This is a genomic window from Acinetobacter sp. ANC_7513, from assembly GCF_056779915.1.
Genome location: NZ_JBWYIW010000010.1, coordinates 1 through 115,343 on the forward strand (window position 1 = coordinate 1; position 115,343 = coordinate 115,343).

Annotated in this window: 102 protein-coding genes and 1 tRNA gene (1 of these 103 running past the window's edge); 67 read left to right on the forward strand and 36 right to left on the reverse strand. The window is 38.0% G+C overall.

What is annotated here, in order from left to right:
* Window positions 1-218: 218 nt before the first annotated feature.
* The 5 genes from AC1M9B_RS10995 to AC1M9B_RS11015 all read left to right on the forward strand — a co-directional run bounded on the left by AC1M9B_RS10995 (window position 219) and on the right by AC1M9B_RS11015 (window position 5,834).
* Window positions 219-1,109 (forward strand): LysR family transcriptional regulator, encoded by an 891-nt coding sequence (locus tag AC1M9B_RS10995; RefSeq protein WP_035266330.1) that lies wholly within the window; start codon window positions 219-221, stop codon window positions 1,107-1,109.
* A 168-nt stretch (window positions 1,110-1,277) separates the two neighbouring features.
* Entirely contained in the window at window positions 1,278-2,624 is a 1,347-nt protein-coding gene (locus tag AC1M9B_RS11000) for a spinster family MFS transporter (RefSeq protein ID WP_481609099.1), read from the forward strand.
* A 36-nt stretch (window positions 2,625-2,660) separates the two neighbouring features.
* Entirely contained in the window at window positions 2,661-3,653 is a 993-nt protein-coding gene (locus AC1M9B_RS11005) for a helix-turn-helix transcriptional regulator (RefSeq protein ID WP_481587688.1), read from the forward strand.
* An 88-nt stretch (window positions 3,654-3,741) separates the two neighbouring features.
* Window positions 3,742-4,857, forward strand: a complete 1,116-nt coding sequence (locus AC1M9B_RS11010) for an NAD/NADP octopine/nopaline dehydrogenase family protein (protein WP_481609100.1) — start codon at window positions 3,742-3,744, stop codon at window positions 4,855-4,857.
* A complete protein-coding gene (locus AC1M9B_RS11015; RefSeq protein ID WP_481609139.1) occupies window positions 4,848-5,834 on the forward strand; it encodes a 3-hydroxybutyryl-CoA dehydrogenase in 987 nt (328 codons plus the stop codon). The genes AC1M9B_RS11010 and AC1M9B_RS11015 overlap by 10 nt, the downstream gene beginning before the upstream one ends.
* Before the next feature lie 30 nt (window positions 5,835-5,864).
* Here AC1M9B_RS11015 and AC1M9B_RS11020 read toward each other — a convergent pair whose 3' ends face one another.
* Window positions 5,865-6,332, reverse strand: a complete 468-nt coding sequence (locus tag AC1M9B_RS11020; protein WP_092767678.1) for a MarR family winged helix-turn-helix transcriptional regulator — start codon at window positions 6,330-6,332, stop codon at window positions 5,865-5,867.
* Between the two features lie 138 nt (window positions 6,333-6,470).
* On the opposite strand from AC1M9B_RS11020, the gene AC1M9B_RS11025 reads away from it, so the two are divergent.
* The 17 genes from AC1M9B_RS11025 (at window position 6,471) to AC1M9B_RS11105 (ending at window position 23,345) form a co-directional block, all read left to right on the forward strand.
* Window positions 6,471-7,604 (forward strand): amidase, encoded by a 1,134-nt coding sequence (locus tag AC1M9B_RS11025; RefSeq protein ID WP_481609101.1) that lies wholly within the window; start codon window positions 6,471-6,473, stop codon window positions 7,602-7,604.
* Window positions 7,601-8,758, forward strand: a complete 1,158-nt coding sequence (locus AC1M9B_RS11030; RefSeq protein ID WP_481597778.1) for an acyl-CoA dehydrogenase family protein — start codon at window positions 7,601-7,603, stop codon at window positions 8,756-8,758. Before AC1M9B_RS11025 ends, AC1M9B_RS11030 begins: the two co-directional genes overlap by 4 nt.
* 24 nt (window positions 8,759-8,782) lie before the next feature.
* The gene (locus AC1M9B_RS11035; protein ID WP_035266405.1) at window positions 8,783-9,142 is read left to right on the forward strand and encodes a hypothetical protein; all 360 of its coding nucleotides are present in this window, start codon (window positions 8,783-8,785) and stop codon (window positions 9,140-9,142) included.
* Between the two features lie 10 nt (window positions 9,143-9,152).
* The gene (locus AC1M9B_RS11040; RefSeq protein WP_092767685.1) at window positions 9,153-9,680 is read left to right on the forward strand and encodes a nuclear transport factor 2 family protein; all 528 of its coding nucleotides are present in this window, start codon (window positions 9,153-9,155) and stop codon (window positions 9,678-9,680) included.
* Window positions 9,681-9,719: 39 nt separating this feature from the next.
* Window positions 9,720-10,997: an aromatic ring-hydroxylating oxygenase subunit alpha gene (locus AC1M9B_RS11045; protein ID WP_481609102.1), complete on the forward strand. Its 1,278-nt coding sequence runs from the start codon at window positions 9,720-9,722 to the stop codon at window positions 10,995-10,997.
* A gap of 10 nt (window positions 10,998-11,007) precedes the next feature.
* A complete protein-coding gene (locus tag AC1M9B_RS11050; RefSeq protein WP_092767687.1) occupies window positions 11,008-11,493 on the forward strand; it encodes an aromatic-ring-hydroxylating dioxygenase subunit beta in 486 nt (161 codons plus the stop codon).
* Window positions 11,494-11,502: 9 nt separating this feature from the next.
* Window positions 11,503-12,240 carry an SDR family NAD(P)-dependent oxidoreductase gene (locus AC1M9B_RS11055; RefSeq protein ID WP_092767689.1) on the forward strand — a complete coding sequence of 246 codons (738 nt, stop codon included), beginning with the start codon at window positions 11,503-11,505 and terminating at the stop codon, window positions 12,238-12,240.
* 30 nt (window positions 12,241-12,270) lie between these two features.
* A complete protein-coding gene (locus AC1M9B_RS11060; RefSeq protein ID WP_481596401.1) occupies window positions 12,271-13,224 on the forward strand; it encodes a PDR/VanB family oxidoreductase in 954 nt (317 codons plus the stop codon).
* Window positions 13,225-13,273: 49 nt separating this feature from the next.
* On the forward strand, window positions 13,274-14,236 hold the full coding sequence (locus tag AC1M9B_RS11065; protein ID WP_481609103.1) for a p-hydroxyphenylacetate 3-hydroxylase reductase component: 963 nt from the start codon (window positions 13,274-13,276) through the stop codon (window positions 14,234-14,236).
* 226 nt (window positions 14,237-14,462) lie between these two features.
* Window positions 14,463-15,698 (forward strand): OprD family outer membrane porin, encoded by a 1,236-nt coding sequence (locus tag AC1M9B_RS11070; protein ID WP_481587681.1) that lies wholly within the window; start codon window positions 14,463-14,465, stop codon window positions 15,696-15,698.
* A 35-nt stretch (window positions 15,699-15,733) separates the two neighbouring features.
* Window positions 15,734-16,876, forward strand: a complete 1,143-nt coding sequence (locus AC1M9B_RS11075) for an ABC transporter substrate-binding protein (RefSeq protein WP_180028233.1) — start codon at window positions 15,734-15,736, stop codon at window positions 16,874-16,876.
* Between the two features lie 85 nt (window positions 16,877-16,961).
* Window positions 16,962-17,999: a branched-chain amino acid ABC transporter permease gene (locus tag AC1M9B_RS11080; RefSeq protein WP_481609104.1), complete on the forward strand. Its 1,038-nt coding sequence runs from the start codon at window positions 16,962-16,964 to the stop codon at window positions 17,997-17,999.
* On the forward strand, window positions 17,996-19,798 hold the full coding sequence (locus AC1M9B_RS11085) for a branched-chain amino acid ABC transporter ATP-binding protein/permease (protein WP_481609105.1): 1,803 nt from the start codon (window positions 17,996-17,998) through the stop codon (window positions 19,796-19,798). Before AC1M9B_RS11080 ends, AC1M9B_RS11085 begins: the two co-directional genes overlap by 4 nt.
* Window positions 19,795-20,568, forward strand: coding sequence for an ABC transporter ATP-binding protein (locus AC1M9B_RS11090; RefSeq protein WP_481590751.1), 774 nt, complete (start codon window positions 19,795-19,797; stop codon window positions 20,566-20,568). The genes AC1M9B_RS11085 and AC1M9B_RS11090 overlap by 4 nt, the downstream gene beginning before the upstream one ends.
* 38 nt (window positions 20,569-20,606) lie before the next feature.
* On the forward strand, window positions 20,607-21,608 hold the full coding sequence (locus AC1M9B_RS11095) for a ketopantoate reductase family protein (protein ID WP_481587678.1): 1,002 nt from the start codon (window positions 20,607-20,609) through the stop codon (window positions 21,606-21,608).
* Complete coding sequence (locus AC1M9B_RS11100) at window positions 21,598-22,341, forward strand: class II aldolase/adducin family protein (RefSeq protein WP_228143120.1); 744 nt, start codon at window positions 21,598-21,600, stop codon at window positions 22,339-22,341. The genes AC1M9B_RS11095 and AC1M9B_RS11100 overlap by 11 nt, the downstream gene beginning before the upstream one ends.
* Before the next feature lie 17 nt (window positions 22,342-22,358).
* Window positions 22,359-23,345, forward strand: a complete 987-nt coding sequence (locus tag AC1M9B_RS11105; protein WP_481587677.1) for a TauD/TfdA family dioxygenase — start codon at window positions 22,359-22,361, stop codon at window positions 23,343-23,345.
* Window positions 23,346-23,949: 604 nt separating this feature from the next.
* On the opposite strand, the gene AC1M9B_RS11110 is transcribed toward AC1M9B_RS11105, so the two are convergent.
* The gene (locus tag AC1M9B_RS11110) at window positions 23,950-25,311 is read right to left on the reverse strand and encodes a spinster family MFS transporter (protein ID WP_481609106.1); all 1,362 of its coding nucleotides are present in this window, start codon (window positions 25,309-25,311) and stop codon (window positions 23,950-23,952) included.
* Between the two features lie 173 nt (window positions 25,312-25,484).
* On the opposite strand from AC1M9B_RS11110, the gene AC1M9B_RS11115 reads away from it, so the two are divergent.
* Together AC1M9B_RS11115 and AC1M9B_RS11120 are read left to right on the forward strand one after the other, a co-directional pair.
* On the forward strand, window positions 25,485-25,934 hold the full coding sequence (locus tag AC1M9B_RS11115; protein WP_179999575.1) for a MarR family winged helix-turn-helix transcriptional regulator: 450 nt from the start codon (window positions 25,485-25,487) through the stop codon (window positions 25,932-25,934).
* A gap of 98 nt (window positions 25,935-26,032) precedes the next feature.
* Window positions 26,033-27,109: a nitrilase-related carbon-nitrogen hydrolase gene (locus tag AC1M9B_RS11120; protein WP_481609107.1), complete on the forward strand. Its 1,077-nt coding sequence runs from the start codon at window positions 26,033-26,035 to the stop codon at window positions 27,107-27,109.
* Between the two features lie 13 nt (window positions 27,110-27,122).
* Here AC1M9B_RS11120 and AC1M9B_RS11125 read toward each other — a convergent pair whose 3' ends face one another.
* From AC1M9B_RS11125 to cysS, 3 genes are all read right to left on the reverse strand, one after another.
* Window positions 27,123-27,815, reverse strand: coding sequence for a cupin domain-containing protein (locus tag AC1M9B_RS11125; protein WP_481609108.1), 693 nt, complete (start codon window positions 27,813-27,815; stop codon window positions 27,123-27,125).
* A 228-nt stretch (window positions 27,816-28,043) separates the two neighbouring features.
* Window positions 28,044-28,119, reverse strand: a tRNA-Gly gene (locus AC1M9B_RS11130).
* A 64-nt stretch (window positions 28,120-28,183) separates the two neighbouring features.
* A complete protein-coding gene (gene cysS / locus AC1M9B_RS11135; RefSeq protein ID WP_481609109.1) occupies window positions 28,184-29,605 on the reverse strand; it encodes a cysteine--tRNA ligase in 1,422 nt (473 codons plus the stop codon).
* Window positions 29,606-29,800: 195 nt separating this feature from the next.
* Between cysS and AC1M9B_RS11140 the strand changes: the two genes are divergently transcribed.
* The 11 genes from AC1M9B_RS11140 to AC1M9B_RS11190 all read left to right on the forward strand — a co-directional run bounded on the left by AC1M9B_RS11140 (window position 29,801) and on the right by AC1M9B_RS11190 (window position 41,640).
* Window positions 29,801-30,793, forward strand: a complete 993-nt coding sequence (locus AC1M9B_RS11140) for a KpsF/GutQ family sugar-phosphate isomerase (protein ID WP_481587673.1) — start codon at window positions 29,801-29,803, stop codon at window positions 30,791-30,793.
* 3 nt (window positions 30,794-30,796) lie between these two features.
* On the forward strand, window positions 30,797-31,336 hold the full coding sequence (locus tag AC1M9B_RS11145; protein ID WP_481587672.1) for a KdsC family phosphatase: 540 nt from the start codon (window positions 30,797-30,799) through the stop codon (window positions 31,334-31,336).
* Window positions 31,337-31,375: 39 nt separating this feature from the next.
* Entirely contained in the window at window positions 31,376-31,921 is a 546-nt protein-coding gene (lptC, locus tag AC1M9B_RS11150) for an LPS export ABC transporter periplasmic protein LptC (RefSeq protein WP_481609110.1), read from the forward strand.
* Between the two features lie 25 nt (window positions 31,922-31,946).
* A complete protein-coding gene (gene lptA, locus AC1M9B_RS11155; RefSeq protein ID WP_373683313.1) occupies window positions 31,947-32,477 on the forward strand; it encodes a lipopolysaccharide transport periplasmic protein LptA in 531 nt (176 codons plus the stop codon).
* Window positions 32,477-33,223, forward strand: a complete 747-nt coding sequence (lptB, locus tag AC1M9B_RS11160; RefSeq protein ID WP_481592089.1) for an LPS export ABC transporter ATP-binding protein — start codon at window positions 32,477-32,479, stop codon at window positions 33,221-33,223. Before lptA ends, lptB begins: the two co-directional genes overlap by 1 nt.
* Before the next feature lie 1,425 nt (window positions 33,224-34,648).
* Complete coding sequence (locus AC1M9B_RS11165) at window positions 34,649-36,055, forward strand: TolC family outer membrane protein (protein ID WP_481596411.1); 1,407 nt, start codon at window positions 34,649-34,651, stop codon at window positions 36,053-36,055.
* Window positions 36,052-38,187, forward strand: a complete 2,136-nt coding sequence (locus tag AC1M9B_RS11170; RefSeq protein WP_092767723.1) for a type I secretion system permease/ATPase — start codon at window positions 36,052-36,054, stop codon at window positions 38,185-38,187. Before AC1M9B_RS11165 ends, AC1M9B_RS11170 begins: the two co-directional genes overlap by 4 nt.
* The gene (locus AC1M9B_RS11175) at window positions 38,184-39,371 is read left to right on the forward strand and encodes an HlyD family type I secretion periplasmic adaptor subunit (protein WP_035266373.1); all 1,188 of its coding nucleotides are present in this window, start codon (window positions 38,184-38,186) and stop codon (window positions 39,369-39,371) included. The genes AC1M9B_RS11170 and AC1M9B_RS11175 overlap by 4 nt, the downstream gene beginning before the upstream one ends.
* Window positions 39,372-39,480: 109 nt before the next feature.
* Window positions 39,481-40,083: an IMPACT family protein gene (locus AC1M9B_RS11180; RefSeq protein ID WP_481609111.1), complete on the forward strand. Its 603-nt coding sequence runs from the start codon at window positions 39,481-39,483 to the stop codon at window positions 40,081-40,083.
* A complete protein-coding gene (locus tag AC1M9B_RS11185) occupies window positions 40,070-40,687 on the forward strand; it encodes a DapH/DapD/GlmU-related protein (protein WP_092767727.1) in 618 nt (205 codons plus the stop codon). Before AC1M9B_RS11180 ends, AC1M9B_RS11185 begins: the two co-directional genes overlap by 14 nt.
* Window positions 40,688-40,797: 110 nt before the next feature.
* Window positions 40,798-41,640 carry a universal stress protein gene (locus AC1M9B_RS11190; protein WP_035266378.1) on the forward strand — a complete coding sequence of 281 codons (843 nt, stop codon included), beginning with the start codon at window positions 40,798-40,800 and terminating at the stop codon, window positions 41,638-41,640.
* A gap of 279 nt (window positions 41,641-41,919) precedes the next feature.
* On the opposite strand, the gene AC1M9B_RS11195 is transcribed toward AC1M9B_RS11190, so the two are convergent.
* The 4 genes from AC1M9B_RS11195 to mutS form a co-directional block, all read right to left on the reverse strand.
* The gene (locus AC1M9B_RS11195) at window positions 41,920-42,585 is read right to left on the reverse strand and encodes an O-methyltransferase (RefSeq protein ID WP_035266381.1); all 666 of its coding nucleotides are present in this window, start codon (window positions 42,583-42,585) and stop codon (window positions 41,920-41,922) included.
* A gap of 136 nt (window positions 42,586-42,721) precedes the next feature.
* Window positions 42,722-43,441 (reverse strand): D-Ala-D-Ala carboxypeptidase family metallohydrolase, encoded by a 720-nt coding sequence (locus tag AC1M9B_RS11200; protein ID WP_035266384.1) that lies wholly within the window; start codon window positions 43,439-43,441, stop codon window positions 42,722-42,724.
* 131 nt (window positions 43,442-43,572) lie between these two features.
* Complete coding sequence (gene fdxA / locus AC1M9B_RS11205; protein WP_035266386.1) at window positions 43,573-43,896, reverse strand: ferredoxin FdxA; 324 nt, start codon at window positions 43,894-43,896, stop codon at window positions 43,573-43,575.
* 235 nt (window positions 43,897-44,131) lie between these two features.
* Window positions 44,132-46,783, reverse strand: coding sequence for a DNA mismatch repair protein MutS (gene mutS / locus AC1M9B_RS11210; protein ID WP_481609112.1), 2,652 nt, complete (start codon window positions 46,781-46,783; stop codon window positions 44,132-44,134).
* Between the two features lie 298 nt (window positions 46,784-47,081).
* On the opposite strand from mutS, the gene AC1M9B_RS11215 reads away from it, so the two are divergent.
* Genes AC1M9B_RS11215 through AC1M9B_RS11235 form a run of 5 tightly spaced genes read left to right on the forward strand, consistent with a single transcriptional unit; the run spans window position 47,082 to window position 51,941 of the window.
* Window positions 47,082-48,332: a dienelactone hydrolase family protein gene (locus AC1M9B_RS11215; RefSeq protein ID WP_481609113.1), complete on the forward strand. Its 1,251-nt coding sequence runs from the start codon at window positions 47,082-47,084 to the stop codon at window positions 48,330-48,332.
* A gap of 21 nt (window positions 48,333-48,353) precedes the next feature.
* Window positions 48,354-49,139, forward strand: a complete 786-nt coding sequence (locus AC1M9B_RS11220) for an SDR family oxidoreductase (protein WP_092767734.1) — start codon at window positions 48,354-48,356, stop codon at window positions 49,137-49,139.
* 21 nt (window positions 49,140-49,160) lie between these two features.
* Window positions 49,161-50,399, forward strand: coding sequence for a styrene monooxygenase/indole monooxygenase family protein (locus AC1M9B_RS11225; protein ID WP_481609114.1), 1,239 nt, complete (start codon window positions 49,161-49,163; stop codon window positions 50,397-50,399).
* A gap of 19 nt (window positions 50,400-50,418) precedes the next feature.
* On the forward strand, window positions 50,419-50,943 hold the full coding sequence (locus AC1M9B_RS11230; RefSeq protein WP_481609115.1) for a flavin reductase family protein: 525 nt from the start codon (window positions 50,419-50,421) through the stop codon (window positions 50,941-50,943).
* 53 nt (window positions 50,944-50,996) lie between these two features.
* Window positions 50,997-51,941, forward strand: a complete 945-nt coding sequence (locus tag AC1M9B_RS11235) for a SphA family protein (protein ID WP_481609116.1) — start codon at window positions 50,997-50,999, stop codon at window positions 51,939-51,941.
* A 48-nt stretch (window positions 51,942-51,989) separates the two neighbouring features.
* Here AC1M9B_RS11235 and AC1M9B_RS11240 read toward each other — a convergent pair whose 3' ends face one another.
* Entirely contained in the window at window positions 51,990-53,027 is a 1,038-nt protein-coding gene (locus tag AC1M9B_RS11240; protein WP_092767742.1) for an AraC family transcriptional regulator, read from the reverse strand.
* A gap of 458 nt (window positions 53,028-53,485) precedes the next feature.
* Between AC1M9B_RS11240 and AC1M9B_RS11245 the strand changes: the two genes are divergently transcribed.
* Window positions 53,486-54,466, forward strand: coding sequence for an AraC family transcriptional regulator (locus AC1M9B_RS11245; RefSeq protein WP_481593673.1), 981 nt, complete (start codon window positions 53,486-53,488; stop codon window positions 54,464-54,466).
* Between the two features lie 44 nt (window positions 54,467-54,510).
* On the opposite strand, the gene AC1M9B_RS11250 is transcribed toward AC1M9B_RS11245, so the two are convergent.
* The 11 genes from AC1M9B_RS11250 to AC1M9B_RS11300 all read right to left on the reverse strand — a co-directional run bounded on the left by AC1M9B_RS11250 (window position 54,511) and on the right by AC1M9B_RS11300 (window position 70,201).
* Window positions 54,511-55,854 carry an MFS transporter gene (locus AC1M9B_RS11250; RefSeq protein ID WP_092767747.1) on the reverse strand — a complete coding sequence of 448 codons (1,344 nt, stop codon included), beginning with the start codon at window positions 55,852-55,854 and terminating at the stop codon, window positions 54,511-54,513.
* A 98-nt stretch (window positions 55,855-55,952) separates the two neighbouring features.
* A complete protein-coding gene (gene antC / locus AC1M9B_RS11255; protein ID WP_481609117.1) occupies window positions 55,953-56,987 on the reverse strand; it encodes an anthranilate 1,2-dioxygenase electron transfer component AntC in 1,035 nt (344 codons plus the stop codon).
* An 11-nt stretch (window positions 56,988-56,998) separates the two neighbouring features.
* The gene (gene antB, locus AC1M9B_RS11260) at window positions 56,999-57,490 is read right to left on the reverse strand and encodes an anthranilate 1,2-dioxygenase small subunit (RefSeq protein WP_035266119.1); all 492 of its coding nucleotides are present in this window, start codon (window positions 57,488-57,490) and stop codon (window positions 56,999-57,001) included.
* A 2-nt stretch (window positions 57,491-57,492) separates the two neighbouring features.
* Entirely contained in the window at window positions 57,493-58,929 is a 1,437-nt protein-coding gene (gene antA, locus AC1M9B_RS11265) for an anthranilate 1,2-dioxygenase large subunit (RefSeq protein WP_035266117.1), read from the reverse strand.
* Between the two features lie 230 nt (window positions 58,930-59,159).
* Window positions 59,160-61,163: an esterase/lipase family protein gene (locus AC1M9B_RS11270; protein ID WP_481609140.1), complete on the reverse strand. Its 2,004-nt coding sequence runs from the start codon at window positions 61,161-61,163 to the stop codon at window positions 59,160-59,162.
* 116 nt (window positions 61,164-61,279) lie between these two features.
* Window positions 61,280-62,197, reverse strand: a complete 918-nt coding sequence (locus AC1M9B_RS11275; protein ID WP_481597795.1) for an ABUW_2363 family tetratricopeptide repeat lipoprotein — start codon at window positions 62,195-62,197, stop codon at window positions 61,280-61,282.
* Between the two features lie 110 nt (window positions 62,198-62,307).
* Window positions 62,308-63,120 (reverse strand): serine O-acetyltransferase, encoded by an 813-nt coding sequence (gene cysE, locus AC1M9B_RS11280; protein ID WP_035266113.1) that lies wholly within the window; start codon window positions 63,118-63,120, stop codon window positions 62,308-62,310.
* Window positions 63,113-63,955, reverse strand: a complete 843-nt coding sequence (locus tag AC1M9B_RS11285; protein WP_092767753.1) for an RNA methyltransferase — start codon at window positions 63,953-63,955, stop codon at window positions 63,113-63,115. The genes cysE and AC1M9B_RS11285 overlap by 8 nt, the downstream gene beginning before the upstream one ends.
* A gap of 13 nt (window positions 63,956-63,968) precedes the next feature.
* A complete protein-coding gene (gene dnaE / locus AC1M9B_RS11290; RefSeq protein WP_481609118.1) occupies window positions 63,969-67,547 on the reverse strand; it encodes a DNA polymerase III subunit alpha in 3,579 nt (1,192 codons plus the stop codon).
* A 173-nt stretch (window positions 67,548-67,720) separates the two neighbouring features.
* Window positions 67,721-68,779, reverse strand: a complete 1,059-nt coding sequence (locus AC1M9B_RS11295; RefSeq protein ID WP_481609119.1) for a type II asparaginase — start codon at window positions 68,777-68,779, stop codon at window positions 67,721-67,723.
* A 186-nt stretch (window positions 68,780-68,965) separates the two neighbouring features.
* Window positions 68,966-70,201: a pyridoxal phosphate-dependent aminotransferase gene (locus AC1M9B_RS11300; protein ID WP_481609120.1), complete on the reverse strand. Its 1,236-nt coding sequence runs from the start codon at window positions 70,199-70,201 to the stop codon at window positions 68,966-68,968.
* Window positions 70,202-70,352: 151 nt separating this feature from the next.
* On the opposite strand from AC1M9B_RS11300, the gene msrB reads away from it, so the two are divergent.
* Window positions 70,353-70,772 carry a peptide-methionine (R)-S-oxide reductase MsrB gene (msrB, locus tag AC1M9B_RS11305; RefSeq protein ID WP_035266138.1) on the forward strand — a complete coding sequence of 140 codons (420 nt, stop codon included), beginning with the start codon at window positions 70,353-70,355 and terminating at the stop codon, window positions 70,770-70,772.
* Window positions 70,769-71,251 (forward strand): glutathione peroxidase, encoded by a 483-nt coding sequence (locus AC1M9B_RS11310; RefSeq protein WP_035266096.1) that lies wholly within the window; start codon window positions 70,769-70,771, stop codon window positions 71,249-71,251. Before msrB ends, AC1M9B_RS11310 begins: the two co-directional genes overlap by 4 nt.
* 38 nt (window positions 71,252-71,289) lie before the next feature.
* Here the strand turns inward: AC1M9B_RS11310 and AC1M9B_RS11315 are convergent, their stop codons facing one another.
* Window positions 71,290-72,810 (reverse strand): flavin-containing monooxygenase, encoded by a 1,521-nt coding sequence (locus AC1M9B_RS11315; RefSeq protein ID WP_481609121.1) that lies wholly within the window; start codon window positions 72,808-72,810, stop codon window positions 71,290-71,292.
* A 155-nt stretch (window positions 72,811-72,965) separates the two neighbouring features.
* On the opposite strand from AC1M9B_RS11315, the gene AC1M9B_RS11320 reads away from it, so the two are divergent.
* From AC1M9B_RS11320 to AC1M9B_RS11340, 5 genes are all read left to right on the forward strand, one after another.
* The gene (locus AC1M9B_RS11320; RefSeq protein WP_481592100.1) at window positions 72,966-73,976 is read left to right on the forward strand and encodes an AraC family transcriptional regulator; all 1,011 of its coding nucleotides are present in this window, start codon (window positions 72,966-72,968) and stop codon (window positions 73,974-73,976) included.
* 100 nt (window positions 73,977-74,076) lie between these two features.
* Window positions 74,077-75,219, forward strand: coding sequence for a cell division protein ZapE (gene zapE, locus AC1M9B_RS11325; RefSeq protein ID WP_481587652.1), 1,143 nt, complete (start codon window positions 74,077-74,079; stop codon window positions 75,217-75,219).
* 354 nt (window positions 75,220-75,573) lie between these two features.
* The gene (locus AC1M9B_RS11330; protein WP_092767767.1) at window positions 75,574-77,736 is read left to right on the forward strand and encodes a malate synthase G; all 2,163 of its coding nucleotides are present in this window, start codon (window positions 75,574-75,576) and stop codon (window positions 77,734-77,736) included.
* A 91-nt stretch (window positions 77,737-77,827) separates the two neighbouring features.
* Window positions 77,828-79,276 (forward strand): aldehyde dehydrogenase family protein, encoded by a 1,449-nt coding sequence (locus AC1M9B_RS11335; protein ID WP_481609122.1) that lies wholly within the window; start codon window positions 77,828-77,830, stop codon window positions 79,274-79,276.
* A 59-nt stretch (window positions 79,277-79,335) separates the two neighbouring features.
* On the forward strand, window positions 79,336-80,001 hold the full coding sequence (locus AC1M9B_RS11340; RefSeq protein ID WP_481592103.1) for an SOS response-associated peptidase: 666 nt from the start codon (window positions 79,336-79,338) through the stop codon (window positions 79,999-80,001).
* A 17-nt stretch (window positions 80,002-80,018) separates the two neighbouring features.
* On the opposite strand, the gene AC1M9B_RS11345 is transcribed toward AC1M9B_RS11340, so the two are convergent.
* Window positions 80,019-80,483 carry a MarR family winged helix-turn-helix transcriptional regulator gene (locus AC1M9B_RS11345; protein WP_035266085.1) on the reverse strand — a complete coding sequence of 155 codons (465 nt, stop codon included), beginning with the start codon at window positions 80,481-80,483 and terminating at the stop codon, window positions 80,019-80,021.
* Between the two features lie 556 nt (window positions 80,484-81,039).
* Between AC1M9B_RS11345 and AC1M9B_RS11350 the strand changes: the two genes are divergently transcribed.
* Together AC1M9B_RS11350 and AC1M9B_RS11355 are read left to right on the forward strand one after the other, a co-directional pair.
* Window positions 81,040-82,572, forward strand: coding sequence for a TerC family protein (locus tag AC1M9B_RS11350; RefSeq protein ID WP_092767773.1), 1,533 nt, complete (start codon window positions 81,040-81,042; stop codon window positions 82,570-82,572).
* A gap of 144 nt (window positions 82,573-82,716) precedes the next feature.
* Entirely contained in the window at window positions 82,717-83,172 is a 456-nt protein-coding gene (locus AC1M9B_RS11355) for a hypothetical protein (RefSeq protein WP_416224324.1), read from the forward strand.
* Window positions 83,173-83,263: 91 nt separating this feature from the next.
* Here the strand turns inward: AC1M9B_RS11355 and AC1M9B_RS11360 are convergent, their stop codons facing one another.
* Window positions 83,264-83,515 carry a hypothetical protein gene (locus tag AC1M9B_RS11360; RefSeq protein WP_035266079.1) on the reverse strand — a complete coding sequence of 84 codons (252 nt, stop codon included), beginning with the start codon at window positions 83,513-83,515 and terminating at the stop codon, window positions 83,264-83,266.
* A 420-nt stretch (window positions 83,516-83,935) separates the two neighbouring features.
* Window positions 83,936-85,228: a branched-chain amino acid transport system II carrier protein gene (gene brnQ, locus AC1M9B_RS11365; RefSeq protein WP_481609123.1), complete on the reverse strand. Its 1,293-nt coding sequence runs from the start codon at window positions 85,226-85,228 to the stop codon at window positions 83,936-83,938.
* A gap of 344 nt (window positions 85,229-85,572) precedes the next feature.
* Between brnQ and map the strand changes: the two genes are divergently transcribed.
* On the forward strand, window positions 85,573-86,367 hold the full coding sequence (gene map / locus AC1M9B_RS11370; RefSeq protein WP_481592105.1) for a type I methionyl aminopeptidase: 795 nt from the start codon (window positions 85,573-85,575) through the stop codon (window positions 86,365-86,367).
* A gap of 19 nt (window positions 86,368-86,386) precedes the next feature.
* On the opposite strand, the gene AC1M9B_RS11375 is transcribed toward map, so the two are convergent.
* The 4 genes from AC1M9B_RS11375 to aceR form a co-directional block, all read right to left on the reverse strand.
* Window positions 86,387-87,565, reverse strand: coding sequence for a benzoate/H(+) symporter BenE family transporter (locus AC1M9B_RS11375; protein ID WP_481609141.1), 1,179 nt, complete (start codon window positions 87,563-87,565; stop codon window positions 86,387-86,389).
* Between the two features lie 53 nt (window positions 87,566-87,618).
* On the reverse strand, window positions 87,619-88,269 hold the full coding sequence (gene leuE / locus AC1M9B_RS11380; protein WP_481587646.1) for a leucine efflux protein LeuE: 651 nt from the start codon (window positions 88,267-88,269) through the stop codon (window positions 87,619-87,621).
* Window positions 88,270-88,336: 67 nt separating this feature from the next.
* Complete coding sequence (gene tal / locus AC1M9B_RS11385) at window positions 88,337-89,323, reverse strand: transaldolase (protein ID WP_481587645.1); 987 nt, start codon at window positions 89,321-89,323, stop codon at window positions 88,337-88,339.
* 94 nt (window positions 89,324-89,417) lie between these two features.
* Window positions 89,418-90,302 (reverse strand): HTH-type transcriptional regulator AceR, encoded by an 885-nt coding sequence (aceR, locus tag AC1M9B_RS11390; protein ID WP_092767852.1) that lies wholly within the window; start codon window positions 90,300-90,302, stop codon window positions 89,418-89,420.
* 97 nt (window positions 90,303-90,399) lie between these two features.
* On the opposite strand from aceR, the gene aceI reads away from it, so the two are divergent.
* Entirely contained in the window at window positions 90,400-90,831 is a 432-nt protein-coding gene (gene aceI, locus AC1M9B_RS11395) for a chlorhexidine efflux PACE transporter AceI (protein ID WP_092767850.1), read from the forward strand.
* 53 nt (window positions 90,832-90,884) lie between these two features.
* On the opposite strand, the gene AC1M9B_RS11400 is transcribed toward aceI, so the two are convergent.
* The gene (locus AC1M9B_RS11400) at window positions 90,885-92,414 is read right to left on the reverse strand and encodes an acetyl-CoA C-acetyltransferase (protein WP_481596372.1); all 1,530 of its coding nucleotides are present in this window, start codon (window positions 92,412-92,414) and stop codon (window positions 90,885-90,887) included.
* A 240-nt stretch (window positions 92,415-92,654) separates the two neighbouring features.
* Between AC1M9B_RS11400 and AC1M9B_RS11405 the strand changes: the two genes are divergently transcribed.
* From AC1M9B_RS11405 to dnaX, 7 genes are all read left to right on the forward strand, one after another.
* Window positions 92,655-94,046 carry a 3-oxoacyl-ACP reductase gene (locus AC1M9B_RS11405; RefSeq protein ID WP_035266061.1) on the forward strand — a complete coding sequence of 464 codons (1,392 nt, stop codon included), beginning with the start codon at window positions 92,655-92,657 and terminating at the stop codon, window positions 94,044-94,046.
* Between the two features lie 140 nt (window positions 94,047-94,186).
* Window positions 94,187-95,041, forward strand: a complete 855-nt coding sequence (locus AC1M9B_RS11410) for a MaoC family dehydratase (RefSeq protein WP_481609124.1) — start codon at window positions 94,187-94,189, stop codon at window positions 95,039-95,041.
* Between the two features lie 68 nt (window positions 95,042-95,109).
* Window positions 95,110-96,369 (forward strand): serine hydrolase domain-containing protein, encoded by a 1,260-nt coding sequence (locus tag AC1M9B_RS11415; RefSeq protein WP_481609142.1) that lies wholly within the window; start codon window positions 95,110-95,112, stop codon window positions 96,367-96,369.
* A 108-nt stretch (window positions 96,370-96,477) separates the two neighbouring features.
* Window positions 96,478-98,208: a metalloendopeptidase CpaA gene (cpaA, locus tag AC1M9B_RS11420; protein ID WP_481609125.1), complete on the forward strand. Its 1,731-nt coding sequence runs from the start codon at window positions 96,478-96,480 to the stop codon at window positions 98,206-98,208.
* A 3-nt stretch (window positions 98,209-98,211) separates the two neighbouring features.
* Window positions 98,212-98,829 carry a metalloprotease secretion chaperone CpaB gene (cpaB, locus tag AC1M9B_RS11425; RefSeq protein WP_481609126.1) on the forward strand — a complete coding sequence of 206 codons (618 nt, stop codon included), beginning with the start codon at window positions 98,212-98,214 and terminating at the stop codon, window positions 98,827-98,829.
* Window positions 98,830-98,889: 60 nt separating this feature from the next.
* Window positions 98,890-99,348, forward strand: coding sequence for a copper resistance protein NlpE N-terminal domain-containing protein (locus tag AC1M9B_RS11430; protein WP_481609127.1), 459 nt, complete (start codon window positions 98,890-98,892; stop codon window positions 99,346-99,348).
* Window positions 99,349-99,466: 118 nt separating this feature from the next.
* On the forward strand, window positions 99,467-101,593 hold the full coding sequence (gene dnaX / locus AC1M9B_RS11435; protein ID WP_481609128.1) for a DNA polymerase III subunit gamma/tau: 2,127 nt from the start codon (window positions 99,467-99,469) through the stop codon (window positions 101,591-101,593).
* On the opposite strand, the gene AC1M9B_RS11440 is transcribed toward dnaX, so the two are convergent.
* The gene (locus AC1M9B_RS11440) at window positions 101,590-102,033 is read right to left on the reverse strand and encodes an acyl-CoA thioesterase (protein ID WP_481597809.1); all 444 of its coding nucleotides are present in this window, start codon (window positions 102,031-102,033) and stop codon (window positions 101,590-101,592) included. The two genes, dnaX and AC1M9B_RS11440, sit on opposite strands and share 4 nt — an antisense overlap.
* Before the next feature lie 37 nt (window positions 102,034-102,070).
* Complete coding sequence (locus tag AC1M9B_RS11445; RefSeq protein WP_481609129.1) at window positions 102,071-103,231, reverse strand: iron-containing alcohol dehydrogenase; 1,161 nt, start codon at window positions 103,229-103,231, stop codon at window positions 102,071-102,073.
* 113 nt (window positions 103,232-103,344) lie between these two features.
* Here AC1M9B_RS11445 and AC1M9B_RS11450 point away from each other — a divergent pair, with 113 nt between their 5' ends.
* The 4 genes from AC1M9B_RS11450 to AC1M9B_RS11465 are packed head-to-tail and all read left to right on the forward strand — an operon-like array spanning window position 103,345 to window position 107,082.
* Window positions 103,345-103,866: a low molecular weight protein-tyrosine-phosphatase gene (locus AC1M9B_RS11450; RefSeq protein ID WP_179999475.1), complete on the forward strand. Its 522-nt coding sequence runs from the start codon at window positions 103,345-103,347 to the stop codon at window positions 103,864-103,866.
* Window positions 103,867-103,878: 12 nt separating this feature from the next.
* A complete protein-coding gene (murB, locus tag AC1M9B_RS11455) occupies window positions 103,879-104,913 on the forward strand; it encodes a UDP-N-acetylmuramate dehydrogenase (RefSeq protein WP_481609143.1) in 1,035 nt (344 codons plus the stop codon).
* Between the two features lie 10 nt (window positions 104,914-104,923).
* Window positions 104,924-106,054, forward strand: a complete 1,131-nt coding sequence (locus AC1M9B_RS11460; protein ID WP_481589292.1) for a YdcF family protein — start codon at window positions 104,924-104,926, stop codon at window positions 106,052-106,054.
* A complete protein-coding gene (locus AC1M9B_RS11465) occupies window positions 106,054-107,082 on the forward strand; it encodes an alpha/beta hydrolase (protein WP_035266046.1) in 1,029 nt (342 codons plus the stop codon). Before AC1M9B_RS11460 ends, AC1M9B_RS11465 begins: the two co-directional genes overlap by 1 nt.
* A 36-nt stretch (window positions 107,083-107,118) precedes the next feature.
* Here the strand turns inward: AC1M9B_RS11465 and AC1M9B_RS11470 are convergent, their stop codons facing one another.
* The 4 genes from AC1M9B_RS11470 to AC1M9B_RS11485 all read right to left on the reverse strand — a co-directional run bounded on the left by AC1M9B_RS11470 (window position 107,119) and on the right by AC1M9B_RS11485 (window position 112,252).
* Window positions 107,119-108,789, reverse strand: a complete 1,671-nt coding sequence (locus AC1M9B_RS11470) for an FMN-binding glutamate synthase family protein (RefSeq protein ID WP_481609130.1) — start codon at window positions 108,787-108,789, stop codon at window positions 107,119-107,121.
* A gap of 110 nt (window positions 108,790-108,899) precedes the next feature.
* On the reverse strand, window positions 108,900-110,066 hold the full coding sequence (locus AC1M9B_RS11475; protein WP_481609131.1) for a ribosomal protein uL16 3-hydroxylase: 1,167 nt from the start codon (window positions 110,064-110,066) through the stop codon (window positions 108,900-108,902).
* Between the two features lie 1,191 nt (window positions 110,067-111,257).
* Window positions 111,258-111,869 carry a Maf family protein gene (locus AC1M9B_RS11480; protein ID WP_481609132.1) on the reverse strand — a complete coding sequence of 204 codons (612 nt, stop codon included), beginning with the start codon at window positions 111,867-111,869 and terminating at the stop codon, window positions 111,258-111,260.
* Window positions 111,869-112,252: a DUF2237 family protein gene (locus tag AC1M9B_RS11485; RefSeq protein WP_035269188.1), complete on the reverse strand. Its 384-nt coding sequence runs from the start codon at window positions 112,250-112,252 to the stop codon at window positions 111,869-111,871. The genes AC1M9B_RS11480 and AC1M9B_RS11485 overlap by 1 nt, the downstream gene beginning before the upstream one ends.
* A 138-nt stretch (window positions 112,253-112,390) precedes the next feature.
* On the opposite strand from AC1M9B_RS11485, the gene AC1M9B_RS11490 reads away from it, so the two are divergent.
* The 4 genes from AC1M9B_RS11490 to AC1M9B_RS11505 form a co-directional block, all read left to right on the forward strand.
* Window positions 112,391-113,578: a phosphoglycerate kinase gene (locus AC1M9B_RS11490; RefSeq protein ID WP_035269172.1), complete on the forward strand. Its 1,188-nt coding sequence runs from the start codon at window positions 112,391-112,393 to the stop codon at window positions 113,576-113,578.
* 121 nt (window positions 113,579-113,699) lie between these two features.
* Window positions 113,700-113,948, forward strand: coding sequence for a hypothetical protein (locus tag AC1M9B_RS11495; RefSeq protein WP_035269170.1), 249 nt, complete (start codon window positions 113,700-113,702; stop codon window positions 113,946-113,948).
* 132 nt (window positions 113,949-114,080) lie between these two features.
* On the forward strand, window positions 114,081-115,118 hold the full coding sequence (gene fba / locus AC1M9B_RS11500; RefSeq protein WP_035269168.1) for a class II fructose-bisphosphate aldolase: 1,038 nt from the start codon (window positions 114,081-114,083) through the stop codon (window positions 115,116-115,118).
* 77 nt (window positions 115,119-115,195) lie between these two features.
* Window positions 115,196-115,343, forward strand: partial view of an EamA family transporter gene (locus tag AC1M9B_RS11505; protein ID WP_481609133.1) — the 5' end (the start) only. 701 nt of this gene lie beyond the right edge of the window; only the first 148 of its 849 coding nucleotides appear in the window; the start codon lies at window positions 115,196-115,198; the stop codon falls past the right edge of the window.

A 115,343-nucleotide genomic window follows, 5' to 3' on the forward strand; every position in this document is an offset into this window, starting at 1 on the left:
ATTTTAATGAGGACTAAGGTTTGAGTTTGCATCGTTGCGACCGCCATCTTGTGTGGGCGGATCGTCGGGATTTCAACGAGCAAGGTTTCAATATTTTTGTACATGCAGCAATATATTCCATTAATATATGCTAAATACCTTATTTGAAATAAAGTATTGAAAATAGAGGTTAGGTAGTATATTAAAATACTAAAAAAGTATGGATTAAGGAAATTTCAATGGAATTAAGAACATTAAAGTATTTTGCTACGGTGGTCGAAGAAAAAAGTATTACAAAAGCTGCTGAAAAGTTATGTATCGCACAACCACCACTTACTCGACAAATCAAAAACTTAGAGTCAGAGTTAGGTGTCGTATTATTTGAAAGAGGCATGAGACCGATTAAAACAACTGAAGTTGGAGAATTTTTTTACCAATATGCTGTACAGATACTGACCTTAACAGCACATGCTAAATCGATGGTAAATCGATATAAAGTGACAGATACAACGGTACGAATTGGATATGTTGGTTCGCTTTTTTATTGGAAATTACCTGAGATCATTGATTATTTAAGAAAGCATATTGCAAATATAAAAGTTGAATTAGTGGAATGCGGAACCAGGGACCAGGTAGAAGCTTTGAAATTGGGAAAAATTGATATTGGGTTTGGTCGATTAGGAATTAGTGATCCTTCAATAAAAAGAATAGTGATCGAAAGAGAGCAACTTTTTTTAGCAGTGCACAAAGATCATACATTAGTGACCCAAAATGTTAAGGAAGTACATTTATCACAATTGGTCAACGAACATATTTATATATATCCAAATACTCCTAAACCAAACTTCTCAACTTTTGTTCAAGGAATATTCTCTGAACTTGACTTAATACCCCAAAATCTGATCGAGACGAGAGAAATCCATATGGCATTGGGGATGGTGTCATCTGGTGAGGGGGGGTGTATTATTCCAAAGAGTGCATGCTCTATAGGTATGAAAAATTTGAAATTTATACCAATTCTAGATAATGAGGCTGAAAGTCCAATTACAGTTGCCTATAGAAGTATCGATAATAATGAATACATCAAACAAATATTAGATTATCTAGACGAATTGAAGAGCATGAACTAATTTTTTTAGATTAGATTAATATAAAATACCTATTTATATGTAATATTTAATGGAAAAATAAATAGAATAATAGTGTTAAAAATGATATTTATTTTATAAATCAGCATAAATTGGCATGGATTTGTCATAGGGATAGCGCTGATCTATAAAATATTTAGGATGATTTCGATGGGAAAAATTTCCGAGTTAAAGAGCAATGATGCAAAAAAGAAGGATATTTATGCTTGGTATGTTGTAATACTTTGCATGGTTGCATATATATTTTCTTTTATCGATCGTCAAATTTTGGCTTTGATGATTGAACCGATAAAAGCAGATTTGAATTTAACAGACACGCAATTTAGTCTACTCCATGGACTAGCTTTTTCTTTATTTTATGCATTCATGGGTCTGCCGCTGGCTTATATCGCAGATCGATTCTCAAGACCAAAATTAATTGCTGCCGGGATTGTATTTTGGAGCATTGCAACAGCTTTATGTGGTTTAAGTAAGAACTTTATCCAGTTGTTTTTGAGCAGAATGGGAGTAGGAATTGGTGAAGCTGCTTTGTCACCTGCAGCCTATTCAATGTTTAGTGATATGTTTGCAAAAGATAAATTGGGTCGAGCTGTCGCTATTTATTCTATTGGTTCTTTTGTTGGTGGAGGAATCGCATTCTTAGTAGGTGGTTTTGTCATTGGATTACTCAAGGACATGTCTCTTATCGCTGTACCCTTATTGGGAATGTTAAAGGCATGGCAAGTAGCGTTTATTTTAGTGGGTTTACCAGGAGTCATTATTGGCATATTGGTACTTTTAACTGTTAAAGATCCTAAGCGTAAAGGGCAAATGGTCGATGCGCAGGGGAACGTAGTAAAAGTGAAGCTTAGTGATACTTTTAAATTCCTGAAAAAGCATAAAAAAACATTTACATGTCATTATTTGGGATTTACTTTTTATGCCATGGCATTGTTTTGCTTAATTAGCTGGACACCTGCATTTTACATACGACATTACAATATGACAGCTACTGAAGTGGGCTATATGTTGGGTGCCGTGTTACTGATTTCAAATACTTTAGGTGTATTTGCGGCTGGTTGGATGAATGATTATTTTATTCAAAAAGGCAGAAAAGATTCGCCTATGTTTGTGGGTGTGATTGGAATCGTAGGTCTGATTATTCCAATGATTTTGTTTTCACAAGTTAATGAATTATGGCTATCAGTTACATTGTTGGTTGTTGCAATGTTTTTCGCTTCTTTCCCAATGCCGATCTCAACAACAGCAATGCAAATGCTTTCGCCAAATCAATTACGTGCCCAAATCTCATCTATCTTTTTACTCATCAGTAATTTGATTGCTTTAGGTATTGGTACCACATTAGTGGCTTTAATTACGGATCGTATTTTTGAAAATCCTTTAATGGTCGGTTCATCGATATCTATCGTTGGTGCAATATCATGCGTATTGTGCTTTGTATTATTGAAAGTGGGTTGTAAATCCTTCGAAAATAGTTTGCAAGTTGAGTCTAAATAAATCATGTCTGAATAAAATAATGAGGGTACACCTATCATGTATTTATCGAATCTGAAACTTTTAAAGAAATTCAACTTATTGTCTTCAAAAGATTATTTTCAGATTAAAGATGTGATAGGACAATACTTGTGCCCTCATCAATTTGAAGTATTGAATGATGAATCTTTAGAAGTAAAATTAAGTGGGTTTTCATTTGGTCAAGTTGCACTATTTGAATTAAGTTACAATGCTCCAGTTCAAATTAGTTTTGGTGCTGAGTGTCAAAGTTATCTGTTTAGATTTAATTTGGAAGGGGAATGTAAAGTCAAATATGATCATTCAACTTATCAACAACGTCCTGGATTACTTACAGTTTCTCATCCTCATTTTGAAAATAGAATTGAACTCCAAGCCAAATGTAGAAATATCATATTAAAAATTGATCATGAGTTGATCAACACTGTTTTATATCGCTTGTTGGGGTATATCCCTCAAAAAAATCTTATTTTCGATAGTGGCATTTCCTATACATCTGAAGAAAGAATTTCAATTTTAGAAACACTGAACTACTTATGCTTTGCATATTCAAATATTGAAAACTGGTGGCAAATTTCTGATAGCTTTAGTTCATATTTGACTGAGTTATTACTGATCAAAATTCCACATAATTTCAGTGAACGAATCGCAGATAAAAAATATCAACTCATCCCAAGTTATATCAAAAATGCAGCTCATTTGATTGAGCAACATTATATGGAAGCAATCTCGATTGAGGAAGTTGCGAGGCTTGTAAAAGTCTCGGTAAGAACGCTTCAAAAGGGATTTAATACCTATTTGAACCAAACGCCTCTCAGTTTCATGACATCAATCAAATTGGACCGAGTTCATCAAGAACTTAAACACACTCAGGTTGATCAGCCTATAATTGATATCTTCAATGCTCATGGTGTAAGAAGCTTTGGACACTTTACTCGGCTTTATAAAAAACGTTATGGATGCACGCCTTCAGAAACCGTGAAACAAAACAAATTAATAGAAATAAATTCGTAATTCGAATAGCAGTACCGCTTTTTGACGCGAGCAAAAAGAAGAATCTTTCCTACTATCACAATACACAATAAATATGTAAGGGAAGAAAATGAAAATCACAGTTCTCGGCGGTGGACATGGATGTTATGCATCAGCAGTGGAAATGGCGGAAAAAAATCACGAAGTTAAATTATGGCGAAGAGATCGAGATTCACTAAAAGAATTAGCGAAATATGGTGAGCTTACTGTAAAAGACTTTCGTGGCACTAGAACAGTATCTGTTGGGGATGAACATCAAAAAATTCAACTTGAAACTGATTTATCCAAAGCTATTGAAAACGCTGAATTGATTATTATTCCTTTACCCGCAACAAGCCATGAAGATTTATCGATTGAAATAGCACCCTACTTAACATCTGGTCAAGTCGTATTTTTACCACCAGGTACTTTTGGAACATACCTATTTGCTCAAGCAATGCTTAAAGTTGGGAATAAGTCTGACGTGGCTTTTGCAGAAACGGGTACGTTGCCATATTTAGTAAGAAAACATAGTCCGAATTCTATCGTGATTAGTGTATATGCGACGAGATTGCCTACTGGGGTCTATCCAGCAAAATTAAAAGATCATGCTATTAGAGTATTAAAGCAAGCTTATGACAGCATCGAGTCTATAGAGGATGCTTTGAGTGGAGCTTTAATGAATGCAGGACCCATTATTCATCCTCCATTAATTATGCTCAATGCTGCACCTTTAGAACATTTTGATGTATGGGATATTCATAATGAAGGTACTCAACCTTCAGTGAGGAGAGTAACGAGCTTATTAGATCAAGAGCGAATGAATATTCGTGAAGCATTGGGATACTCGAAACAGCATTTCCCACTCGCAGATCACTACAATAAAGAGGGTGAAGGAGATGAGTGGATGTATGGTAGAGGGGCACATGGTAAGTTGACTGACAGTGGCGATTGGCGCGAGAAAATAGATTTACATTCCCATAGGTATATGCTCGAAGACACACGATTAGGCCTGTCATTTATTGTATCGGTTGGTAAGTATGTTGGAGTCAAAACGCCGATTGCTGAAGGGCTTCTGAATATCGCATCATCAATTACTGGTAGGGATTTGTATAGTGAGGGTCGCACTCTTGAAAATTTAGGGTTATTTGATTTAACACAGCAACAATTAAAACACCTGTTGAACTCCGGAGAGCAATCTGCATGATTAAAAATATTATTATTGTAGGTGCAGGCAGAATGGGTAATGCGATTGCGATCGCATTCGCATATGCAGGAATTGAGATTGCACTTGTAGATGTAAAAGATCGAAACCCAGCAGAAAAAAATGAATTTCTGCAAAAATGGAATGACAGCCTCGAACAAGAGTTGCATCTCTTAGAACATATCGGGATGTTAGTGAATGATCAATGTAAAGTATTAAAAGAAAGAATTCATTTCTATTTCAAAGATAATCAAACTATTGATTGGAAAAATTGTGAATTAATTATTGAAGGTGTACCTGAAATAATGACTCATAAACAACATTGTTTTCGGTGGTTAGAACCCTTAATTTCTAAAAACTGTATTGTAGCATCAACGACTTCGACCTTTTTGGTCACTGATATAGCAAAATTAATTTCTCATCCAGAACGTATTGTTAATGCGCATTGGCTTAATCCTGGGTATTTAATGCCTTTAGTTGAGCTAAGCCGATCGGAGCATACTGCTGATATAGCAGTAGAAAAACTAAAAACATTACTTGAGGCAATTGGTAAAGTCCCAGTGATTTGTAATGCAGTTGCTGGATACATTGTTCCAAGAATTCAAGCATTAGCAATGAATGAAGCAGCGAGAATGGTTGAAGAACACGTAGCAAGTGCTGAGGATATTGATAAAGCGATTCGTACAGGTTTTGGTTTGCGTTTTTCAGTGTTAGGAATGTTAGAGTTTATCGATTGGGGAGGAGGAGATATTCTGTATCATGCTTCAGAGTATTTGAGAGAAGAACTTGGTGAGCGTTACAAAGCCCCTGATATTATCAAAAAAAATATGCGCGAAAATAGAAATGGCATTAGAGAACTATCAGGTTTTTACAAATATGAAAGTATGGATATTTATCAATATAAACTAAATGTCATATCAAAATTCGCTGAAAATTTGCGATTTAATCAGCTTATTCCACAATATGAAATTATGAAATAAGCGTTAGTAGGTAAAAAGATTTTAGTCTTTTTACCTATTTGGCATTAAATTGAATATTTTCTTTAATTGTAAATTTAGTGACTCAAGTTCTTGCTCATCAAAAGAATTTAATATACCAGCTAAAGTAACACGATTGATCTGATTAATTTCATCCACAAGACCATATCCTTTTTCAGTGAGCTTCACCATAGAAATCCTTTCATCATGAGGGGATGAGAAAACTTCAACTATCCCTTCTTCGACTAATCTATAGATTGCTTTAGTTGCAGTTGTTAATTTGATTGTTGCTAAATTAGCTATTTCAGTGATATTCGCTTCACCGAGAGCATTTGTACTCAAAATGATTTTTCTTTTTGTATTATCGAGACCGATTTTTTTTAAAGATTTATCAATCAATTGGGAATACTTACCATTAACTTGAGATATCCAAAAAAATGGGAAATTTTCCAAACTTTTGGGATCGTTATTTGGCAAATAATTTTCAAAATTTTTTAACATGAGCAGCAATTAAACTTAAAAAAATATAATTGATTATACAAGAAAAAAGACAAAGATTATTTTATTTCAAAATAACTTGACAAATACATTAATTTTTCAGATATTGATGTTGAGTATAAAAATACATGGAAAAGTGAATTGAATATTATATCTAGAAGTCTCTCTTTAGGAGATGGAAAAATTAGAGTCGTGGTTAAAGACTCAATTGATATACAAAATGAAGTGACGACACTTGGAACTCAGGCACGCAGTGGAGCATGCCCTGCATTTTCACATGCTGAAATTATAAAAAATATACTCAGCAGTGATTGCAAAATTATTGGAAAAACTCATCTTCATGAACTCGCATTCGGTATAACTGGAATAAACAAAAACTTCGGAACACCTTTAAATGTTAAATATCCGCAACTTATTCCTGGAGGTTCTTCCAGTGGTTCGGCTGCAGCTATTGCGGCAGATATAGCGGACTTCAGTATTGGTACGGATACAGGTGGCTCAATTCGTATGCCAGCCGCTTGCTGTGGAGTGTATGGATTAAAACCTTCATTTGGTCGTGTAAGTCGTGATGGTGTTTGGCCAAAAGATACCACTTTAGACTGCGTCGGACCATTCGCATCAGATATCAAAAATCTGATTCTTGCTATGCAGATCATTGATCCTACATTTAAAGAAATCCAAATCGATCTACAGCAGATTCAATTAGGAATATTACGTGTCGAAGCGGAATCTGAAATTTGGCGTGTCTTAGATGCTGAGTTAACAAAAATTGATTTACCTCAAAAAAATCTATTCATAGACAATATTGATGAAGCATATCAAGCAGGTATGTCGATCATTAATTACGAAACTTGGGGTGCATATCATGATCTTACTCAAGCTGGTCTTCTAGCCAATGATGTTCAGCAGCGTTTATTAAAAGCATCTGAAACCACTCAAAAAGATGTAGAAAATGCTGAATTAATAAGAACTCAATTCACAGAGCAGATCAATGATTTACTCAACAATGTTGATGTTTTGATACTGCCGACACTACCTCAATTTCCACCTAAATTAGACGAAGCTGAAAATACTGTTGCTTTCCTCAATTTAACTAAGCTCGTGCGACCATTCAATCTATCGGGCCATCCAGCGCTTACGATTCCATATGAAACATCAAATGGCTTACCTGTCGGTATGCAATTAATTGCTAAGCATGGTGAAGATGAAAAATTGTGTGCTATTGCACAACACATTGACGATATTACGAAGCATTCACAAGGAGGTGGCAAATGAGCAATTTAGCCAAAGATCAAACAGAGAGCTTGATTGATCTTGAAGAATTATGTCAAGAGATTAGACAGCGAGCGTGTTCAGGTGAATTTGACGAACAAGCATACGTGAGTCAAGACATTATTCAAAAACTGAAATCAATTGGGGTATATCGTGCTTTAGTTCCTAAACGTTTCGGTGGTGATGAGGTTTCACCGCGTACGTTTTGTGAACTTATTGAAAGGCTCTCTAAAGCAGATGGATCAGTAGGTTGGGTTGCAAGTTTTGGTATGAGCCCAGCTTATCTTGGGAGTTTACCTGAAGAGACACTTTCCGAACTTTATAAAAATGGTCCAGATATCGTTTTTGCTGGTGGAATTTTTCCACCGCAAGCTGCTCAAGTGACCGATGAGGGTTTAGTTGTAAAAGGCCGTTGGAAATTCTCAAGTGGTTGTAAAGGTGCAGATATCGTTGGTGTAGGCATTGCCCCGATCAAAGATAATGAATCTCATGGCTTACCACGTATGGCTGTTTTACCAGCGCATAAAGCACAAATTGAAATGACGTGGGATACAGTAGGTTTAAAAGGCACAGGTAGTCACGATCTCATTGTCGATAATGTACTTGTACCTGAGCATTGGACTTTTGTTCGGGGTGAGCCATCTAAACTCAGCGAACCATTTTTCAAATATCCATCCCTCTCTTTGGCGACTCAAGTCCTCACCGTAGTCGGAATTGGCGTAGCCTCGGCGTCATTGGAAGAATTTAGAAAATTAGCTCCAGGTAAGTCGTCGATTACTGGAGGTGCAGAAATTGCTAATCGACCTATCACTCAGTACGAATTTGCGAAAGCTGAAGCTGAGTTCCTAGCTGCAAGAACATGGTTCTACAACACCATGGATATTGTATGGGAAGAAGTACTCAACGGGCGAAAACCTGAGCCACATTTAATTAGTGATATGCGTCTATCTTGTACACATGCGGCAAGAGTCTGTGCAAAGGTCACCCGCAAAATGCAAATGTTAGCTGGGATGACTGCCATTTATACCAACCATCCATTTAGTCGCTTTGTGAATGACACGAATGTCGTGACACAGCATGCATTTATGGGTGATGCAACTTTACAAAATGCTGGTGCGATGAGCTTTGGGCTTAATCCGACACCTGGATATTTATAAATGACCGAAAAGAAGGAAATCGAAATGGAAGCTAAAAAATCATTACGCGTATTGTTCTGTATGGGGATTAACCAAAACTTCTTTGATGCAGAGCCAGCAGAAGCAAAAGCAGTATGGGCAGCATTTGGTGAAATGTGGAATGGTATCCATGATTTACCTGGCGTGCATGTATACGGCAACTTAGATGATGATCAAAGCATGGTAGGTGCAAGTACGGGGTGGCCTTGGACAACCTATTTATTGGCTGATGTACCTGATATTGAGACAGTTCATGCTGCATGTAATTTATTTCGTACGACTGTGGTCGGAGAAGGTCCATATAAACTTTGGAAGTATTGCAAAGTTGAAGCAAGAGTTGGTCGTGAATTAATTATTCAACGATAAGGATATCGATATGGTCGACTCTAATGAACTCAAAAGCATTCTTCAACGTCTTCAACAGTTGGAAGCGCAGAATCAAATTCGTAATTGCCTAAATCGCTATATGGAAATTTGTGATGAACTTAATCAAAACACAAATTTAGAAGCGCTGATGGATTTATTTGATCGTGAGTGTATTTGGGAGGGGGTAGGGAAAAAATACGCCCAGTCATTTGGTCGGCTTGAGTCTTGGCAGGCAGTATATGACATGTTTAAAACATACACGCTGAAGGACTCGCATTTTGTTATGAATGCACATTTTGTGAATTCTGAACAAATTTATATTGAGGGTGATGTGGCTGTTGGTCACTGGTTGATGTTGCAAACATCAACTTTCAAAACGGGTGCAAGCCACTTGAATGCAGCCAAACTGACAATCCGTTTTAAGCAACAAAATAATGGCATTTGGAAAATCAAACACTTCCAAACAGAAAATATTTTCAGTCGACCAGTAACGCATTGGACCAGTGATGATGAGTTACCAGTACCGCAATCAAATTAAGTCGGTTGAGTTGCATAAACAGTTATAAGGGAATACATGATGAATAGTGCAATACCAGTTCAAAATATTGAAATTGATTACAATGAATTAGTTCAAAGTGACCGAGTGCATACCTCTTTATATAAAGATGCACAAATCTTTGAAGATGAAATGGAAAAAATTTTCTACAGCACTTGGGTTTGGGTTGCTCATGCAAGTGAAATTCCAGATGCTGGTAGTTATAAAACGATTAATATTGGTAAACAACCTGTAGTTGCTGTACGAGATCGTAAGAAAAAAGTCCACGTTTTACTCAACCGCTGTCGCCATCGTGCTGCTACAGTTTGTGAGCATAAAAAAGGCAAAACAAATAGCTTTGTATGTCCATATCATGGTTGGAGTTACGCTTTGGATGGTACATTGCGTGGCGTTCCTTCACCTGAAAGTTATGGCGAATGTTTAGATAAATCTGAATTTCCACTGATCAGCTTACGTGTAGAAGAATATAACGGCATGATCTTTGCGACCTTCAAAGACGATATTGAGCCATTAGAAGACTTTTTAGGTGCTGCGAAAAAGTGGATTGATCTATTCATGAAGCAAGGCGCAGGTTATCCAGTCAAAGTATTAGGTGAACATCGTTTTACATTCCCAGGTAACTGGAAGATTCAGTTGGAAAATACAACTGACGCGTATCATTTCCCATTGGTTCATAAATCATTCTTAAGTTCTGTAGACGAAAAAACAGAAGAGCTTTTCAACTTTGAAAATCAACCAGGCTATGTTGAAGATCTAGGAAATGGTCACAGCGTGATGGTGATGATTCCAGAACTGGTAGATCTTGATGAAGAGTTGATGGAGCGACCAATCCAAGAGCGTTTTGAAGAACTTGCCCAAGCGCTGCGTGAAGAAGGTCATGAGGAACTTGAAGTTCGTCGAATTTGCCGTGCTGTCGGTGGTTCGGGCTTTAACTTAAATATTTTCCCTAACATTGCATGTTCTATGGCGTTCTTCCGTGTAATGCAACCATTAGCGGTAGATAAAACTGAAATTCACCACTCAGTGATTACGATGAATGGTGGACCACAAATTGCCAACCAATATCGCCTACGTCTACATGAACATTTCCAAGGTCCTTTCGGTTTTGGTACGCCAGATGATGCGGAAGCTTGGGAGCGTGTACAGCATGGTGCAAATGCGGGCAATGATCTTTGGATCATGTTGAACCGTGGTTTACCAGGAGAAGTCAAAACTGAAGATGGTCTGAAGAGTGACGTGAGTGCTGAAACAGGCATGCGTGGCGCTTACCAACAATGGAAAAAGTTGATGACGGCTTAAGGGGAAGAGCATGAAAATTAATTTAAATCTTTTGAACGAAGTAACAGCATTCATTTGGGCTGAAGCTGACATGTTAGATCATTCAGAGTATCAAGCATGGTTAAATTTATGGAATGAAAATGGCAAATACATCATTCCAATTGATCCATCATTGACAGATTACGAAAACCATTTGAACTATGCATATGACAATCACCACATGCGTCAATTACGTGTAGAGCGTTTAGAAAATGGTGAAGCAATCTCGACAGCTCCCAAGGCCAATACTGTTCGTAGCCTGTCACGTGTGCGAATTATTGAAGAAACTGATCACAAGATAATTTTACGCTGTGCACAAAATTTAAGAGAGTTCCGCAAAGAAAATTTGCGTCATTACACTGCTGATGTGATTTATGAGCTAATACGTCAAGAGAATGGCGAACTCAAAATAGACCGTAAAATTATCAATCTAGTCAATTCGACAGATACCTTAGCTGGTATCAGTTACATTCTATAGGAGGTGACCATGTCACAAGTTGTTTTGGTTACTGGTGCTGCCTCTGGTTTAGGTAATGTGATTGCTGAATATTTTGCTGAACAAGGGCATCAAGTTATTTTAACTGCAAGTACCTTAGAAAAAGCGGAAAGTGCTAAAGCTGCGAGTCAGTATCCATCGCAAATGTATCCCTTAAAACTGGATATATCAGTAGAGCAGGACTTTAGAGAAGCAGTGAGTTGGATTGAAACTCATTTCAACAAGTTGGATGTTTTAATCAATAACGCCACAGTAACTAAAGCAACTCCTGTCCTTGAAATCACTGCGAGTGATTTTGATTGGGTGACACAAGTCAACCAACGAGGAACCTTTCAGTCATGCCAAATTATTGGTCAATATATGGCATCTAAAGGCTTTGGTCGAATTATAAACATGGCTTCATTGGCTGGTCAGAATGGTGGTACTGCAACGGGAGCGCATTATGCAGCTTCAAAAGGGGCAATCGTAACTTTGACTAAAATTTTTGCAAAAGAATTTGCCGCTAAAGGTGTGACGGTAAATGCCGTAGCACCAGGACCAATGGAGTCTCCAATAGTACACAGCGTTGTTTCAGATGAAAAAATGGAAGCATTTATCAATAACATTCCTGTCAAGGCTTTAGGCAGTATGAGTTTTATCGCTGAAACTTGTGCTTTGTTAGCATCCCCACAAGCAGCTTTTGTGACAGGAGCAACATGGGATATTAACGGAGGACTATTTATGCGCTAAGCATTGGCTTAGTCATAAAGGGGGAAAACTATGAACGAAAAATACTCCGTAATAGTAAATAAAAGATCAGTAGAAGCGGAAAATGTTGTTGTCTTAGATTTAATTTCAGCAACTGAGTCTCCATTACCTGAAATCGAAGCTGGATCACATATCGATCTATTCCTGCCTAATGGGTTAATCCGTCAGTATTCTCTATGTCAAGATCCTAGTTTAAAAGGTGTTTTTCGACTAGGGATCTTAAAAGACGAAGCATCAAGAGGGGGGTCACTGTCGGCGTTTAATGACATCTTTGAAGGGATGCAACTACAAGTCAGCCATCCTAAAAATTTGTTCCCATTGTTAGATGCATCTCACAGCATTTTAGTTGGTGGTGGTATTGGGATTACACCGTTAATTACCATGGCTTATGATTTATTAAATAACGATAAGTCATTTGAATTGCATTATTGTGCAGCCTCTAAACAAACCGCTGCATTTGTAGATGAAATCAAGCAAGGTCCCTTAGCGAGTTATACAACTTTCCATTTTAAAGATGATGGTGCAAATCATCGTGAATTTTTTGATCACGCAATGAAAGATATTGCCAAAGATTCACATTTATATACCTGTGGTCCTAATGGATTTATGGATTGGATTATTAATCTTGCTGAGTCTAAGGGTTTTAGTTCCGATCAATTACATAAAGAATATTTTCAGGTAGATATTGATTTAGGTGGCGCTAGTTTTGAAGTTGTTGCACAACAAAGTGGTAAAACGATTCAAGTAGCTCCAGAGGAAACTATTCTGCAAGCTTTAGCGCGAGAAGGGATTAAAGTCGAGTTATCGTGCGAACAGGGCGTATGTGGAACGTGTATGTGTGATGTGCTTGAAGGCGAACCCGATCATCGAGACGTCTACTTTACTGACGAAGAAAAAGAAAGTAATGAGCAGATTTTAGTGTGTTGTTCTCGATCAAAAACACCGAGATTAGTTTTAGATATTTAATAGTTGAATTGCCATCATGGAAGGTCATTTTGGGATTTAGGAGAAGGGAATGAATAGTTATCAAAAATCGGAAGAACAAGCTATTGATCCGATGAAATTCCGCAGAGCACTCGGTAATTTTGCAACTGGGGTTACTATTATTACAGCGCAAAATGCGCAAGGTGAAAAAGTGGGTGTAACTGCCAATAGTTTTAACTCAGTTTCATTAGACCCACCTTTAATCTTGTGGAGTATTGATAAAAAATCGACCAGTTTTGAAGTTTTTAAAAACTCTAGTCATTTTGCAGTCAATATTTTATCTGGATCACAAATCGAGGTATCGAATAAATTTGCTAAACGCAATATTGATAAATTCGAAGGAGCAAACTACCGTTTGGGTTTAGGTAATGCTCCAGTTCTGGAAAATTGCTCTGCTGTTTTTGAATGTGAATTATTTCAAATTGTAGAAGGCGGGGATCACTGGATTATTATTGGAAAGGTCGTTAATTTTCAAGATGAAGGTCGTAGTCCATTAGTATATCACCAGGGTGCGTACTCAGCAGTAACACCACACCCAATGTTAAGAATTAAAGATTCAAATCCAGACCAAACTGATGATTTGGGTCAACTATATCAAGGTAACTTATATAATAATGTTGCCTATCTCATGAGTCGAGCATTCAAGTTTTATCAAAATGATTACATCCCAAAGCAATTAGTCACAGGTTTTAGAACGAGTGAAGCTCGAATGCTTTTAGTGCTAGGCAGTGGTGCAAGTTCATGCAAAGATGATTTACCACGTGATATAGCAATGCCTATGCGAGAAATAGAAAGAGCAGCGGAAATCCTTAAGAAGGATGAGCTACTAGTCGAAACAGAAGAATTCTACCAATTAACGGATAAAGGTAAAAAAACCGCACATTATTTATTTGATATAGCTGATGAGCATCAAAATGAAGTATTTGCAAAATACAGTGACCAAGAAAAGAATACCTTTATCACCATTCTAAAAGATATTGCGGGTATTCATTAAATCAAATTGGGCTAAATGTTAGATCATTTGGCCTTTTTTTCAATCTATGAAGATTTAAAAGGGATTTAATTATTAATTAAGGTATATAAATATACTTAAAAGAAAATTGAATTTTCTATGGAATTGGAAAAGAATTGGGTTGAATATATGAAATTTCATATAGCTGAATAGAAAAAATTAAACAGGGTTGAGTGAGAAAATCAGTAAAAAACTAAGGGGAAGTTGAGTGAAAAAGTTACCTACATTTGCAATACTAGCAATTTGCTGTAATACAGCAGTTTATGCGGACCTGGTAAAAGATAGTCAAACGACAATAAATTTAAGAAATTTCTTTATTGATCGAAATAACACAACACAGCCTGATGTTGGTAGTTGGTCACAAGCATTAGGTCTAAAGTTTAGTTCAGGTTATACCAATACACCCATTCAGGTGGGTTTTGACGTGACTTCAAGTTACGCACTAAGATTATCAAATCATAATGCTGAAAGGTCTGATTCGATCTTACCATTTGATCCCATAAAAAATGAGCAAGAACGTAGTTATAATAAATTTGGTGCAACCTTAAAGCTGAAATATAAAGATTCTGAGCTATTAGTTGGGGAACTTTCGCCAAAAACACCTGTTGCATTTATTGATGATTCACGTCAGTTGGTGACAACATATGCTGGTGCGGCATTTGAAACCAAAGCCATTCAAGATTTAAAACTGTCTGCTGGACGAATCACGCATATTAATGCGCGTAATGATGATGAGTTTGAAAAACTAAGCTTGTTTGCACCAGGTAAAGCAAGAATAGAAAGTAATGGTTTAAGTTATGTTGGTTTAGACTATAATTTTAGCCCTAAAATTTCAGGCTCTTACTGGTTTGGTCAGCTGGAAGATATTTATAACCAACATTATTTAAATGCAGCATATAACACTCAAATTGGCGACTCTAAAATCAAATTAGATGCACGTTATTTCCATAACAGTGAAGCTGGTGACAAATACTATGGAAACATAGATAGCAAAACATTTGGCGTTCAGGCCAACATTCAAAATGGCTCACATAGTTTTGCTGCAGGTGTTCAAAAAAATTCCGGGGATACCAATTTTCCAACATTTGATGGATTCGCTCCTCAACCTTTCCTACATACTTGGTCAACTTTAGGTTTCATCAAACCTGAAGAACTTACTTATCATGCACTTTATTCTTATGACTTTAAAAATGTTGGTTTGCCGGGTTTAAGAACGACTTTGCGTTATTTATATGGTACGAACATAGAGCGTAATGGCCTACCAGATAATAAAGAAACTGAAGCTAATTTCATTGTCGGCTACACCGTTCCAGAAGGGTCTTTTAAAGGGTTGGGTATAGAATGGAGGTATATCGACACGACTACTAAATATGGTGCAGGAACAACCAATGGTAATGATTTTGTTGAAAATCGAATCATTACTACATATAGCTATAAATTCTAATTACATAAACAGTTAATGGACAAACTGGAGATTATATGATGTTTAAAAAATTATTATTATCAACAAGCTTAATCGCAATTGCCACTTATGCTCAAGCTGATATCACGATTGGAGTTGTGACATCATCATCCGGACCTGTAGCAATGGTAGGTATACCACAAAAAAATACAGTTGCTTTATTACCTAAAAAGATTGGTAATGAGAACGTTCGATATATTTCTCTTGATGATGCGAGTGATCCTACAGCATCTGTCAAAGCTGTCGAGAAACTAATTAAAGAAAACAAAGTTGATGCAATCATTGGTCCTTCTGGTTCACCAAATGCTTCTGCTGTGATTGGGACGATTGCTAAAGCGAAAGTACCTCTTCTTGCACCGGTTGGAACTTCTACGATAGTCATGCCAATGACGGATCAAAAAAAATGGGTGTTTAAGACCACTCAGAATGATGAAATCATCGCAGAAGCGCTTGTGCAAGATATGGTGAAGCGAAAAATTACAACTCTAGGATTTATCGGTACTGCTGATCCGTACGGAGAAAACTGGGGAAAAGTCTTAGCGAATTTAGCAAAGAAAAATGGGATTAAAATCGTTGCTCAAGAATCATTTCAACGTCAAGACACCTCTCTAACTGGTCAAGCGTTAAAACTCATAAGTAAAAAACCACAGGCAATTCTAGTTGCAGCACCAGGCAGTTCAGCAGTGCCCCCACAAACTGCTTTATATGATCGAGGCTATCGAGGGCAAATTTATCAAACGCATGGTGCGGCTTTAGATCAATATTTAAAAATGGGTGGCAAGAAAGTAGAAAATACGATTTTAGCTGCCAGTTTAATGCTTGTTTTAAATGAAGTATCTAATACACATCCTTCTAAGAAAATTGCTACTAAATATATCAATGATTATAAAGCAAAATATAAACAAACACCTGCAACCTTCGGGGCAAATGTGTATGACGCAGGTATTTTGCTTGAAAAAGCTGTACCGACTGCTTTGAAAAAAGCAAAGCCTGGCACCGTGCAATTCCGTGAAGCTCTACGTGATGCATTGGAATCTACAAAAGAAGTCGCAGGAACTCAAGGCGTGTATAACATGAGCCCATCTGATCATAGTGGATTTGACAAGCGTGGGCGTGAAATGATCATTGTTAAAAATGGTCAGTGGAAACTACTGAAGTAAATTTAGCTTTTCATAAATGAACTCAGAGCGATATGCATATATCGCTCTAGGTAAATTCATCCTCAAAAAAGGGTAGGAAGATGTTATGGATTTAAATATCGCGTTAATTTTGGGGCAGGATGGTATTACCAGTGGTGCTATTTATGCATTATTAGCGCTTTGTATCATTTTAGTTTTTACTGTCACTCGGATATTACTTATTCCATTGGGTGAATTTGCTGTGTTTGGTGCATTGACTTTGGCATCCATTCAAGCAGGTATTCCAAGCTTAATAGTTTGGCTGGTCGTTGCGTTTTTTATTGTCAATACAAGTCTGGATTTATACGCTAAATTTTTTAAAAATCAAATATTTAATATCAAAATTTTTATTGCATCACTAATTTATATTTCTTTGATCGTTATCGCGATGTACACACTACCTTTAGCGACGCTTCCAATGCCAATTCAAGTTTTATTGACTTTGGCTGTGATTACACCGCTTGGTCCTCAAATGTATCGCACTTTTTTTCAACCTTTAGTGGCAGCCAAACCTTTAGTCTTATTGATAGTGTCGATAGCGGTTCATGTGGCATTAGTCGGTTTAGGACTCGTGATATTCGGTCCAAATGGTGCTCAAACACAACCGTTTAGTGACAAAAGCTTTGAGATTGGAACTCTTGTTTTAAGTAGTCAAACTTTGATCATTATCGCTTCATTCTTTGTGATGATTTTAGTGCTTTGGTATTTCTTTGAAAAAACACTCTATGGTAAGGCATTGCATGCAACCGCTGTCAATCGAGTCGGTGCACAGCTCATGGGTATTTCTCCAATCTTTGCGGGCAAACTGACTTTTGTTTTAGCTACATTTATCGGAACGTTATCAGGCATTTTAATTGCACCGATCACAACCCTGTATTACGACTCAGGATTTATTTTAAGTCTGAAGGGATTTGTAGGGGCAATCATTGGAGGACTAATCAGCTTCCCAGTCGCAGCAATTGGTGCCGTGATTGTTGGTGTTATTGAGTCTTTCTCAATGTTTTGGGCAAGTGATTACAAAGAAATCATCGTCTTTACATTAATTATTCCTTTCTTACTTTGGAAATCACTCACAACTCGTCATGTTGAGGAGGATGAAGAATGAAATCAAAAACTTATTTCTTTATATTTGCGCTAATTGTATTCATCAGCCCATTTTTTTTACCGACCTATCAAGTCACTTTATTGAACTATATTGGTCTAAATGCATTAGTCGTGTTGGGTCTTGTATTGGTGACAGGCGTTGGAGGCATGACTACATTTGGTCAAGCAGCCTTAGTGGGAATTGGCGCATACGCAACTGCTTACTTAACTGTGACTGAACAATTACCAAGTTTCCTCGCATGGACAGGTGGAAATCCTTGGTTTGGACTTCTGCTCGGAATAGTTATCACAGTCGCATCTGCGATTTTGGTGGGTGGCTTAACACTTAAACTTTCAGGGCATTATCTGCCTTTAGGTACGATCGCTTGGGGCATTTCACTTTATTATTTCTTTTCCACCATTGAAACTTTAGGTGGGCATTCTGGAATTTCGAATATTCCCTCTATTTCTATCGCAGGATTTGCCTTTGATAATGGCAACAAAATGTTCTACCTCATTTGGCTCATTGTATTCATTGCCATTATTTTGACAAAAAATCTTTTAAATTCTCGAGAGGGTCGAGCAATCCGTGCTTTGAAAGGCGGACAAGTAATGGCTGAGTCTATGGGAGTAAATACGTTTAGAGCAAAAATGATCATCTTTGTGATTGCTGCAATTTTTGCATCAATTTCAGGGTGGCTTTATGCACACACGCAAACTTTTATTAACCCGACACCTTTTGGACTCCAAATGGGTATCGACTACTTGTTTATGGCGTTGTTAGGCGGTGTCGGTAGTATTTGGGGTGCAATATTAGGTGCAGGCATATTCACCATGGTACGCCAATGGTTGCAAGATGCTTTGCCTATTATTTTTGGCGGACAAGGTCATTATGAAACAATCGTATTTGGATTAATCATTGTTGTATTGATGCAAAAAGCACCATCAGGGATTTGGTCATTTATTACTAAGTTGATCCCAAATAAATATAAGCCAGTAGATTTATATCCTTCAATCCACCCCATTCCTCAAATGGACAAAGTAGAAAATCAAATCAACAAGGGTGAATTGATATTAGATGCGAAGAACATCACGAAAAAATTTGGTGGCTTAGTTGCGAACAATGAAATGAATCTGAAAATTCACGCTGGAGAGGTTCTCGCTTTAATTGGTCCGAATGGTGCTGGTAAAAGTACCATGTTCAATCAAATATCAGGTGTAGATGTTCCAACAAGTGGTGAAGTTTTATTTAAAGGTAAAAAAATAAATGGCATACCATCCAGAGAAATTGCCAAATTAGGATTAAGTCGCACATTCCAACACGTAAAAATATTGCCTGAAATGACTGTATTAGAAAATACAGCCATAGGTGCACATTTGCGCGGAGAAAAAAGTGTCATCTCATCCATGTTACTTCTTGATCGAGTTGAAGAAAATGAACTTCTCAATGAGGCTAAATATCAACTAGAACGTGTAGGGCTTGGAGAATATTTGTATGTCGAAGCTGGCAGTTTAGCACTCGGGCAGCAACGTATTTTAGAAATTGCACGTGCTTTATGTGCGAACCCAAGCTTATTACTACTTGATGAGCCCGCAGCAGGATTAAGATTTAAAGAGAAACAAGCCTTAGCTGAACTTCTAGCGAAATTACGTGCTGAAGGTATGGCGATTCTCTTGGTCGAGCATGATATGGACTTTGTCATGAATCTCGCAGACCGAATTGTGGTCATGGAGTTCGGTCAAAAAATTGCTGAAGGATTACCAGAAGAAATTCAAAAAAATGAAGCTGTATTGGAAGCTTATTTAGGAGGTGCTGCATGATCACAATGCTTGGAAATCAAGAGGGCACGCCTCTGCTAGAAGTAAATAATTTGAGTGTTGCTTACGGAAAAGTCGAAGCGCTTTCAAATTTTAATATGCGTGTTAATCAAGGCCAAATTGTTTCTGTTGTTGGTCCAAATGGTGCGGGTAAAACAACTTTATTGTCTGCAATTATGGGGGTGCTGGGTTCTAAAGGACACGTCGATTTCGATGGACATGTGGAGCAATGTCCACAGGTTGAGCAAATGGTCATTCGTGGGCTTGGATTAGTGCCTGAAAAACGAGAGTTATTTGGAACAATGTCTATTGAAGACAATCTTATGCTTGGCGCTTTTCAACGCTATCGCCAAAGAGACAAAGAGATTTTGAGCACTTTAGATGAAGTGTATGACATTTTTCCTCGTTTGAAAGAAAGACGATCACAGCAAGCAGGAACACTTTCTGGTGGTGAACGACAAATGCTTGCAGTAGGTCGTGCACTCATGGCTAAACCTAAATTGTTGATGCTTGACGAGCCGAGTTTGGGATTAGCGCCACTCATCACCCGAGAAATTTTTAAGGTGATTGACCAATTAAGAGGACATGGCGTGTCTATCTTGTTAGTTGAGCAGAATGCTAGAGCTGCTTTAAAACTTGCAGATTATGCTTATGTCTTAGAAATGGGAGAGCTTTCAATGGAAGGAAAGGGCTCTGATTTAGTTGAAGATCCAAGAATCATCGAAAGTTACTTAGGAATTAATAGTAAGCATCAAGACGTATTAGCTATTTAGAACATAACTACTTATACGCTTTTCAGGGTTTTGAATGGATGTCAAAAAAAATTTTGGTATATGGTGCTGGAGCCATAGGCTGTGTAGTTGCTGCTAGATTAACGCTAGCAGGACACCAAGTCACTGTTTTAGCGCGAGGGGAAAAAGTCGAAACGCTAAAGCAAAAAGGGATTCATTTAAAAGATGTACTGGGTGAATTTCAAGTACATCCATCTCGAATTGTGGATACTGAAGAATGCATTGAAAAACAGGATTTTATATTTATAGCAACCAAGTTTAACGCTTTATACGAAATCTCAACTCAGCTGAAGCGTTATATGCATAACGCGACAGTCATCGTGCCGTTAATGAATGGCATACCCTTTTGGTATTTTTACGGTTTAGAGAATAACTCTGAACATTCAAGCATAAATTGTTTAGATCAACAGGGCGTTTTAAATGACCATTTTCCATTAGAACATTTAATTGGCGCTGTCGTATTTATTACAGCGCAAAGTGTCAATGGAAATGAGGTCAAATCAGACAATCCATATTTGTTGATCTTTGGTGAGCCGAGTCATCAAATGACTGAACGATTACATGCGCTTGTTGAATTGTTTGAAAATACAAGTATCGAAGCACGACCCGTAGAGAACATCCGAGATCAAATTTGGACCAAGGTTATGGCTAACTTGAGCTCCAATCCATTATCGGTTGTGGCTGATGCTCCGCTAAGTAAAATTTATTCTGATCACAATTTAACTCGAATTACGCAACAAATTTTATATGAAGTTCGAGCTGTTGCGGCTTGCTATGGCGCTCGTATCAATATCGACCCAAACACATTTTTAAAATTGGGTTCAGAGATGGGGGAAACATATACATCAATGTGGCATGACTACAAAAATCATCGCCCTTTAGAGTTAGCACCCATTGCAGAAGCTGTATTTGAATTGGCAGATGCTTATGAATGTCCGATGCCGACATCCAAACTTATATATGAATTAACGGTCTATTTAAGCGAACAAGCCAGAACAAGGAATAATGAAGATGAAAAATAATGTATTGAATGTGTCTGAAGCTGAATGGGCGCTCAGAGTTAAATTAGCGAATTGTTATCACCTTATTGATTATTTTGGTTGGACGGAAACAATTTTTAATCATGTCTCAGCGCGCTTACCAGGAGCTGAACACTATTATTTAGTAAATCCTTTCGGCTTGAACTATACGGAAATCACACCCGAAAATTTATTAAAAGTTGATTTAAACGGTAATAAAGTAATTCATTCTGAATATGATGCCAATCCTGCAGGATTTGCTTTACATAGTGCTGTTCATGGTGCTCGTGATGATATTCGATGTTTAATACATACACATACCACACCAATCAGTGCCATTGCACAAAAGAAAGATGGCTTTAAAAATGACAATTTTTATGGTGCGCAGTTATATGGTCGGGTAGGCTATCATGCCTTTGAAGGCATTACCCTATTCGAAGAAGAAAAACAAAGAATGATCAAAAGTTTAGGTGATCATCACATTCTGGTACTTAGAAATCATGGTGTAGCTGTGGGAGAGAGTACGATTGAAAAAGCTTTTTTCCTACTCTGGACAGTTCAACGAGCGGCAGAAATACAATGCCAAGCGGATTCAATGCGTGGTGACGATGTTGAATTAGATCATATCGTAAAACAGAAGTGTGCAGACTTAACTCAAATGTTAATTCAAGAAAGTGCTTTCGCAGATAAGTTTTTTAATGCGATGGTTCGAAAAATGCAGGAAAACAAACACTAGTTCAGGGATAAATTGCGATGAATACGATATTAAAAGAGAAAATCAGTCATAAGTCGGCATGGGTGGGCAAAGACCTAAAAAATCAGACAGATTGGATTTATTATTTAAGCGCAGAAATGCTTCATGAATTAAGCCAAAATTTGCAATTGATAGAACAACAAGATCTAGAAATTGATCAATTGAATAACACGCATTTAACGATTAATAATTCACAAGTTTTATCTGAATTTAAAAAATATGCCGATGAGCTTGAGAATGGATATGGTTTCTTTCTATTAAAAGGTTTGGATGTCTCTAAATTTAGTGAACGCCAATTGGCGATTATTTACTATTTAATAGGCATGTATATGGGTCAACCCGTTACCCAAAATCCTAAAGGCGATTTATTGGGTAAAGTAGAAAACGTTGGTGATCTTAACAACAAATCAACGCGAGTTTATGAAACAAACGCATATCTCCCTTACCACACTGACTTATCTGACGTAGTTGGATTGCTATCAATTAGAAAAGCAATGAGTGGAGGATTGAGTAGTCTCGTCAGTGCTGCCACAGTCTACAATAGAATTTTAGAAAATTATCCTGAATATCTAGGTTATTATTATCATCCGACTTATTGTGATCATCTTGGTGACTCAGAACCAACACTCACGCCTATATTTAGCTTTTATGACAATAAATTAAGTTGCCGATACTTAAGAGCATATATTGAACTAGGACATGAGCGAAAAGGAATACCTTTATCCAGAGTTCAAGTCGATGCGCTTGATATTTTCGATCAGTACATACAAGATCCTGATCTCAGACTAGATATGATGCTTGAACCGGGTGATATGCAGTTCTGTAATAACTATTGTGTAATGCATTCACGATCGTCATTTATAGATGATGAAGACATCTCAAAGCGAAGAAAATTATTAAGATTATGGTTAAAAATGCCTAATGCCCGATCTTTAGCCAAGGATTTCCCAGGTAGAAATGGTATTCAAAAAGTAAATCTTTCTTAAAAAATGCTCAATATTTGACTACAACCTGACTCGGACTTTTAAGTCCGAGTCTTTTTTTTGCGATTACTCAAAAGTTGTAACACTGAATCTGATTTAGAGATGAGTAAAAATAATAATTACGCACTCATCTGATTGATCACCTAAATAATATTCTTTTTTTGTTAACGCGCTATATGGTTCGGCATTATATCGTCTAACAATATTCACACTTTGAATGAGTTAAGTTAAATCAGCTTCTGGAAGTGAGTTTTCCTCATTCAGCAGTCCTGAACGCATTTTAGTAAATTTGAGAGTGATTTCTATTCAAGTAGGGAGAATAATCTGCTCTTCAAACGAAAAATGTTGAAAGCCTAGACCTGACAGGGAATACTTCGTTTATCTTTATTTAATCGGGCATCGGACATGGGTATTCATCATAATGCGGCTTTGGCTTGCAACAAGTAGACTTTGATTATTTTTTTCTACCTTTGATTAGTTTAATCATTATTGATTCTCAGTTGAGAAAAAAGAACTCGAACAGATGTTCGAGTTCTTTTTCTAAAATAAACTAAATATGAGCTTAGATTTTAGAAAATGCTTTATGTAATTTTGCACAAATCACTTCTTATCTGACCATTTCATCTTTTTCTACATCTAGACTTTTCACAAAATGTTTACATCCTGTTTTAAGTAAAATAATAGTCAATAACGCTGAGAATCCACCTACGATTGAAATTGAATAACCCACCATGTTGGTATCCCCGAATACTTTATCGGTAATTAATGCGACTAAAGTTGTTCCAATACCTAAACCAATTAAGCTACTGATTAACAAGAAAATTGCAGAAATTTGAGCTCGTAATTGATTTGGAGCTAAAATTTGCATAGCTGCTGTTGAGGTTGGCATTGGGAAAGATGCAAAGAACATAGCCACTGTAAAAATAGCAACAGATAACCACAGTGAGTCTACTAATGTATAGCTAATAATCGGTAAGATAATTCCTAAACCACCTAAATAACCAGCATACATTGCAGCATCACGTCGACCTTTACTTGTCAGATAGTCAGTTAACCAGCCTGCAAAGAAAACGCCAGATGTGTTTGCGATAAGTAGAATCGTTCCTAACATATAACCTGTTTCAACAGGACTTAGACCAAAGTTACGCATATAAAATGCAGGTGACCAGCTCATGACACAAAACAATGCCATTGCATAGAATGTGAAGCCCATGTAGTGACAAGTAAATGTCTTACTATGCTTTTTTAAGAATTTAAACGAATCCGTAAATTTAACTTTTACGACATTACCTGAGGCATCGAGTTTTTGTCCTGTTCGTTGCGGATTTCTTACTGTTAAAATAAATAAAAGACCAATAAAAACGCCTGGCAATCCAACAAGAATAAAGGCAACTTGCCAAGCCTTTATCATGCCGAGTAGAGGAACATCAATAAACGTTGCATCTTTTAATAAGCTGATCACATAGCCACCAACGAGAAAAGCCATCCCTCCACCGATAAAAGAACCAATGGAGTAAATACCAACGGCTTTACCTAATTTGTCTTTACTGAACATATCACTAAACATGGAATATGCTGCGGGTGATAATGCTGCTTCACCAATGCCAATCCCCATTCTTGACAGAAAAAGTTGAATGAAGTTTTTACTTAGACCACAAGCCGCTGTTGCTAAGCTCCAAAAAATAATGCCAATTGCAATAATTTTTGGTCGGGAAAATCGGTCTGCTAAATAAGCGATTGGCAATCCCATAAATGCGTAAAATAGGGAAAAAGCTAAACCGTGCAATAGACTAAACTGAGTATCAGTTAAATTTAAATCTGCTTTGATGGGTTCAATCATCAAGACTAAAATTTGTCGATCAATATAAGAAAATATATAAGCCAACATACATAGTGTGACTACGTACCAAGCGTATCTCGTATTTTTTTTGACCGAAGCGGGTTCTTCAGCATTTAGAGTATTCTGCATTTTTGTGTCCTATATCCTTAAGGGTTTGATTTTTATTCCATTATTTTTGTAGCTGAACTGTGACTGGGTATTCAAATTTAAGCAGCATTAGTCATATATAATGCAAAGTTAAACTCAAATACTTTTTATCAGTATACTGATAATATTTATGATTTTATAAAAGGGCAATAGGTATGTTTAAAAAAAATACGAATTCACCTGAAATATTTGATAATGAATCGGGTTACCTTGGATTTTTATTAAGAAAGACATCCCATGTATATCGTTTAAAAATGGAGCGTGTACTTGCTGAATATTCAATCACTCCACCACAGTTCACAATTTTGAAAATTATTTTGACTTACCCAGGTTTCACAAATGCGGAAATAGCACGTTTTGCTTCATTAACACCACAAACAGTAAATTTGATGATCTCAAAATTAGAAAAACAAAATATTCTCTACAAAACTTCTCATTCTACGAATAAGAAAATTCAATTAATTGAGATATCAGATTTAGGGAAAAAACTTATGGAAGATTGTGGTGATGCTATTGATCGTTTAGAAGATTCTTTAGTCGATGGTTTTAGTGAAAGTGAAATAAGAATCGTCAGGAAATGGATGAAAAAAATTAATGAAGAATAATTTTCTAAATTTTTTGGTTTTTGAACTTGCATAATTATCAGCACACTGATAATTTTTAAGTACATTAAAAAAACTGAATGGATTTAGAGGAAAACAAAATGATCAAACCTTATGGTGTAGTAGGATTAGTTCCAACAATATGGGGCACAAGTTGTAGAGCAGATATTATGAAAAATATCTCTCATTTAGAGGAACTTACATCCGGTGCATTATGGTTGAGTTCTTTAGATATTCCAGTAAGACTGTTGGTTCTCCCAGAGGGAGCATTACAGGGCTTCAACGATGAAGCACTCGATGTTGATATTCAAGAATTCTTAGATGATGGTGCGATCGATATACCAGGCCCTGAAACAGATCGTTTAGGTAAGTTAGCTAAAAAACATAATGTTTTTATCATGGCGCAAGCCAAAGCTAAAAATGAGGATTGGCCAGGCATTATGTTTAATGTCGGATTTATTATAAATCCTCAAGGCGAAATTATTTTAAAACACCACAAAATGTCTGCTTTATTGCCATGCGAGCGTTCAGCATCACCTCATGATTTGTATGATGAGTGGGTAAAAAAATATGGCGAAGAGCTTCAATCATTTTGGCCAGTAGTTGATACGGAAATTGGTCGATTGGGCATAATGATGGCAATGGAAGGTAATTTTCCAGAAAATGGTCGAGGCCTAGCGATGAATGGTGCTGAAGTCGTCTATCGTGCATCTTTACCAGCTTCATTTACTGAAAATGATGTATTTGAAATCTCCAATCGTGCTCGTGCTTTAGAAAATAATATGTACGTAGTAGCACCTAATATTGGGGGGATGTATCTTGATGAAAATACATTAGCACCGATCGATTGTGGTGGTGGTCTTTCTATGATTGTGGACCATAAAGGTAAAATAGTGGGTAAACAGCATGATACCAATGGATCTACCTATGTGACTGGTGTAGTTGATATAGAGGCACTTCGTTATCATCGTACACACGCTCAGGTGACCAATTGGATGAAAGATATACGTGCAGAATGCGCACAATTAATTTATAAAAATAATATATATCCTAAAAATTTGTATTTGCAGCAAAAACAGGGACATCACGACGAATATAAAGCGGAAGTGATTGATAAGCAAATTCAGAAGCTTATTGATATGGGTGTCTGGAAAAAAAGCGCATATGATGAATCTTAATCAATGCACTAGCTTAAAAACCCAATAATGTATTGGGTTTTTTTGGGTATATATTTTTTAAATGATCTTTTTTTACATAAATCAAAGCGCCAGAAGCACCTGCTTTGAATTCAATACGATGTTGAGTCGGAAACCTCATCCACGAACCAGCTGAATAATTTCGTTCATTCATCACCAATTCACCTTCGATAATGAAAATTTCAATACCGTTATGATGTGTTGATTCTAAAACCTGTTGGCTTTCGAGTTTTTCGAGAAAGGTGTCTTCATACTCAGATTGAAATAGTTGGCAAATCTTTCTGTTGTTAAAATAGGTCCAGTTTCGCTCGTCACGAGTATCAATTCGGGTAGCTAATTTTTCTTCTTCAGACATTTGCATGAGTTTCACCAAGATCAGACATCCATCTAAGCTCGAGACAATATGTTTAGAAAGGTGAGGATTTCGCATATACCATCCAGATGGATAGTGCTGATGATCATCTTCAGTAAAAGTCCCTTTTAACACTAGAACTTCTTCACCGAAGGGGTGTTGATGCTCTGGGAACTGAGAATTTGAAGGGAACTCAACTAGGCTGGTTGCTCTTGCTTGTTCTAAGCCAACACGATCAAACATCATTCGTTTAACTTCGCCTCTTGGGGATTGAATCCATTGATAATCCTCTGGAGTAATTATTACAGGTTGAGAGAAGTCAGCATTTAATCTCATGCTTTTAGCCTAAAAAAGAGCATTAAAGTGATTAATATTATCAAAAAAAGCGTGAATTTAAGATGAAAACCTGTTCAAGTTCGAGAGTGATGGGGTGTGGAGCAACTTTGACTTTGGTCGGCTAGCTTCTCTTTTCTCTTTCGAATAATTTAATCTAGGTCGACTTTATTTGAGAATCTAAGTCAATAAAAAAAAGCCTCAATCTTTCGAATGAAGCTTTTAAAATTTTGGAGCGGGAAACGAGACTCGAACTCGCGACCCCAACCTTGGCAAGGTTGTGCTCTACCAACTGAGCTATTCCCGCAATATGGTGTGAATTATAGTGATTTTGCACACCCTGTCAACACTTCCAAAATTTAATTGATGAATTAATCAGCACGCCGCCATAAAGTTCCTTGACGCGTATCTTCAAGTACAATGCCTTGATCAAGAAGATTTTGGCGAATCTCATCTGCACGTGCAAAGTTTTTCTCTTTCTTGGCATCTTTGCGTTGTTGAATGAGATCTTCAATTTCATCATTACTCAAAGATAAGCTTTCTTGACCAATATCTGATTTTAGGAATTCATCAACATTATGTTGAACAAGACCTAAGATATTGGTCAGATGGCGCAAGGTGGCATAATATATGGCCGCCTGTTCAGCAATTTCGTCTTTTACGGCACGATTTAATTCTTTATTGATTTCAAAAAGTACGGCAATCGCTTCTGATGTGTTGAAATCATCCCGCATTGCTGCATTAAACTTTTCAACGAGTGCTTCATCGTATTGCGAATTAATTTCGGCACCATATATCTGTTGATATGCTTTAAATGAATGATAAAAACGACTTAATGTGTTTTTAGCTTCTTTAAGCGCAGTATCAGAAAAATTCACAGGGCTACGATAGTGTGATGAAACGATAAAGTAACGAATAACTTCAGGATGGAATTTTTCCATGACATCGCGAATCGTGAAAAAATTGCCTAAAGATTTAGACATTTTTTCACCATCGACATTGATAAAGCCTACGTGCATCCAATAGTTTACATATTGTTCGCCAGTTGCAGCTTCACTTTGTGCGATTTCATTTTCGTGATGGGGGAAGGTCAAGTCAGACCCACCACCATGAATATCAAAATGATTACCAAGGCAACATGTAGACATTGCTGAACATTCAATATGCCAACCTGGACGACCATTCCCCCAAGGAGATTTCCAAGAAGGTTCATTTTCTTTTGCATGCTTCCATAGCACAAAATCGAAAGGATGTTTCTTTTCAACTTCAACATCGACTCGTTCGGAAGCACCTGCTTGCATGTCTTCGAGTTTACGACCAGATAGACGCCCGTATTTTTTAAATTTTTCAACTTCGAAGTACACATCACCGTTTGACGCAGGATATGCAGTGCCATTATTGACCAAAATACCAATCATATTTTGCATTTGATCGATATACTCTGTCGCACGAGGTGCTTCATCAGGTGCCAAGCATCCTAAATTAGCAGCATCTTCATTCATTGCCTGAATAAAGCGATCAGTGAGTGCTGTAATGCTTTCACCATTTTCATTTGCACGTGCAATGATTTTGTCATCAATGTCAGTAATATTGCGAATATATTTAACTTTCCAACCTTGGCTACGAAGAAAACGAATAATATAGTCAAATGCAACCATAACCCGAGCATGACCAATATGACAGTAGTCGTAAACTGTCATCCCACAGACATACATATCAATATGTCCTGCTTTGCGTGGTACAAACTCAACTTTTTTTCGTTGCTCTGAGTTATATAGAACAAATGGTTGCATAGGTCTTCAAAAAGCTAAAAAAATGGTGGTTCATCTTAACCTAAGGCTTATCTTTCACAAAGTTTTATGCGTAAAAAATCTATGCAAATGAAATTTATACATTTAAGAAAAAGATACTTGCATGCTTATGTTAATATATGAAGAATAATTTAATGATTGAAATTGTGGCTGAATCCAGCCTCAAGGTGCCCAGATTTGAATTCTGAAAATACTACATATCCAATTGATTTTCAAAAGGTTGCAAAAGAAACCTTAGAGATTGAGCGTCAAGCTTTATCGGTACTATCCAGTCAGATTGATGATCGTTTTTCCCAAGCATGTCAAATTATCCTACAGTGTCAAGGTCGTTTAGTGGTCACTGGTATGGGGAAATCTGGTCATATCGGTCGAAAAATGGCTGCAACATTTGCATCAACAGGAACTCCGTCTTTCTTTATGCATCCAGGTGAAGCTGGTCATGGTGATCTCGGGATGTTAGTGCGTGGAGATGTGCTGATCGCGATTTCAAACTCTGGTAAAAGTGATGAAATCATGATGTTAATGCCACTCATCAAACATTTGGGTGTGCCATTGATAACAATTTCAGGTGATGACCGTGGACCAATGCCACAGAACGCTGATGTTGCGCTTACACTTGGTCATATTCAAGAGGCATGCCCATTAGGTTTGGCACCAACTTCAAGCACGACAGCGACTTTAGCTTTAGGTGATGCTTTGGCTGTTGCTTTACTTGAAGCGCGTGGATTTACTGCAAATGATTTTGCCATGTCACATCCAGCTGGTGCACTCGGTAAGCGATTACTGTTGCATGTTAAACATCTGATGCACGTGGGTGACTCTTTACCAAAAGTTTCACCAGATACACCAATGAATAAAGTTTTATACGAAATATCAAACAAACGTCTCGGATTAACCACAATTGTGGATGAAAATGATGTTCTGTTAGGTATATTTACGGATGGTGACTTGCGACGTCTCATTGATAAGCAACAAGGTTTTGATGTTAATCTTGCTGTATCAAAGGTTATGATTGAAAATCCTCTAACCATTTCACAAGAAGCAAGAGCGGTTGAAGCGCTAGAGCAAATGAATGCTAAAAAAATCAATCAATTTGTAGTAGTCAATGATGCCAAACAAGTGATTGGTGTGATTAGCATGCACGATTTAATTCAAGCTGGGGTAAATTAATTCATGGCATCTTATGTATTGTTAGAACAAGCACGACATATCGAAGCGTTGGTTTTGGATGTGGATGGTATTCTAAGTGATGGTTTTGTAACGTTGACGAACTCAGGTGATGAAATTAAGTCATTTGATATTCGTGATGGACTTGGGATGAAACTTGTTCAGCAAGCTGGAATTAAAGTTGTCATTATTACCGGTCGCCAAAGCAATATTGTGGCAAAGCGTATGAATGATCTAGGTGTAGACTTAGTTTATCAGGGGCGTGAAGACAAAGGGACTGCCTTACAGCAAGCTTGTACGCAACTGGGTTTAAAACCAGAAGATTGCTTGTATATGGGGGATGATTGGCCAGATTTATCAGCTTTTGCGATTGCGGGAATGAAAGTAACAGTGCCAAATGGTCATGTTGAAGTTCGTCGTCGTGCAGACCTTGTAACCCAAGCTTATGGTGGTCGTGGCGCTGTGCGTGAAATTTGTGACATGTTATTGTTGTCAAAAGGGGTTTACCATGAACTTCTTGAAAAATATTTGGCTGTAACGCATTAATATGCAGTTGATATGAACGCTGAATATAGTTGATGATTTATGGATACTAAAGTTTTATACATTACTGCTGTTATTGTCGCTGCTATAAGTGGTGGCTATTATTATTACAGCGGTAAAGGGAAAAAATTAGAGGGTTCATCCGCTCAATCGATGACATATTCAGCAAAGAATATTAATCTTTTGCAAACTGATGAAAAAGGCATGCTTTATGTTAAGGCTAGAGTGGATGAGCTGAACCAAGATATGAAACAGAAAACATCAAGCTTGCAGAATTTAAATGCCAGCATGTTTACTAATAATGTAGAAGACGCTACGTTTTATGCTAAACAAGCACATGGTTTCAATGACAATGAGAAGATTGTGTTATCTGGAGATGTTGTTGCAACCAAGCAAGGAGAAATGGGCAAAATGGTTTTTCGAACCGATGCGCTTACAGGATATCCAAAAACAAGAAAGCTTGAAACATCTGAGCAAGTTACTGTACAAACACCAAATGCAGATTTTGTCAGCCAAGGCTTAGAAGCAGATTTGAATGAAGGTCAGTACGATTTTAAAAATATTCGAGGAAAGTATGCACCAAACTAAACCTTCTTATTTATCAGGTTCAAAAATGCTTAAAGCAATAGCAATGGTGGCACTCAGTTCTATTTCTGTTATGGCATTTGCATTGCCAAGTGATCGTAATCAACCCATCATGCTTTTAGCTGATCGTGCGACCTATAATGACAAAACAGGTATAACGACCTATGTGGGGAATGTTTCTGTTGAACAAGGTACTTTCAAGTTAAATGCAGCCTCTATAGTTGCTAATCTCAATGCCAATCGTCAAATTAGCTCAGTAAATGCGTCAGGTTCCCCTGCAAAATTCCAACAGCAATTAGAGTCTAAACGTGGCATTGCACGTGGTGAAGCCTCTAAAATTGTATATAACGCTGATACAGGCATTATTACTTTGTCGGGTAATGCATACTTGTATCAAGATGGCGCAAGTATTCGTGGGAACACTTTGCGTTACAGTATGAATAAGGGTGATATCGAAGTTGTAGGCGGTGGCAGTAGTGGCACAGGCAGTTCGAAAGGTCGTGTACAAATTATCATTCCACCTTCTGCCTCAAAATCATTCTCTGGAGTACGTGATTAATGAGTGTCAATGAATCACCAATCCAAACATTAAAAATTAAACATCTTGCCAAAGTTTATAGTAAACGCTGGGTGGTGAAAGATGTTTCATTTAGCATGCAGAGTGGTCAAATTGTTGGTTTGCTTGGACCGAACGGGGCGGGAAAAACGACAAGCTTTTACATGGTAGTCGGACTGGTTCGAATGGATAAAGGTGAAATTCACTTAGATAATCTTGATCTTTCGGACCTTGCAATGCATGAGCGTGCTCGTCATGGAATTGGTTATTTGCCACAAGAGGCTTCAATTTTTCGTAAATTGAGTATTTCAGATAATATTATGGCGATTCTTGAAACGCGGAAGGATCTTAATAAGCAACAACGTAAAGAGAGACTTCAAGAGTTATTAGAAGACTTTAAAATTACACATATTAAAGATTCTTTGGGGATGAGTGTGTCAGGGGGGGAACGTCGCCGTGCTGAAATCGCTCGAGCATTAGCCGCCGATCCTAAGTTTATGCTCCTTGATGAGCCTTTTGCTGGGGTAGATCCAATTTCTGTAGGTGATATCAAAGATATCATTCGCAATTTAAAAGAACGTGGTATCGGTGTGCTCATTACAGACCATAACGTTCGCGAAACGCTCGCGATTTGTGAGCATGCTTATATTGTCAGCGAAGGATCTGTCATTGCGGAAGGAACACCAGATCAAGTACTTATGGATGAAACTGTCCGTAAAGTTTATTTAGGTGATGATTTCACAGTTTAAAAAAATAGTGTGATATCTATAAAATAATGTTGTTTTATAGATATTTAGACTGTAAATTAACTCAAACAAATCGTAAGTTTACAATTGACGCAGAAATAATATAAAAATCATTGTAGAATACGATTGATTTTATGTGACGTAGTTCACACTTTTTAATAGAGATTACAAGTGGCTAAACATCAATTAAGTCAGAAGGATATGGGGTATATCACGCTGTTTGCGATCAGTTTATGTACGACACAAGTACATGCTGAAGATGCAATCGCTCCTCTAGCAATTGACGATACCCAACGTGCACTATCAGCAGAATTACAAAAACCAAAAATCAACTTTAGTTTGGAAAAAAAGACTGTTGAAGATATACCTGAACAGCTTGAAAAGCCACGTTTTAAATTATTCCAATCGAAATCCAAAATCTCGAAAGAGCAAGTGAAAGAACAGGTTCTTGTTCCTAAAGTTATTGAACAAGTTCCTGATTTAGACGACATAGTCGAAAATGAAATTGCTCAAGTTAACACTATACCTTTATCTAATTCGCAGTCTCAGAATGAGTCGAAGGAAAAGACTCAAAAGAAATCTTTCTTTGCATTTGTTAAGCGTGAAAAAGCGGCATCTGAACCAAAAATATTGCTGCCAAAGGTAAAGCAGGTTATTGAAGAGGCTTCAGCGCCAAATGTTCTAAAACCTACTATTTCATCTACTGTACAACCCGCTACTAAAGACACTCGTCAGGTTTTAAAACCGCTTAAACCAAAGATCCAAAATCAACTAACAGAATCTTTAATTGACGCGCAACACGCAAAATTACTAGAAAATGAAACATCGGTTTCAGAAGACAAAACAGAAAAACCAAAAAGTAAACTCTTTACATTTATTGGGAATATAGGCAAAGATAAAACTAAGTTGGATGAGGGTCATCACCAAGCTACTGGCAATGTTTCAAATACAAAAGTTTTGACACCGACTTTACAAAAAACGGTGAGTGAAACTTCATTGAAAGTGTCTAGTACACCAAAACCGAAGATTGTTAATGATCAACAAATTAACAGCCAAAACAACTTGCTACAAGCTCCACCTTCAACTGTAGCGAAAGTTGAACATCGTCAAAGTCTTGTATCTAAAGCCAAAGCTTTTTGGCCTTTTAAATCAGGTTCTCATAATAAGTTAGAAACACAGAATGTAATTGAGCGTCCAAACTTGATCGTTCAGCAACCGACTAGTGCTTTGGCTGTAAATAAACCTACAATTGTTTATTCAAAACCAATAGAGCAGAAAGCGAAAATATCTGAACAATCGCAGTCGATTAAGCCAGTTGTAAATATTAAGCCTAAAGCTGATCAAGTCGTCTCTGAACTAAAATACAATACGGTGAATGCTGAACCGCAAGCAAAGAAAAAATTCAGCTTAACTGCATTAAAATCAAATATGGATCAGTTTTTTAAACCTAAAGCTGATGATGACTTTAGACAAGTTAAGTTAAATGAACTGAGTGATTTTAGCTTTGATCCTAAACAGGTCGAACAATTGCCTGTGATCACGACACAAGCTTCGCCAAGTGCTCCAGTATCTATGATGCCACTTGTGAATGGGACGGCTGATAAACAAACGTTAAGCTTATACGATGCGATTAAGATCGCAGTAGCGAGACATCCTGAAGTGACACAAAGTGTTTCTTCACTCGCATCACAAAATGCATTTATTGATGTTGCTAAAGCCGGTTATTACCCACAGTTGAGTGCAGGTGTTTCAACTGGAGATATGACTTCAGGAGAAAGAGGGCGTCAATTATTTAATGTCAATGCGACGCAACTACTTTTTGACTTTGGTAAACAAAAATCACTAGTTAGTACAGAAGAAGCCAAGTTGCAGTTTAGCCAAGCTCAAGTTCTTGTCACAATTGACCAAATTGCTCTTGAAGTGGCTTCTGCCATCGTGAATATTAAGCGATATGAAGAAATTACACGTATTGCACGTGAGCAAATTGCTGGTATATCACGAATCCGAGAAATTGCTAATTTACGTGCAGAGGCAGGTATCAGCAGTCAGGCCGATCCAATCCAAGCGCAATCATATTATGAATCTGCACAATCAAATTTAATTCTGCAAGAAACACAGCTCAATGTATTTAAACAACGTCTTAGAACTTTGATGGGAACAGATATATCAAAATATAACTGGGAGATACCTGAGAGTTTAATTAAGGCTTCAGATATTTATTCAGAGCCAAAGTTTAACGAAATTCCGAAAATGATGGCTGCCAAAGCAGAAGTTGATGTTGCAGAATTGGAAAAAAAACAAACTCAATTGAGTCGTTATCCTACGTTAAATGTTAAAGGTACATTGAGTCAAGCAGTCAACGGACGTAATCCGAATAACAATCAAGACGATGGAACAGATAGTTCTATTATGCTTGAAGCAAATAGTACTTTCTTCCAAGGTGGTGCAATTAGTTCACGCAGTCGTGCGGCATCGTTTGCAGAAGAAGCTGCTAAAGCAAAAGTAAATGCAGTTTATTTAGAAACAATTGATGAAATTCGTCGTGCTCAAGAACAAGTTGAAAATAAACAGCGACAAATGAAAGTATTAATTGATCAACAAGCGACATCAGTCAGAACAAAAGAGTTATATCAAGAACAATATAAACTTGGCACTCGTACAGCTGTTGATCTTTTAAATGCTGAGCAAGCGATTCACCGTTCAAATTCAGATATTGAAACGGCACGTTATGATATTTATGAAAACTTAGTTCAATATATTGCCGCTTCTGGTAAGAGCCGCGATGTATATCAACTTAATAATTTGACCATTCAAGGGGTAGAATTGAAACCATGAATACAAGAATAAATTATCAACCATGGTTACAAGGTGTCCTGACGGTTGCACGTCATTATCGAATTGAAACCTCTGCTGAACGTATTCGCTTAGAACTAAACTGGAATCAGAACCAGTCAGTCGATGACATCTTGGCAATTATGACACGCCAAGTAGGTTTACATGTCCGTAAAGTGGATTTTAGCCCCGATATTTTAAATCCGTGGCGTTTACCGGTATTGGTCGGATTTAAAGATGGGCAAGTTGGCGTCATTGATCGTGCAGATGCACAAGGTAATGCAAGTGTTCAACTGAGCGGTGATGAAGGGTTAGCACAGACATTTTCAGTAGATACATTGTTAGATGTCATCGACTCAGTCTATATTTTAAGACCAGAAACCTCAGTGCCTGATGCGCGTATTGACGAATACATTAAACCATATGAAAAAAACTGGTTTTGGGAAATTGTATTACGCGATTGGAAACGCTATATCGATATTATGTTTGCATCATTGCTTGCAAACGTATTAGCACTCGCGACAATCGTATTCTCGATGAATGTGTATGACCGCGTTATTCCAGCTCAATCTATTCCAACCTTGTGGGTACTGGCAGGTGGTGTATTACTTGCTGCAATCTTTGAATTCGCATTGAAATACTCACGATTAATTCTTTCAGATATGATTGGTAAGCGTGCGGATTTAAGAGTCTCGGATCGGGTCTTTGGTCATGCTTTACGTATTAAAAATAGTGAACGCTCTAAATCCACGGGAACGTTTATTTCACAAATTCGTGAATTAGAAGGTGTGCGTGAGCTTGTAACATCTACAACAATTACCGCCTTTGCTGATTTACCATTCTTCTTCCTGTTTCTTGGTATTTTTTGGCTTATTGGTGGCAATCTTTTCTGGGTAATTTTGGTGGTTGTACCGCTGATGATTATTCCAGGGCTTTTGGCGCAAAAAAAATTAGCGCAATTGGCTAAAGAGGGTATGCGTGAGTCATCAATACGAAATGCGATTCTCGTTGAAGCCGTTCAAGGTATTGAAGATATTAAACTGCTACGTGCAGAGTCTCGCTTTCAAAATCAGTGGAATCACATGAATGATGTTTCAGCTTCTATCAGCATGAAACAACGTAAAATTGTAGGCGTATTGAATCTTTGGACTCAAAAATTACAGGGGTTGACTTTTGCAATTGTGGTGTTGGTGGGTTGTTTTGCGGTAATGGATGGAGAAATGACCACCGGTGCGTTGGTGGCATGTTCGATTCTATCATCACGTATGTTAGCGCCAATTGCACAGGTTACAGGTGTTCTTGGTCGTTATCAGCAAGCTAAAACAGCGAAAGAAAGTCTTGATGAATTAATGAGTAAACAGGTTGACCATCCTGAGCGTTCACAATTGATTCAGCGATCAGTACTCGATGGTCATTATGAATTAAATGGTGTGGTCTTTAAATACGGCGAAGAAGATCCTAAACCAAGTATCGTTATTCCTAAACTTGAAATTAAACCAGGTGAAAAAATAGCGATTCTTGGGCGTAACGGTGCAGGTAAATCGACCATTCTTCAATTACTTTCAGGTATGCAAACTGCAGTTCAAGGTAAGGTTCAATTAGATAATATTGATATTACCTTGTTAGATCCATCGGACGTTCGTCGTGACGTAGGTTTGTTGAATCAAAATGCGCACCTATTCTTTGGTACAGTCAGAGAAAATTTAACGTTAGGTGCACCATTAGCTACCGATGATGATTTATTAAAAGCACTTGCTGTAACAGGTGCACTCAACTTCATTCAAGAAAAGAAAGAAGGACTAGATCATATTATTTTAGAAGGTGGTGTCGGCTTCTCAGGTGGACAGCGTCAGGCACTTTTATTGTCAAGACTCCTCATTTGTCAGCCGAATATTCTGTTGTTAGATGAGCCTACAGCTGCGATTGATGATGTATCTGAAAAACAATTAATTGATCATATGAAGAACTGGCTTGGACATCGCACATTGGTTGTGGCAACCCACCGCCGTGCAGTTTTAGAGTTAGTGGATCGTATTATTGTGGTGAATGATGGTCGTATCGTTATGGATGGCCCACGTGATCAAATTTTAAATAATTCTGGCCAGCAACAAGCAAATTCAGGGGCTAAATCATGAGCGAAGAATTAAAACAACAACGTTCATTAAAAGTGTCTCAGTTAGAGCCACCATTACCGAAGGTCAGTATTACGATTTGGATTATTGGTCTGGGTTTGCTTGCACTCATTATTTGGGCAGCTATTTTCAAACTTGAAGAAGTTTCTAATGGTACAGGTAAAGTGGTTCCAACTTCTAAGGAACAAGTGATTCAATCTTTAGAGGGCGGGATTCTAACCAAACTTGAAGTTAAAGAAGGTGATATTGTTGAAAAAGGGCAAACCCTTGCTCAACTTGATCCGACACGATTTGCTTCAAATGTGGGTGAATCAGAATCGTTACTACTGTCATCGCAAGCAACAGCTGCGCGTTTACGTGCGGAAGTGAATGGTGGTCCACTGGTATTTCCAGAATCAGTTCAAAAAATTCCAAAATTGGTTGCTGAAGAAACTCAGCTTTATCGTTCTAGACGTGCCAATATGGAAGAATCTATTGCTGGCTTAACGCAAGCACTTACGTTAGTTCAGCAAGAATTGAGAATGACAGAACCGCTTGTTGCCAAAGGTGCTGCGAGTGAAGTTGAAGTTTTACGTTTAAAACGTCAAGCAAATGAATTGACCAACCAAATTAACGATATTCGTAACCAGTACTATGTGCAGGCACGCGAAGAGTTATCTAAGGCGAGCACTGATGTCGAAACTCAACAACAAGTGATCAAAGGTAAATCTGATAGTCTGAATCGTACAATCTTTAAAGCACCAGTCCGCGGTGTGGTAAAAGAAATTGATGTGATGACTTTGGGTGGTGTTATTCCTCAGAATGGTAAGTTGATGACCATTGTCCCTTTAGATGAACAACTTTTAATTGAGGCGCGAATTTCACCGCGTGATATTGCATTTATTCATCCTGGACAGGAAGCTTTAGTTAAAATCACTGCTTACGATTATTCAATCTACGGTGGCTTGAAAGGAGAGGTAACAGTTATTTCTCCTGATACGCTACGTGATGAAGTTAAACAAGATCAATTCTATTATCGTGTGTATATTCGTACTGATTCAGACAAGCTTTATAACAAAGCTGGGCAAGCTTTCCCAATCACGCCGGGTATGGTATCAACGGTTGATATTAAGACAGGTCAAAAAACGATTCTTGAATACCTGTTGAAACCATTCAATAAGGCGAAAGAAGCGTTACGCGAACGATAATCTCTATTTTTTCAGTCTGTTTAAAACCCAATCAATGATGTTTTGATTGGGTTTTTTAATATGATTGAATCACGCATAATGTATTTGAGTTCAACCTTTGTAATTTACCATGCCATTTACTCTTGCTCAGACTTATATCTATGAAGAAGATATTAAGAAAAGCCGTTTTCAGGCGATCACCGCACCTGTGGAAAATGAACAGGATGTAAAAGAGTTTTTAAACCAGTATTTTGATGCCTCGACGACCCATCAATGCTGGGCATGGAAAATTGGGCATCAAGTCCGTTTTAATGATGATGGAGAACCTTCAGGAACAGCTGGAAGACCCATACTTGCAACGATTGAAGGGAATGAGCTCACTAATATTATTGTATTGGTAAACCGCTGGTATGGTGGTATCAAACTCGGAACTGGAGGCTTGGTACGAGCATACGGAGGTGTAGCAGGGCAATGCTTATTACAGGTCGAAAAAATTGAACTCATCGAAAAGAAAACTGTAAATTTTAAATGCCAATTTAATGAGTGGTCGATTTTTCAATACGAGCTAAATCAACAAAAAATTGAATATATTGAAGAATATGTTGACTCTGGAGTATTGATTACTGCACGTATGCAAATTCATGAAATTGAGCCGTTTAAACTGAAAATCCAAGATGTGACTCGTGGACGTGAACAATTGAATATAGAGGATGTCGAACGTGACGGAACATGATCCTTTACTCAAGTATCGAGAACAACATAAACATCGTTTGAATTACATGCCTTGGTTATATTGGTCACTCAAGGCAAAGCATCGTGAATGGGCTGAAGCTTGGCAAAAAGATTATCAAGCCTATTTAATGGACATGGAGACTGTTGAAATTGGAGAAAATTGTTTCATTTCCCCTTTAGCCCATATTTTTGCTGAGCGTGGTCGGAAGATCATTATTGGAGATAATACTTTTATTGCCGCGGATTGTACCTTGCATGGTCCTTTAGAAATTGGGTCTGAAGTCGCCGTTAATCATCATTGTATTTTAGATGGTGGACGCGTTGGGATTAAGATTCATGACCAAGTACGGATCGCAGCTTATTGTCATCTTTATGCATTTGACCATGGCATGAGTTTAGATCAACCTATTTACCAGCAAGCAGTACGCTCAAAAGGCATTGAGATTCATCGTGATGTTTGGTTAGGGGCGCATGTGGGCATTAAAGATGGCGTGACCATACATGAACAGGTGATTGTAGGTATGAATAGTATGGTTACTAAGGATATTCAGGCAAGAGAAGTTGTTGCAGGGAATCCAGCTCAATTTATACGAATGCGTGAATAATTCGTAACGCGAAAGATTGGATTAAATTACATAAACCATGTTCATTTGCCCGAAAGCTATGATAGTTTAAAGAAAAGAACAATCAGACATCATGTCAAAGTGAGGCAATCATGAACCGTGTAATTGCGTGTATTGATTCATCCCCATGTATTCATGCCTTAGCTGAAGCAGCAGCCTGGATTGCGGATCGAACTAAACGTGAGTTAGTCCTTTTACAGGTTTTAGATTACTATCCTGCAAGTTATCATCTGGGTGAAATTAGTGGTGTGATTGGATTTGAAAGTAATGCGATGCTCTTAAAAGAACTCGCAGAATTAGAACAAAAACAAAGTGAATTAGCTTTAGATTATAGTAATAATCTTCTTTCACATATTTCAGAAGTGATTGAAGAAAAATATGGTATTACGCCGATAAAAATTCAAGAAAAAGGCGATTTCCTCGAACAGAGTTTCAATGTTTTAAATGAAAATGATATTGCGATTATTGGTCGAGTAGGTGAGCGCTCCGCGGAAAAACACAAAAGCTTAGGGAGTAATGTAGAGAATTTTATTCGTGGTGCTCGTTGTACGGTTTTAACTGTTGGTGAAACCTTTAAGCCACCAACACGTTTTATTTTCGCCTATGAAGATTCTCAGACTTGTAAAGAAATGATGCATCGTGTTGCTAAAAGTGATTTATTAAGAACACTTCAGTGTCATTTGCTTTATGTGGGTGATCATCCCGAAATTCTTGATATCCCAGCTCAGTATTTACGTGAAGCTGGATTGGATGTGGTTGTTGAATACCGTTTTGGAGATGTCGCTGAGAATATTTTAGATTATCAGCAACAACATCAAATTCAATTAATTGTGCTAGGTGCTTATAGTCGCAGTAAAGTAAAACAATTTTTCTTGGGCAGTATTACGACCAATATATTTAGAAATTCAGTCGTTCCATTGTTGGTTGCTAAATGATCAATCAATTTTGATTAATTTTACTTGATAAATATTGGTTCAACTTTACTGGTAGAAGGTGGATAAATTTTTAGAACAGTAGGGTTTTATGGTTTGATTATTTTATAATCTTTTGATTAAAGCTTATGAAAATCAGGTGTTTGCCATAATATTTTATTTTTATCCACAGGAATACAAACAGGAATCGGGGATAACTTTTTCAGGGCTTTAGTGCAAAAAAAAGGAGTATTCAAATTGATGAATACTCCTTTAAGTGATACTAATGACTAGTATTAAGATTTATTTGACAATCGCCAGTGCAAAACCATCATGTCCTTTACTGCCGACGGTTTGTAATGCTGTACTCGACAATAGTCGAGGATGATTCTGCATAAGGCGGTACATTTCACGAATACCTTCGATGCTTGGTTTGACATTTTTTTCATCCAAAATATCACCAGCGCGAATCACATTATCTAAAAAAATAATGGTACCTGAGCGTGAAAATTTAAGTGATAGTTCTAAATACTCTGGGTAACTTTGTTTATCAGCATCAATAAATATAAAGTCAAATGGCTCAAAATTTTCAGGTAAAGATTTGAGAATATCCGCAGCGCGACCAACTTTTAATTCAACCGTTTGCTTTAATTTCGCATTGTCGATATTTTCTTGACCGAGTGCTGCATGTGTATCACGACCCTCGATCGTGAGAATATATCCATCCTCAGGAAGAGCTCTTGCTAGCCACATGGTGCTATAAGCCGCAAAGGTTCCAAGCTCTAACACACGCTTACACTGATTCATTTGAATCAACATTTGTAATAACATGCCTTGGTTAGCAGCAACTGCTAGATGGTCAGGAAAACCCTTATCAGCTGTATTTTGTAGAGTCTGAGTTAAAATTGGATCTTCTGGCATCAGATGAGATTCAATATAAGCATCAATATCTGACCATTGTTGTTGCATAACTGAGTACCTGTAGGGAGTTCAGTGCATTGTAATCGTTTCGAGTGAATGTGCAAATTTCTGATGCTTTGATGCTGAAAAATCAGTCAAAAAAAAAGAGGTCAAAGACCTCTTAATTAAATGTGATCATCTAAAATTAGTAATGGCATAAAGATGTATTTCGAGTCAGATCGGGTCCCCAAGTTCGGTAACCTTGAGTATCAATATGTATTTGACCAGTCGCATACAAACCTAAGCCCATATTTAAGCTTTGACCATAATTTTGCCAAAATTGGCACAATTTAAATTTAGAATTTTCGATGAATGCATAATCTTCAGCCTGAGGAAATTCAGGACCGATTCTGAAATCAATGGCTGAGTTATACAAGTGTCGAGACGAACCTGCGCCACCAGCACACTGATTTAATGGAAGGTCACGATATACAGATGTAACCTCAAAATCAGTTAAAATCCTTGCTGCAACGAGATATTTAAATACTTTCAGTGTTGGTAGCTGATTCGACCATAGCTCACGGTTTGGAACCATATATTCAGATTTACCACATTTCTGCCAAGCACGTGCTGATTTAAAGAGTTCAAAACTTGGGATAATATTGCCAACATTATTACGTTCTAAGTATTGTTCATATTCTCGTGCTTGAGCTTGGTTATTACCTTGCATCAGCCAAACACGATAAGAATTCGGCATGACTTTTGGTCGCGCTGGACGTTCATAGGTTATTTTTTCTTGTGGAATATATATGCGTTGACCATCATTGGTGACGATTGTTCGTCCTTTTTGAGGGGAGGACGTACATCCAATCAATATCAACGATATTGCACTGATTGAGCACAAGCCCTTCAAAATTAATTTCATTATAAATAAATTTTACTAAAGCAAATAAGTTTCTATTTTATGCTAATTGATTATCAAGAATGCGTATAAATTGCAAATAAATGTACCAATTGGGTATAAAAAAGATCAGCCGAAGCTGATCTCTCATTGGATTATTTTTCTAAATATTGCAATTTGTTTGGTTTGCCATTCCATTCTTCACGGTCAGCTGGCTGATCACCAATCTGAGTAATATTTGGCCATTTTTCTGCAAGTTCAGCATTGAGTTCGATAAAGACTTCTTGACCTTCAGGCAGTTCATCTTCCGAGAAAATGGCATTTGCAGGGCATTCAGGCTCACATAACGCGCAGTCAATACACTCATCTGGATTAATGACTAGAAAGTTTGGACCTTCATAGAAACAGTCAACTGGGCAAACTTCTACGCAGTCTTGATACTTACATTTAATACAATTTTCAGTGACAACAAAGGTCATGGCGTCAGCTACCTAAAAAATATGGTTCTAATAACGAATGCTGTATTTTAGGCAAATTGAACGAAACTAACAATTCCTTTTCTTGATATTTAATATAGGGGATGCTACTAAATCAGTAATATTTATGATGAGATCGCACTAATTTGCAAATTCTCAGGCATTCTGCCTCTGATTTCAAAAATCATGATTAAAAAAAGCCAGCAGATCGCTGGCTTATTGATTGAGTGTGCTTGAACTAAGATTTTTGGAGTAATTGTTTGAGTTGGTAGAGTTGGTCTAAAGCCTGTCTTGGACTTAAGTCATCTACAATAATTTCTGAAAGAAGTTGTTCAACTTGAGAAGGTTTACGAATTTCAACCACTTTTTCAACTTCAATAATTTTTTCTACAGGGTTACTATTTGAAAATAAATCTTGAGAGAACAAATCTTTTTGCACAGGTTGGGTTTGCAGTTGGAGTTTCTCCAGTTTTTTAAGTTTAGCTTGAGCCTCTTTAATCACGTTTTGAGGAATACCTGCTAGTTTAGCGACCTGTAAACCATGACTTTGACTTGCAGGACCTTTTTGAACCTTATGCAATAAGATGAGATGACCATTCACTTCTTGCGCAGTGACATGATAATTATCAATACACGGATCCATGCCTAATTCTGTTAATTCAAAATAGTGCGTTGCAAAAAGACATAAACATTTAATGCGATGCGTCAAATCAAGAACACAAGCCCAAGCTAATGACAAACCATCATAAGTGCTTGTGCCACGACCTACTTCGTCCATCAATACCAAAGATTGTTGAGTGGCATGATGTAAAATTTGAGAAGTTTCCGTCATTTCCACCATAAATGTAGATTTGCCAGAAGAAAGATCGTCTGCTGAACCGATACGCGTAAAGATCCGATCAATAGGTCCAAATTTTGCAGATTTCGCTGGAACGAAACTACCGCAATATGCCAATAGCGTAATTAACGCCGTCTGACGCATGAATGTAGATTTACCACCCATATTTGGGCCTGTGATAATCGACATACGATGCTGCATATCTAGATAAGTATCATTTGGGGTGTAAGGCGTTTTAATCAGTGATTCAACAACGGGATGGCGTCCTGCTTGAATGTATATTCCAATTTCAGGGCTAAATTCCGGACGATTCCAATTATATAATCTTGATAGATGTGCAAAGTTTGTAAGAACATCCAGTTGAGCAATAGCGCTCGCCATCATTTGAAGATTGGCGATATCTTGACGTAATTCATCCAATAACATTTCAAACAAAAGTTTTTCACGAGCCAATGCACGTGATTCGCTTGAAAGCACTTTATCTTCGAAAGACTTCAATTCAGGGGTGATATAACGTTCAGCATTTTTTAATGTTTGACGACGAATATAATGTGCAGGAGCTTGTTCTGCTTGCGCTCTGGTTAATTCAATATAGTAGCCACTCACTCGGTTATAACCGATTTTTAGTGTGTTTATACCTGTTGTTTCTCTTTCTTTGATTTCTAAATCAATTAAAAATTGTCCTGCATGATCACGTATTTGACGAAGTTCATCCAATTCATGATCAAAACCATTTGCAATGACATTACCATCTCTGAGTAGAACAGGTGGGTTTTCCACAATGGCTGACATGAGGCGATGATGTAAACCATTAAAGTCACCCAATTCCTCATTCAATTGATTGATTAAAGCGGATTGCGGTGTTGAGGTCATCGGTGCTAATGCATGGCGTAAATACGGAATCTGAGCACAGGCTTGACGTAGTTGCACTAAATCACGTGGTCGCGCACTTCCTAATGCCACACGGCTGAGTACGCGTTCGATATCACTGATTTCTTTTAATACCAGACGAATCGGAGATTCATGATAGCCAGAGAGTATTGTTTGTATCGCATCTAGACGCTGATCCAACAACGCAGTATCACGAATCGGTTGCATTAACGTTCGACTAAGCAGTCGGCTACCCATAGCCGTTTGGCATTGGTTGGTTAAATCAAATAATGAAGTGCCATGCTCAAACAAAGGATCAATAATCTCTAGATTTCGTCGCGTCACAGGATCAAGTGCAATAAAGTCGGAGCTTTGTTCAAGTCGAATTGAACGAATATGTGGCAATGCCGTCTTTTGGGTATCTTTGGCATAATGAATTAAAGCTGCCGCAGCTGCTTTCGCCAACTCAAGATGTTCAATTCCAAAACCAGATAAAGTACTTACGGCGAATTGATCACATAAAGTTTTTTGCGCATTATTCAGATTGAAGTCTACGTTTGGGCGTTTTGTAACGGGACAATCAAGAATTTGCTTAATCTGTTCAACCACTTCTGGATGCTTGAAATCCTCATCAATCAAAAGTTCACTTGGCATAAGACGCGCAAGTTCCAGAGGAAGTTGTTCAGCTTGAAAACTTTGTTGTTGGACTTTAAAAATACCTGCACTGAGATCTAATAGGGCGATACCAATTTCATCAGATTTAATACAGATGGATACTAAATTTGAACTCTGATGGGCATTCAGCAATGCGTCGTCTGTCAATGTACCCGGTGTAATAATTCTGACTACACCACGTTCGACAGGTCCTTTACCAGTGACTTCCCCAAGTTGTTCACAAATAACAACGGTTTCACCTTTTTTAACTAAACGCGCTAAGTATCCTTCTGCTGCATGATACGGAACTCCAGCCATTGGTATCGGTTGTCCATTCGCTTTACCACGGTGGGTTAACGTAATCCCTAAAATTTTGGCGGCTTTATGCGCATCGTCAAAAAATAACTCGTAGAAATCACCCATACGATAGAACATTAACGAATGCGGGTGCTGTAATTTCACCGTCATATATTGCTGCATCATTGGCGTCAATGTTGAAAGATCGATATTGGATTGATCTAAAGTCATCTTTGAAAAAAACCTGTAGTTAAATTTTGAAACGAAGAAGTACTGCTCAAGCTTAGCATGAGAAAAAATGCGTAAATCGATTATAAGATCTATTTTTAGCAAAAGATAAATGAGTCGAACCAATATTATAACCAACGACTCAATTTCGTTCATTGAATAATTAAATTCGATATCCATTTATGCAAATTCTTTGTGTAAAGAATCAGCAGTCTCTGGATAGTCTCCGCATCTTTTGGACAGTTTGTTATCGCATTTCATTTCATGATCAGATCATATTCGATGTCTTAGGGAAGAAAAAATGACAGGTCAAACGATTGAGATCACTACCAAATCAGGGAATCGCTATTCAGGGTATTTGGCAGTCCCAGAAGCGAAGAAAGGTCCAGGGATTGTATTGTGTCATGAAATATTTGGTATCAATGCAGCGATGCGAGCAAAAGCTGACATTCTCGCAGAGGAAGGCTATACCGTTTTAGTCCCTGATCTATTTTGGCGTACTGCACCAAACATTGATTTAGGTTATACACCTGAGGATTTTGAAAAAGCTTTTCAACTTTATCAACAATATGATGAAGATCAGGGTGTAAATGATATTCGTGAAAGTTTAGATTTTTTAACGACTTTAGATGCGTGTGACACGACTACGGGTCAGTCAGTGGTTGGATATTGTCTTGGTGGAAAACTTGCATATTTGGCTGCATGCCGTATTGATAACTTAGCGTGTTCGGTTGCTTACTACGGTGTAGGCATTGAAAAAGCGCTCGATGAACTCTCGAATGTGAAGGGTAAGCTTGTGCTACACATGGCTGAACTTGATCAATTCTGTCCAGCTGAAGCGCGAAATCAAATTACTGAAGCATGCGCACAATTTAAACATATTCATGCCTATGTTTATGAAGGTGTTGATCACGCATTTGCACGACCGAACAGCGATCATTATCACAAACCATCGGCGCGATTCGCCCATGAACGTACCGTAACAGCATTACATGAAACGGTTGGCCCTCACTATGACTTAGTTGCATTGTGGGAAGAGCATATTAGACATGAGTTCGACACGCGCGATGTACCAGCAACCATGGCAACGATGGTCGCTCAACCATATGTGAATCATATTCCAACATTGACAGGTGGTGTGGGATATAGCCAGTTAGCGCGATTCTATCGATATCATTTTGTACATCAAAATCCTCAAGATATGAAAATCACCTCAATTTCAAGAACCGTGGGATCTACTCAGGTTGTGGATGAATTCATCATGAGTTTCACTCACGACACTGAAATTGATTGGTTATTACCAGGTGTAAAACCGACTGGAAAATATGTCGAAATTCCGATGTTAGGGGTCATTCAGTTTAGAGGTCCAAAACTTTGTCATGAACATATTTATTGGGATCAAGCTTCTGTACTTGTCCAAATCGGACTACTTAATCCAGAAGGATTGCCTGTTGCAGGTGTAGAAACAGCGAAAAAACTTTTAGATGAAGATATTCCTTCAAATGGCTTGATGCCAAGTTGGGAGTCGAGTGTTGGTAAGCCAATCGAATAATCAAAATAAATGGGGCAAAAAATGGAATTAAATATTAAAGATAAAGTTGCCATTGTCAGTGGTGGATCAACGTTGATTGGACAGGCTGTGGTTCAAAGTCTCGTGAATTTAGGGGCTAAAGTTGCCATTTTAGACATTGATGATTACGGAAAAACCATAGCTGCGCAACATCCTTATGAAGTGATGTTTATACAAACTGATCTAACTTCAGACATCGCAATTCAGGAAGCGGTGAATAGCATTAGAAATCATCTAGGTGAAGTCAGTTATTTAGTGAACTTGGCATGTACCTATCTTGATGATGGTTTCAAATCACCACGATCAGATTGGTTAAAAGCATTAGATATCAATTTGGTGTCTATTGTTGAGCTAACGCGTGCCGTATATGAAGATTTGCAAAAAAATAAAGGGTCAGTGGTGAATTTCACCTCGATTTCAGCGCAATGTGCTCAAACGGGACGTTGGTTATATCCAGTGTCCAAAGCAGCAATTTTACAACTGACCAAATCGATGGCAATGGATTTTGCGCCAGATGGTATCCGTGTCAACTCAGTTTCACCAGGTTGGACTTGGTCGAGAGTGATTTCTGAAGTGAGTGGACAAAATCGTGCGAAAGCTGATGCTGTAGCAAGTGATTATCATCTCTTGGGACGTTTGGGTAATCCGGCAGAAGTGGCAAATGTAGTGACCTTTTTATTGTCGGATGCTGCAAGTTTTGTGACTGGCGCAGATTATGCGGTAGATGGTGGGTATTCAGTCATGGGGCCTGAAACGAATCAACCCGCAATACCACGTTTAGCAGAATAAATTAAATATTGGAGAATAAAGATGAGAAAAATTGCAATTGTTGGTGCAGGTCAGTCAGGACTTCAACTTGGATTAGGACTGCTTGATAAGGGATATGACATCACGATTTTGTCGAATAAAACTCCTGATGAGATTCGTCAAGGTAAAGTCATGTCTAGTCAATGTATGTTCCATACTGCGTTACAGACTGAGCGTGATTTAGGATTAAATTTTTGGGAAGAGCATTGTCCAGCGGTAGAAGGTATTAGTTTTGCTTTGGTTGATCCAGCAAGTGGTGAAAGAGCATTTAAATGGAGTGCGCGATTAGAGCGTTATGCTCAATCTGTTGATCAACGTGTCAAGATGCCTTATTGGCTTGAAGAGTTTCAGCGCCGTGGAGGCAAGTTTGTTCTCCAAGACGTTGGTCTAAACGAATTAGAACATTTGGCTGACGAGTATGAATTAGTGCTCTTGGCTGCGGGTAAAGGTGAAGTGGTTAAAGAGTTTGTACGTGACGCAGAACGAAGTACTTTTGACAAACCTCAGCGTGCATTGGCTTTGACTTATGTGAATGGAATGAAGCCAATTTCGCCATACTCGAGAGTGAGCTTTAATATTATTCCTGGGGTGGGTGAGTATTTTTGTTTTCCTGCGCTTACAGTAAATGGTCCATGTGACATTATGGTTTTTGAAGGGATTCCTAATGGTCCTATGGATTGCTGGGCTGAAGTTAAAACACCAGAAGAACATTTAAATAAAAGCTTAGAAATTCTGAAACAACATTTGCCGTGGGAATATGAGCGTTGTCAAGACGTAACGCTGACAGATCATGGCGGATATTTAGCAGGACGTTTCCCACCAACGGTACGTAAACCTGTCATGACATTGGCTTCTGGTAAAAAAATATTTGGAATGGCAGATGCATTGGTGGTGAATGATCCAATCACAGGTCAAGGATCAAATAATGCAGCTAAGTGTAGCAAGGTTTATTTCGATGCGATCTTAGCACACGGTAATCAACCGTTTACTGAAGATTGGATGGAGTCAACGTTTGAGAAATATTGGTCATATGCTGAAAAAGTCGTGAGCTGGACAAATAGTTTATTGGTTCCACCTCGACCTCATGTTGTTGAGCTACTGGGTGCAGCCTCTCAAAATCACAATTTAGCTTCTCAGATCGTTAATAATTTTGATGATCCACGTAACTTTTCACCGTGGTGGTTTGACGAAAACGCAGCGAAAGAATTATTAGAATCAGATCAAGTTTCTCAAGTGGCTTGATGGAACTGAGGTGTTAAAAATGGATGTATTAGATAAAATTAATCTGCAAGAGATTGACGTCAGTAATCCTCGCGAGATTCGCAATCTTCTTGGTCAGTTTGCCACAGGTGTTACCGTAATCACCACACGTGGAACCGATGGACGAAAAGTGGGTATGACAGCCAATTCATTTTCTTCGTTGTCATTAGATCCACCGCTTGTGTTGTGGAGCTTGTCGAAAACAGCACCAAGTTTGCCTGATTTTGTTGCAGCTGAGCACTTTGCAGTTCATATGTTAACGAAGGAGCAGCATCAGCTTTCTACCCATTTTGCCCGTGGTGCACAAGATAAGTTTGCCACAGTTGATCATGGTGAATGTGATACAGGTGTTCCATTACTGAACGAAGCACTTGCTACACTTGTTTGTAAAAATGTACAGCAATACGAAGGTGGCGATCACTTGATTTTTATCGGTGAAATTCAAAAATATCAACAAACTGCTGGTGAGCCCTTAGTATTTCATGCTGGTCGTTACCAAGTTGCAGCGTGCCATCCAGACCTTTAATCATTGCTTTAAAAACCACGATGAATAATCGTGGTTTTTTATGGGAAATACACATGAAAAATAAAATTATATTAAGTGCTTTAACCTTGTTTACTACAGCAAACTCATCACATGTTCTTGCTTATGATTTACCGACTGTGAATTTGGGTATGACCAGCTTTCTAGATGGTGGACTACCAGCTGGACCTGGTTGGTATTCGCAAACGTATTTTCAACATTATGACAGTGATAAGTTGAGAGATGCGAGTGGACAAAGGCTTCCGCTGCCCAAAACAGATTTAAATTATCAAGTGATTGTCGAGCAATTAAGTTACATGTCGACCTATAAACCGACTGCTCATTCAAGTCTAGGTCTGAATTTACTTATCCCTTATTTAAGTAAAATCAGTGTTGACGATGGTTTAAATAATCAAGCCTTAAAAGCTCAAAGTGGATTTGGAGATTTGATGATTGGTCCATTTCTCCAGTTTGATCCAGTCATGGGTGAACAGGGACCAAAATTTGTTCATCGAATTGAATTTCAGCTAAATTTGCCAACAGGGGAATATCAGCAAAACCGTGATATTAATCCGGGTAATAATGCATTTTCCTTCAATCCATATTGGGCTGCAACGTATTGGTTTAATCCGAAATGGACAGCTTCGACACGCGCTCATTATTTGTATAATTTTAAAAATGATGATCCAACTTATGGTTTTGGTGCTGCTGATGACATCCAAGCGGGGCAAGCAGTACACATTAACCTAGCATCTGAATATGCTGTACATGATCAGATTCGATTGGGTTTAAGTGGGTACTATTTAAAACAGCTTACCGATACTAAAGTTGATGGTGTAAAAGTCGATGGTCGCAAAGAAAGTGTGTGGGCAGTTGGACCTGGACTTATGTATAGTCACTCGCCAAAAAATCATGTCATCGCAAATGCATATTTCGAGCATGATGCAAAAAATAGAACTGAAGGCGATCGATTTCAAATTCGATACATTCATCACTTCTAATCAAATAAGCCTGTGATTTCACAGGCTTTTTTATTGACAGACATAAAATTAAGAGAAGAGTGAATTTTGTGTAATCTTACGCGTTGATGATGGCAGCTCGCCATAACGACGTTTGTACTCTTGTGAAAAACGACCTAAATGAGTAAAGCCCCACTTAAATGCAACATCAGTGACCGTGGCATGTTCATTATTCATCAGTTCAAGATGAGCTTGTTCAAAACGAAGCTCACGTAAATATGCCATAGGGGTAATGCCAAAATGGTTTTTGAATCCTGCAAAGAGTGTTCGTGCACTTACACCTGATTGTTCAGCCAAGACTTCTATGTTGAGTGGTTCATGTAAGTGGTGGTGAATGTATGCTTCAGCACGTTTGATAAAGTAGGGCGCTAATTTTTTCTCATGATGAGAATTTGCTTTAAAAAAAGCATTATTTGGTTGTCCATAAATTAGCGCATTAAATAGATTTGATTCAAACTGCTTAAATGCAAGTGGGTGGTGGAGAGGATGATGCTCACATTTAAGTGCATCCATCATGGTTCTTAAAAGTTGCAGAAAATAACCACCAGATTGGGTGGTAAAATCAAGTCGAGGATTAAAAATTACATTTTTTTGTTCAGATTTCACGATATGTTGCTGACAATGATGTGCAAAATCATCTTTTGAAATTTTGAGAATGAGTTGAGGGGAGTGAGCACGCCAGCGCATTCTGAGTGACTGGTCAGGTGAGATAATTGACGCTACTTCTGAGTATGAAATAAATTTATCTTGACCAAATTCAATTTCAGCATAGCCTCGAGTAGGAATCTGAATAAGATAAAACTTTTCAAGTTGATCTGGTTCGATCAATACATCTGCGCCATATTCCAAGCGGCTGATAGAAAGAGCCCCAGTTTGAACATGATGCATGCTTGCACTAAAATTTTTAGCTGATTTTAACACTTTTAGAGCATGAGGCTTAAAAATTTGCCCTACATTTTTACAAGTTTCGCTCAAATCTGCTTGATTGAAGACCAAGTTTTGACTGTTGAAAATTGATTCATTACTAAAATTTTGCCCAGTTAGCTGAGAGGAATGAAGCTGGTTCATTGTGAATCCTTTTGGCTCATTAGTAGTCCGTACCATGACAGTAGTGTTAAATTGATATCATGGAATGAGATTTACGATATAAATAAATGAAGCAATATTCAGACCAGAAATAATAATTTTAAAATTTAATAGCTATAGTGGTAATTGAAAAAATTACATTTATTTATATCAGTCCTATCCTTAGGACGTTATTTAAAAATCTATCTCTATAATCGCTGAATGTCAAATAAAACCGAATTTTTTATCATTGTAATTTTAATATAAGTTAATGAAAAATAATAAAAAATTAAAATACCTATTAAGTAATATAAGATACCAAATTAGTATTTTTTAATTTACTAATCTGTGTTCAAAAATATATTTAAATATTTAGTCGAAGCGAAGAGACTTTATTTCGACATTATTATTAAAAATGTTTTATAGTATTTATCATGATTCAAAATAGCTAGGTGAACAGGATGATCACACTCAGCCAACATAAGGATCTTAGTCACGCATCGCGTGAATTGAATGTTGCTCAACGATTAATGAGCCTTATTTGTGGTTCACATCAATTAGAAACTGCTCGTAAAGATCAGCTTGATTTTCATTATTCAGGTATACGCTTGCCGAGTAAAAAAATGGCAATTGGCTGTATCAGTTATGGCACAGATGTATCTATTCAAATTCAGCAGCTAGGTGCATACAGTATCAGTTTGCCTATTCATGGACAGCAAACATTGCGTATGAATGGAGAAACTCATTTATCACATAGTAATAATGGAATCATTGTTTCTAGTCAGGATCAGCAAGAACTCATCATTCACCGTAATTGTAAAAAATTTCAAGTGGTGATTCCTGAAGAAAGTGTCAAATCTGTACTTTCCAATTTGCTTTCTAAACCTGTTAAAGAGCGGGTGATTTTTGAGCCAGATATGCCATTTAGTGAAGATAACTTCCTAAGATTGTGGTGGAATAATATTCAACAATGTTTATCGCTCAGGCAAGATTATTCTCGTTTTGATGGTTTAAATCTGCTTTCTCAAGATTATGAAAGTTTTTTGATTAAGGCTTTGCTTTTAACCCAGCAGAATAATTATTCCAATGAATTAAGATCGCTCCAAGAGTATCAGCTTCCGAAGCCAGTCATGGTGGTCAGAGAGTTTATCCATCGTTTTGCTGATCAAGAGTTGGATGCATCAGATTTAGTCATGATATCGGGAACTTCAAAATCGACTTTATACCGTGAGTTTCAACAAGCGCTGCATATGAGTCCTATGGATTATTTAAAAAACTATAGACTTGAACAGATTCATCATGCTTTGCTGCAGAACAATGCAAATATTTCCATTTCGAGATTGGCTTATGACTGGGGATTCAGACATTTAGGACGATTTTCTCAAGAATACAAAGCCAAATATGGGGTTCTCCCGAGTGAAACACTTAAAATAATGGTTTAAAAAAAAAGCCCCTTGATTGGGGCTTTTTAATGACTGAGTTGAGATTACTGCGTTACCTCTGCAGTTGCAGTATTGGCTGATTCAGGTTGTTTTAGTCCTTTTAATGCGAGCGCAATAAACGAAATAAATGTCGGAATTGCTAGGACATAGAAAATACCTGCAAGAGATAATTCAAAAGTAAAAATCAGTGATCCGTAGAACGCACCTAAGATCGCACCGATACGACCAATACCATGCATCCATGAAACACCTACACCGCGGCACACTGAAGGGTAGAACAGTGCTGTTAATGGAAGTAGTGATGATTGAGCACCCACTAATAATGCGCCAATTAAGAAAATTGCAATACCGAGTAAAACAATACTTTGGCTTACGAATGCTGCAACGAAGAACAATACAAATGCTGCGAGATAAGAATATTTAATCACAGTATTTGGATTAACTTTATCCATATACCACCCCATAAAGCATGCACCTATTACACCGCCGAATGGGAAAATCGCTGCAATTAAACTAAACTGCTCTGTTGTAAATCCAGCGGTTTTAAGAATAGTTGGCATCCAGCTGGTTAACAGATAAAACACCATTAGGCTGGTAAAGCAACACAGCCAAAGCATTGCCGAACCCCAAAAGTATTTGCTAAACAAAATTTTAACAGGGCTTTGTTTAGGATCTAATACTTCTGCTTCAGGTAGAACAAATACAGTACTTTGATCAAATGTTTGACCGTGAATCTTCTCAAGAATTGGTTTTGCTTTTTCTTGACGATTTTGTTTGATGAGGTATTGAGGTGATTCAGGTAACTTGGTAATCAAAAATACCAATACAATGAGTGGGATTACACCGCCAATAATAATGACATTTGCCCACCCTTGATTCTCTAATAAGAACGCAGATAAGACACCGCCACTTGAGATCCCTAACATAAATCCGCAACCTGCTAATCCGGTCAGGAATGCTTTACGTTTTAGAGGCATGTATTCGGATACCATTGTGCTGATATTCGGCATAGCCGCACCAAGTCCGACCCCTGTAATAAAACGATAGATCATAAGTTCTTGTGTGTTAGAAGCAAATCCACACATGATGGTGAAAATTGAAAACAACAAAGTCGTCATTACGATGACACCCTTGCGTCCAAATTTATCTGATAATGGTCCTGAGATAATGGCGCCGATCGACATGCCTACTAAGGCCGCACTGAGCACAGGTGCTAGATCTGGTTTTGAAATCCCCCAATCATCTAACAATGCTGGTGCAATAAAGCCTAAGATGCCAGTGTCTAATCCATCACAGAAAAAAACCAAAAACCCCAGAAAGAAAACTGTCCATTGTAAAGGGGACATTTTTTCCCGATCAATAACGTCATTTACAATTATTTTTTGCATTTAAAATTTCCATATATTCAAACGTTAGAACAAAAAAGGACTATCGTTTGCAAAGAATATTAACGATAGTCCTTAGTGATTGTCATCAGCTCATTTAATTATCTTGAGCTATGACTTTGAATAAACTTCTCACTGTAAACACGTCCGTTGTCTATCTGGTGATCAGCTAACCAATTTTTGACAGCATCGATCATTGGTGGCGGACCACACAAATACATATCGAATGCTGATTCGCTTAATTGCGATTGATCTAAATGTTCGTGGATAAATCCTTTTTTTCCAGTCCAATCATTAGAAGGTTGTCCGATTACGGGATGATACTCAAAGTGTGGAATCTTAGCTGAGTATGCTTTTAACCTTTCTTGTTCACACAAATCTTGCTCTTTGTTTACACCATAATATAGTTGTACTGGTGGAATTTGAGGTTGTTTCACAATTTGATCTAGCATTCCTAAAAATGCTGACAATCCAGTACCTCCTGCGACAAAGACTAATGGCTTTTCTTTTTCCACTTCGCGAAGATAAAAACTTCCTAAAGGCGCTTCGAGTAAAATTGTATCCCCAACTTTTGCTCGATCTCGCAGATAGTCACTCATGAGACCTTGCGGGAGTAAGCGAATTAAAAACTGTAATTGATTACCTTCATTGGGTAAATTGGCAAAGGAATAAGAACGCCAATCATTTGCACCAGGAATTTTTAATCGAGCATATTGACCCGGTAAATAATCAATTTTCTGCGTATGTTGACTGGCATCTACATGAATGATTGCCGTAGTTTCAGAGACTAATTCTACGTGAGTCACTTTGGTTTCGAGTTGAAGTGTTTCACCAGCATTACAGAAACTTGAGTCATGATCGAAATAGAATGCAGCATTCGATTGCACTCGTGTTTGACAAGCTAAAATTTTACGCTCTGCCAGATCACGTTCGGTTAATGCTTCTTCATCGACATAATCTTGAGTGTAATTGCCACTTTCACATTGCCCTTGACAGGTTGCGCAAACGCCTTCACGGCAGTCTAAAGGCAATGTGATACCTTGACGGAACGCAGCATCAAGTAAAAGCTCATCATTATTCACAGAGATAAAGAACGTTTTACCATCTGCAAAGTTGAGTGCAACAGAATGACTCATTCTTTTACTCCTTAAACGTGATAGAAGTCGAGCACAGAATCAATTTTGTCATTCAACAAAATGGTGTGCTGTTTACGAATGCGGAAAGTGTCTTCATGTTGACGAAGGATATAAGTGACATGCCCGTAAAAATAGCCTTCTAAACCTTGGCGGTTATAGAATGTCGACCAACCCGCTTTAACTTCTAATAATCCGTCTTCAAGTGTTTTTACACGGATGTTGTGAATCGCATGCATGAGACGCGGAAGGGGCGTAGCTGATGCAGCTTTACCAGTTCCTATACGGAATACGCGATCTTCAAGGCCAGCACGATTTTCATAATAGATATATGAAAGCCCTTGGTTTGGATCAGTGACGTATTCATGGTCACTAATCCATTGTGGAATGTGGTATTCGCTGTCTTCGTCATAGAGTTCTAGATATGCGTCCCATTCATAGTTGTCACAAAGCGCAGATTTTTCATATAAAAATTGAGAAACTTGATGTACAAGAGCTTGTGTCATGATTAAGCCTCCTCAGTTGTCGCTTGTGATGCAGGGCATTCGTGTGGTTCAGAAGTATCTTCAGTGAGTTTAAGTGCTTTATTTTTTAAGCCTTTTAACATGAGATCGCGCCAAACTTGGTGTTGATTGACATATAAACCTTCTTGAGTGATTTCAGTACCCGTGATGACTGGTTTGATCCCTAATGTTTGAGCATTCGGGCTGTCGCCATAATTCCACTTGTGATAACCGCGCGAAATGTCACTCCAGCGTTCTAAACGAGCTTGGAAACCACGCTGTTGTTCACGGAATTCGACTAAATCGTCAGGTGTGCCTAAGCCCGATACGTTGAAGAAATCTTCGAATTGACGAATACGGTTACGACGTGCTTCAGCCGACTCACCTTTAACACCAATACACTGGCTAATGACTTCAGTTTTATTCCACGCAACTGGACGAATAATACGAAGTTGCGAACTGATTTGATCCATAAAGAAAAGGCTTGGGTATAAGTTCAAGTTTCTGAGACGATGCATTGCCCATTCAGCACGTTTTTGACCATATTTTTCAACCAGATATGGCATCACAGTTGCGTAACCAGGACGTACAGTTGGGTTAGGCATGTCACTAAACAAAACGTTATGACCATTTTTAAATGAGAACCAACCATCATCAGTTGTGTCATCACCAGCACCTAATTTACTGTAATCAAGTGTGTCCTTTGGTCCTGTCCCTTTTTGTGCATTCAGTTGCTGACGATATTGAACTGTAGAGACATAGTTATAGTGAACAGTACTTACGTGGTAGCCATCTACACCATTTTCATTTTGTAGCTTCCAGTTTCCAGCAAAGGTATATGCTGATTTACCCGGTAAAACTTCTAATTCACCTGTAGGTGATTGTTCAACCATAAGATCAAGGAAAACACGTGTATCACCTAAATAATCTTCTAAGGTGTCTGTAGCTGTTGTATCTAAACTAACGAAGACAAATCCTTTATAACTTGCAATACGTGCTTTTTTTAGACCTCGTGAAGATTTATCAAAGTCATCACAATACTCACCAGGAGCTTTAACTTTTACGAGGCGACCATCCGATTTGTAACACCAAGCATGGAACGGGCAGGTAAATGTGGATTGATTACCTTTAGCAACTCGGGTCAATGTAGCACCACGGTGCTCGCAGGCATTGACCATTGCATTTAAATTACCTTGACCATCACGGTTAATGATGAGCGGTTGGCGACCAATTTGAACAGTGACAAAGTCATTTGGTTTTGGAATTTCACTTTCATGACACGCGTAGATCCATACCTTTTCAAAGATCATTTCCATTTCTAGATCAAAAAGTTCTGGTTCAGTAAACATGTCACGTGCGATACGATAGACGCCATCCTCTGGTCGAAAATCGATACATCCTTCAATAAAATCATGCCATTCGATGCTGCTACGAGATCCCATGGTCTAACTCCTTATATCACTTGATTTCATTTATCTTTGAATCTATTGAACAGTGATTAACGGAGTCAGGCTATCCAGTTTGTTCTAATCGTTATCCATTTTTTCTCAAATATTTTATAGAGAAGGTAGTTAAAAATATGAGTGGGATTCAAAAGTCGTCCTTTGGGACTATAAAAACAAAAAGCCGATGCATCTTTGATACATCGGCTGATAAAAGCTAAAGGAAATCGTTATTTGGCAATTCCAAGCTCTGTCAAATGAAGTCTTAGGATTCGTCTTAATTCCAACACAGCTTCAGGCGTTTCCTGAATTGAGTGACCACCTTTGATAATAATCTCAGATTGTGCCCCTTTAAGATGCGCACTCTGATAAGGCACGATCCCATCTGACATAACAGTAGGATCTTTACTCTCAGTCACATTCCCCATGATGGAGTGAAATTTAAATCCTTTAATTGGCGTCACAGGTGAGGTTAATTTGGTGAAAGGAGAGTTGTGACTCAGATCACTCGGACCATTTTGAATCAATCCATGACCTAAGTCTTTGACAAAATGTTTAATATTAATATCTTTATCTGAGAGCGATTCAGCAAATGCACCCAAAAATGCACCTGGCAATTTGATCACTTTACGCGCAGCTCGTGTAAACCAACGATCAGCATAATCTGTGCCTCTGTGCGGTGCTGCTAAGAAAATAGCACGATTAAATTGTGGCACAGGTTTGATTTGTAAACGAGCTTTAAATAACGGTTCATTCTTAAAACGGCTAATTTGAGAATTTTTTAATTGAGACAATGCAGGTTGTGTTAAATCAGCTTGGCTCACCAATAATCTTGAAATAATACCACCCATACTATGTCCAATCAGAACTGCATCTTTAGCTGACGCCGTAGATTGATCAAGTGAATTAAATGCTTGTTGAATGATCGCATTCACCTGAAAGCGACTTTCTAAAATTGGCATATTGGTTGAGTAAAATACTTGCCAAACTTGATAATGCTCTCTTAGAACATTATCTCCCATAATGTCATTGGTTAATGCAATCCAAGCTTCTGGACTGCTTGCAAGTCCATGCACCAAAACAATAATTTTTTTGTTTGGATTATAGGGTTCGAGCATAAAGAGATGGGGCATTGTGATTGTATTGTCACGATCAATCAAACTCAAATATGCAGCAGCACCTAAGTTATTTTCGGCAAGCCACAAACCATAAGGTGCAGAGTAATTCGCAGCTAAAGGATAAACTTTTCCACCTACTTTTAATTGATCTAATCCATAAGGATCATAAATATTCAGGGTGAAATGCGGGTCATTCAGAATATTCTCTACATTACTTTGACGCGCAGGCTCAGCGGTCATCGTGACTGAAAGATAACGTGGCGGATGAATGTTAGGATTACGACCATTTTTATAAGCGTGATTTAATGGATCTACAATATATTTACCTGAATCGCTATTTCGCTCTGGCGCTGGAAGCGTTGCGACAAATTCCGCACCGAAACCATCCCGACGGTTAATCGAACGCAAGCCACTAAAATTGAGATTGTAGCTTGAAAGCAGGCTATCTAATTTTTGATTAGCAATCTGAGGGTAATGGTCATAGTTGATGGTATAAATGCTTTCACCAATTTTTATTTGTTTGGGAACTTTTTCACCCGTATAGCGCATACCGTAGGTCATCACCATTTTCGCCAAGGCTTGATTGTAGAAATCTCGTATTTGAACTTGTCTATTATCGAAAATACGGTCGCTTGGTTGGCGTTTTGTCTTGAATAGATAGGCATAACTATAACGAATACTTTTATCAAGCATTGCTAACTGTTGGTCAAGACATTGACTATAGTTTTCTTGATGAATTTTTTTCTTTTCTTCTGACTGATATTTATTAATTAAACTGGTATTACAAGCAGAAGAATTACTGAGGGCTAATGCCCGTGTCAAATATGCTTCACTTGCAGTTGAATAAAGTTGTTCATCTTGAATTTGTTTAATTTTTTTTAGATCAGATACACATTTATCGGGATCATTAGAACAACTTTCAGCCTCACTGCCTGTCATTGAGAGAACATTCAGACTCGCTTCACTCATTTTTTTACGCGTTAATATGCTATCTCGTTCATTCGCGATCGAGACATTAAGCGCTTGATTTTTTACACTGACGACTTGGCAACCTGTCATAAATAGTGGTGTTGCGATCAGTAGGGCGCCAATGTATTTATTGTTCATCATAAACATATTTTCAACTGTCAGCATGAATCATTAACGCTGAGCATACGTTATTTTTTTGGATATAAAAATAAGCTCCAAAAAAAATAGACTGAATGATCAGTCTATTTTTTTATGAAATAAGATTATGATTTCGCTGGATTGTTTAAAATTTGCCAAACATTGTAACGACCTTGTTTCTCAATTTCTTGAATTAAGCGGTCAGCAACTTCAGTTTCTTCAGGATATTTCACTTTGTAATTTTTTAAAGTTGTGATTGCATTTTTCTTTTGATTCAATGCGAGGTAGTTATTAACAGCTACGAGATAAGCTTCTTGAACACCTGCCTTGATGGCCTTATCGATATATGGAATAGCTTCTTTTTGACCACCACCTTCAGACAAAGAGAAACCAAACCAGAAGTTCGCTTCAGCATCTTCTTTGTTGATCTTCAGGATTTGTTGTGCATATTTTAATGATTTAGTGGTATAAGCAGAACCAAGATCGAGGTTACGACCCAATATACTTGCTTTAAATGCACGAATTAGGATATCGAATGACGCGTTATCTTTCGCTGCTAAAGTATCTAGTTGAGCTGAAACTTCACGTAATTTAGCTTCAAAACCGCGACGTTCTTGACGATCTGTAAAGCGAGGAGGATAGTGACGTGCTTTACCTTCAACCATCTGGAGGAAGTCATCAATTTCTGTAATATCGATTTCATTTTGACCCGCTAAAACCGTGTATTTCATCGCACGTTGTGAACTATTCACAGTCGGTACGATTAATTTGTTTTGGTCGAGGATCATCTTTCTGTTTGGATTATTAGGATCAGTCACCTCAAGTTTTTGAAGTGGTGCAGCAGCAGCTTTTTTTAGTTCAAGCTCGAATACTGGTGGTTGGCTATAATTAAAAGGATTTAATGCATAAAATGGCGCACTTAAATCAGGCTCAGAAAAGACGATTGGATCGTTTGTTTTAGATTGTTTTTTTACTGCTGGAGAGCTACAAGCACTCAATAATGAAACAGCGATCATGGTGGCAATGAGGGGCTTAATCGTCATATTTTCTTCCAATATTATGTTTTTAAATTCTAGTTCAGGTTGTATCTGAGTCTATGAAAAGTCGAAACAACATGCAACTCAGATTCACCTAACTTAGTCAAACTTATACATTAAGCTTTTGATTGTGCAGTTTGAGCTTCGCACTCACGACGAACTTCGTCAATGATTTTTAACTCTTCAGCGCTAAATGGTTGTCCATTACTTTGTGCGTTATTAAATGTTGGATCAAGTAATGAAAGTCGCTGACATAGAGTGTTCATGCGCTTTTCATTGTGCTGTATACGATCCAACAATACCCGCATACCTTCTAACATAGGATCTGATTGATCTTGGGTTGTCGCATAAGGCTGAAAACCGATGCTTTCTGCATAATTGCGTCGTTCAGATTCTTTGTCCAAATCTTTTTGCTGATTTTTGATAATAAATCGCGCTGGGTTACCTACGGCAGTAGCACCTTCAGGGACTTCTTTAGTGACCACAGCATTTGAGCCTACTTTCGCATTCTTATGCACGGTGAATGGTCCCAAAATTTTCGCACCTGCGCCAACGACTACACCATCTTCTAAAGTTGGGTGACGTTTGCCTTTATTCCAAGTGGTGCCACCTAATGTCACGCCATGATAGAGCGTCACATCATCACCAATTTCAGCTGTTTCCCCAATGACCACACCCATACCGTGATCTATAAAAAAACGTTTGCCAATTTTGGCACCTGGGTGAATTTCGATACCAGTTGCGAAACGACTAAAAGAAGACAGCATGCGGGCAGAAGTTTTACACTCTTTTTTCCAAAGCTCATGCGCAACACGATGCATAATCAGTGCGTGAATTCCGGGATAAGTGGTTAAAACTTCAAATGTGTTGCGCGCCGCAGGATCGCGGGCGAACACAGCTTGAATATCTTCTTTAAGCTGTTTAAGCATCTTTTGATTTCTCTTTAGAATCTGACTTTTTCCATGTGCCATTGTTCAATGCCTGAACACGACTGAAAATACCTCTAAGAAGATGGTACTCCATACGATCTAATTGTATACGTCCGAATAAGCGACGCAAGCGTAAAGGCAATAATCGTGGGTTTTCTGGGTCTAAAAACTCGATTTCGTGCAACATTTTTTCAAAATGAGGATAAAATTGTTCCATCTGTTGATGTGTTACCAACGGCTCATCCCAATGCATAGAATCTTCATCAGTCACTTTCATAACTGCTTGAGGATCTTCAACTTGTTCCATGAGAGCCGTGGTCGCCATTCGCATTTCATAGCAAATAATTTGAATGGCTTGAGCGACATTGAGTACCCCATAGTCTGTATTCACAGGGATGGTCACATGGTAATTCGCCAAGGCCAACTCTTCATTGGTTAATCCGCGATCTTCGCGCCCAAATATTACGGCAATTTCTTGTTGTTCTTTGATCACCGCTTGCATCGATTTATCAGCAGCAGGTCGAGCATCTAATAAAGGCCATGGAATAGTTCGGCTACGAGCACTTGTACCAAAGACTAAATGACAATCTGCGATGGCTTCTTCAAGCGTTTCTACAATCTGAATTTGATCAATTAAATCGGTTGCACCGGCTGCAAGTGCATCAATATCAGGATGAGGATAAGTTTTAGGTGCAACTAAAACCAATTTTGAAAGCCCCATGGTTTTCATTGCTCTAAGTGCGCTACCGATATTCGCAGGCAGGGTAGTATTCACCATGACAATACGCACATGAGACAAATGCGCTGAGACAGCAGCATTATCAATTAAATTCATAAATCTTCCAAAATTAAGAGTATTGACTGACTTCCGTCATGTATTGATCCATTGCTTCATCCATACTGATCTGGTCAGGTGGAGAGGCATGTGATGTGACGACTGGTTCTGATTTTGGTTCTACGGCGTGGGAACGTGCAGCTTTTGATTTAACATGATACTCCACATGTAAGGCCTCTTTACCAAAATAGTCGCGCAGTTTGAACAATAAGTCATCGAGTGGTGCGACATTCCATTGCGGTGGTAAATGAAAATCAGCCGTTGCATATGGAAAGTCGAGTTGTACTTGTAATGGCACATGCTGACACATATCTACATTACAAAATGGTTGAATGATCTGTGAAAGCTCTTGACCAAGATTTGGCTGAATATGCTCAGGTCGTAATTTGATGAGGATGTGATTCGCACGTTTTTGACGAATTTCGTTTAATGTAAACGCCTTAGTAAGGCGTCCCATCGGACGGTCGAAGCCTTCACGTTCATAAATTTCACCTTCAATCACGATCACTCTTTCATTCACAATAACGTCTTTAAAACGTTGGAAGCGTTCATGATTTGCTGAGACTTCGATTCGAGCAGTACCATCATCGAGTGTGATCATCATGCGGTTAGGGAAATTTGCGACATCCACAACCAAGCCGGCAAATACAGTAGTTACTCCACGACGTGTTGGAGTCAGCTCATTAATTTTGTTAGAAATAAACGCTTTTAACTCGGGGCGATACACATCGATCGGGTGTCCTGTTAAATATAAACCTAAGGTGTCTTTTTCACCTTTTAAACGGACTTCATCAGACCAAGGTTTTACAGGTTTAGTAGGTTTACGTTGAACTTCTTCAACTTCACCAAATAAATCCATAATGCCAGTTTCGCGGTTTGAACGAGCTTGTTCGGCTGCTTGTACCGCTTCAGGCAATTGAGCCATTAAAGTCGCGCGTTCAAGCCCGAGACAATCTAATGCACCTGAGCGAATCAAAGCTTCAAGTGTACGTTTATTGATTTTCTTCAGATCAATGCGATGGCAGAAATCAAATAAATCTTTATAAGGTCCAAGTTGCTTACGTGAATCAATCACGGATTGCATTGCTGCTTCACCAACACCCTTGATTGCACCTAGACCATATACAATGGTTTTTTCATCAATTGCATGGAATTGATAAATCGACATATTGACGGAAGGTGGTAACACATCGAGACCATTGTTACGACAGTCATCAATCAAAAATACAATACTGTCTGTGTTTTGCATTTCCGAAGTCAGTACAGCGGACATAAACTCAGAAGGATAGTGTGCTTTTAACCAAGCCGTCTGATAAGCCACCAATGCATAGGCTGCAGCATGTGATTTGTTGAAACCATAGCCTGCAAATTTTTCCATATAGTCAAAGATATGGTTCGCCGTTTGCTCATCGATATCTTTTTTTGCAGCACCTTCAATAAAGATTTGGCGTTGTTTAACCATCTCTTCAGGTTTCTTTTTACCCATCGCACGACGAAGTAAGTCCGCACCACCTAGACTATATCCTGCACAATACTGTGCTGCTTGCATGACCTGTTCTTGATATACCATAATCCCGTATGTTGGTTCTAATACACCTTCTAATAGGGGATGTAAGTATTCGAACTCTCCACCATGCATCCGGTGAATAAAGTCTGGAATTAGATCCATTGGACCCGGGCGGTACAATGACACGAAGGCAATAATTTCTTCAAATTTACTTGGGCGTGCTTCCTTGAGCATTTTTTTCATGCCCACGGATTCAAATTGGAATACCGCAGTGGTATTTGCTTCGGCAAATATCGAATATGCAGCTTTGTCATTTAGCGGAATATTCTCAATCTTTAGAGGTATATCAAACTTTAATCGTTGGTTAATGTGCTGAATAGCATCTTCAATTACAGTAAGATTTCGCAACCCCAAGAAGTCAAATTTAACAAGTCCTGCCGCCTCAACATCGTCTTTATCAAATTGAGCAACACGACCGGTACCATCTTCGTCACACAGTACAGCTGAGAAGTCCGTAATCTTGGTCGGTGCGATTACAACACCACCTGCGTGCTTACCAGTGTTACGCGTTATTCCTTCAAGTTTAAGCGCCATTTCCCAGATTTCTGATGCATCTTCATAATCTGGGTTGGATGGGTTGGTTACAATATCTTTAAGTTGTGGTTCTGCTTCTAAAGATTCTTCCAAACTTAAACCTAAAGGTTTAGTCGGGATCATTTTAGAAATACGATCTGCTAAGCCGTAAGACTTACCTAAAACTCGTGCAACATCTCGAATTGCACCTTTCGCTGCCATCGTACCAAATGTTGCAATTTGAGATACAGCGTCACGCCCATAAGTTCGTGCTACATAATCAATTACACGATCACGACCTGCGATACAGAAATCCACGTCAAAGTCTGGCATCGAAACACGTTCAGGGTTTAAGAAACGTTCGAAAAGAAGTCCGTATGGTAGTGGATCTAAATCTGTAATTTTTAAACTGTATGCAACTAATGAGCCTGCACCTGAACCACGGCCCGGGCCTACAGGTACGCCATTGTTCTTGGACCACTGAATGAAGTCCATGACAATCAAGAAGTAACCTGGGAATCCCATCGAGTTAATGATCTTGATTTCGAAATCTAATCGATCGTCATATTCTTTGCGAATTTCAGGCCAGTCTTCTCCACGTTTCTCCACAGGATAGAGGTGATTAAGACGTTCTTCTAATCCTTCTTTAGACAAATGGGCAAAGAAGGTATCAATTGTATGACCTTCAGGAATTGGATAGTCAGGTAAAAAGTATTTACCTAAGCGAAGTGTCACATTACAGCGTTTAGCAATTTCAACTGTATTTTGAATAGCACTGGGGATATCAGCAAATAACTCCACCATTTGCGCTGTTGTTTTGAAATATTGCTCAGGGCTGTAAGTACGTGGACGACGATTATCACCTAAAACATAGCCATCTGCGATGCAGACGCGCGCTTCATGGGCTTCAAAGTCTTCTTCTCTAATAAAATGAACATCATTATGAGCGACAACACCGATTTGATATTTTGCGGCTAATTTAACAGCTTCAATAATAAAATCTTCTTCTTGTGGGCGATTGGTGCGCGTGAGTGCTAAATAGACACGATTGCCAAATTTTTCTATCCAAGCTTCAAGTAAGGGTTCAGCTTTTTCAGGGCTACTTGAACACAGCATTTCTCCAACATCACTTTTAATCCCTAAAAGTGCAATCATGCCCGGCGCTTGTTCTAACACCCATTCTTTTTTTACACACGGGATACTGAGTTGTTGTCCTTCAATAAAGCCGCGCGATACTACTTCAGTTAAACTACGCCAACCCTCATTATTCATCGCCAGTAAAGTCATACGATGTGATTCATCATTCAAACGAATCACACTTCCTAAAATAGGTTTAATCCCTTTTTTAAGACACGAGGTATAAAACTTCACTGCTGCATGTAAGTTCGATAAATCTGTCATCGCGAGTGCAGGCATAGAATCCTGTACAGCAGACTTCATTAGATCAGGTATACGTACGATTGATTCAGTAATAGAAAATTCTGTATGAACACCGAGATGAACAAACTGCATAGATGAGTCCTTTACAAGAGCAGAGCGTATTTTATCATGCAAAGTGATTTAGAGCTGAGAATCCACGATATTTTATATGATTCGCACAAATTATCTTCGATTTGAATAAAGGCGATTTTATATCAATCAAAAAAAGTGCCATTCGGCACTTTTTTATAACATGAAAATTGGGCTTAATATTCCCAGAACATGCGTTGTATTTCTTTTGCATCTTTGGTTTTGGTTAAAGCAAGCGCGGTTAAAATTTTAGCTTTTTGAGGGTTGAAGTCATGTGCAACTACCCAACCATATTTGTCATCTGGCTGTTCGGCATTACGGAGAACGAATCCTTGTGGCACTCGTGAAGAACGTACAATTTGTATACCACTTTGCTGAAGTTGATTCAGCGTGGGAACAATATTTTTCGCGACTGAGCCGTTTCCTGTACCTGCATGGACAATGGCTTTAACCCCAGCCTTGGCATACGCTTGATAAGCATCATGAATCATGTTGCCAGAGCCATAGACAATTTGAACTAATGGGAGTGTATCACCCTTAATATTCTCGATATTAAATTCTGACCGCTGATTAAATCGCTTAACAGAACTTCGGAACCAATAAGGTTTAGATTCTACTAACGTCCCTAAAGCTCCCCATTGGCTTACAAAGGCATTAGTATGAATATTAATGCCTTTAGTCACATCTCGAGCTGCAAAAATACTATCGTTCATAAGGACGAATACCCCTTTATTTTTTGCACTCGGGTCTGCTGCCAGAGCAACTGCACTATATAAATTTAGTGGGCCATCCGCAGATAAAGCCGTCGATGGGCGCATTGAGCCGACAACAACAATAGGTTTTTCCGTTTGTACGACTAGATTAAGAAAAAAAGCGGTTTCTTCTAAAGTATCTGTGCCATGTGTAATCACAACACCATTTACATCTGACTTTTTAACCAAATCATTGACTTGGCGGGCAAGGGAAAGTAATTCTTTGTCCGTAATACTTTCAGAAGCAACTTGCATTGCTTGTACGCCACTCACATTGGCTAAATCTTTAATTTGAGGGACGGCATTCAGTAAGTCATCTACTGGAACTTTTGCGGCAGTGTAAGTGGCGCTGTTGGTTGAACTAGCACCAGCACCAGCAATCGTTCCCCCAGTTGCAACGACGACAACGTTATTTTTAGCAAAGCTCGCTAGGGGTAATAACAAGCCAATCGATAGAGTCAGTGCGGTTAGCGTCTTTTTCATCTTTTTTCCTAAATGTTTTTTATAGTATTGTGCATGGATAATGCTTAATCACGATAAAGGAAAAGAAGGGTGTTTGTATATAATCAAAATGAAATTGATATCATGAAATAATCAAAATATTAAATATAAAACCCCCAGATTGAAATCTGGGGGTTTTAAATACATCATTCACATAAAACGACCGAATTAACGCATTTTTGCTAAGAATCTTCCTAAACGATTGATTGCTTCACGTAATTCATTTTCGGCAGGTAAGAACACCACACGGAAATGATCAGGGGTAGGCCAGTTGAATCCTGTACCTTGAACCAATAAAACTTTTTCTGATTTGAGGAAGTCAAGCATAAACTGTTCATCATCCTGAATAGGATAAATTTCAGGATCAAGTTTAGGGAAACAATACATTGCACCTTCAGGTTTAACGCAGCTTACACCTGGGATTTCATTCAACATTTGCCAAGCAATATTGCGTTGCTCATACAAACGACCACCTGGACGAATTAAATCGTTGATAGACTGGTAGCCACCCAATGCAGTTTGAATAGCGTATTGAGCTTGATGGTTAGCACACAGGCGCATTGACGCGAGCATATCTAGACCTTCAATATAATCTGCCGCACGTGTCTTATCACCCGTAATTGCCATCCAGCCTGAACGGTATCCAGCGATTCGATAGGATTTAGATAATCCGTTAAATGAAATACACAGTTGATTACCCGCAAGGGCAGCGACCGATACATGTTCGATTCCATCGTAAACGATCTTATCGTAGATCTCATCAGCAAATAAAATCAGGTCATATTTTTTTGCAAGAGCGACAATTTTTTCTAAGACATGGCGTGGATAAACAGCACCCGTTGGGTTGTTCGGATTGATAATCACGATCCCACGAGTATTAGGCGTAATTTTGTTTTCCATATCCTGAATATCAGGATACCAATTATCTTCTTCATCACATTTATAATGAATTGCTGTGCCACCAGAAAGATTAACGGCAGCAGTCCATAATGGATAATCTGGCATTGGCACCAGCATTTCATCGCCGTCATCTAACAGGCCTTGCATAGCCATTACAATCAGCTCAGAAACACCATTCCCAATATACACATCATTGACATGCATATTGAAAATACCTTTTTGTTGATAATACTGACAAACCGCTTTGCGGGCAGGGAAAATCCCTTTTGAGTCTGTATAGCCGATTGCATTTGGTAAATTCAACGCAACATCATTGATAATTTCTTGAGGTGCTTCAAAACCGAAGGGCGCTGGGTTGCCGATATTGAGTTTAATTATCTTATGTCCGGCTTCTTCCATTTCGTTGGCGGCGCGTAACACAGGTCCACGAATGTCATAGCATACATGCTCGAGCTTAGACGATTTCTTAATTTCGCGTGGAGTAGTGTTACCTAAAACGGACATATTCCCATCCAATTATTTTTGAGTGAATAAAAATAGATTACTAAATATCACAATCTATGTAGAAATTTAGCTAGAAATTTTTCAAGCTCTAGCGTAAATATGAAGGTACTGAAGCATGACATTGAATGTCAAAGATTTAAAGGAGTTAATCATGGGAAAACTCAATAAAACAGACCGAGAATGGCAAAGAGAGTTATCACCAGAGGAGTATCGCATTACCCGTCAAAAGGGAACTGAGCCTGCTTTCACAGGGCGATATTGGAATACCAAACAAGAAGGAACTTATGTTTGTCGTTGCTGTGGCGAACCTTTATTTACTTCAGAAACCAAATATGACAGTGGTTGTGGATGGCCTAGTTTTTATCGTCCAATCAACCAAACAGTCATTGAAGAACATGACGATCACTCACATGGCATGATTCGTACTGAGATTGTTTGTCATCATTGTGACGCACATCTAGGTCATGTTTTTGAGGATGGACCTGAACCTACAGGTCTTCGCTATTGTGTAAACTCAGCTTCATTAGAATTAAAAACCCAAGAAAAAAATGATGAGGAAACCTATCCATGACCAATATTTATCAATTTGAGGCAGAATTGCTAGAAGGGGAAAATAAGCAATTTTCGGACTATGAAGGTAAAGTGCTATTGATAGTCAACACAGCCAGCAAATGTGGATTTACGCCACAATTTGCAGGGTTGGAAGCGCTGTATGAAAAGTATAAAGATCAAGGTTTTGAGGTATTAGGATTTCCGTGTAATCAATTTGGTGGGCAAGATCCGGGTACGCACGAAGAAATTGGTAGTTTTTGCCAGAGAAATTACGGTGTATCCTTTCCGATGTTCGCTAAAGTGGATGTAAAAGGTCCTGAAGCCCATGTGATTTTTCGGTATCTCACCAACAACAGCAAAGGCATTTTAGGAAGTGGAATTAAGTGGAACTTTACCAAATTTTTGATTGGAAAAGATGGCAAAGTGCTTAATCGATATGCACCTACAACTAAACCAGAAAGCATTGAAGATGATATTCAAAAAGCGCTGGCTCAGTAAAAAAAATCAGCTCAATTGAGCTGATTTTTTTTATTCATTTAATTAAAGAAACGGTAATCGGCTAGATTTGCATTTTTGGTTTCTAGCCAATACTTCCATGTATAACTCGGCCAAAGTGAAAAATTCTTTCCGCCTTCTTGCTGATACCAACTCACACAGCCAGATTGCCAAACTGTGCCTGCAAATTTTTCTTGGATTTTACGGTTGAATTCTTCTTGGACTACATCTTTGACCACGATTGCTTTGGTTTTGGATTTTTCTACAGCTTCAATCAGTTGTAGAATGTAATTCACTTGAGATTCGATCATAAAAATTACAGAGTTATGACCTAAAACAGTATTCGGGCCTAAAAGTTGAAAGAGATTTGGAAATCCTTTGGTAGAAATTCCATAGTAGCTTTCAGCACCCTCTTTCCATGCTTCTTTCAACTCAATACCATTTTCACCATAACATTTAAAATCTTTTAAATAAATTCGTGGATCAGTAATAAAACCAGTACCGTAAATTAAGCAATCTATTTCTCGTACTTGCCCATCTTTGGTAACAATCGCATTTTCAGTAATTTCTTGGATGCTGTCCGTCACGAGCTCTACATTCTTGCGATTAAATGTTGGGAAATATCGATTTGATACCAAAATTCTTTTACACCCCATGGTGTAATCTGGTGTCAATTTTTTTGCTATTTCTTTATCTTTGACTTGGAAGCGAATAAAAGCTTCTGCAAGTTTTTGACCCAGTCGCATCATTTGAGGTTTTACAATCGGAACTACGCGTGATTCATTTGACCAATACAAGCGCGCTCGATGCAATTTTCTAAACCAGTCGTATTGGGCAAACAGTTTTTTGTCTAAAGCATTATAAGCACGTTCATCGCGCGGTATTACCCATGCAGCAGTTCTTTGAAACACGTATAACTGTTTGGTTTTTGGTGCAATCTCAGGAATATATTGAATTGCACTTCCACCTGTGCCGATACTGGCTACACGTTTACCATTCAGGTCATAAGCATGATTCCAAGATGATGAGTGGAATACTTCGCCTTTAAATTTTTCGATACCTTTAATCTTTGGAATTTGAGGAATATGCAATGGACCAGAGGCAAAAATAAGGAATTGACTGCGTAGAGCACTTTGATTCTTGATGGAGATTTCCCACGCATGAGCTTGCTCATCGAAGCGTGTCGAAATGACTTCGGTATCAAATTGAATAAATTTTTTTAAATCATATTCTTGAATAAGATCTTGAATATATTGAAAAATTTCAGGTGCTTCAGCATATCGTTTTGTCCAATCAGATTTAGGTGCAAAAGATAATGAATACATATGAGACTGCACATCACATGCAGCACCCGGGTATTGATTTTCACGCCAAGTACCACCTACATCTGTAGCTTTTTCAAGAATAACAAAATCTTTGATACCGCGTTTAAGAAGTTGAATAGCTGTGGCTAATCCTCCAAATCCGGCGCCGATAATCGCAATTTTAGTATTTTTCTTGATGAGTTGCGTTTCAATTAAGTCGACTGAATTTGTATCTAGCTGATCTGATGTAACTTCCATTTTAATACTCGTTTATATTATTTGAAGCTATCATAAGCAGTCTGGACTGAAACTGACATGATTTCATTGACATTTAATATTGATATTTTCGGCAATATTCTTTCCCTTTTTTTTAGGGTAAAACATATGCAACTTTAATTTTAAAATTCTGTTTTATGAAAAGGTCGATTCTCGGTTTGTTGTATCTCATACAGGGCATGCGACAGGTCGGAATAAATGTGGACGAAAGATTGGAAGCTGTCGGTTTAAAGGCGGATGCCTTAGATCCGAGTTCAACGATTCAACCTGAATTAGAACAAATCATTCAAAGAATTATTGCTAAAGGGGTTAACCCGCTGCTTGGTTTGGATGTCGGTCAACATTATGCGCTCGCAGGCTATGGTCCGCTTCTCATGCTGTTGGTCACAAGCTCGAATGTCGGTGCGGCTCTCACAAATGGAATACGCTATCAAGCACTTACCCATTTATCGGGTAGGCTTACATTAGAGCAGACGAGTGTCTATGCGGCTTTATGTTATGAGCCACTCAATTTACAAAGTGAAGTTGATGAGTTCAGGGCCCAATGTGAAATTTCAGGTACGGTTAAATTCGTGCAAGATATCTACAAAATGATAGGATTGCCCTTTCCTGAAGTGCAGATTGAATTGCCGTTTTCACGACCGAAAGAATCCATTTTTTTGAACAAGTATTTGAATTATTTCGGTGAACAAGTTCGGTTTGAACAAGAGAAATTTCGACTGATTTTTGATGCTGAAATTTTAGAATTGAAGTTGCCTTCAGCTGATCAAATCACATTTAATGTCCATCAACAAAGATGTAATGCTGAAATCGAAAGATTGAATGCACAACAATTGAATCAACACCAGTTGATTCAAAGAATTCACGATTATTTGGATTTACAAACGGGGCAGATTCCAACAATGGCAGAAACTGCTCAAGCATTGAATATTCCAGAGCGTACTTTGCGACATCAGCTTAACCAACTGGATACAAGCTATAAGCAAATACGGGAGCAACTCATTCGAGAGAAAGCGCTTCGATTAATTGAGTACAAAGAGTATTCAATCGAAGTAATAGCTGAAATGCTTGGATATTCAGAACCTGCAGCATTTAACCATGCTTTTAAAAGATGGTTTGGACAAAGTCCACGACAGTATGGGAAATAACCTCAGCATGTATGCTCAAATGGTATATGCCAAAGTGTTATTTATCATTTTTTTAAATATTCGTTATACTTCCGACGGCCTAAAAAAGTAATCAATATCTATGTTCCATTCTCATTCTTCGCAAAATAGTTTAAGTCACACTCCGCAATCACCTGCAGAACGTTATGCTCACGCAATTTCGTCAGGACAATTTATGCCTGATGATGCTCAAGCTCAAGCTGTACATGAACTTAATCGTGTTTGGGAAGAACTGATCTTACGATATAAAGCTTCTAAAAAAGCGTTTCGACGTTTTCGCCGTCAAACAGCCCCGAAGGGTGTTTATATGTGGGGTGGTGTTGGGCGTGGAAAAACTTGGTTGATGGACCAGTTTTATGATGCGATACCATTCCGTCGTAAGACGCGTATGCATTTCCATCATTTTATGCAATATGTGCATAAAGAGTTAAATAAAAATTCAGGACAGCAAAATCCACTCGACATCGTTGCTGATCAAATTTACAAAGATGCGGTTGTGATCTGTTTTGATGAATTCTTTGTATCAAATGTCACGGATGCGATGATTTTAAGTGATTTATTCCAAAAGCTATTTGTTCGTGGAATTACACTTGTTGCGACATCAAACATTGCACCAGATGGTTTATACAAGAACGGTATTCATCGCGACCGCTTTATTCCAACGATTGAAATGGTAAAAAAGAATTGTGTCATTTTGAATGTGGATGCAGGTGTTGACTATCGTTTGCGTGTACTGAAACAAGCGCAGTTGTTCAAATCACCTTTAAGCCATGATAATCAGGTATGGATGGCACAACGTTTTTCAGCATTAACCAGTGCTCAAAATGTGAGTGAAGAACCGATCATCATTAATGGACGTAATGTCGATACAATTGGTCATACTGAAGATGTATTATGGTGTGAGTTTTCTGAACTCTGTATGAAGCCACGAAGTCCTGCGGACTTTATCGAAATTGCGAACACTTATAACACTGTCCTAGTCAGTAATGTTCCCGATCTGAATGATTATTTATCAGAAGGAACACGCCGATTCATTTATTTAGTCGATGAGTTCTATGATCGTGGTGTTAAATTATTACTAACCTCACATGCCAGTATCATTGATATATATAGTGGCGAAAAATTAGCGTTTGAAATCGAACGCACACGTTCACGCTTACTCGAAATGCAATCAGATGACTATTTACAATCTGCGCATCGACAAATTGATATGCCTGCAGAATAAATGTGAAAATTCAAAAACGAACCCAAACAGATGATGTTTGGGTTTTTTTATTTGGAGTGGAATAAATTTGAAATCGTCGCTTAAAAGCGTAGAGAAAATAGACATATTGGTTTAAATTAAATCAGATTTGATGGAAATTGGCACTTAAGTCTAATTTCTACCTTTATAAAACTTTATACACTGTAATTAGATTGTTGAATTAAAACGACTCAATAAGTAATAGATCAAAAGTCTCATCTGATTGGTGTCTATAATAAATGATCACTATTTAGCAATGTGATATTACTATTCAGCAATTTATAAATGGGTATACTAGATTCTCTTGTATAAAAAGTAGCAATATCAGGAAAGACAATGACTGCACGTATTCAGAAAGGCAAGTTAGCGATTGCTAAAGAACTCTACGATTTCATCGAAAATGAAGCACTACCAGGTTCTGGTTTAGACAGTGAAACTTACTGGAAAAACTTTGAACAAGTCGTTGTTGATCTTAGCCCAAAAAATAAAGCACTCTTGGCTAAGCGTGATGACATTCAAGCGAAAATTGATGAATGGCACCGCAATAATAAATTTGAATTAGGAGCTTACAAAGCTTTCCTGACAGAAATTGGCTACTTATTACCAGAAGTAGAAGATTTTCAAATTACAACTGAAAATGTAGATGAAGAAATCGCACTATTGGCGGGTGCACAATTGGTTGTGCCTGTACGTAATGCACGTTACTGCTTGAACGCTGCAAATGCTCGTTGGGGCTCTTTATATGACGCATTGTATGGTTTCGATGTCATCTCGGAAGAAGGCGGTGCGGAAAAAGGTAAGGGGTATAACCCTGTTCGTGGCGAAAAAGTTATCGCTTTTGCTAAAAATTTCTTAAATGAAACTTTCCCTTTAGCAAATGGATCACATGCGGATGCTACGAAATACGCTGTTGAAGCAAAAAAATTAGTGGTAACGCTTAAAGATGGCAGCACAACGAATTTGGCTAAAGAAGCTCAATTTGTAGGTTTTAATGGTGAAGAGTCTGCGCCGACAGAAATCGTTTTATTAAATAATGGTTTGCATGTCATCATTGAAATCGATGCGACAAGCCCAATTGGTCAAACGGATGCTGCTGGCGTAAAAGATCTTGTTTTAGAATCTGCGGTAACAACGATCCAAGATTTGGAAGACTCAATTGCTGCGGTTGATGCTGAAGAAAAAGTTGAAGGCTACCGTAACTGGTTAGGTTTGATGAAGGGTACTTTGGAAGAGAAAATCGAGAAAAATGGTAAAACCATTACTCGTGCTTTAAACAAAGACCGTACCCACAAAAATCTGATCGGTGGCGAAACAACTTTACACGGTCGTTCATTGATGCTTCTTCGTAACGTTGGTCATTTGATGACGAACCCGGCGATCCTAGTGGATGGTCAAGAAATCTATGAAGGTATCATGGATGCATTGATCACACCGTTATTAACGTTTGCTGACATCAAAGGTCAAAATGAAATCAAGAACTCTCGTAAAGGTTCTATGTATATCGTTAAACCTAAGATGCATGGCCCTGAAGAAGTTGCATTTGCAGTTGAACTATTTGAGCGTGCAGAACAAGCTCTAGGTTTGCCAGCAAAAACGCTTAAAATCGGGATCATGGATGAAGAGCGCCGTACTTCTGTAAACTTGAAAAACTGTATTGCTCAAGCGAAAGATCGTACCATCTTCATTAACACAGGATTCATGGACCGTACAGGTGACGAAATCCATACCTTTATGGAAGCAGGTCCATTCGTTCGTAAGGGTGAAGTTAAATCTCAAATTTGGTTCCCTGCATATGAAAACCGTAACGTGATGGTTGGTTTACAAGCAGGCTTACGTGGCAAAGCACAAATTGGTAAAGGCATGTGGCCTAAACCAGATATGCTTTTAGATATGTATAAAACCAAAATTGAGCATCCTGAAGCTGGTGCGAGCTGTGCTTGGGTTCCATCACCATCTGGTGCTGTAATTCATGCGATTCACTATCACCAATGTAATGTTTCAGCGCGTCAACAAGAGTTGTTAAAAACTGAAGCATTACCTTTAGATGATTTATTAACTCCACCATTAGCGACTGATACGAATTGGACTGATGAAGAGAAAACCAAAGAGTTAGAAAATAACCTTCAGGGTATTCTTGGTTATGTTGTTCGTTGGGTTGATTTGGGTGTTGGTTGTTCTAAAGTTCCAGACATCAACAACGTTGGTTTGATGGAAGACCGTGCAACTTTACGTATTTCATCTCAACACGTTGCTAACTGGTTACGTCACGGTATCGTGACTAAAGAGCAAGTTGAAGAAGTAATGCAACGTATGGCTAAAATTGTAGATGAGCAAAATGCGAACGATCCAGCGTACACACCAATGGCGCCTGGGTTTGACGGTTATGCTTACCAAGCAGCATATGATTTAGTGTTTAAAGGTGCTGAACAACCATCAGGTTATACAGAACCATTACTTCATGCTTACCGCTTGAAGCTTAAAGGTTATACTGGTGACTAATTAAAATAAAAAAGCCTCTCCGGAGGCTTTTTTTACGATTGTGTAAAATAGTTGACCATTGGGTAAAAAGTGGCATGTAGAGGGACATAAAATGACGCGATATTCAAATTTAAATCAACAGTATATTAACGGTTCTTGGTTAAAAGGCTCTTCAGAGCGTGTCATACAAAATTTTAATCCATTTGATTTAAAAGAAATACACCAAATTCAAGCGGCGAATCAGTCTGATGTTGATCTCGCTTTTTCTGCAGCACAACAAGCATTTGATCTTGGCTTAATTACCTCTGCTATAGATCGCAAGAAAATCATTCAGAAGCTGCATGACATCATACAATTACGTAAAGACGAAATTATAGATTGGCTGATTACCGAGTCTGGAAGTACGCGTCTCAAGGCAAATATTGAATTAGGTGCTGCGCTTGGTATTATCTCAGAATCATTCACTTTTCCTGATCAAATCCAAACTGTTCAGCTAGAAAGTAAAGATCCTGCGAGAAAAAGTTTTTATCAACGCAAAGCGTTGGGTGTTATTGCTGTCATTAGCCCTTGGAATTTTCCATTTCATTTGTCAATGCGATCGGTTGTTTGCGCAATCGCATGTGGAAATACAGTGGTACTAAAACCTGCGAGTGACACACCTGTTACAGGTGGAACATTATTAGGGAAATTGTTTGAAGAGGCGGGTGTGCCCGCTGGTGTACTGAATGTCATTGTGGGTAGTGGTAGTGAAATAGGGGATTATTTTGTCGAGCATCCTATCCCGAAGATGATTTCATTCACTGGCTCTACAGAAGTAGGACAAAATGTTGGTGCTAAAGCGATGGCCAGCTCTAGAATCAAACGACTTGCTTTAGAGCTTGGGGGGAATGCGCCATTATTAATTCTTAAAGATGCAGATTTAGATTTGGCAGTCGATTTGACGATCAAGGGGCGCTTCCTTCACCAAGGTCAAATCTGTATGAGCACTAATCGTGTCATCGTAGATCAATCGATTCACAATGAATATGTTGAAAAGCTTTTAAACAAAGTCAAAGATATTCCTGTGGGTGATCCTAATCTTGATGAGACGCTTATAGGACCTATTATTAATAATACACAAGTGAAACAGCATCAACGAATCATTGATCAGGCTCAAATAGAAGGTGCTAAGTTGGTCTATGCTGGGGGTATTGAGAATAATTTGGTTTCACCTCATGTGTTTATCGATGTATTGCCGACATATGCAATTGCTCAAGAGGAAAGCTTCGGACCAATTCTGCCGATCATCAGAGCAGATGATGAAGCACATGCAATAAAAATCGCCAATGACACACCGTTTGGTTTATCTGGTGCTGTATGTACATCTGATATTGAGCGCGGAGTAGAAATCGCTTCAAAACTCGATATTGGAATGACACATATTAATGATATAAGTGTCGCGGACCATGCTAATGCACCATTCGGTGGAGAAAAGAACTCTGGATTAGGGCGCTTTAATGGGCATTGGATTATGGATGAATTCACGCGTACACACTGGATGACAGTACCAATATCATCATAATGAACTGAATTGGATCGGCTATAATAGCCTAAGTTTTTTATAGTATTGAAAATTATGCTATGTGTGCCAACTTTAAGCCAATACAAGCGCATCAAATCCAAGCATTAGAACTTCCACATATTTCATTTGAATATGTGGAAGAGGTTTATCCAAGCTACGAAACCCCGTTATTATTTAAATCTGATCATAGCTACGAGTGGAGGTTAGTTAATTTTGGTTTTATACCAAAATGGGCAACTGATACAGAAATAGCGAAGAAAACCTATAATGCACGCAATGAAACATTAAGCGAAAAAAGAAGTTTTCAAGAAGCATTTGAAAAATGTAAATTTGGTGTAATTCCAGTCACTGAGTTTTATGAAGCAAAATATATTAATGGACGACCGCAACGATGGGGTGTGAGAAGAAAAGATGGTCAGGCATTTTTTATCGCAGCGTTGTATGAAATCACGAAAATTGATCAAATTATTTATCGTTCAGCAACGATGATTACCATGGATGCTATTCATCACGAAATGATGAAGGATTTTCATGAGCCTGGAGATGTTAAACGGTCAGTAATTATTATTCCGCACCATAAATTAGATCAGTGGTTGAGTTTAAAATCCCCCGACATTCAGAACTTTGTTGAAGGCTTTCCAGTAGGGGAATTTGAATGTTTTTATTGTCCAAAACCACGGCAGAACAATACAGCCCAACTCAATATGTTTGATGATGGGCTTTAATCTAAAGTTTAGGAAAATTAATGCGCTAAATTTTTGAAAATATGCTTTAAGCTTTCCATTAATTTTTCAATTTGAAGTGGGGTTAATCCCTCAAATGTTTGTTCAAGAACCACACTCATCAGGTCATTAATTTTTTTTGTCATTTCTAAACCTTTTGGTGTTAGTACCACACGCGTAATACGGGCATCGTTTTCACACGAGTAAGTGTCAACCATTCCTTCATCTTTTAAACGGTAAACGATTTTTGTAGTCGTCGACATTTTTGACACAATCATGTCAGAGAGTTCTGAAACACTTGCATCTGGTTTAGTAGACAATGCGACAAGCAAACGTCGACGAGAATTATCAACGCCATACTTTTTGAGCACATGGTCAACATTCAGTACATACTGAGAATGGACTTGAGTGATCCAATAGAATGGAAAATTTTCGAGTTCAAAATTTTCAGATGAAGGTAAAAATTTTGCATATTTTTTTGACATCGCTACGTCCTTGTCAGTGTAACTTAATTGTTTTTATTAATTTAAATATTACATGAAGCATAACCTATATTAAAAGAACTATGTTCAAATAATCAACTTATGTTCAAGCGCTTACCTTAAATCAGACAAAAGGTATGACACCTATTGACTTCAGTTTTATAAAACATATTTCAATGATCTGTAAATATCTTTATGTGTATCAAAACAGAAGATTCGAAAAATACAGCTATTCTGATCTTCATGATTATATCTTTATGTCAATTCCACGCTGACCAAATTCTATTGAAAAATATAGGAACTATAACTTGGCACTGATATTTTTTTTTGTGTCGAAAATGTCAAAGACTATTCAAGGATGGCAATTACGACTAAAGATATGATCTAAATTTACATAAAAAATTGTTTTGAACATAAAAAAAGTAATTACAAAATAAAATTCTTATGCATAATAGTTTCATCATTTCTGAAAAGGTAACTTTATATATGGACCCGTCGCCGTGTTGGCCTAATTTAGCTTCTTACATTATCTTAAATAATAAGAACCAGGAGATCTAATATGGAATTTTTATTGGATCCTGGCATTTGGATAGGGTTAATTACCCTTATCATTCTTGAAATCGTTTTAGGTATTGATAACTTAGTATTTATTGCGATACTTGCAGAAAAACTTCCTCCAGAACAACGTGATAAAGCCCGTGTAATCGGTTTATCCCTCGCATTATTAATGCGTCTAGGTCTACTTTTTGCGATCTCGTGGTTAGTGACTTTAACTCAACCATTGATTGAAATTTTTGGAAAAACATTCTCAGGTCGGGATTTGATATTACTGTTTGGTGGTCTATTCCTTGTGTATAAGGCTGTCAATGAACTCCATGAAAAAATGGAGGGTAAACCCGAGATTAAAACGAATAACAATGTCGTATACGCTGGTTTTGCTGCAGTTGTGGCTCAGATCGTCGTGCTTGATGCGGTATTTTCACTCGACTCAGTGATCACTGCGATTGGTATGGTGGATAATATTTACGTGATGATGGCTGCGATGATTGTGGCTATGGTTGTCATGTTAATTGCATCAAAACCGTTAACTACGTTTGTTAACCGTCATCCTACGGTGGTTATCCTTTGTTTAAGTTTCTTGTTATTGATCGGTGTAAGTCTAATCGCTGAAGGTTTTGGATTCCATATCCCTAAAGGTTATATTTATTCAGGTATTGGTGTTGCAATTCTAATTGAAGCATTCAATCAATTTTCGAATCGTAATCTTGAAAAAAATCAAGCGAAGATCCCGTTACGTCATCGAACTGCAGATTCAATTTTGAAATTGATGGGCAGTAAATTGGATGCCGATATTGCAACATCCAAAGAAGTTGAAGAAATTCAACAAGCTTTTGGTGATGAAGAGCGTTATATGGTTGGTGGTGTGCTATCACTTGCTGAACGTTCAGTTGCTTCAATTATGACACCTCGAAATCAAATTTCTTGGGTTAATATTGAGGACGATGCCGAAGCAATTCGTGAACAGGTATTAGCTGTACCTCATAGTCTTTTCCCAGTTTGTCGTGGACAATTGGATAAAGTCATCACGATTGTACGTGCAAAAGAATTGATTGATGCATTAGATGATCCAGATCAACTAAAAGATTTGATGAAACGTGTCCGTCCTATTTTCATTTATGAAAAAATGAAAGTGATTGATGCAATTAATACATTAAGAACTTCTAAAGGTTCATTGGTACTTGTTACAAATGAATATGGCAATATTCAAGGCTTAATCTCACCATTAGATGTTTTTGAAGCAATTGCTGGTGAATTCCCAGATGCTGATGAACAGCTTGAATTGGTTAAAATCGATGATACCACTTGGAAGGCGTCTGGTATGTTAGATTTATATCAATTAGAGCTGGCGCTCGATATATTAGATTTAGATCTGGTGCAAGAAGACTCAGGTTACTTTAGTGTTGCAGGACTGATTTTAGATAAAACGAGTGGGGCGGTTGAAGTTGGTATGTTGATTGAACACCAAGGGGTTAATTTCGAAATTCTAGAAATGGAAGATAATCGAATTAAAACCGTTAAAATCACGCTTTAAACTCTAATAAAAAAGCTCCTTATTGGAGCTTTTTTTTGCTTAAATTTCTATATAAGGTATGGAGTTAGCGAAGTCGTAGTATGAAATATGAGATAAGATGCTAAACATATTGCAATCTGTTTTATAGCGAAGGAATGTCAGATCATGATCGATCAAATGGAATTATCGGTAAGACTTGCTATTTTTTTTAGTGGTATTTTTTTATTGACCGGTATGCTTACTGGTGTATGGAAGTATGTGCAAATCAGCTTATCTAAACAAGCTCGAGCACATTATTATGTTGATATTGCGCATAGGAGTAGTTTGCTATATGCACCTGCAACGTTAATTCTAGCGGTTATGGCATATTTTTCAGCGTTGAATGAATCGACAAATTTGCTCTTTATTTTGATTAATATTTTCTTTTTTGCATTTTCAATTTTAAGTTATATTTTGCATGGCTTATTGAAAGATACGACAAATCAGTTCAAAGAACCACATCAATTAGGGCGTATTGAATTACCAAAATTGCTCATGAGAGGTGCGATGGTACTATTGGTCGTAGGTGAGGTTGGGGCGACCTTAGGTTTGCTTTATGGTTTATATGTTGGGTTATTCTAATAAGTAGAGCAGAATTGAAAAACTTGTTATTTTGATAGAGTGCTTTAAATGATGACATTGACTTTAAGATGGATGCTTTGGCATCCATCTCTTAGTCTAAATGTGCTTCTTGATCAGAAAGCTTTTGAGTACGATATTTCGTGTCAATAAAGGCCCACACGTAAAATGCTAGCGTCGCAGCAAGTGCATAAGCAAAATATTCAAGCTTCAACGTGCCTTGAATTGTACCTTGCACAACAAGTGTCAGCATGAGAGCAAACATTGTGCTTAAAAAAACGACAGCATTGTTGTTTGCTTTAAGAGTATTAATGAAGACTTGCTTGTTGAAATGTAATGATAACATCTCCATCCCTCCTGATAATTCATGACAAATCTGAATGATTTAGTCGACTTTGTTTACATACTTGTACAGGGGATTGAAGAATAAAGCAAGTTTTTAACACTCTATTATGTAAATAAATTATGACATTAATATGACAAAAGTCGAAATATTTGAAATTAAGATACTACGTGAGCTAAGTGCTAGAATTATTTCGATAAATCGTGATGAGATGAATAGAGTTTCTTGTAATTCTTTAATCTATTTACTTTTTAGCATCTTGCAAAACAAATAAATAGTAGCAAAAGTCATTCCAAATCAGACTGATGAGGTCAAAGTTAAGGTGGGTAAGCAATAATAGTCTGTTGGATAAACGAGACAATTATTGATTACAGAACAAATACGGCTTGGGTAAAACAATATTTATTGATAAATCACCTGAATTTACTTCTTCAGTCTATCCAGTATGTAGACAATGACAAATACAACTAAAGAAGGAATCAACCATGCTAAATTTTGTTCAGCCAATGGTAGATTGTTCATAAATGCTGGCAAGAAATGATCTAATTCTGCAACCTTAAGTCCATCAATAATACCGAATATGAAAGCAACCGCCGTAACAGGCGCAATGACGCGTGGAGCGGAATTAAAGAACTTCCACATAAATCCCATCATGATCACCACAATCGCTGGTGGGTAGATTGCACTTAATACAGGTACAGAGAAGGCGATTAACTTGGTTAAACCTAAGTTGGAAATGACAAATGAGAAACCAACAAGAATGAAAACCCATTTTTTGTAAGTAATCTTCGTGATTTGTGAGAAATATTCTGCACATGCACAAGTCAAACCAATTGCCGTAACCATGCATGCGATAAAAATCATCGCACCTAGAAAATATGAGCCAAAGTCACCAAAGGCATGCTGAACATAGCCATGGAGAATAATGGCACCATTTGCAGCGTTAGGTGCAGCCTCGTGACTACTCAGTCCAAGTTTAAATAGGCTAATGTAAACCAGTGTAAGGCCAATACCTGAAATTAAACTTGCGATCACTGCATATTTGGTAATTAACTTTTGATCATTTACACCACGTGAACGTATCGCATTAATAATGACAATACCAAATACTAAAGCTCCTAAAGTGTCCATGGTTAAATAACCATTAACAAATCCTTCTGAAACAGGACTATTGATATAATTTCCAATGGGTGCAGGGATATAATCTGCAGAAACTAAAAAGGCACTACCACCTAAAATGATCAAAGAGAGAATTTTGAGTGGAGATAAAACATAGCCGACAGTATCCAAAATTTTATTCGGATAAAGTGAGATTAAAGTTACAAATGCAAAATAAATTGCACTGTAGATCAACAAGGTCGATGAAGACGTTCCAAAATAACTCGAAAAACCAATTTCAAAAGAAACTGTAGCTGTCCGAGGTGTCGCGAAAAGTGGTCCAACAGCAAGATAGCATGCTACGGTTAAGATTAAACTTGCAATCTTACCCAGTGGAGAGCTTAAAAGTTGAATAGAGCCTTCAACACGCGATAGCGCAATGATCGTGATAACAGGAAGGCCAACAGCAGTAATTAAGAAGCCAAAAGCAGCTAACCAAACATGTTCACCCGCTTGTTGAGCAACAATAGGTGGGAAGATAATATTGCCTGCACCGATAAATAGTGCAAAGGTCATAAAACCTAAGGCAATAATGTCCCGTGTACGCAAATTGGTCATAAGGGAGATCGGTTCAAGAAAAAAGAAAGCGATTTTAGAGCAAATGTCAGTAAATAGGGAGGGCGGTCATCCATCGAATGGAATAGTAAAAAAGCAAGAAGCGAATAATTTTATTGGATGGGAAATTATGAGTTAAATTAAGTCTATGTATTTATAAAACTAATAAAATAAATTTATTTATTGAATTGAAATTAAGCAGAGCATAGATCTTGATTCGCAAAATAAAATAATGTACTGAATGGTTAAATAATAGTCGAAAATGATTAAGTTACAGATAGTCTATAGCGTTTGTGATCGACAAATGAAAGTCCTATAATGAATCCTGAATTAAAAAGGGGTTCATCATGAAGGCAACAGCTGTCACCATTAAAACTGAACAAGATATTGAAAAACTAAGAATATCGGGTCGGCTTGCGGCACAAGTGCTTGCAATGATTGGTGATTATGTGAAGCCAGGTGTGAGTACTGAGTATCTTGATGATATCTGTAATGATTACATCGTCAATACACTCAAGGTGACGCCAGCAAATGTGGGTTATTACGGATATACAAAAACAACCTGTATTTCGAAAAATGAAGTTGTATGTCATGGTATCCCTGCTTCCAATATTATCTTAGAGGATGGAGACATCATTAATATTGATGTTGCAATCATCAAGGATGGTTATTTTGGTGATACCAGTCGAATGTACTATGTAGGTACAATTAAACCTGAAGCAAAAAAATTAGTCGATACGACTTATGAAGCGATGCTTGCAGGTATTAAAACGGTTAAACCTGGCGCGACACTAGGTGACGTGGGTCATGCTATTCAACAAGTTGCGCAACGCGAAGGTTTTACGATTGTACGTGAATATTGTGGTCACGGTATTGGAAAAACCTACCATGAGCAACCGAATGTATTGCATTACGGACAGCCTGGTCAGGGATTAGTATTAAGAAAAGGAATGGTGTTTACCATTGAGCCTATGGTGAATGCAGGCAAAGCCAAAGTTAAAGAATTAAAAGACGGATGGACAGTAGTTACAGCAGATAAATCTTGGTCTGCACAATGGGAACATATGGTTGCTGTGACTGATGAAGGATATGAATTATTGACACCTTGGCCTGAAGGTACGGGTGAATATCCTGTAATTTAATTCCCAAAAGCCTATTTTTTTAAATAGGCTTTTTAATTTGTATACGCATCAAATGATAAATAATAAATCCAATAACCAATCCCCAAAAAGCAGATCCAATGCCCACAAACTGAACTCCAGATGCAGACATTAAAAAAGTGATTAAAGCAGCATCACGATCTAAATCTTCTTTAAATGCGATACTGATGTTATGTCCAATCGTTGCAAAAAGTGCGATCGCCGCCAAAGTGGTGATCATTTCTCTAGGGAATGACAGTAATAATCCCGTTAGTGTCGCTGCAAAAATGCCCATAAAGATATAGAACACTCCACAAGCCATACCTGCAATATAGCGTTTAGCAGGGTCTTGATGAACTTGTTCATCAAGGCTCACAGCTGCACTAATTGCTGCAATATTGGTTGAAAATGCCCCGAACGGAGCGAATATTGCTTGAGCAATTCCTGTCCAACTTACTAATTGGTTGACATGAGGTTTGTAACCATAGGATCTGATCATTGCTAAACCAGGTAAATATTGTGAAGCCATATTGATGATCAAGAGGGGAATAGCTAAACCCAGAATACTTGACCAGTGAAATTCAGGCTGAATCCATACTGGATACGTCATTCCGTAGTGAATTTTGGTTGCTGTATATTCAAAGAAAAAAGGTGTGGCGATAATGCAAGCTAACAATGTAATGACAATGGAGTGACGGGGTAATGCTTTTTTACTTATAAAATATGTACTGATCAAGATTAAAACATAGATCAATTGGTCTTGCATGACCGTAAATAATGAAATGCCAAATTTTAATAACACTCCAGCTAACATGGCGCTTGTAAGAGATTGCGGTAAAAATTCAAGAATTCTTTGAAATATTCCAAAAAAGCCCAATACAGCAGTCATAATTCCGCATATTAAAAATGCCCCTATCGCCTCATTCAAATTGTATCCTGAGCCTGTAGCGATAATCAGTGCTAGTCCTGCTGTTGACCATGATGTTGCAACTGGATATTTAAACTTCCAGCTTAAGATCAGTCCTGATAATCCTATACTCAAACCCAGTGCCCAAAACCATGAGCTAATCTGTGCTTGATTTGCACCTAATACTTGTCCAGCTTGAATAACCAGTACAGATGAAACGCTAATGCCAATTAAAAATGTAATAAAGCCAGCGAAAACAGCAGGTAGACTTAAATCTTTTTTTATTCTTGTTATCACGTCTATGAGCATTTTTATATTATTTCCCTAATGATTCTGTGAAGTTAAGATTACATTGTTGATGTCGCAAGTTTGATCCCAAACAATCCAAATAAAATACCAATAGCGGCAACAGAAGCAGCTGCTAATTTATAATGCGTGTTGAAGTAATTTGAAATTTTGATACCTGTGAAGATCAACATACTTAAGTAGGCTATACTCATTAATTGTAAAATTACAGCAAGCATTAAAAAGCTTTGGGCTGGATAAGGATAAGCTGGATCTACAAATTGAACAAAAAACGATAAAAAGAACAGTATTGCCTTTGGGTTAATCAGACTAATGAGTAATGCGGTACGAAAAGGATGAAATTTTTCTTGTTTTTGTACAATAGAAACATTAGCTTGATCTTTACTTGGACGTTTCCAAGTTAAATAGGCTGCATATATTAAACGGATACCTAAATAACTAAGATATAAAGCACCAATAATTTTTAGGGCGAAAAAAATCCAGGGAAATTGATGCAATAATGTTGCGGCACCTAAGACAGTTAGCAAAATAAGGATGCTATCTCCACACAAAATACCGAAAGCACCTTGATAGCCCACTTTTATGCCAAAGCGAGTCGCAATAGACATGACATAGAGCGAGTTAGGTCCAGGTAATAAAATAATAAGTAATGTACCTATTAAATAGGTTGGAAGATCAGTTATACCAAACACTCATTTATCTCTTAAAAAATAATCGAGCTCCTAAGAGCTCGATTGAAAGAATGATGGATAGGTGCAATTAAGCTTTTATATCAGCATCTATGCCAAATGATTGTTTTAACAGAGAGCTGAGTTGATCTCTTGCCTTAATAAAGCCATCTATACCGCCTTGCAATAATTGCGATGCCATAAGATCTTTCTGAATTTGCGCTTTAAAATCTATTTCAGTGATTGGACTAAGTGATTCGATATTTGAGCTGTGTGCATTTGCATTTAACTGAACTTCAACTTGGCGATGATCTTGAGCCAATTCGTCAAGTAAATTCGGTGATACAGTTAAGAGGTCGCATCCAGCAAGTCCGAGAACCTGTTCTATGCTACGAAAGCTTGCGCCCATAACTTCAGTTTTCACCTGATTTTGTTTGTAGAACTCGTAAATTTGTTTAACGGATTGCACACCAGGATCTTGTTCAATTGGATAGTGATCCACATTTTCAGCTTTTTTATACCAATCGAGAATACGACCTACAAATGGTGAAATTAATGTGACCTGAGCATCCGCACATGCTTTTGCTTGATGTAAGCCAAACAACAAAGTTAAGTTGCAATGAATGCCTTCTGCTTCAAGAACCTTAGCAGCTTGAATACCTTCCCATGTTGAGGCGATTTTAATTAAAATTCGGTTTTGATCAACACCATAAGTCGCATAGAGAGCGAGTAATTCTTTAGCTTTAGCAATTGTCGCGGCTGTATCGTATGAAAGTGCTGCATCAACTTCTGTTGATACTCGACCTTCAACTACTTTTAGAATTTCCACACCTAATTTGACAGTCAGGATATCAATTGTTCTATCGATTAACTCATCTGACTGATAACCCTCTGACTTTGCTTGATCAAATGCAGCTTCAATCAGTTCTTTGTTTTCAGGGAATGAAGCTGCTGCCGTGATGAGTGAAGGGTTAGTGGTAGCATCCAATGGCTTAAATTTTTTTATAGCGTTTAAGTCACCTGTGTCTGCAACAATTGTAGTGAAGTTTTTTAATTGAGATAAAGCTGTTTCAGTCATTGCGATCTAATTCTTTGTTTCATTACTTATACCATCTTTATAACACATGATTATTTTGAAACATGCTACAAAAGTTTTAAATCAAGTTATTTTCCTACATTTTTCTTTTATTTCTGATGTGATGAATTAAAAATTGAGCAGCTTTGCCCAATGGTTGCTCTTTACTCCAAACCAGATCGATAAAATAATCAAATTTTGGGGTGAAATCTGAAAATCGTAGAACTTTAAGTTTTTTCTTTAATGTTGGTTGTTCGATAAGCATTTCAGTGGGTAATACTCCCCATCCAAGTCCTTGTGAAATTAGTCTACATGCAGAATGGTGATTGTCTGTACGCCATGCATCTTTGGAGAAGAGTAATTCAGGCTTAATGTTCCGATCGCGACTAGCGACTACAATCTGACGACTTTGAAAAATTTCTTCATAGCTCACTTTTTGATTTTGGCACAGCGGATGATGAACAGATGCAACTGGAATTAAACTTTCTTTCATTAATTCCACAAATTGTTCATTCGCCTCAATATGTTCACGCTCAAACATCAACGCTAAATGTGCTTTACCCGTTAAAATCATTTGTTGAGCATCTTCTTGTGGTGCGCTGAATATATTGATTTGTAGTTGAGGAAATTGTTGTTCTAATAAAACAATATAATCAGTCCATCTACTATGCAGTAACTCAGATACCACCACAATATTTAATTCGGTTTCGATACCGCTACTCAAACCAAATGCATGTTGTTTCCATTGATTCATTTCAATCAATAAATGATTAGTACGTTCATACAAAACTTTGGCTTGAAGTGTTGGCTGTGGTTCACGTCCTACTCTTTCAAACAGTTGAAGATTCAGATCAATCTCTAAATTGGAAATCGCCATACTGACAGCAGAGGGGACCTTGCCTAACTGACGTGCGGCTGCGGAAAAAGAACCTGTTTCCATCACCGTTTTAAAAACGACCAATTGTTCTTGATTAATATTCATGTTTATTATTTCAAAAATTATGATAGATTCTAACTCGATCATTCAATATTATGAAAATAAAATGCGCTCATGAATAACAATGTTGATGAGTGAACGCATGTTTTTTTCAAAGAGAAGAATTATTCACGCAATAAGCTATGAAATCATTCTATTGGTGATCATCGCAATTTCTTTGAGTTTTATTTTTGAAGTTCCACTGGAAATTGCAGGTTCATTAGGTGTGATTATGGCTGTACTTTCAGTGATCTGGAATATGATTTTCAATCATTATTTCGAAAAAATTGAAGCGCGCAATCAGTGGAAGCGTACTGTAAAAGTTCGTATATTGCATGCGCTAGGATTTGAAGGTGGCTTGATGTTAGTGACCATTCCAATTGTTGCATATATGATGGATATGACGCTCATACAAGCTTTTATCGTCGACTTAGCTTTGACGCTTAGTATTCTGGTGTACACCTTTATATTTCAATGGTTCTATGATGGGATCGAAGCTAAACTGGGTTATGCACCTGAGGCTTTAAATCACTAAAACTCAAAATAAAAAAGCATCTCTATTGAGATGCTTTTTTGTTGTTATAGAAATTATTTTTCAATAATTGCCGTTACACCTTGACCACCTGCAGCACAGATCGACACAAGTACACGACCTGAACCTTTTTCATTTAAAATTTTTGCAGCAGTTGCGATAATACGACCACCCGTTGCGGCAAATGGGTGACCCGCAGCCAACGAAGAGCCTTTAACGTTTAACTTCGCACGATCAATTGAACCTAAAGGCGCATCTAAGCCTAGACGTTCTTTACAGAATTTAGGATCTTCCCAAGCTTTTAATGTAGAAAGAACTTGAGATGCAAATGCTTCATGAATTTCATAGTAGTCAAAATCTTGAAGTTTTAAATTAGCACGCTCGAGCATACGTGGAACTGCGTAAGCAGGAGCCATTAACAAACCTTCTTTTTTACCAATGAAATCTACAGCAGCAGTTTCAGAGAAACTTAAATACGCTAAAATTTCGTGACCATTTGCTTTAGCCCATTCTTCTGATGCTAATAATACACAAGAAGCACCATCGGTAAGTGGAGTAGAGTTACCAGCAGTCATTGTACGAGCATCACCTTTACCAAACGCTGGCTTAAGTTTTGCAAGCTTTTCTACAGTTGAATCAGGACGTAAGTTGTTGTCGCGCTCAAGGCCAAGGAATGGCGTCATTAAATCGTCAAAGAATCCTGCTTCATAAGCTGCAGCCATTTTCTGATGAGACGATGCAGCAAGTTCATCTTGAGCTTCACGAGAAATGCCCCACTCAAGTGTTGTGATCGCTTGGTGATCGCCCATAGATAAGCCAGTACGAGGTTCACCATTTTTAGGAGCATCTAGCAAATCTTTTACGTTAATTTTAGTTAACGCTTTAAGACGATCTTTACCTGTTTTTGCAACGTTGAGTTCTAAGAGGGCTTTACGTAATCCATCACCAAATGCGATAGGAGCATCTGAAGTGGTATCCACACCACCTGCAATACCCACCTCAATTTGACCAAGTGCAATTTTGTTCGCTACGAGGAAAGCGGCTTGAAGCCCAGTACCACAAGCTTGTTGGATATCGTAAGCTGGAGTTTCAGGTGCAAGCTCTGTGCTTAACACACATTCACGCGTCATATTGAAATCACGGCTGTGCTTCAGTACAGCACCAGCAACAACTTCACCCAGACGTTGACCTTGAAGATTAAAACGCTCAACTAGACCATTCAATGCTGCTGTAAGCATATCCGTATTTGTAGCTGTGAAATAAGCACCATTAGAACGTGCGAAAGGAATACGATTACCACCGATAATTGCAACACGGCGTACAGTATTTTGAGTCATAGTTTTTTCCTGTTCAGCGGAAGATTGAGTCGTAGTTGCTGAAGTTTGATTTTCAGCTTTAGTTTTATTTGTTGCTGCTGTTTTTTTGCGAGTCGTCGACGTACGAGGGCGAGTCGCTTTTGGAGTATTTGCGTTGTTGGCACTGTTTGCATTACCACTACTCGTATTTGAACGAGCTTTTGATGTATTTGACACAGTCGCTTTCGCAGAATTCTCAGTTGTTGGATTTTCTTGAGTTGTTTTGCTCATAAGGCTTTTCCAAGCATATTTGGGATATTCTTGAGTGCTACATTAGCATAATCGCTAAGAGGTCGTATTGACTAAAATGACATTTAGCAATGCTTTCAGGTCAAGACATACATAGAGTAACTCAAGTATTATTTAACTGAAACGCAGGGATCGATTAATTTACTAAGTATCAGAGTTTGAACTGAACTTCATCTACACCATAGATCCTTCAAAAAATTATTCTATCGAGAGATCATATTCATGACTGACCAATATCAAGCTTTTGCAAAATCTCCAATTGGTAAATTTGTCATCAAAAATTTAGGTTTACCATCTCCAATTCACTTAGATCGCTTTGAATCAGCAACGCCTGTTGTTCAAGGCGCTGTTTTATTCGGTTCTGCGTCTAAAAGTCTTTTTAATGGTGAAATTGCGCAAGTTCTGAGTAATATTCATGCCAACAGCTATGCGGGAAACAATGCTGAGTTACAACAAGCTGCAGCTAAAGTAGGGTTGAACTTAGGTGCGTTTAATGAAGGCGATAAAGAGTCGAAATTCAAAGCAGTTGTGTTTGATGCTTCGGGTATTCAGGACTCTGAACAGTTAATTGAATTGTATAAATTCTTTAATCCAATTGCTCGCCAAATTCAAACTTCAGGTCGTGTAGTCGTCGTTGGCTTGACACCAGAATCAGCACCTACAGTGAAACAAGCGATTGCTCAACGTGCATTAGAAGGATTCGTGAAATCTGTAGGTAAAGAATTTAAGAAAGGTATTGCTGCACAATTGGTTTATGTAGATCAAGATGCTGCTTTAAATCTTGAATCTACACTTCGTTTTGTACTTTCTCCGCGCTCAGCGTATGTATCAGGTCAAGTCATTCGTGTTTCAAAAGCAAATGTTGTTGATGTTGATTGGACTAAACCACTTGCGGGCAAAACTGCAGTGGTCACAGGTGCAAGTCGTGGTATTGGTGAAGCGATTGCGCATGTTTTGTCGCGTGATGGTGCTCATGTCATTTGCTTAGATGTACCACAACAACAAGCAGATCTTGATCGTGTTGCGAGTGAAATTGGTGGATCGACTTTAGCGATTGATATCACTGCACCAGATGCTGGAGAAAAAATCAAAGCTGCAGCGGCTGCTCAAGGCGGGCTAGATGTGATTGTCCATAATGCCGGTATTACACGTGATAAAACGCTTGCTAATATGAAGCCAGAGCTTTGGGATCTTGTGATTAACATTAACTTATCTGCGATTGAGCGTGTGAATGACTATTTGTTGTCTAATGAAGGCATCAATGAAAATGGTCGCATCGTTTGCGTATCTTCGATTTCAGGTATTGCGGGTAACCTCGGTCAAACGAACTACGCAGCTTCTAAAGCTGGTGTGATTGGTTTAGTGAAATTTACAGCACCAATTTTGAAAAATGGTGTAACGATTAATGCTGTTGCTCCTGGATTTATTGAAACTCAAATGACAGCAGCGATTCCATTCGCAATTCGTGAAGCGGGTCGCCGTATGAATTCGATGAGTCAAGGTGGTCAACCAGTTGATGTGGCTGAAACAATCGCATTATTTGCTTCATCTGCTTCAACGGGGCTGAATGGAAACATTGTACGTGTGTGCGGTCAAAGTTTATTAGGTGCTTAAGCTTTAGTGGTCATAGATTGTTAAATGAAAGAGAGTAATGTTCAGGCATTGCTCTCTTTATTGCTCGTATGATTTGTTATGATCGTTTTGTTGAGCTGCAAACTTTAAGTTTTTTATAAAGATAAATGGGAATTTTTAACATGAAAACACGTCACTTTAGTCAATTGCCAAAAGCTTATTTAGCTTATCCTAAAGTCATTAAAGGTTTAATTTTTAAAAAACCGAAAGGCGAAAAGACACTGCCACAAGTGGATTACATCGTTGATGAATATCGTGTTGATCATGACCATCTAAAATCTTATAACGAAATTTGTGGTTATAAGAATAATGGATATGTACCATCGACTTACTTGGCAGTCATTTCTCAAAGTTTGCAGATGCAAATGATGACACAAGAACCTTTCCCATTTGCTTTGCTGGGTTTAGTTCATATTCGTAATCAAGTTAAGCAGTATCGCAAAATTGGAGTGAATGAAACCATCACGCTATCATGCAAATTTGGTGAGTTAAAACCACATGACAAAGGTTTGCAATTTGACTTCATTACCACTGCGAAAGTAGGTAATGATGTGGTGATGGAGGGTTTAACAACCTATCTTTCTCGTAAAAAAACAAATACTTCATCCTCTTCAAAGGCGAAAGAAGATCAGTTGCCTGAATTTAAATCACAGGGTAATTGGAAAGTCGCTGAAAACACGGGTCGTCGCTATGCGCTCGTTTCAGGTGATTTTAACCTCATTCATATTCATGCAGTTACAGCAAAAGCATTTGGTTTTAAACAAGCGATTGCGCATGGCATGTGGAGTAAAGCTAAAGCATTAGCAAGTATTAGTTTACCGGATGCTTATGATGCTGATGTTTATTTTAAGTTGCCTATGTTTTTACCATCTGAGGTTGAATTTTTAACGGGTGAGCGAGATCAAGCGACATATTTGTTAGTTCGTAATGCAAAATCACAAAAACCTCATGTTTCTGGTGTTGTGAAACCACTTTAATAGATGCTCTAGGCCTAACATGTTTGTTAGGCTTTTTTATAACTATAAATCAAGGATAGAAGATGAAAATTCTAAAAGATTTAATTTACGCTGACACACATAATTATAAGGGTATCGTTCACCATCAGTTTGCAGATTTGGCACATTTATTTAGTCGTTTACAAGACTCTCGTACTGAACAAGGTGGTGCATCATTGGCTGTATATTATGGTCAAGAAAAAGTGGTTGATATTTATGTTGGAAAAAAGTCTTCGAGTGAAGAGTGGTCAGAAGACACGATGGCGATGTGCTATTCCACCGGAAAAGGGATCTTAGCGACTTTGTCGCATATTCTAGTGAGTGAAGGGAAATTAGATTATCGTCAACCCATAGCTGATTATTGGCCAGAATTTGCTGAACATGGAAAATCTGAGATTACTTTGGCTGACGTATTGAGTCACCGTAGTGGTTTATATGATGTTAGAAATGTCATTGCTCAAGCATCTGAAATGGCAGACTGGGATCACATGCTCAATGTGATGGCTAGCGCGACACCACGTTTTAAACCCAATTCAAATTATGCATATCAAGCACTTACGTATGGCTGGTTATTAGGAGGGCTGATTGAAAAAGCGACTCAGCAAAATCTTTCTGAGCTGATGAATCAATATTTAGTAGAACCACTTCAATTAGATGGTGCCTATTTTGGTGTCCCTCAGGATCAACTTTCAAGAATAGCCAAACCTCTAGAAAAAACAAATATTGAAAAAAAGTCATCAACTACTCAAGTTGCACAACAAAAGAAGAAAAAACAGAAAGTTTCATTTTCGGATCGTATCATTCAATATTCTGGTCAACATCCTGATGATTTTATAGATGCAATGATTCCAAAGGGAATGAAGGGGTTTAGCTTTTTTGATGATCGTGTTCTGACTCAACCCATTCCTGCTGCTAATGGTGTCTTTACAGCCAGAAGTTTAGCGAAAATCTATGCCATGATGGCGCACTATGGTCAGTTCGAATCAAGACAATTTATCAAGCCACTTGTATTCAAACAACTTTCGCAAATTCAAAGCTATGATCGAGACAAGGTGATGCCAATACCTATGCATTGGCGTTTGGGTTATCACAGAGTTATCACGCTGGGTAAAAGTGCAAAAAATGGATTTGGTCATATGGGCTACAACGGATCAGGGGCTTGGTGTGATCCTGAAAGAAAATTAAGCTTTGCCTATACCCATAATTATCCTGTTGGGTCAATTACAGGGGATTATCGTTTGTGGAGTTTATCGCAAGAGGCATTAAGATGTGTGGATCACATTAATAATGGTAAAAAGGGATGGTTTTAACATTTACAAAGGAGAATTTGTATTTATAATGTATACTAACTTTAACTAAAATAAACAAATAGTGACATGATGAATAAAAAAATTACCTTTTTACTAATGGGTTGTTTGATGAGTGGTGTTGTGGCAAGTACAGTACTTACACCAAACCAAAATCAGCAAAGCGGGCAGATTCCGAGCGGTTATGCTGAATTAGAATTTAAATTGCGTGATGGAAATTGGACGAAACAAATCTATCTGCCAAACAATCCAAAAAATAATGACAAGATTAGAATTTCCTCATCGGCGGGATATGCTGCATATCTAGATACTTCCAATATTGATATTCCCCTTGAATCAATTCAAATCAATAAAGGAAACACATTCGACTTTATTTATAGTGAATCTTTAAAAAAATGGCGAATCAACAGTACACCCAGTGTCATTTTAGATAATTCAAGTGTACAAAATATTATATCTAATCAACAAACAATACAGCGAGTTCATCTAAAAGATGGCGCTTGGGCAAAGAAAATAGTATTGCCGAGCGATGTTGCTAACAATACGGTAATGTTGATTGAATCTGATGCAGGCAGGGATTCATCAATTGATACAACAAATCTTCTTTTTTCGAGTAATTTTAATTTAAAAAAAGGAGATCGCTATTGGTTTGTATTTAATCAAAATCTAAAAAAATGGGTGCCTGAATATATCAAGCCGAGACAACTAAATGTTAGTTCAGTGGGAACTCAGTTAAATAAAACCGATAGCCCTTTAACTGAAATTATTTTTGGTGATGGAAACTGGGTGTCACAATTCACATTACCAAGTTCAGCATATGACCGTGATCGTGTGATCGTGAAGTCGACTGCAACATGGGAAGCTACTATTTCAAATCAGAATATCAATACCTCAGCAACTTTAAAACTAAATAGAGGTGAACGATATGAATTTATGTTTGTAAAAGAATTAGCGAAGTGGATTTTAGTTTCTGCACCAGAACGTGTGATACAAGCGAAAGATTTAAATAATCAAAAAGTTCCTGATCCTAAACAACCAGTGACACGTGTTAAGTTGGCAAATGGAAATTGGCAATCAGTAATTAATTTACCTGATCGCGCTCAAATCAATGACAAGATAATCATAAGTTCTGGAGCGGCGTGGAGCAGCACAATTCAGTCATCCAATAATTTACGACAAACGATTCAAACTGGTGAAACGCAACGTTTTGTCTATACATCTCAAGGATGGCAAGCTGATAGTGCAACCATTGACATGCTTTTGGTGAGTAGTACTGCTGTTGCAGAGAAATTAGGTGCAAATGCAGCGAAAATGAGGTTGATTGAAGGCTTTGATCTAACCAATGTGTCTGCAGAGAATTCAAATGCCAAGTTTTATCTGCGCAACGTTGGTTATCTGCAATATAAAACACCAGGTTCTAAAACATTAAACAATGTCCTTGATATTGGTCGTGTGGACAAAGTTATTCAGAATGAGCGTAATCGCTTAAAAGCTGATGCTGTATATTATGAAGGTGATGAAGAAGGCTGTGGTTTAGCTTACTTGCTTGAAAACCCTAACTCTAATTATATGATCGGTAGTGGAAGTATTAACTGTGGAATCACGGTTTTACGTCATGAATTCGGTCATAATATGGGGGTGAATCATGATGATACCGCTGGACCAGCACGTGGTTTGGAGCATCCATTGGGTGGTACGATTATGGGAGGTAATAGTATCTCTTATTTCTCAAGCCCAGATTTATTCCATCCAAAGTATGGATACCAATTAGGGGGTACGAATGATCGTGATGCTGTCACTATGATTAATAAAAATGCTAAAGCAGTGTCGCTATTCAAATAACGTATGAAAGTAATTTATATTTTATTGGGTGTAGCAGTTTTTGTGACTGCTACATTTACGTTATATCTAAAACCCGAAAAAGACAAATCATCTGCAAGCTTACAGCAGCATCAAGTTGAAAATGAACTGGGTCAAAATGTTAATGCTCATGACGAACGGCTTGAAAATAAGAATGAATCATCGAGTTCTCATCTGATGCCTGAGCTTATGCCTGTACTAGAACAAAATGTTGAACGGCATATGATTCTTCCAGAAAGTTTTCAGCATCGGGCTGACTCGGGTTATTTATTTAAGTTTAGTCCTGATCAAGTGGCGAGCATGAAAGAGGGCAGTAAATTTCCCTTGAAACTTTTGCAATTTGGTATCAACCGTGTGGCTGAAATTACTGAGATTGAACAAGTTGAGGATGGAATTGTGCGATATAAGGGGCAATTTGAGGATTATCCTGCTGATCTAAACTATTTTACGATTACTCAAAGTATTGAAGATCAATATGCAATTATTAAAGTTTATACAGATAAAGGGTCATATTTTGCTGAAGTAATCAAAGGGATTGGACTCGCTTACCCTGATCAAGTTTTACATGATGATGGGGTTCACGTGCATCAACATATGCATTGATTCATATGCAGACTTGAGATATGGTAATTTTCACAAAATTGTTAAAATTGATTTGTGATTATGCGCCGTAGTACTGTCATCCCATTCGTTTTGATCTCGTCGATTCATATGGCTTCTTGCGATCAGTCCACGCAATCAAATCAACTCTTGAAACAGAATGATTCAATAAAAAATCAAGTAACACCTCAATATATTGGTTTTTATCAAGGAACCACACCATGTATGGGGTGTTTTTCGCGTTGTGAAGATTGTCCTGGTATGGCTGTTGATTTACAACTTAAAGCAGACCAAACGTATGTGTTGTCACGATTAAGTCTAAGCGGTCATAACCAAGCAGAAGAAATCAAAGGTCAGTTCAAATTCATTAATACTGAAAAGTCTTTGATTCAATTAAACGGTGTCCCAACTAGAAATATCATTCTTGTCGATTTGGTCAACAAAATGCTCGAAATTCGTATCGATGGGACTGGTGAGGAATACGAAAATTTTGATGATTTTAGTTTGAATTTAACAGGTTAAATTTTCCCAAGAAAAAAGAGTTGGGTTTAAATTGTTTTTTGAATGTATGAATGATCTGTAACGCATTCACTCTTGCCAAAAAAAACAGTATGCTTAGTCCTGTAATTAGGGAGCATTCATGTATCAGGTTCTTGCGCGTAAATATCGTCCACGTAATTTTTTAGAATTGGTTGGTCAAAACCATGTGTCGCGTGCATTAACCAGTGCTTTAGAGCGTGGTCGACTGCATCATGCTTATCTTTTTACGGGGACGCGTGGCGTTGGTAAAACAACGATTGCAAGGATTCTTGCTAAATGTCTGAACTGTGAAACAGGTGTAACATCTACACCGTGTGAAGTATGCCCAACGTGTACCGCAGTCAATGAAGGTCGATTTATAGACTTAATTGAAATTGACGCAGCATCCCGAACCAAAGTTGAGGATACACGAGAATTATTGGATAACGTACCTTATGCACCAACGCAAGGTCGTTTTAAAGTGTATCTCATTGATGAAGTACACATGCTGTCCACACATTCATTCAATGCTTTACTCAAGACACTTGAAGAACCACCTGAACATGTCAAATTTTTATTTGCGACGACAGATCCTCAAAAACTTCCAATTACGGTTATTTCACGTTGTTTGCAATTTACTTTGCGCCCATTGGCGGTTGATGAAATCACCTCACATCTCACACAAATTTTAACTAAAGAATCAATTAATGCGGAAGCTGATGCGATTTGGCAGATCGCTGAGTCAGCACAAGGTTCTTTACGTGATGCACTGTCGCTAACAGATCAAGCAATTGCATATGGGCAAGGTGCGATTCACCACCAAGATGTGAAAGAAATGCTGGGTTTGATTGATCGCACGATTATTTTCGACCTTATTTTGGCGATACATCAAAATCAACGTGCCAAAGTCAGTGCTTTATTACTCCAATTTCGTCAACAAGCACTTGATGTTTCTCTGGTGTTGGATCAACTCATTTCAACTTTACACGAGTTGGCTTTACTCCAATATTTACCAGACTTGAGTTTAAAATATAGTGCAGAGATCAATCAGAAAATTATGCAGCTTTCGCGCATGATTTCGGCTCAAGATCTACAATTGTATTATCAAATTGCATGTAAAGGTCGTGCTGAATTACAAATTGCAGTGACTCAAGAGCAAGGCTTTGAAATGTGTGTGCTCAGGTTGTTGGCATTCCGCCCCATGGCGAATAATGAGCAGCTGACCACTCAAGCACCTCCAGAACCATCAAATGTCTTAAAAGAAGCTGAAAATTTCAATCAGATTTCGACAGAGAATTCAGAATCTATACCGGCTGATCATCAAGAAGCAGGATCGAAAATCAGTTTGCCTGAGAATAATACGAGTTCGATTCAGCCTAGTCGTGATGTAAATGATGAGGAAAATACGGATCTAATCTTATTTCAGCAGATGATGGCATCTGATGATGAGGTAGTTCCAGCTGAGTCAATTCAGCCTGAAAAAACTGAATCTGAAAGCTTGCACTCAACAGAATTAAATCATGCGGATGATGTCGGTCAGTCTGGATCTGTTGAGGTGAAACAAGAGAATTTAACCAACTCTGTGGTAGGCAGTGGGGAGGTTGAGCTGACTTCATTTGGAGCAAGCTTTAATTCAGAACCTGTTGAATCTTCTATTGTTGATCAAGACAATATTTTCTTTTTAGAGCCGAAGCCAAATGAACATTCTGCTGAAAGCGCTGAATTGTCAGTTCAAGTAGAAGGATTATCGAATGGCACTCATTTCCCAAGTCTAGATCTACCTGATGAGAATAAAATTGTTGTCACAGATGTTGGCTTAAAAGGTTTAATGCCTCAAGATATTCTTAAACTTGAGCCTGTCGAATTGGTAGGTGAATGGGATACTCAAAAGTGGGAATATTGGTTCAGAAATAGTCCATTAACACCTGCGGTACAAGAATTAGCACAACAAGGTCTTATGCAAGGTCAAATTGATGGAACATGTGAATTCTATATCCCTGCAAAATACGAAGCTTTATTGCACTCACTCATTCCGAGTTTAGAAGCAGCACTCAAGCAATCATTTTCAAAATCTCAATTAATCGTAAAATACAACGAACCAAACGCTGAGACGCCTTTCGATCTGCAGGAAAAGCGTAAGCAAAAGGCATATCGACGTGCTGAAGAATTGATTCATCAAGAACCCGTCGTGGAAGACTTGTTAAAAATTTTCGGCGGTGAGCTACATAATATTCAGCTTAAGTCTTAAGTTGATTTCGTCATAAACGTAGTTAAGGCTTCGCGTATTGAGTTTGGTAATTCAATACTTTTACGAGAGTCACGGTCGACAAATACATGCACAAAATAACCTTGAGCAGCAGGCTCTGATTGATTTTTCTTAAATATTGAAATGCTATACGTCACTGAAGATCGTCCAATCTTTTCGATAGCGACAGCAACATCAATCACTTCGGGGTAGGATAGTTCAGAAAAATATGTACATTTTGATTCAATAACGAGTCCAATGATAGGCGAAGTTTTAAAGTCAAATAGTGCGTGTTGAATAAGTAGCGCATTTGCGGCGGTGTCAAAGTAGCTGTAATAAGTGACGTTATTGACATGCCCATACACGTCATTATCAGCCCAACGGGTTTGGATGGGAAAAAAGAATTGATAGTCTGCTCTAGTTTTTTTTGAAATAGTTGTCATATTTTATTCAGAAAGTTGATTAAAGATTTCGAGTCATTTAATGATAAATTGCTTGGTAGATGCTTAAAGCATCAGCATAGCTTAGAGCTCTAGGATTGTTTTGTAAGAGGCGCGTTTGTTGCATCGCATCATTAGCTAACATCTCTAAATCTGATTCTTGTACACCTAGCTCATTGAGTTTTAAGCTCAACCCACTCTGGCTAACATGCCTTTCCATATGATCAATAAATAAATCACATAAGCCATCAGTATTGCCTTTGCTATATGGGTCAATCCATTGCATCAGTTCAGCATAGTATTTCTTCGCTTGAGGTGCATTGAATTTCAGTGTTTCAACAAGCACGATTGCATTGGTATGACCATGCGATAAGTGATAATGCCCGCCCAAAGGATAGGCAAGCGCATGAACAGCTCCAACAGGAGCATTTGCAAATGCTTGTCCAGCCAACATAGAGCCTAAGAGCATTTTTTGGCGCGCTTCTAGGTTTTGGGGTTGCTCTAGAACAAGTTTTAAATTTTGATTCAATAAATCCAATGCTTGTTTAGCGAGCAAATCAGAATAGAAATTTTTCTTTAGTTTTGAGGTGTAGGCTTCAATTGCATGCACCATTGCATCAATTCCTGTTGCTGCAGTGATGTGAGCCGGAAGACCTTGAGTAAAAGTTGCATCTAAAATGGCAGTATCCGCATACAGAACGGGTGAAACAATTCCTGTTTTTGTTGTTTTGCCTGTAGTGACAATAGAGATTGGTGTAACTTCAGAACCCGTACCTGCAGTTGTAGGGACTAAGATGAGTGGTAATCGTGGCGATTGAGCTTGATTGACGCCATATAACTCAGAAATCGTTTGGGTTTGATTGGGGTGTGAAAGTACGGCAATAATTTTTGCCACGTCTAAGGAGCTACCACCGCCAAAACCAATGACTGCATCAATGTGTAAACGTTTTGCTTCATCTACTGCATTTAAGATGACATCTTCAGGAGGATCTGCAACGACATCGGAAAAAATACTGAACTCAGTCCCAGTAGCGTTGAAAATGTGAAGAATAGGTTGGTGGAGGTGGTGATCAATCATCCCTTGATCTGTGACGAGAAGAACTTTATTAAATCGATGTTGTTTTAAAATTGAGCCAAGCTGTTGAATACTCCCTAAACCAGAAATAATATTCCCGACAGTTTGAAATTGAAATTGGCTCATCACACATCCTTTTTGCGCTTTAAATAAGATTATTGTTTTACAGTTCTATAGGATTCACACCTTAAATAACTTAACATATGCACTGCGAAAGTATATGTATTTTTGAGGCGAAGATGACGACGAAAATGCCATACAAAATTTTATGTGTATGTTTAGGAAATATTTGTCGTTCCCCAACAGCTGAAGTGGTAATGAAACACTTTGCGGATTTAGAAAAATTAAATATTCAAGTTGATTCAGCTGGAACCAGTAATTATCACCCAAACAAAGCGCCTGATCATCGAAGTCAAAAGCACGCATTGAAACGAGGATATGATTTATCTTCATTACGTGCGAGACAGATTCGTATTGAAGACTTTAAGGAATTTGATTTAATCTTGGCGATGGATCATGAAAATCTAGTCAATATTCAGAAACTGCAAGTTGAAGCAGCGCAAATATTTCAAAACCATGAACTACGAGCAAAAATAGAGCTCATGAGTGCCAAAGATCCTTCATATTTAAATCAACCAGTACCAGATCCTTACTATGGTGGAGATGATGGCTTTGAGTTGGTCTTAGATCAATGTGAGTCGAACAGTAAAGCATGGATTAGTTACTTAAAACCAATGTTGCAGCAGTCAAACGTTGAGTAAGATAAAAATATGATTAATATTCAAACTAATATACAACTCCAGTCTTTCAATACGTTGAATTTAAATGCTGTTGCATCTCATTATTGTATTGTTCGATCTCTTCAAGATTTGCGTGAAGCAATTGAATTTGCTGAGCAAGCTCAATTAAACATGATGATACTTTCAGGGGGGAGTAATATGCTGCTCCCTGAGCATCTAGATGCTTTAGTTGTTCAATTACATTTAGATGATCTTGTCCTGCTTGCTGAAGATGATACCAATGTAACAATTCGAGTAGGTGCTGGACGTCACTGGCATGAGTTCGTGCTTTGGACAACAGAGCAAGGTTTCTATGGATTGCAAAATCTCGCATTGATTCCAGGGTGGGTGGGTGCTGCACCTGTTCAGAACATTGGTGCCTATGGCGTTGAAGTCGGTGAATTTATTGAATTTGTAGAGGCTTTTGATCGTACAAAAAATGAAATCGTTCAAATCCAAGCGAGTGATTGTCATTTTTCATATCGACACAGCATTTTTAAAGATCAGCCTGAGCGGTTTGTTATTACTGCGGTCATCTTTAAATTACTTAAACAGCCACGACTCAAAATGAATTATGGAGATTTAAAAGCTGCGATGGGCGATGACATTACGCCATATAATTTACAGCAACAAGTGATCAAAATTCGTCAAAGTAAACTCCCAGATCCTGCAGAATATCCAAATGCAGGGAGCTTTTTTAAAAATCCGATTTTAATTAAAACGAAATTTGAGGAAGTTTTACAGCTTCATCCCACGATTCCACACTATCCTCAAGCAGATGGTTCTGTAAAAGTTGCAGCTGGTTGGTTGATTGACCAATCAGGCTGGAAAGGAAAAAAATTAGGAAAAGTGGGAATGTTTGATCGACAGGCTTTAGTTTTAGTCAATTACGCTGATGCATCTCTCACAGATGTGCAAGCAACCTATCGCTCTGTGCAGCAAGATGTGTTAAATAAGTTTGGTATTTTATTAGAACCTGAGCCTGTTTTGTTCGATCAAAAAGGTTCTATTCAATCTCATTTGGTTTAGAAAGGACAGTATGTCTAGAAAACATTGGATGGTGGCAACGGTGCGTATGATGGCGATCATATTCGCACTTTTGGGCTGTCTCATGGTTTTCTGGTATACACCATTTTATTCAGCACTTGTTGTGAAATCACTTCACGCATTTGTCCCTATCAAAGTTGACGAAATTGCGGCCAAGAGCCAGCAAATGGCAGCGTTAACTGATAAGGAGGATTTGGAGCCTGGTTCAAGGCTGTGGATTGCAAGACAAGCTTATCTCAAACTTATTGAAGAACAATTGAATGATCAAGGGGCTGAACAGCTTGCTGAAATTCAAACTCGCTATGTGTTATTAAAACAAAAAATTAAAGATGAATTGCTTACAGATATAAATACAAAGAATGAAACTAAAGAGGATGTTGTCTTCGCAATTGATCAGCCTGATTTAGCCAGTGATGTTGCCATAAGCCAAACTGATTCAACAAATTCATCCATCAATGAAGAAAAAAATCAGCGCTTGGCTTTAATGGAAAAATATGAATTTTTCCTTAGAAATCATCCTTTAGAAGAAGATGAGGTTCAAACATTAGATCCGCAAATCTATAAAGATATCGCGTTGATTCAAAATGAAAATAAAACTTTATCAAATCAGAAAGATAAACCTTATGCGATAGTTGTGTTGGGTGGTGGGTTGACGCTAGGGGATAATAAAATTGATATTGTAGTTAATGATTACACACGCTCTAGACTAGAAAAAACACTTGAGATTGAGAAGCAAACGGATTTACCTATTGTGTTGAGTGGTGTTGAAGCACCGTACATGCAAGCGTGGTTAGCATCGCGTGGGGTAGAAGCGAATCTATTAGAGCAACGCAGCATGAATACCTGTGAGAATACACGCTTTAGTTCATTATTATTACAAAAAAAAGGAGGAGCGCCGACAGTGATTCTGATTACCGATCGTTATCATATGACTCGTACACGACGTCTTTTTGCTTTGAACGGTATCAAGACAATTCCTGTTGAAGCACCCATGCCTACAATGCTGACAACATGGCGTCCTAGCCAATTAAATTACGATCACAGTCGTCGTGCAAATTATGAATTACTTGCCACGATCAGAGATGTAATGTTTGGCTCTAGCGGTTGTCGGGAGGTGCCATAATGTCTGATATTCCATTTCTGAATCCAAATGTGTTGAAACAACTCGATTTACCCATTCCGAATCGAGAACAAACACCATTAAGGTTGGAACCTTTAAACTTAAATCGACCTTATTCACCTTCGAAAGAGATTCAAGCTTATCGTCATCTTTACGCACTTGATCGTCTTGAAGCGAATTATTGGCAGGGTTATATCAAAATGCCTTTGTTCAAACTTCATGTGCAGGTGTATCAACCTCGCATAGAGCAGGTGAAAGGTACTGTATTCTTATTGCATGGCTATTTGGAACACAGTGGGATTTACCAACCAATTATTGGTGAATTGCTGGATCAAGGTTTTAGTGTTTTGACCTATGATTTGCCAGGACATGGGTTAAGTGATGGCAATGCTGCCAGCATTCAGAACTTTGATCATTATCAGCAAGTACTCCATGCGGTTCACCAATATGTAAAACAAGCTGATCAATTGCCTAAACCATGGCTAGGTATCGGACAGAGTACTGGTGGTGCAATTTGGATGCATCATTTGTTGGAGTTTGCTGAACAACGTAAAAATCCAATTGTAGAACGCGTATTGCTCTTGTCGCCATTAGTCAGACCTGCAAAAACAGCATGGTGGCATAATCCAGTAGGCTTGGGCATCATTCGCCGTATCAAACGTGAAGTTCCAAGACATTTTAAGCGCAATAATCACAACCCTGAATTTTTAAGATTTGTACGTCTAAAAGATCCACTACAACCGCGTATGATGGGGATGGATTGGATATTAGCAATGTCAAAGTGGATGTTGGAAATGGAAAATCGACCTGCATGCCGAATTCCAGTTTGGCTCGCTCAAGGTGCCCAAGATCAAACCGTAGACTGGCGTTATAATATCGAATTTATACGCAGAAAGTTTCGCCTTCAGACCTTGCTCATGTTAGAGGAGGGATCTCATCAGTTGATCAATGAGCGTGCGGATATACGGGCAGCATTAACGGGTTTAATCCCAGCATTCTTACATGCGCAAAGTCATAAAGGATACTTTTAAAATAAAGGTGCTGATTTCAGCACCTTTTTGATGAAACTAGAATTTGCTGGCATCTGCCAAATTCCACATTCTGAAATAGAAATTTTCTTCGTCTTTATCTTTACAGTTCAATAGTTGACCTGATTCTAACCAAAAATGTAATTGAGCATAATTTTTGATTTCACGATCATTTATACGTTGCGCGAGATGATGAGCTTTAATTTCACTCGGATGATTTAAACCTGCAGCTGCTATCATTTCTGCTAGTGCATGTAATGTGTTTTTGTGGAAATTATAAACACGTTCTGCTTTCGTTGGTACATGGACTGCTTTTTGGCGCTCAGCATCTTGTGTTGCTACCCCAACTGGACACTGATTGGTATGGCAACTTTGAGCTTGGATACAACCGACAGCAAACATAAATCCACGAGCTGAATTCACCCAATCTGCACCCAAGGCAAAGGTACTTGCAATATCAAAAGCACTGATGATTTTACCACTTGCACCAATTTTTACTTTATCTCTTAATCCAGCACCTATTAAGGTATTGTGTGCAAACAAGAGCGCTTCACGCAGTGGTGTTCCGATATTATCGCTAAATTCAATCGGTGCAGCACCGGTTCCACCTTCTGATCCATCTACGACGATAAAATCAGGAACAATATTGGTTTCAAGCATCGCTTTGACAATACTCATAAATTGCCAAGGCTGTCCGATACATAATTTGAATCCAACAGGTTTACCACCTGATAGTTCACGTAACTTTTGAATAAAATGCATCATTTCAATCGGTGTATTAAAGCTAGGGTGGCTTGGCGGGGAAATACAATCGCGATCACGAGGAACACCACGAATCTTCGAAATTTCTTCTGTAATCTTATGTTTGGGTAAAATACCGCCGTGACCTGGTTTTGCACCTTGAGAGAGTTTTAGCTCAATCATTTTGATATTGGGATGTTTGGCTTGAGCTTTAAATTTTTCAGGATCAAATAGACCGTCTTCAGTTCGACAACCAAAATATCCACTGGCGATTTGCCAAACAATATCTCCATTATTTTCAAGATGGTAGGGGCTTAGGCTTCCTTCGCCAGTATCATGATAGAACTGACCCATGTGGGCACCGAGATTAAGTGCGCGTATTGCATTAGCACTTAAACTCCCAAAACTCATTGCTGAGATATTCATGATTGATGCACTATAAGGTTGAGCGCACTGATCATTACCCACTTTAATACGGAAGGTGCTGGTATCAGCTGGGAGTTTCGGTGCAAGAGAGTGAGTAATGAAACGATAGTCATCTTGATATACATCAATAATTGAACCAAAAGGCTTATCAGCATTTTCATTCTTTGCACGCTGATAAACTAAGCTACGTTGCATTCTTGAAAAGGGTAAAGCGTCTTGGTCTGATTCAATAAAATATTGACGAATTTCGGGTCTGAAATCTTCAAATAAGAAGCGAAAATGCCCCATGATTGGGTAGTTCTTTAAAATCGAATGTTTATTTTGAAGTACATCATATAGGCCTAAGATACTGAGTAAACTGGTCAGTAGCCAAATAATATTGATCACACTGTCGGATAGAAAATAATAAATATAATGGGGGCTGTAAAATAGCCTAAGCCATGTAATACTCAGGGCGATGATAATACATGCGAACCATACAGAATGTCTTGAAAAAAAAGTGTTCAGTAATTTATGTCTTATTGCTTGAGCAGGACTTGCCATTTTTATTTTCCATCGTTCTTTACTGCAATTACCATACGAACTTCTATGGAATCAGACAAGTAGTGAATTGTTAGCTTACAGCTGTAAGCTAACAATTTATATTTATGGGTTTAGTTTTCTTCCGAAGGAAGCAACATAATGATCGAATTATTCAAGAGTTCCGCGAGATCTTCAAGAATGTGTTGATCATATAAATTTTCATCCAAAGCGATCATTTTACCATCAGCGATACGTTTTAAATGGGGTTTAAATTCTTCGGAGATGCATAAGCGTTCTCCATTTGCCCAAAAGTTAAGTTCATCATTGAAGTTGCTATAAAGCAAACGTGAAGCAGGTTCGATTTTTAATAAATAACCTTCTTCAAGTGCTTCTTCTAAATCACCTGTTCCAATTTCGTCATTTTCTGGAATATTGTTAGGATAACCAGGTTGCGAAGCGAGACACATGATGGCTTCATTTAGCATCTCAGGATTTTGCAGTTGAGCTAAAAGTTGTTCGCGCAAATAGCTAAGCTCATGATCTGAAATTTCGCCGACAGCAGTGCTGACAGAGCGTGTGATATCTAATAATGGTTTTTTCAGTTGCTCTTGTTCTGAAAAAGAATCACCAAGACTATCCATCATGTCTGAGATATTTGGCATGCGGAAACCGAAAGAATAGGTTAAACACTCATCTTCAGCTACGCCATAATGAGAAAGACCAGGTGGGACATATAGTAAATCTCCTGGCGCCAAAACTTCATCAAAATGAACTTCCATTTCTTGCAAAAGTTTTAAAGGCTGACCTGCAACGAGTGCTGTCTGTTCATCACACATTTGGCCTAATTGCCAACGGCGATGTCCGTAACCTTGAACTAAAAATACATCATAAAAATCGAAGTGTTTACCGACAGAACCACCTTGTGGTGCGTAAGACACCATAATATCTTCACGACGCCATTGAGGAATAAAAGGAAATTTTTTCCATAACTCAGCAAGATCAAACGAATAGTGATCGACCGCTTGAACGAGTAGTGTCCATAATTTTGGCATTTTTTGGAAGTCTGCTTTGAGTAGTGGTGATGACTTCACATTCCATTGGTTAGGGTCGCGATCTTTTTGTTTGATTAAACGCGCAGTCACGTTTTCATCGAGTGCAAGCTCCATAACATCATTGGGTTCAAGTAAACCCACAATTTCAGGAACTGCATTACGAACGAGGAGAGGTTTTTTTTGCCAATATTCCGTAAGGAATTGCTCAGCGCTAATACCGCCGAGAACGTCTAAAGTTTGGGACATAATAAGGACTACAATTTAGTTTGGCTTATTGTCCCTTGAACGATGCAAGTTCTGCAAGTGACACGGCTTTAAAAGCGCATGTTTTCTTGCTTATGGATGATACAAATGAATATGAAAAAAATGAATATAGCTATTTTAAAGAAATAATTAATTTACACTTTGAGGGGAATTTCATATCGTATAACAGCCATTATGTTAAATGAGGCAGATTTATTGAATCAAATATTAACTAAACTAATCATCATCAAAAGGGCTTTCAGCACCAAAACTATTTATACAAGATTTGGATGTATATAAAAGCCCACCTCCTGAAGAATGAATGCTGACCAAGAAGTCTTTTGTTTCGAAAATTTCAGGAGGGGGTATAAGGTATATTTTTTCTTGAACTACAAATCTGTAGACTAAGTTAAGTAAAAAAAGTGCGCTAGCTGAGTCTAATAGATTTTTTAAGTTCGCGAGATTTCTATTAATCTCACGATCATGCTTAATTTTATTATGGTGATTCCACCATAAAATTGTTTCATCGCTATCTATCTTATCAAATGGAGTGAATTTTAAAGATGTATATTTAATTTTTACGTCAGACTTTAAGAGAGATAGACTTTGTAGTTGTGTTTCATCTTTATAGTATTCACGAAAATCTCTAAAGTTGAATGAATTACCACTATTAGATGTACAAGCTTAAAAAAATTGCTTCAATTTCTGAACAAATTGTAAGATACAAATTCATTATTTCTATAGAAAAAGTTTCATTGTTTCTAATGTAAAAATCTACGTGAGTACTAAATTCTTTTAGTTTTTTTTCTATATGTAGAAATCTATTCCAGAAGTTATCATGCATATGTATCCCCCTAAAGATAGTATCCAAAATTGAAAAAAACTTTAACAATGATAACTTAAACTAAGATAATGGATGTTATACAAAGTTTCTTAACTTGTTCATGTAATTCATATTCTTAACTTGAAATGAACAACCCAAATATGATCATTTGAACTTTTTTACAATTTCTATGTTTTGAGATCGCTTATCGATCAATTTTCCAAAGCTTTGTGTAGATAAATTAATTTAGCTCAGTTGTAATTATTTGAGCTAAAAATAGGGTATTTATTTCATTCATCAGTTGCTAGTAACAAATAATTCCAAAAAAACCGAGTTATTGAACTCGGTCTTATTTATTAATAAGCAACGTATCAAGGCACTAGAATTTTCAATTCACGTAAAATCTTACACAATTGTATCATCGGCATACCCATTAAAGTTGTTTGATCCTGACCGATCATTTCTTCAAATAAGCTGATGCCCAAACTTTCACATTTGAAACTTCCAGCACATTGTAAAGGTTGTTCAAGTGCGACATAACGCTGAATTTCTTCAAGATTCAAATGCCTAAATTTGACCTTATAATGTTCAACAATGGTTTCTTCAAACCCAGATGAAGCGTGTTGAACACTCAAAGCTGTACTGAAATAAACAATTTTTCCTGAATTTGCTTGAAGTTGTTTGATTGCTTTTTCAGGAGATAAAGGTTTTCCAATAAATATATCAGGTGCGCCTTCACGCCAAGCTACCTGATCAGAACCAATTACGATCGCATCTCGATCTTTCTCAGCAAAATATTTTGCTTTTTCATATGCAAGTCGATAGGCAAGATCATCGGCATGGCTTTCCCCACGCGGAGTCTCATCGATATCGGGTGATATTTGTTCAAAATCGATATGTAATCGATTAAGTAGTTCCTTACGTGTCTGACTGCCAGAAGCTAAAATAATTCTTGCTGACGTTGAAGCAACATGATGATTCATTACACTGAGAATTCCATTAAAATGTCGATCGGGACATAAGCAAGTACTGATTGATGACAAGCCTGAAGTTTTAAATTCGGTGCCATATCATTCTGATAAGCTTCAACCCAGCGCGTCACACAAATACACCAGAAATCACCAGGCTTTAAACCGGGAAAACCAACTTCGGGTAGTGGTGTTGTCAAATCATTCCCAATTCGTTGCGAGAAACTTAAGAATTCAGACGTCATTTCGGCACAGACTGTATGTTGACCTAAATCAGAGGGTGCAGTGTGGCAAAAACCATTTCTGAAATATCCTGTAATAGGATCAAAACAACAACTGGCGAGCGGTTCGCCGAAAACATTTAAACGATTAATACTTGGATCTGGATGGATAGACATAGCAACACTTTGTGGTTCGACTCCATCTATCATAATCAAATCTAAAGATTTCTACAGCTTTTCTGAAATTTTACTCACCTTTTTTAGCATAATCATTTAGAATCTATGCGGTTTTGATATCTATAAAGTGAGCTATACATGAACTTTCAGCGTATGACTGACCTCGATTTAGCAGGTAAACGTGTTCTGATCCGTGAAGACTTAAACGTTCCTGTTAAAAATGGTGTGATTACGAGTGATGCACGTTTACGCGCTGCATTACCAACAATTAAAGCCGCTCTTGAAAAAGGCGCAGCAGTAATGGTTTATTCTCACCTTGGTCGTCCAGTTGAAGGTGAGCCTAAAGCTGAACAATCACTCGCACCTGTTGCTGCCTACTTAACTGAAGCATTGGGTCAAGAAGTTAAATTACTCACTGAATATTTGGATGGTGTTGAAGTTGCGCCAGGCCAAGTTGTGTTACTTGAAAACTGTCGCTTTAACACAGGCGAAAAGAAAAATAATCCAGAGTTAGCAGCAAAATATGCAGCACTTTGTGATGTGTTTGTGATGGATGCATTTGGTACTGCACATCGTGCAGAAGCATCGACAGAAGGTGTGGCTCGTCTTGCTAAAGTTGCAGCAGCAGGTCCATTACTTGCCGCTGAATTAGACGCACTCGGTCGTGCGCTTCAGACGCCTGAAAAACCAATGGTTGCTATCGTAGCGGGTTCAAAAGTATCGACTAAACTGGATGTTTTAACGTCGTTATCAGATATTTGTGATCAGCTCATTGTCGGTGGCGGTATTGCGAATACATTCTTAGCAGCTGCGGGCTATAACGTTGGTAAATCACTTTGTGAAAATGACTTAATCGATACAGCTAAAGCAATTGCTGCGAAAGTATCGGTTCCATTGCCAACAGATGTTGTTGTTGCTGACGCATCAGAAATTAACTTTGATGACTTCCTAGGCTCATTAGCGGCAGCAAAAGCCGTAGTGAAAAAAGTTGAAGATGTTGCTGACAATGACATGATTCTTGATGTTGGTCCAGAAACAGCTCAAGCATTTGCTGAAATTTTAAAAACTTCAAAAACAATTCTTTGGAATGGTCCAGTAGGCGTATTTGAGGTTGATCAATTTGGTGAGGGCACGAAAGCGCTATCTTTAGCGATTGCAGAATCTGAAGGTTTCTCTATTGCCGGTGGTGGTGATACTTTAGCTGCGATTGATAAGTATGAAGTTGCTGACAAAATTGGTTATATCTCAACGGGTGGGGGTGCTTTCCTTGAATTTGTAGAAGGCAAGACATTACCAGCAGTCGCTGTTCTACTTGAACGCGCTTAATTGGATTTAAGAAAAAAGACCTTCTAAGAAGGTCTTTTTTTTATGACTAATTTTCGTCATGAAAATGAAATAATTTTGAAATATTATGATCATAATCTGATTTATCATGCGGAATAACATCATGAAATTACAATTAGGCGTAATTGCACTATTGGCTGCTACTCTTGCAATGACGGCTTGTTCTAAACAAGAAAGTGCACCAGCTGCAGATCAAACATCAACATCAGAAGTTGCTGTTGAAGCATCAGATATTAGTGCTGAACAACAAGCGGCTATCGATGCTATTGATCAGCCATTACAAGATGAAAATAATACTGATGTTCCTGAAGAAGTTGCAAATGCACCTGCTGATCAAGCAACGGCGGAGTGATTTTCTACTTCAATAAGTATTAAATTGAAAATCTCCCTGCAATTGCAGGGATTTTTTATGAAATACTGTCAATTGTTGCTGAATTGAAACACAGGTCAGGTTAGAATATGGAGCATTACCTGGGAGGAAATTATGGCTCTTATTTCAATGCGCCAGCTCTTGGATCACGCCGCAGAACATAGTTACGGCGTACCAGCGTTTAACGTAAACAACTTAGAACAAATGCGCGCGATTATGTTAGCCGCAGATGAAACAAATTCACCTGTTATTGTTCAAGCATCTGCTGGTGCTCGTAAATATGCTGGTGCTCCATTCTTACGCCATCTTATTTTGGCTGCAATCGAAGAATGGCCACACATTCCAGTTGTGATGCACCAAGACCATGGTACTGATCCTGACGTTTGCCAACGCTCAATCCAATTGGGCTTTTCATCAGTAATGATGGATGGTTCATTAGGTGCAGATGGTAAAACACCAACAACTTATGATTACAACGTAGATGTAACTCGTCGTGTTGTTCAAATGGCACATGCGTGTGGTGTATCTGTAGAAGGTGAGATTGGTTGCCTAGGTAGCCTTGAAACTGGTCTGGCTGGTGAAGAGGATGGTGTTGGCGCTGAAGGTGTTCTAGATCATTCACAACTCCTTACTTCGGTTGAAGAGGCGACTCAATTTGTCGCTGATACTAACGTTGATGCGTTAGCAATTGCAGTTGGTACTTCACATGGCGCTTATAAATTTACGCGTCCACCTACAGGTGATATTTTAGCGATTGATCGTATTAAAGAGATCCACGCTGCACTTCCAAATACTCATCTTGTAATGCATGGTTCAAGTTCAGTACCACAAGAATGGTTAGCGATTATTAACCAATACGGTGGTGATATCAAAGAAACTTACGGTGTTCCTGTTGAGCAGTTGGTTGAAGCAATTAAACACGGTGTACGTAAAATCAATATCGACACTGACTTACGTTTAGCTTCAACAGGTGCTATGCGTCGTATGATGGCTGAAAAACCAAGCGAATTTGATCCACGTAAATTCTTTGCTCAAACTGTTGAAGCAATGAAGCAAATCTGTGTAGATCGTTATACTGCATTTGGTACAGCAGGTCATGCTGACAAGATTCGCCCTATTTCTTTAGAGAAAATGGTAGATCGTTATAAATAATTAATAAGATTATTTATAATTTTAAAAAGCCCACAGTGATTGTGGGCTTTTTCTTGAATAAAAAACAAGAGCAAATTATGGAACTGATTTTTTCAGCAGCTTTATGCAGCGTACTAGTATCGATTTTATTGAAGTTTAGTAAGTCTCGTGGATTTGATGTCATGCAAATGATTGCATGGAATTATGCTATCGCCACGATACTCTGTTTTTTTTGGTTTAAGCCAG

Coding starts and splice junctions, on each gene's coding strand:
- AC1M9B_RS10995 (WP_035266330.1), top strand. CDS start 219: ATGGAATTAAGAACATTAAAGTATTTTGCTACGGTGGTCGAAGAAAAA.
- AC1M9B_RS11000 (WP_481609099.1), top strand. CDS start 1,278: ATGGGAAAAATTTCCGAGTTAAAGAGCAATGATGCAAAAAAGAAGGAT.
- AC1M9B_RS11005 (WP_481587688.1), top strand. CDS start 2,661: ATGTATTTATCGAATCTGAAACTTTTAAAGAAATTCAACTTATTGTCT.
- AC1M9B_RS11010 (WP_481609100.1), top strand. CDS start 3,742: ATGAAAATCACAGTTCTCGGCGGTGGACATGGATGTTATGCATCAGCA.
- AC1M9B_RS11020 (WP_092767678.1), bottom strand. CDS start 6,332: ATGTTAAAAAATTTTGAAAATTATTTGCCAAATAACGATCCCAAAAGT.
- AC1M9B_RS11030 (WP_481597778.1), top strand. CDS start 7,601: ATGAGCAATTTAGCCAAAGATCAAACAGAGAGCTTGATTGATCTTGAA.
- AC1M9B_RS11035 (WP_035266405.1), top strand. CDS start 8,783: ATGGAAGCTAAAAAATCATTACGCGTATTGTTCTGTATGGGGATTAAC.
- AC1M9B_RS11040 (WP_092767685.1), top strand. CDS start 9,153: ATGGTCGACTCTAATGAACTCAAAAGCATTCTTCAACGTCTTCAACAG.
- AC1M9B_RS11045 (WP_481609102.1), top strand. CDS start 9,720: ATGAATAGTGCAATACCAGTTCAAAATATTGAAATTGATTACAATGAA.
- AC1M9B_RS11050 (WP_092767687.1), top strand. CDS start 11,008: ATGAAAATTAATTTAAATCTTTTGAACGAAGTAACAGCATTCATTTGG.
- AC1M9B_RS11055 (WP_092767689.1), top strand. CDS start 11,503: ATGTCACAAGTTGTTTTGGTTACTGGTGCTGCCTCTGGTTTAGGTAAT.
- AC1M9B_RS11060 (WP_481596401.1), top strand. CDS start 12,271: ATGAACGAAAAATACTCCGTAATAGTAAATAAAAGATCAGTAGAAGCG.
- AC1M9B_RS11065 (WP_481609103.1), top strand. CDS start 13,274: ATGAATAGTTATCAAAAATCGGAAGAACAAGCTATTGATCCGATGAAA.
- AC1M9B_RS11075 (WP_180028233.1), top strand. CDS start 15,734: ATGATGTTTAAAAAATTATTATTATCAACAAGCTTAATCGCAATTGCC.
- AC1M9B_RS11080 (WP_481609104.1), top strand. CDS start 16,962: ATGGATTTAAATATCGCGTTAATTTTGGGGCAGGATGGTATTACCAGT.
- AC1M9B_RS11085 (WP_481609105.1), top strand. CDS start 17,996: ATGAAATCAAAAACTTATTTCTTTATATTTGCGCTAATTGTATTCATC.
- AC1M9B_RS11090 (WP_481590751.1), top strand. CDS start 19,795: ATGATCACAATGCTTGGAAATCAAGAGGGCACGCCTCTGCTAGAAGTA.
- AC1M9B_RS11095 (WP_481587678.1), top strand. CDS start 20,607: ATGTCAAAAAAAATTTTGGTATATGGTGCTGGAGCCATAGGCTGTGTA.
- AC1M9B_RS11100 (WP_228143120.1), top strand. CDS start 21,598: ATGAAAAATAATGTATTGAATGTGTCTGAAGCTGAATGGGCGCTCAGA.
- AC1M9B_RS11105 (WP_481587677.1), top strand. CDS start 22,359: ATGAATACGATATTAAAAGAGAAAATCAGTCATAAGTCGGCATGGGTG.
- AC1M9B_RS11110 (WP_481609106.1), bottom strand. CDS start 25,311: ATGCAGAATACTCTAAATGCTGAAGAACCCGCTTCGGTCAAAAAAAAT.
- AC1M9B_RS11115 (WP_179999575.1), top strand. CDS start 25,485: ATGTTTAAAAAAAATACGAATTCACCTGAAATATTTGATAATGAATCG.
- AC1M9B_RS11120 (WP_481609107.1), top strand. CDS start 26,033: ATGATCAAACCTTATGGTGTAGTAGGATTAGTTCCAACAATATGGGGC.
- AC1M9B_RS11125 (WP_481609108.1), bottom strand. CDS start 27,815: ATGAGATTAAATGCTGACTTCTCTCAACCTGTAATAATTACTCCAGAG.
- cysS (WP_481609109.1), bottom strand. CDS start 29,605: ATGCAACCATTTGTTCTATATAACTCAGAGCAACGAAAAAAAGTTGAG.
- AC1M9B_RS11145 (WP_481587672.1), top strand. CDS start 30,797: ATGGCATCTTATGTATTGTTAGAACAAGCACGACATATCGAAGCGTTG.
- lptC (WP_481609110.1), top strand. CDS start 31,376: ATGGATACTAAAGTTTTATACATTACTGCTGTTATTGTCGCTGCTATA.
- lptA (WP_373683313.1), top strand. CDS start 31,947: ATGCTTAAAGCAATAGCAATGGTGGCACTCAGTTCTATTTCTGTTATG.
- lptB (WP_481592089.1), top strand. CDS start 32,477: ATGAGTGTCAATGAATCACCAATCCAAACATTAAAAATTAAACATCTT.
- AC1M9B_RS11165 (WP_481596411.1), top strand. CDS start 34,649: ATGGATCAGTTTTTTAAACCTAAAGCTGATGATGACTTTAGACAAGTT.
- AC1M9B_RS11170 (WP_092767723.1), top strand. CDS start 36,052: ATGAATACAAGAATAAATTATCAACCATGGTTACAAGGTGTCCTGACG.
- AC1M9B_RS11175 (WP_035266373.1), top strand. CDS start 38,184: ATGAGCGAAGAATTAAAACAACAACGTTCATTAAAAGTGTCTCAGTTA.
- AC1M9B_RS11180 (WP_481609111.1), top strand. CDS start 39,481: ATGCCATTTACTCTTGCTCAGACTTATATCTATGAAGAAGATATTAAG.
- AC1M9B_RS11190 (WP_035266378.1), top strand. CDS start 40,798: ATGAACCGTGTAATTGCGTGTATTGATTCATCCCCATGTATTCATGCC.
- AC1M9B_RS11195 (WP_035266381.1), bottom strand. CDS start 42,585: ATGCAACAACAATGGTCAGATATTGATGCTTATATTGAATCTCATCTG.
- AC1M9B_RS11200 (WP_035266384.1), bottom strand. CDS start 43,441: ATGAAATTAATTTTGAAGGGCTTGTGCTCAATCAGTGCAATATCGTTG.
- fdxA (WP_035266386.1), bottom strand. CDS start 43,896: ATGACCTTTGTTGTCACTGAAAATTGTATTAAATGTAAGTATCAAGAC.
- mutS (WP_481609112.1), bottom strand. CDS start 46,783: ATGACTTTAGATCAATCCAATATCGATCTTTCAACATTGACGCCAATG.
- AC1M9B_RS11215 (WP_481609113.1), top strand. CDS start 47,082: ATGACAGGTCAAACGATTGAGATCACTACCAAATCAGGGAATCGCTAT.
- AC1M9B_RS11220 (WP_092767734.1), top strand. CDS start 48,354: ATGGAATTAAATATTAAAGATAAAGTTGCCATTGTCAGTGGTGGATCA.
- AC1M9B_RS11225 (WP_481609114.1), top strand. CDS start 49,161: ATGAGAAAAATTGCAATTGTTGGTGCAGGTCAGTCAGGACTTCAACTT.
- AC1M9B_RS11230 (WP_481609115.1), top strand. CDS start 50,419: ATGGATGTATTAGATAAAATTAATCTGCAAGAGATTGACGTCAGTAAT.
- AC1M9B_RS11235 (WP_481609116.1), top strand. CDS start 50,997: ATGAAAAATAAAATTATATTAAGTGCTTTAACCTTGTTTACTACAGCA.
- AC1M9B_RS11240 (WP_092767742.1), bottom strand. CDS start 53,027: ATGAACCAGCTTCATTCCTCTCAGCTAACTGGGCAAAATTTTAGTAAT.
- AC1M9B_RS11245 (WP_481593673.1), top strand. CDS start 53,486: ATGATCACACTCAGCCAACATAAGGATCTTAGTCACGCATCGCGTGAA.
- AC1M9B_RS11250 (WP_092767747.1), bottom strand. CDS start 55,854: ATGCAAAAAATAATTGTAAATGACGTTATTGATCGGGAAAAAATGTCC.
- antC (WP_481609117.1), bottom strand. CDS start 56,987: ATGAGTCATTCTGTTGCACTCAACTTTGCAGATGGTAAAACGTTCTTT.
- antB (WP_035266119.1), bottom strand. CDS start 57,490: ATGACACAAGCTCTTGTACATCAAGTTTCTCAATTTTTATATGAAAAA.
- antA (WP_035266117.1), bottom strand. CDS start 58,929: ATGGGATCTCGTAGCAGCATCGAATGGCATGATTTTATTGAAGGATGT.
- AC1M9B_RS11270 (WP_481609140.1), bottom strand. CDS start 61,163: ATGTTTATGATGAACAATAAATACATTGGCGCCCTACTGATCGCAACA.
- AC1M9B_RS11275 (WP_481597795.1), bottom strand. CDS start 62,197: ATGACGATTAAGCCCCTCATTGCCACCATGATCGCTGTTTCATTATTG.
- cysE (WP_035266113.1), bottom strand. CDS start 63,120: ATGCTTAAACAGCTTAAAGAAGATATTCAAGCTGTGTTCGCCCGCGAT.
- AC1M9B_RS11285 (WP_092767753.1), bottom strand. CDS start 63,955: ATGAATTTAATTGATAATGCTGCTGTCTCAGCGCATTTGTCTCATGTG.
- dnaE (WP_481609118.1), bottom strand. CDS start 67,547: ATGCAGTTTGTTCATCTCGGTGTTCATACAGAATTTTCTATTACTGAA.
- AC1M9B_RS11295 (WP_481609119.1), bottom strand. CDS start 68,779: ATGAAAAAGACGCTAACCGCACTGACTCTATCGATTGGCTTGTTATTA.
- AC1M9B_RS11300 (WP_481609120.1), bottom strand. CDS start 70,201: ATGTCCGTTTTAGGTAACACTACTCCACGCGAAATTAAGAAATCGTCT.
- msrB (WP_035266138.1), top strand. CDS start 70,353: ATGGGAAAACTCAATAAAACAGACCGAGAATGGCAAAGAGAGTTATCA.
- AC1M9B_RS11310 (WP_035266096.1), top strand. CDS start 70,769: ATGACCAATATTTATCAATTTGAGGCAGAATTGCTAGAAGGGGAAAAT.
- AC1M9B_RS11315 (WP_481609121.1), bottom strand. CDS start 72,810: ATGGAAGTTACATCAGATCAGCTAGATACAAATTCAGTCGACTTAATT.
- AC1M9B_RS11320 (WP_481592100.1), top strand. CDS start 72,966: ATGAAAAGGTCGATTCTCGGTTTGTTGTATCTCATACAGGGCATGCGA.
- zapE (WP_481587652.1), top strand. CDS start 74,077: ATGTTCCATTCTCATTCTTCGCAAAATAGTTTAAGTCACACTCCGCAA.
- AC1M9B_RS11330 (WP_092767767.1), top strand. CDS start 75,574: ATGACTGCACGTATTCAGAAAGGCAAGTTAGCGATTGCTAAAGAACTC.
- AC1M9B_RS11335 (WP_481609122.1), top strand. CDS start 77,828: ATGACGCGATATTCAAATTTAAATCAACAGTATATTAACGGTTCTTGG.
- AC1M9B_RS11340 (WP_481592103.1), top strand. CDS start 79,336: ATGTGTGCCAACTTTAAGCCAATACAAGCGCATCAAATCCAAGCATTA.
- AC1M9B_RS11345 (WP_035266085.1), bottom strand. CDS start 80,483: ATGTCAAAAAAATATGCAAAATTTTTACCTTCATCTGAAAATTTTGAA.
- AC1M9B_RS11350 (WP_092767773.1), top strand. CDS start 81,040: ATGGAATTTTTATTGGATCCTGGCATTTGGATAGGGTTAATTACCCTT.
- AC1M9B_RS11355 (WP_416224324.1), top strand. CDS start 82,717: ATGATCGATCAAATGGAATTATCGGTAAGACTTGCTATTTTTTTTAGT.
- AC1M9B_RS11360 (WP_035266079.1), bottom strand. CDS start 83,515: ATGTTATCATTACATTTCAACAAGCAAGTCTTCATTAATACTCTTAAA.
- brnQ (WP_481609123.1), bottom strand. CDS start 85,228: ATGACCAATTTGCGTACACGGGACATTATTGCCTTAGGTTTTATGACC.
- map (WP_481592105.1), top strand. CDS start 85,573: ATGAAGGCAACAGCTGTCACCATTAAAACTGAACAAGATATTGAAAAA.
- tal (WP_481587645.1), bottom strand. CDS start 89,323: ATGACTGAAACAGCTTTATCTCAATTAAAAAACTTCACTACAATTGTT.
- aceR (WP_092767852.1), bottom strand. CDS start 90,302: ATGAATATTAATCAAGAACAATTGGTCGTTTTTAAAACGGTGATGGAA.
- aceI (WP_092767850.1), top strand. CDS start 90,400: ATGTTTTTTTCAAAGAGAAGAATTATTCACGCAATAAGCTATGAAATC.
- AC1M9B_RS11400 (WP_481596372.1), bottom strand. CDS start 92,414: ATGAGCAAAACAACTCAAGAAAATCCAACAACTGAGAATTCTGCGAAA.
- AC1M9B_RS11405 (WP_035266061.1), top strand. CDS start 92,655: ATGACTGACCAATATCAAGCTTTTGCAAAATCTCCAATTGGTAAATTT.
- AC1M9B_RS11410 (WP_481609124.1), top strand. CDS start 94,187: ATGAAAACACGTCACTTTAGTCAATTGCCAAAAGCTTATTTAGCTTAT.
- cpaA (WP_481609125.1), top strand. CDS start 96,478: ATGAGTGGTGTTGTGGCAAGTACAGTACTTACACCAAACCAAAATCAG.
- cpaB (WP_481609126.1), top strand. CDS start 98,212: ATGAAAGTAATTTATATTTTATTGGGTGTAGCAGTTTTTGTGACTGCT.
- AC1M9B_RS11430 (WP_481609127.1), top strand. CDS start 98,890: ATGCGCCGTAGTACTGTCATCCCATTCGTTTTGATCTCGTCGATTCAT.
- dnaX (WP_481609128.1), top strand. CDS start 99,467: ATGTATCAGGTTCTTGCGCGTAAATATCGTCCACGTAATTTTTTAGAA.
- AC1M9B_RS11440 (WP_481597809.1), bottom strand. CDS start 102,033: ATGACAACTATTTCAAAAAAAACTAGAGCAGACTATCAATTCTTTTTT.
- AC1M9B_RS11445 (WP_481609129.1), bottom strand. CDS start 103,231: ATGAGCCAATTTCAATTTCAAACTGTCGGGAATATTATTTCTGGTTTA.
- AC1M9B_RS11450 (WP_179999475.1), top strand. CDS start 103,345: ATGACGACGAAAATGCCATACAAAATTTTATGTGTATGTTTAGGAAAT.
- AC1M9B_RS11460 (WP_481589292.1), top strand. CDS start 104,924: ATGTCTAGAAAACATTGGATGGTGGCAACGGTGCGTATGATGGCGATC.
- AC1M9B_RS11465 (WP_035266046.1), top strand. CDS start 106,054: ATGTCTGATATTCCATTTCTGAATCCAAATGTGTTGAAACAACTCGAT.
- AC1M9B_RS11470 (WP_481609130.1), bottom strand. CDS start 108,789: ATGGCAAGTCCTGCTCAAGCAATAAGACATAAATTACTGAACACTTTT.
- AC1M9B_RS11475 (WP_481609131.1), bottom strand. CDS start 110,066: ATGTCCCAAACTTTAGACGTTCTCGGCGGTATTAGCGCTGAGCAATTC.
- AC1M9B_RS11480 (WP_481609132.1), bottom strand. CDS start 111,869: ATGAATCATCATGTTGCTTCAACGTCAGCAAGAATTATTTTAGCTTCT.
- AC1M9B_RS11485 (WP_035269188.1), bottom strand. CDS start 112,252: ATGTCTATCCATCCAGATCCAAGTATTAATCGTTTAAATGTTTTCGGC.
- AC1M9B_RS11490 (WP_035269172.1), top strand. CDS start 112,391: ATGAACTTTCAGCGTATGACTGACCTCGATTTAGCAGGTAAACGTGTT.
- AC1M9B_RS11495 (WP_035269170.1), top strand. CDS start 113,700: ATGAAATTACAATTAGGCGTAATTGCACTATTGGCTGCTACTCTTGCA.
- fba (WP_035269168.1), top strand. CDS start 114,081: ATGGCTCTTATTTCAATGCGCCAGCTCTTGGATCACGCCGCAGAACAT.